Origin of the sequence: Legionella bononiensis (assembly GCF_016786215.1) — a bacterium.
GTDB classification, from domain to species: domain Bacteria; phylum Pseudomonadota; class Gammaproteobacteria; order Legionellales; family Legionellaceae; genus Legionella; species Legionella bononiensis.
In genome coordinates this window covers 1-115,343 of record NZ_JADOBG010000010.1, presented here as the reverse complement: position 1 = coordinate 115,343, position 115,343 = coordinate 1, and the positions used below count along the sequence as shown (strand labels likewise).

Genomic DNA, 115,343 nt, shown 5'->3' with positions numbered 1-115,343 from the left:
CAAACTGCGGTTACCGTACATGTTCTGCAAGGCGAAAGAGAGCAGGCATCAGCAAATAAATCGCTTGGTCGATTCGATTTGGGTGATATTCCTCCTGCGCCACGAGGTGTTCCTCAAATTGAGGTAACTTTTGATATCGATGCCAACGGTATTCTGAATGTATCAGCTAAAGATAAAGCTACTGGAAAAGCGCAGTCTATAGTCATTAAAGCATCCAGTGGTTTGAGTGATGAAGAAGTTGAAGCAATGGTAAAAGATGCTCAGTCTCATGCTGAAGAAGATAAGAAGTTTAAAGAAATGGCAGATCTTCGCAATCAGGCAGACAGCATGATTCACAGCTGTGAAAAATCCATGAAGGATTTAGGTGCTGAATTGGCAGATGATGAGAAAAAAGGAATTGAAACAGCGATTGCTGAATTGAAAGAAGCAGTTCAAGGAACGGATAAAGCTCAGATAGAAGAGAAACTCAAAGTGTTGACCGAAGCTTCTGGTAAAATGGCAGAGCGTGTTTATGCTAAAAAATCAGCCGAAGGTCAGGCTGCTTCTGCGGATGCGTCACACCAACACGAGTCTGCGAAGCCTGCTGATGAAGGAGTTGTGGATGCTGAGTTTGAAGAAGTTAAAGACGATAAGCAATAAAATAGTTTATGTGTCTGTGACTATTGCCAGAATTCAATGGTTAGAGGCTTATCAATAATAAACTGGGTCGGGGCGATTTAATCGTCCCGTTTGTATTTTGACAATTACTTGATTCATTGTCAGTTATTTATAAAAATGTGAGCAGTTATGGAACAGCGGGATTATTATGAACTTTTAGAAGTTAGTCGAGGCGCTAGCGATGCCGAAATAAAAAAGGCCTATCGTAAACTGGCGATGAAGTATCACCCTGATCGTAATCCCGATGATGCCTCTGCGGAAGAAAAATTTAAAGAAATTCAAAAAGCATATGCGATTCTTTCCGACCCTCAGAAACGATCTGCTTATGATCAGTTCGGACATGCAGGTGTAGATGCCTCCGGTGGCGGTCCTGGTGGATTTGGAGGTTTTGGCGGATTCGGTGATGTATTTGAAGATATATTTGAAAATATATTTTCGGGAGGACGAGGACAGGGACGACAATCAAGGGGGCAGAGAGGCTCCGATCTGCAATTCAACGTACAATTGACACTTGAAGAAGCAGCAACAGGCAAAGAAGTGGAAATTACAGTGCCTCGACATGGCACCTGTACTGTTTGTTCGGGTTCCGGAGCTAAAAAAGGTACCAGTCCCAAAACATGCGAAACCTGTAATGGTATTGGCCAGGTCAGAATTCAACAAGGATTTTTCTCCATTCAACAGACTTGCCCGAGTTGTCATGGTGAAGGAAAAACTATTTCTGATCCGTGTACCAGCTGTCACGGTCAGGGTCGAATCCGCGAAAGCAAGAAATTAACAGTCAAGATTCCAGCTGGCGTTGATAATGGCGATAGAGTTCGATTAAGTGGTGAAGGGGAAGCCGGGATACATGGTGGTGGTCCTGGAGATCTGTATGTTCAAATTAATGTAAAAACTCATTCGATATTCGAGCGACATGAAAATGATTTACATTGTGAAGTGCCTATCAGTTTTATAACTGCTGCACTAGGTGGTTCAATAGAAGTACCTACTCTTGAAGGCAGAGTAACTCTGAAAATTCCAGAAGAAACACAAACAGGTAAAGTATTTCGCTTGAGAGGCAAGGGAATGAAGTCGGTTCGTGGACATGGTCAAGGTGATTTATTGTGTAAAGTTGTTGTAGAAACACCAGTGAATTTATCGCGAGAACAAAAAGAACTATTGACCAAACTTCAAGAGTCTTTGGAAAGTGCCAAATCGAATCATTCACCACGCTCCAGCTCCTGGTTCGCAGGAGTGAAAAAATTTTTTGAAGACATGAAATTTTGAATCAAGTGAGTTACAATTGCTGGATTTATCAAAAATGTGCATGGATTGCACTGCATAATTTGTCCTATATGAAGCAAGGATTGACTTATATTGAACTTAATAGAGCATATACATGATTAAGAAACCAGCAATTCTAGTGTTAGCTGATGGCACAATGTACGAAGGAGAATCAGTAGGCGCTGATGGAGATTGTGTTGGAGAGTTGGTTTTTAATACCTCTATGACGGGTTATCAGGAAATGCTTACTGATCCCTCTTACGCCAGACAAATAATTACTTTAACCGCGGCACATGTAGGTAATACGGGATGTAATGACGAGGATCTGGAGTCAAACAAAATCTGGGCTGCTGGTTTAGTCATGCGTGACTGCGCTATCTTACACAGTAATTATCGAGCTCAGCAATCACTTCCTGACTGGCTTAAAAAAAATGGAGTTGTCGCTATTTCTGGCATTGACACTCGTGATTTAACTTTAAGATTACGTGAACATGGAGCAATTGGCTCATGCATCACAACGGATGCAGATAATCCTGAAGACGCTCTTGCCAAGGCCAGAGCATTTTCAGGGTTGGAAGGATTGGATTTAGCTCAGGAAGTTTCAAGACAAGCTATTGAGCGATGGCATGAAGGCCTGGGGCATTGGGGAGCAGGCTCACAGCCGAATCAGTTTCATGTAGTAGCTTATGATTTTGGCGTAAAAAATAATATTTTACGTATATTACATGATAAAGGGTGTCATTTAACGGTAGTTCCTGCTAAAACTTCTGCTGAAGAAATTCTAGCCATGAATCCTGACGGTATTTTTCTCTCTAATGGTCCTGGTGATCCAGAAGCTTGTGATTATGCAATTAAGGCAACCAAAGAGTTCTTGGAAAGCACTATTCCTGTATTCGGAATTTGCCTGGGATTCCAGATATTGGCTTTGGCCTGTGGTGGAACGACTCGAAAAATGAAGTTTGGTCATCATGGTGCTAATCATCCGGTCGTTGCTATTCAAGGTGACAGGAAAGTGTACATTACCAGTCAAAATCATGGTTTTGCCGTCGATGAAGATACCCTCCCTGATTGTTTGGAAGTAACTCACCGTTCTTTATTTGATAATACTTTGCAGGGCATCAGACATAAGAGTAAACCTGCTTTTGGTTTCCAAGGACATCCAGAAGCAAGTCCAGGACCACATGATATCGAAATAGTATTCAACGAGTTTATAAAATTGATGAAGGAAAATCAGGTCAATCGTTAGGATAGCCTGAATACTTGAAAAGTACGTTTAATTTAGAGGATTTGCAATGAATGAATGTTATGTTTTTACCTCCGAATCTGTATCTGAGGGGCATCCAGATAAAATAGCCGATCAAATTTCGGACGCTATTTTAGATGCTATATTAATGCAGGATCCTGTCGCACGTGTTGCTTGTGAGGTTTTTGTAAAAACTGGAATGGTATTGGTCGGCGGTGAAATAACCACTAAAGCCTGGGTTGATGTCGATGAAATTACCCGTAATGTAATCAAAGATATAGGCTATAACAGTTCACAAATGGGCTTTGACTGGGAATCCTGTGCAGTACTTTCTGCCATCGGGAAGCAATCACCGGATATAGCTCAGGGTGTCGATAATAAAACTACCAAAATACTGGGAGCAGGCGATCAGGGACTCATGTTTGGATATGCCAGTCGTGAAACCGATGTGTTCATGCCCGCGCCAATAGCCTATGCACACCGTTTGATGGAAAAGCAGGCCAGTTTACGTAAATCAGGTAAATTACCCTGGTTAAGACCTGATGCCAAGAGTCAATTAACTTTAAAATATGAACATGGAGTACCGGTAGAGGTAGATACTGTAGTCCTTTCAACCCAGCATTCTCCTGATGTCAGTCACAGTGATCTTACTGAAGCAGTTCGTGAGGAAATAATTAAAACGGTTATTCCTGCGGAGTGGTTAACCAATAAAACACGATATTTTATTAATCCAACCGGAAGATTCGTTATCGGTGGTCCTTTGGGTGACTGTGGTTTAACCGGCCGAAAAATTATTGTAGATACTTATGGTGGTATGGCCAGACATGGTGGCGGGTGTTTTTCTGGCAAGGATCCATCAAAAGTAGACCGATCTGCAGCATATGCAGCACGTCATGTCGCAAAAAATATTGTTGCTGCCGGACTTGCAGATAAATGTGAGATTCAGGTTTCTTATGCAATAGGTATTGCTGAACCCACGTCAATTTCTGTTGAAACTTTTGGAACTGGCCGACTTACAAATAGCGAGATCATAGACTTAATCCACACCCACTTTGATTTAACACCGCAGGGAATTATTGATCATCACGATTTACTTCGTCCAATCTATCAAAAAACAGCAACTTATGGCCATTATGGAAGAGAACAATTCCCTTGGGAACGTTTGGATAAAGTGGATGAACTGAAAAAAGTATTATAATTAAGGAAAATCATATGAACTCAGTAACGGAAGCAGCAGTAAAAGTTAATAAAACCCAGGATTTTAAAGTAGCGGATATGTCTCTTGCTGCATGGGGACGCAAGGAAATAGCCATAGCAGAAACCGAAATGCCAGGTTTAATGGCGTTGCGAAAAGAGTTTGGTCATTCTCGCCCTTTAAAGGGAGCTCGAATAGCTGGTTGTTTGCATATGACGATTCAAACAGCTGTTCTGATTGAAACGCTTATTGCTTTAGGTGCTGAAGTTCGATGGTCTTCTTGTAATATTTTTTCCACACAGGATCATGCTGCATCGGCTATGGCTGATGCAGGTATTCCTGTATTTGCCTGGAAAGGGGAAACAGAGGAAGAATACTGGTGGTGTGTTGAACAGACACTAACAGGTCCAGATGGATGGACTCCTAATTTATTGTTGGATGATGGGGGTGACTTGACCCAGATTATTCATCAAAAATATCCGCATCTTTTGGCGGAACTCAAAGGTGTTTCTGAGGAAACAACTACCGGTGTAGCCAGATTGTATGAAATGGCAAAACACGGTGATTTAAAGATTCCTGCAATTAATGTCAATGATGCGGTTACCAAATCCAAATTCGATAATCTTTATGGGTGTCGCGAGTCTTTATTGGATGGCTTAAAACGAGCTACTGATGTCATGATTGCGGGTAAAGTAGCATTGATTCTCGGTTATGGTGATGTTGGAAAGGGCTGTGCACAGGCATTGCGAGGTCAAGGAGCTTCTGTTCTCATTGCAGAAATTGATCCTATTTGTGCCTTGCAGGCAGCAATGGAAGGTTATCGAGTCGTAACTCTTGATGATGTAGCGGAGCAGGTTGATATCGTGGTTACTGCAACAGGTAACTATCATGTGGTTACTCATGATCATATGAGGCGCATGAGAAATCAGGCTATATTATGTAATATTGGACATTTTGACTCGGAAATAGACATTAACAGTTTAAAACAATATCAATGGGAAAACATTAAACCTCAAGTTGATCACGTTATTTTTCCTGATGGCAAACGCCTTATTATTTTAGCTGAAGGTCGTCTGGTTAATTTAGGCTGTGCGACTGGACATCCCAGTTTTGTGATGTCAGCATCTTTTAGCAATCAGGTTTTGGCTCAAATTGAATTGTTTATAAATTCCAATCAATATCAAAATCAGGTCTATGTACTTCCCAAATTATTAGATGAAAAAGTTGCTCGATTGCATTTGGGACGAATTGGCGCCAAATTAACTGAATTAACCACTGAACAGGCAAAATATATAGGGGTTAACAAGCATGGCCCTTATAAACCGGATCTCTATCGGTATTAAGCCATCATTATTACTTTCTTGCTGCATTAACGTCATCAGGAGCTTTTTTGTTAAAAAGCTCCACGTTAAAACATTGGATCCTTCAGGGATAAGGAAGGTCCTATCGGGATTGAAGAGCACCAGTCAATAGATATAATATTATTTACTAAATATCAGAAAGGAATACCACTTTGTGGATCGGGTTATTGCAGCAAATTATCTTGTGAATTTAGAAAAATGCCTTGAACAATTCGGGGTGTTTCAATTTTTATCCAAAATAGGCATTGATTCTGTCAGGGTTCATGATCCTTTAGCTTATTTATCCATGGCTGAATTTAAACAAGTTATTACATCGGCATACAGTCTGAGTAATTGTCCCTATCTGGGATTAGTGTTTGGTCAAAGTTTATCAATAGTCAATCATGGTTTTCTTGGGTATGCGGCCATGAGTAGTCCAACATTAGGTACCGCGATTCAGACTACACTCAGTTATCTCAATACTCGAACCAGTTTATTAAGTCTGGAATTGCATCAGGCTGCCAATCAAAAAAGAGCATATATACAAATTATCTCACTAACCGAGGATCCTGTGATTTCTCGATTTATGACGGAATTGGCAATTATTCATTTCATGAAAATGAGGTCATTTTTAATTAACAGTTCCATACCTTGTCCCCGGATAGACATTAATTATGCAAAACCGGATTATGCTGATTTTTATGAACAAGTGTTTCAAACAGAGGTGGTTTTTGATGCTCAATGCAGTCGAGTTTGGATTGAAGCGGAGGAACTGTATGCTCCTATTAATTTTGCTGATGATGTCAGTTATCAGTTAGCAAAAAATCAGTTACAAGAAATTGCAAAAAATTTGACATCAAAAGAAGATTTAATCAGTAAAATAAAGACAATTGTATTGAATCATAGTCTAAATCATCTCAGCATGGAGGAAATTGCCAGTAAATTATGCATGACTTCGCGTACATTAAGACGTCATTTACAAAAGTTACAGGTAACCTATCAAGAACTGTTGGATGAGGTGCGTGAACAAAAGGCTAAAACGTTTTTGTTAAATAATGGTATTTCGATAACTGAAGTTAGCTTTCTTCTGGGATTTAATGATACTTCCAGTTTTACAAAGGCATTCAAACGATGGACTGGATTAACACCTTCTGAATATAAAGAGCAACATGGCATTAGTTGAACATGGGTGAATTTCGTCATCCTGAACGCAGTGAAGGATCTCCCAATACAAGCACCGCACCACCTTCAGGAGATCCCTCGTTACACTCGGGATGACGGTTGAATGTCGTCATCCTGCACGCAGTGGAGGCTCTCCAAATTAAGGCACTGGACTACGTTCAGGAGAGCCCTCGTTACACTCGGGATGACGGTTGAATGTCGTCATCCTGCACGCAGTAAAGGATCTCCAAATGTGGGCATAGTACTACCATCTAGATGACGTTATCGAAGCTACTGAGAAGTTATTTTTGAGCCTTGTGTTGCTATTTGTTCTCCTGCATACTGATTCCTGTTGTTATTTTTTAGATTTTGATAAGGAGTATCAAGCATGGGGTTAAAATCGGGAATTTTAGGATTAAGTCTTTTATCTGTTGCACATGGAATAGTGGCTGCTCCAGCCAATGACACTGTACGAGTGATTATTAAATACAAACAGCAACCTGCAGCATTGTCTTCCTTGAAATCTCAAGTATTCAAGTCAATCCAGATGCCAGTTAAAGAAATGAAGCCCATGGCTAATGGAGCGTATTCATTAATATTGGATGCTTCGCATGTACCCTCTATTAAAGCCAACGCTGGGGACAGTACTGAAGTCGTTTTGGAACAATTACGTAAGAATCCCAATGTATTGTATGCGGTTAAAGATCGAATTGGATACTTTAAACCCGTTCCTGATCCTGTTGTCAGTTTGGAATTAAGTCAATTATTATCACATGACAGTCAGTGGGATGAGTTTCAGCGTCCAGCAGGTATTATGTTGGAATCAAAACCTGGGTTAAGAGATGGTGCCTGGGCATATACTACGGGTAATGGGAAAAAACCTGTCGTAGTCGCTGTATTGGATACTGGAATTGCCTTAAACGACAGCTTGGTGAATAACCTGGTTAAAGATACCGAAGGAACAGTTTGGGGTTGGAATTTCGCAGGTAATAATAACGATTTAAGTGATGAAACGAAGTCGTACCATGGAACTCACGTTTCTGGAACCATCGCCGGCTATGGTAATGTCATGATGGGTATTGGAGAAGATTTAAAAATTTTAACAGTTAAAATTCCTGCTGCATCAGGAATGTTTTATGAAAGTGCTGTAGTGAATGGAATTTATTGGGCAGTTGGGGGCGAAGTACCAGGAGTTCCAGCCAATATGCATCCTGCAAAAGTTCTGAATATGAGTTTTGGAGTAGATGAAAAACCGGGTAAAGAAATAGATTATTGTGATGAGGCACTACAAGAAGCAGTCTTTTTTGCCCGGAAAAAAGGGGCTGTACTCGTGGCTGCTGCCGGGAATGATAATGTATGGGAGCATTTTAATGCCCCTGGTGTTTGTAATGGTACTATAAAAGTTGCCTCGACCGGCCCAGAAGGTTTGCGTTCTTATTTTTCTAACTATGGTCCCAGCGTAACTCTTGCTGCTCCTGGTGGTGATAAACGATACGGTACAAAAGGTGGTATTTTATCAACAGTGAATCCTGGAGGTGGTTATAATTCATCTGGTTTTGATTTCTATCAAGGAACCAGTATGGCATCTCCTCACGTTGCAGGTGTTGCAGCCTTGGTGTACGCAATCAGTGAGAAGGTTTTGAAAGCAGAGCAGGTAGAACAAATTCTATATATTACGACTCATGATTTTGGACAAAGTAATGACGCGAATAAATCTTGTGTTGGTAAAAAACCTTGTGGCCACGGAATTTTGGACGCAGAAAATGCAGTGAAAACAGCATTAACCGGCTATGATATTTTATTTTCTGCACCTCCTGTCTCATCCTTATCTGTTAATGCCTGTGGCATCAATTCGTTAAAACCTGGACAATCGACTGTCAATGAGAATGGTGTTGTCTGGATGCAAAATGAAACGCGTTGTGAATCGGAATCCAGCTATCAAAAGCCCCATGTTGCGCTTGACAAGGACGGTAACATCTATGCTTACTATGGTGCTGTACGCTATATGCTGGATCAATCCTCTTATAAAGAGTGTCATGTAATCGGTTATGATGGCGTAGGGTGCTTTAAGTAGCATCAATAGTAAAATCTATTAAACCGGAGTATTTCGTCATCCTGTATGTACTGAAGGATGACGAATAAAAAGACTTCATCCCGAGTGAAAGGAGAGATCTCCTGAATGTGGCTTGAAAACGAATTCTGCCCCATTTTGAGTCGATTTAATCTTGTAGCCCGTGTAGCGAAGCGTAATACGGGGAAACTATGGAGTTTGTTGTCACTTCGATCCCGTATTACGCTTCGCTAATACGGGCTACACAATTAATAATCTGTTGTGACGTTCACCTACAACTTTTATTTCAGCCAGTTATTGAGAATATCAATAATTTTTTGTGCTTGATCTGCGCTGGATATATTAAATTTTGATTTTTGCCAATATTGATTGTTTCGTTTTTGGTAACGACGAATGGAATACTTTACCGGACCATATTCATTTTTAGCGTTATCCCATTCCTGGTACTTGAACATTATAGTGGTCCATGCACCTTTTGATAAAACCTGTTTATCCAGTTCTTTAGTTGTTTCGGTCCCATTCTCGGAATAGGCAATGGTGATATCATCTACAGTTTCAGTCATCTAGATTACTTCCTTAATTAATTATTGATGGATTGTAGTTTGCCATCAACAAAAGTCAAGGAAACTGAGGGTTGATATTGTCCGGGCTGATAGATCCATATCTGGGGTTTAGTAGCGGTAGGTACTGTTTGAATAACGTAGGTATTGTTGACTACATCCGGACTTCCGCAGGCACCATATACTTTACTGACGGGATCATTCATCTGGATACTGGTGCCATTACACAGGCTGGCTGCATTACTGTTTCCGCCATTAATCTTGATTCCCTTAACCTGATTATTGGCAACATCGATTTCCATTTGAGCGCCGCCACTGCCTGTTTGAACGTTCCAAACACCATAGAATGCAGTACTTGTCCCTTGATTGTTATATATTAATTGCTGGACGGGAATTTTTTGAGTGAGTGGTTGATTGGATTCTTGTTGACTTACCGGTTGTCCGCAGGCGGCTATAACCTCATCAGTTGTCATGCCCAGATTTATGTAGGCATGGTTTTGAGGACAATAATACGATTGATCAGCCATAAGATTAAATGGCAAAATAAATAATGCGAAACTGGCACAATATATAAATTTCATATGTTCAATCCGGCTATCCTTTCAACAATAAGTATAGTTCATTTAGCCAATTATTCATCTAAATTAATCGCCAGGGCAGGGATGCGCTGATAAATAAAGTGATTACTTTTAAAATAATCATTATAACTATAGGCGAGAAATCAAAGCCTGATATATCAGGGATTATTTTTCTTCCCAGTATTAATAAAGGTTCAGTGAATAAACGAAGAAAATCTGCAACCGGATGTTGCCAGCCAGGTTTTGCATAACTCATAATCACTCGAATAAGTATCGCATAAAAAAGTAAATCACAGGGTTGAATGATTAAGTCAGCCAATACATAAAGGAGTATATAGACAATAGGCATCAGAGTGTGGAACGCGAGCAGGCTCAGGCACACTATTTTTAGAAACTCAACCAGTATCAGGATAATAAAAGCCACCCAGTCGTATTTTTGTCCTGGCTGATATTTTAATTTAAATAAAGAATTTACTGGTCTAATTACAGGATCGGTAAGTGATAAGATCAATTGGCTGAATGGGCTTAGTGCGCTGACTCTGTAATAACGCAGTGCGATTCGCAACCATAAAGTAAAAAGGACCAAGCCAAAAAATAAAGATGTTAAAAAAATTCCTACAGCGGTAAAACCAGACATTATTTCCCCCATTCAATACAACTGTCTTTAGGTACAGTATTGGAAATTTTCTTTGAATTACGAAAGCTATATTGTTATACCTTCCCTAATTCATGTGCGCGTTGTTTCGCAGCGTTCATCGCCGCAAAGACCAGAGTGTTCAATTGCTCATGTAGTATGCTTACAGCAGCTGCTGTTGTACCTCCTGGTGATGTTACCTTTGTTCTTAACTGGGATAAACTTAAATCGTTATTATGAGCTAAATTAACCGCGCCCGTAAATGTTTGCAGGGTAAATGTTTTGGCAATTTGCGGATCCAGGCCCAGGTTTACAGCGGCATCTATCATTGCTTCCATAAAGAGGAAGACATAGGCAGGACCACTTCCTGACAAAGCGGTATAGGTATCCATTTCATCTTCGTTAAAAGCCCAGGTAGTTAATCCAATTTTAGAAAAAATGAGTTCAGCCCAGTGTTTCTGCTGTTCTGTAGTTACGTCATTGGCTATCATTGGCGTTGCGGCAAGACCAATTGCGGCAGGGGTGTTAGGCATGGTACGTATAATTGCCTGATTCCTCTTGCAGTATTGAGCAAACCAGGAAAGACTTAATCCGGCAGCTACAGAGATAAGTAGACAATGTTGTGGAATAAGAGGGGTAATTTCTTTAAGTACGGTACTCATTTGCATGGGTTTGACGGCCAAAATAATAATGTCTGCGTTTTTGATCACTTCCTTATTATCATGATGCGTTTGAATGCCTTCCTGATTTATTCCAATCGTTAAGGAAGGGGATGCAGCGGATATTGTCAATGAATCCTGTTGACTCAAACCACGGGCAATTGCTTTTGCCATATTTCCGAATCCGATAAAACTGATATTCATAGTGATGTTCCTTTTCGTTCACCAAAAATTGCTCTGCCAATACGAACTATGGTTGCTCCTGCCTTGATTGCCGGAACCAAATCATCGCTCATCCCCATCGATAAAGTATCCATATTAAGATTTAACTTATGATTTATAGAGTGCATGAGTTGGTTCAGTTCGAGGAACAGATGATATTGTTTGTCGGGATCTTTTAATGGTGGTGGAATTGTCATCAAGCCTTTTAAATTAATATTGGGTATTTGACTTACAGCAAAAGCCAAATCCATGGCTTCATCACCAAGTACTCCGGATTTGGTCTGTTCTCCTGCCAGATTAATTTGCAGGCATACATTCAGCGGTGTTCGATCTTTTGGTCTGAACTCACTGAGCAGTTTGGCAATTTTAATTCGATCAAGACTATGAACCCAATCAAACAGTGAGGCAATGCCTTTGGCTTTATTGCTTTGAATTGGGCCGATAAAATGCCAACAGATGGGTAAGTGTTTTAGTTGAGAAATTTTAGCTTCTGCTTCCTGGAAATAATTTTCACCAAAATCTCTAATACCATTTCTGAATGCCTCAGTGATTGAATCAATGTTTTGTTGTTTGCTGACTGCCAATAATAATACAGACCCCGGCGTTCTGTTTTCAGATATTTCAGTTTGAGTAATCTTGCCTCTAATTGTCTCAATATTGTTACTCATATTCATAGGGTAATCACAACAAATGTAAAAATCTAACCATATCAAAATAGTAGGCAGTCCCACAATGTTTGCTGTGTAACCATTACTGAGCTAATCTTCTAGTAACAATGGGTTGATTGATCAGGACATTTGAGCATGGATATAGCAGAATTATTAGCCTTTTCCGTTAAGAACAAATCATCAGATTTACACATATCCTCTGGATTGCCGCCAATGATACGTGTCGATGGGGATCTGCGTAAAATTAATTTGCCTGCTTTGGATCATAAAGACGTTATAAAAATAATATACGATATTATGAATGACAGGCAGAGAAAGGAATATGAAGAGTTCCTGGAAACGGATTTTTCTTTCGAAATTAATAACCTGGCACGGTTCAGGGTTAATGCATTCAATCAAGCACGAGGTGCTGCAGCAGTATTTCGTACTATTCCTTCGACTATATTAAGTATGGAAGATTTGAATTTGCCTCCGATTTTTAAAGAAATGGCCTGTTTTTCCAGAGGATTGGTTTTGGTTACTGGACCAACGGGTTCTGGTAAGAGTACCACTCTCGCAGCGATTATCGATTACATCAATTCTTCTCGATATGAGCATATCCTGACTGTTGAAGATCCTATTGAATTCGTGCATCAGAGCAAAAAATGTCTTGTTAACCAACGGGAAGTCCATAAGGATACTCTTAGTTTTAACGCGGCATTACGATCCGCTTTGCGTGAAGATCCGGATATTATTCTGGTTGGGGAGTTACGGGATCTGGAAACGATTCGCTTGGCAATGACCGCTGCAGAAACAGGGCATTTGGTCTTTGGAACTTTGCACACCAATTCAGCAACCAAAACAATCAACAGAATAATCGATGTATTTCCTGCAGAAGAAAAGTCCATGGTCCGCTCCATGTTATCAGAATCCCTACAAGCTGTTGTCGCGCAAAGTTTATTGAAAAAAAATAATGGTGGCCGGGTCGCTGCCTTGGAGATTATGTTGTGTACTGGTGCTATACGTAACCTGATACGAGAAGATAAAGTAGCTCAAATGTATTCTTCAATTCAAACCGGTCAGGCTAAAGGAATGCAAACTCTGGATCAGCATTTGACGGAGCTGGTAAACAATAACATCATATCCCGACATACGGCACAGGAAGCAGCTATAAATAAAACTTTGTTTTAGAGAACAGATGCATTCATTGCATTCAGGATGACGTAATGAAACAACCGTCATCCCGAGTGAAACGAGGCATCTCCTGAATGTGGAACTGTGCCTGCATCTGGAGATCCTTCACTGCGTTCAGGATGACGTAATAAAACAACCGTCATCCCGAGTGAAACGAGGGATCTCCTGGATGTGGAACTGTGCCTGTATCTGGATATCCTTCACTGCGTTCAGGATGACTTAATAAAACAACCGTCATCCCGAGTGAAACGAGGGATCTCTTGGACGTGGAGCTGTGCCTGCATCTGGAGATCCTTCACTGCGTTCAGGATGACGTAATTTCCTAAGAAATCAGGCGTTTTTTTGCAGTTCAATTAATTGTGGTATTCCACTTTCTGCAAGTGCAAGCATACTGTTCAGTTGATCGCGATTAAAAAATTGGTCTTCCGCAGTTCCCTGAACCTCAATAAAATGACCTGCTTCATTCATGACCACATTCATGTCGGTTTCAGCGAGAACATCTTCTGCATAATCTAAATCAAGTACAGGTTGACCTCTATAGATACCCACAGATACAGCTGCAACGTAATTAAAGGCAGGCATTTTACGTATTTTTTCACGTTGTACCATCCAGTTGATCGCATCTCTCATGGCCACACAGGCGCCAGTAATTGCTGCAGTTCGCGTCCCACCGTCAGCCTGAATCACATCACAATCCAAAGTAATAGTATTCTCACCAATGACTTTTAAATCCATACAGGCTCTGAGGGATCGGCCGATCAATCGTTGAATTTCAAGCGTTCTTCCGCCTTGCTTGCCTTTGCTGGCTTCACGTTCTGTTCTGCTGTGAGTTGCTCTGGGAAGCATTCCGTATTCAGCAGTTACCCAGCCTTGGTTCTTACCTTTAAGGAATCGAGGAACTCCTTCAATTACCGAGGCGTTACACAATACTCTGGTTTGTCCAAACTCAACAAATACAGATCCTTCAGCGTGATTCGTAAAATTACGAGTGATTTTAATAGGGCGAAGTTGATTGGGTTCTCGGTTACTGGGGCGCATTACTTAATCCTCAAAAAAATGGGGAGTATAGCTCTTAAATGACTGTGATGCACCCATGAATGTGGAATAGTTGGTCATCAATTAGCTGTTAAGAATAAAATAAATTTAATCGTTATAATATATCCCATATTGAAATATTTATGCACACATGTATCATTGACAGTTTTTTTATCTTTTTGTCATTTTTTAAATACAAAAATGGGGCGGCTGTCTCATTTCAAGTTGTTGTTTGGAGTTCTACATATGCCATTACCAGCCCATGCTCAATTACTAGGTCAAGTGAATAACTTATTCAAGAGCGCTCAGATAGTTAAAAAGAATCAAATATTATCTGAACTAAAAAAGGAAAAATACAATCGGGCTCTGCAACTAGCTTGTCAATATTGTAAACCAGAAAATAAATCTCAGCTGAAATTGATATCAGTAATCCTGAGTTACAGTAAACAACTTCCTATTGATGTGAATAAAAAATATCTTGGAGATGGAATGACTCCAATCGGGTACGCGATTATCAATAATAATATTGATTTGTATCATTTACTGAGCAATTCCGGAGCCAATCCAGATATTCCTGTCTCTGGGAATAAGACTCCGAGTCAGATATTTCAAGCCAAACTGTTGAACTCTTTAAAGAAACTTAATCCTTTTCTGGATAAAGAGTCCTACAATAGAATTAAAGCCCTCTATGAGGATGACACGCGACTGCCAACAAAAGAAAGCCGGGCTCATGGTGGTGAAAATGCTAAATTTGATGTTTATCGTCTGGAGTTTATGATTGGTGCGATTACTCATCTGATGAATATCTATCGAAATGAGACTATGTTGGATACATTGGTGCCCGGCGTGACGCTATTTGATAGAGATGTTTTCAAGCTGCAATGTATTACGCGGGCAAGACAGGTTCTGGAGATGGTTTGCTCTACTGTTCATAACTTGTCAGGGGCATTTCGCAATGAATACAGTAAATACTTGTTACCTGCTTCATTGACTTGGGTAACTCTCGAACAGTTTGGTGGTCTCATCAAAAATGACGAAAGGAAAAAGGCTTATTTTATTCCAATTGGCGTGGTGAACGACAGCGAGCAATTAAACGATCTTTCTCAGCATTTGGGGTCCATTCATCGATTTGTTATAGAGAACGCTGATTTTGAATTATTAGTTGAAGAGGCCATTCCCTATGTCGTCAAAAATGATCTGCCTTCTTTAAAACTGCTTTTTGAACATCTTGTCGCAGTGATGAAAAACTCATCGAATACTATGCTTGTTCCATTGCAATTGAAGAATATTAAAGCATTAACCAGTCATTTAAAAGATAATTTTACGCTAGTTAATTTAATTAATTTGATGAATTATTCTGAAAATGAGCCTGTCTCGATGACTGGGCTTTCAGAACGAAGTTATAATTTGTCACTGCTGAAAGCTACTGCAGGACCGAGAAGTCGATATCAAAACAGATTCGATTTAACATCGCTCGCAGGACAACATGCAGCCCTTCGTCGACTTCAGTTGATTGGAGAGCAGTTTACGGGGAAGAATTTCTCCAGTTTTTTGTGCAAACTTGATAATACTGTGGATTGGCAGTCATTTATTACGTTAAGAGATATCATCACGCATCAGGAGGAAGGGGATAATAAACATAAAGTGGATATGCTTCTGAACGATATCCCTCGGTTAAAACACATTGTTGGTGAGGAATTAAGTTATTTCTGGTCCAGATTATATCGTTTAGTTGAATTACGCGAAAAGAAAATGGGGCTATATACCGGAGATCCCGAACTGCGTTGGAAGAGTATTTTAGATGTTCATGAAAACAGTCCTGCGCCAATACCCACAATTATCAAACCGGCTCCAGTTCGAAGAGTTTCTCTGGAAGAACAACAACAATTTATTAAGGCATTAAAAGACAAGAAGGCTCCAGAGGATGTACTCACGAGCTGTCAGGGACTATTCGATGGAAGTGATCCTATACCCGATCAGAAAGTACAAGGGCACATATGCTCGTATTTACCTAAAGCAAAGGAAGACAGGCTTCTTAATAAAAGTCTAAAGGGGATTATGAAGAAGGCCGTGAGTGCGGGAGTTTTAACGAAACAAGAACGAATAAACCAACGTGCGTTACAAACCAAGGCAAAATCGGCGATAAAAAACCAGTTTATAGGTTTGGATGAAATTCGAAAGCTGGCTTCTCAATTAACCAAAGCTCCTTGTGAACAGTATGTACTGAATCCACTAAAACGTGTGAATGCTGCTATTGATGCTTTATTAAACATCAGGAGATTTCTTATTGAAATTCAGTACCTCAATCTTAATATACAACGGACCACTCTTGAGGAATGGGATAACTATCACAAGATGAATGGTCAATTAACCTATGTTGAGCTTATGACGAAAAATCATCAATACAAAGATGCGATTGAATATAATTTGAGTCAGTTATTACAACATATGGATCGCGTGAGAGAGTTGCAGGTTGTGGTCGGAAATCAATACATACTTGAACGATATCCCGTTTTAAGAGTACTAAGAAACTTTATAGAGCATGGAAATCCGCTGAAAGACAATAATGGATATTTAGTCGAAAATAATGTTCAGGGGACTCAAAGACAGACTTTTATCGCTCCATTTGTTATTGAGCTAATATATAAATTGCTTCCTGAACTCATTCGTATTAAAGAGAAAATATCTCCTTATGACGCGCATCAAAGTCCCCTGGTTTCTGATGCAGAACACGCGAAATGGACTGAGTGTATGGCCAGATTCAGTTTGTTTGCCAATGGAGGTTTAAATTCTGGGAATAACGCAGCGGATATGAACGTGCCTGAGCCGGGCTTGAAATAACTCCATGATGAGTTCTCTCTGTCCAATTATCTTAATTTGGGGTATATTCGCTCAAGGTTTATTCTAAGGTATTTTTATGATTCAGAGCATGACCGCTTTTGCTCGAGCGCAAAAACAGATTGATTCAGGAACACTGTGTTGGGAAATCAGGTCGGTTAATCATCGTTATCTGGATGTTTCATTTCGATTACCAGAAGCTTTTCGTTTTCTGGAAACCAATTTAAGAGCCTCTCTTCGAGATAAAATAAATCGAGGAAAACTGGAATGTCAGTTAAAGTATCACGATACAAGTTCTGATAATCAGTCTATGCTTATAAATATAGGTATGGTAAATGCATTAGTCGACTTAAGCAGTACATTATCTGCTTCGCATCACCTGGCTAATGATATGACAGTAAGTCATGTACTTTCCTGGCCTGGTGTTGTGCAGGTCGGTCAATTGGATATAGAAATATTGGGACAACAGGCGCTTCTCTTATTTCAGGATGCAGTGGAGCAGTTAGTCCAAGCCCGATCTACAGAAGGTAAGGCATTAAAATTGCATGTTGATGAGCGTTTGCATGCGATGGAGCAAGAGATTACTCGATCTCGAGCCATAGTTGGGAATTTGGCAAGTCTGACTAAAGACAAATTGCTGACTCGATTACATGCAATACAACTCGAAGTAGCTGAATCACGTGTCGAACAGGAAATTGCCATGATTTTAGCACGACTGGATGTAAGCGAAGAACTTGACCGGCTGCAAACCCATGTCGCAGAAGTACGCCGTACACTAAATACGGACAAAGTGGCGGGCAGAAGACTTGATTTTTTAATGCAGGAATTAAACAGAGAGGCGAACACTTTAAGTTCAAAATCAGATTCAGTGGACTTAACACAGAGCGCAGTAGAAATGAAAGTATTAATTGAGCAAATGCGTGAGCAAATACAAAATATTGAGTGAGTACTATGGTTGGTAATTATTCTGGTAATTTATATATAGTTGCAGCGCCTTCTGGAGGCGGTAAAACCAGTTTGGTTCGAAATTTAATCGCTACGCTGGATGATATAGAAGTATCTATCTCTCATACCACACGACCCATGAGGCCGGGGGAACAAAACGGAGTAGATTACTTTTTCGTTAGCGAAGATAAATTTATGCAAATGGTTAATGACAATGCGTTTATAGAACATGCTCAGGTTTTTAATCATTTGTACGGAACTTCTGTTGAGCAAATTAAACGACGATTGCAGCAGGGAATTGATATTGTATTGGATATTGATTGGCAAGGCGCAGAGCAAATCAGACATACTTTTCCTCATGCGGTGAGTATATTTATTGTCCCACCTTCTTTGGACGAGTTAAAACACAGATTAATGAACAGACGTCAGGATAAGGATGAAGTAATCAGTGATAGAATGATTAAGGCGCAAGATGAACTGAGTCATTATCCTGAATTTGATTACTTGATCGTAAACGATACTTTTGAACATGCAGCGATGGATTTGAGGGCTATAGTCACCGCAGATCGCCTGCGAATTGACCGTCAGGTAAATAAACAAGCAAAATTGCTTTCATTCCTGATGTCATAGCAGTAAAATAAGGGGTTTGAGCCAGATACAAGTAAAACAGTTATCTAATCAGGGAGTTGTGATAAGTGTATGCTTTTGTCTCTGGCATTGATGCGGTTGTGTGAATAACAGAGTAGTCCTAAACTTAGATGAGATGGGCTAACGGTCAACTTGTTCTTTAACTTAAGGGTGGATTTTATGGCACGAGTAACAGTAGAAGATTGTTTGGAGCACGTTGCAAACCGATTTGAATTGGTTATGGTTGCTACCAAGCGCGCACGTCAAATCGCGGTTCGTGGCGATCAACCAATGGTTGAATGGGAAAATGATAAACCGACAGTAGTTGCATTGAGGGAAATTGCAGAAGGTTTTGTTACTGCAGATATTTTGGACAAAGAATAAAAGTATTTGTTGACTTTGCAGTAATAGGATTTGTCCTTTAAATACATACTACTTGAAGTACAAGTTACGGTATTTATGCAAAGCACAGGGAACAATGGCGAAGCATAAGAACGTAACTTGGGCAACGAGAGGTATTAATGGCCATGTTGGACATTAGGGAGTACTGCGTGAGCTACTTTAAGGAGCTCGATGAAGAGCTTAAATGCTATCTTGAGCAGGCGCAAATTGAAAAATGCTACCAAGCATACGTGGTTGCTGAAAAAGCACACCATGGCCAAATGCGTCGATCTGGCGAGCCTTATATTACTCATCCCGTAGCCGCAGCCTTAATTCTTGCCAGAATGCGTTTGGACTATCAAACCATAATGGCTACATTACTGCATGATGTAGTAGAAGATACTTCCATTAGTAAAGAAGATTTAACCAATCAGTTTGGGGAAGACGTCACTGCCCTGGTCGACGGTGTAACCAAATTAACCAAAATCAAATTTGAATCCAAAGCAGAAGCTCAAGCAGAAAATTTCCGCAAAATGGTTCTCGCTATGGTTAAAGACATACGCGTGATAATAGTGAAGCTCGCCGATCGTCTGCATAACATGCGTACTTTGGGGGCTATGCCTTATGCCAAGCGCAGACGGATTGCTATAGAGACACTTGAAATTTATGCGCCTATAGCCAATCGATTGGGGATGCATTCCATCTATGTTGGTCTTGAAGATTTGGGATTTCAGGCTTTATATCCCATGCGATACAGAGCCATCAAATCAGCAGTTGAAAAATCACGGGGTAATCGAAAAGAGTTAACCCAGACTATTGAAAAAGATTTGCAGCATGCATTAGCGCAGTTAAACATTCCTTATGAGCAAGTGTTCGGCAGACAAAAACATTTATACAGCATTTACAGAAAAATGCGTCAAAAAAAGGCATCCTTTACAGAAATTACGGATGTTTTTGCATTTCGGGTTATCACTGAGGATATTGATTCCTGCTATCGAATATTAGGGGCCTTACATTGCACTTATAAACCGGTCCCACAGCGATTTAAAGATTATATTGGTATACCCAAAGCGAATGGATACCAGTCATTACATACTACTTTATTTGGTCCATTTGGCGTTCCTCTTGAAGTACAAATACGTACTCGGGAAATGGATAAAGTTGCGGATAATGGAGTTGCGGCGCATTGGATTTATAAATCATCCGGGCTTGAAGTAAATGAAGCACAACTAAGAGCCAGGGAGTGGGTTCAGAGTCTTTTAGAGATGCAGCGCAGCACAGGGAATTCGCTTGAATTTATTGAAAACGTTAAAATAGATTTGTTCCCCGATGAGGTGTATGTATTTACACCAAAAGGTCATATCATGGAATTACCCAAAGGCGCTACGCCAGTTGATTTTGCCTATACCGTGCATTCTGGAGTAGGAAACAGTTGTGTCGCGGCTAAAGTGAACAGGCGGCTGGTTCCTTTGAGCATTCCTTTGTCCAATGGTCAGACTGTTGAAATTATTACTGCCCCCGGTGCTCATCCCAATCCTGCCTGGTTGAATTTTGTCGTGACAGGTAAAGCCCGATCAAATATTCGTCATTTCTTGAAAAGTCAGCAACATGCTGAGTCCATAGTACTTGGTAAACGTTTGTTAGAACAATCACTAATCGAACTCTCAAGTGATTACGCCAAAATACCACCTGAGTCGTTGCAGGCTTTATTAAGTGATTTGCATTATAAAACTGTGGATGATTTATTGTATGCTATTGGAATAGGTAACCAGATGGCTATGGTTATTGCCAAACGCCTGGTTGTTACTCAGGATACGAATGAACTGGATAAAGTAAGTAAAACTCGCCCCTTGGCTATAAAAGGTACAGAGGGAATGGTGGTTCACTTTGGTGAATGTTGTCAGCCCATTCCTGGAGATAATATTGTTGGAAAATTCCAACAGGGTAGGGGAATTATTGTGCATGCCAGCGATTGCGTGTCCTTAAACAGTTCACGCAGCCATCCTGAACAATTCATTGCTCTCCGCTGGGATGAGCAGGTTCAAGGGGAATACTGGGTTGATATTACAGTCGATGTTGCAAACGAACGAGGTGTTTTAGCCGCCTTGGCAACTGCCATTTCAGAAGCGGATTCTAATATAGGTAATATTAATGTTGATCCTCGTGACGGTCGACATAATGCCGTTACTTTTTCTATCAGTGTAACCGACCGAACTCATTTGGCACGAGTGATGCGGCGATTAAGGGCAAACAAAGTAGTGATGCGTCTATACAGAAAAAAACAAGGGGATAATTGATGCAAGCAATCCACACCAAATTGGCACCAGAAGCTATTGGAACATACAGTCAGGCAATACGATGTGGGCATACTGTATATCTTTCAGGGCAGATTCCATTGGATCCTGAAACGATGCAATTATGTAGTGATGATATTAAATTACAGATAACTCAGGTTTTGGAAAATTTAACCGCGGTATGTGAGGCTGCTGGTGGCAGTTTGGCGAATATTGTGAAACTTAATGTTTATCTTACGGATTTAAGCCATTTTCCTTTGATTAATGATGCAATGAGTCGTTATTTTATAGCGCCATATCCTGCCAGGGCAGCGATTGGAGTTTCAGCTTTACCACGCGGTTCAAAGGTTGAAATGGATGGTGTAATGGTTTTATCTGCTTCAAACAGTTAGTCTTATGAGCGACGATCAATACGCTCGTGCCGGGCGTGTGATGTTTTTATTAGTCTGGATTATTTTATTTGCAGGCTTGTTTTTATTTTTTTATTATTATGATAAATCCGACAGTACTGTATATGTTGCCAATCGCAGTGAGTTTGCATTAAGTGCAGATAAGGAAGGTCATTATCGGATTAAAGGCAGGATTAATGATTTTCCCGTAGAGTTTTTAGTGGATACTGGAGCAACCTTGGTTGCCATACCTCAGACTATTGCAAAAAAAGTACATATCACTGGACGATATCCGGTTACCATATCAACTGCAAATGGAGAGGTAACAGGTTCCTTAACCCGCTTAAAGCAAATGTCTTTTGGCGAATTTGAGTTTAAAGACATTAAAGCAGTTATTATTCCTGGAGCGGATGATGATACAGTATTACTGGGAATGAATGTATTATCACAATTTAACATGGTGCAGGAAGCGAATCGGTTGGTGTTAAAGAGACAAGTAAAATAGGGATTCCCGGTAACTAATGCAGATGTTCAGGATGACGATTGAGTTTCGTCATCCTGAACGCAGTGAAGGATCTCCAAATGCAGGTACTATGCTGGTTTCAAGAGATCTTTCACTACGTTTGAGCTCAAATCTCCTGGATTTATTGAGAAGTAATAAAAAGTAGTACTAACCCATTTATTTATAGTTCCTGTAGTTTATCCATGAATACCGGGCTACATACACTATTCAATACAGAGTTTATTTATGAGTATTATTTCACTTAATGGCGCCACTCTTATCATTGCTGGTAATAGAATTCTGGATCAGGCTGATTTACAAATTCAGCCACAGGACAGGATTGCCCTGGTTGGACGTAATGGCGCTGGAAAGTCGACCTTATTAAAATTGTTACAAGGTGATCTGGTCCTTGATAGCGGTCAGATGCATCAGTTGTCGGGGTTAAGAATTGCAGGTTTGATCCAGGAAGTTCCTATTACAGGTGATGAGTCCGTTTATCATTTTCTTGTAAAAAGTTTAGGAGAAGTGGGGGAGGTATTAACCCGGTTTCATGAACTGTCCCAGCAGGACGACATGGATAAACTGGCGATAATTCAACAGCAAATGGATAATTTAAATGCCTGGGATCTGCTGCCAAAAATTGAAACCATGGCAAGTCGCTTAGGTATTGCGATTAATGAGCAAATGGTCAGTTTGTCTGGTGGAATGAAACGTCGAGTTTTACTGGGAGCAGCACTTTTAGCTACTCCAGATGTGCTTTTATTGGATGAGCCAACAAACCATTTGGATATTGAAGCAATCGAATGGCTGGAGTCGTATTTAAAAACATTTAACGGTAGTGTCGTAGTAGTAACCCATGATAGAGAATTTCTGAGCCAGGTAGCTAATCGTATCGTAGAGATAGACAGAGGAAAACTGTATTTTCATGAATGTGATTATGAAACGTATCTGGATAGACGTGAAACAATAAGATTAAGTGAACAAAAGCAAAATGATTTGTTTGATAAAAAATTGGCTGAAGAAGAAGTCTGGATTCGTACCGGGGTAAAAGCCAGGCGAACGCGCAATGAAGGCCGAGTTCGTGCACTGAAAGCGTTAAGAGAGGAATACAAAGCCCGCCGTAACCAGTTAGGTTCGGTAAAATCCTTAGCTTTGGATGTAACTCGTTCAGGCTCTATGGTGATAGAAGCTGAAAAAGTAAATTATACAATTGGTAATAAATTGCTTCTAAAAGATTTTTCTTTACTGCTTACACGCGGCGACAAACTTGGGATTATTGGTCCAAATGGATGTGGTAAGACAACATTGGTTCGATTGTTATTAGGCGAACTGAAACCTGATTCGGGAACTATAAAACAGGGGACCTCCTTGAATGTTGCCTATTTTGATCAATTACGCCGTCATCTTTTGGAAGATCAAACCGTCATGTTCAATGTTGGCGACGGCGCTGATTACGTCACGATTAATGGTAAACAAAAACATGTGGCCAGTTATTTAAAGGATTTTTTATTTTCACCTGATCGGTTTAATCAACCCGTATCTTCTTTATCTGGTGGGGAAAGAAACAGATTATTATTAGCTAAACTTTTTGCTAAACCGGTAAATCTCCTAGTAATGGATGAGCCCACAAATGATTTGGATATAGAAACATTAGAGTTATTGGAACAAATGCTGATGGAGTATCCTGGAACCTTAATCCTGATCAGTCATGATAGAGCTTTTATTAATCAGGTAGTAACCAGTGTTCTGGTTTATGAAGAAGAGGGTAAGTTTAGTGAGTTTGTAGGGGGTTATGACGATTATAAAATGCATAAAAAACAGCAGCGAGACGTTGCTGCAGTCAAAACAGCGACAGTAAAACGAACGAACACTGCGAATAAATTGAATTTCAATGAGCAGCGTGAATTGTCAAAACTACCTCAGCAGATAGAGGTGCTGGAGAAAAAAATTGAAGCGTTGCATCAACAGATGGCTACCGCTGATTTTTATCAGCAGGATGCAAAGACTATAGCGGATGTCACTAAAAAACTGGCGAACGAAGAAGAGTTATTATCCCGGTATTTTGCTCGTTGGGAAGAGCTGGAAGCGAGGCAATAAAGTGCCTTATGGGAGCCAATCTTCTCTTAATGTATTATTAGGCACTCCTGCCTGATAATAGTAGTATTAATTTTATTGGGGCTTATGCATAATAATTTGTTGTTACACTTGGGTCTGTATTGAAGGAATAGTCATGTTATTAACTCTAGCTCTGGTTATATTTGCTGCCGCCATAATGATTTTATTTGCTCAGGAGTTCATCAGGACTTTTAAGAAAATATTTGCAATTAAAGGCGCTAAATTATTTCTTCCTTTACTTTTAGGTTCATGGCTGGTTCTTAATTTTGATTATTTGTGTTTATGGGGTTTCTATTATTATCAAGAAATATTAAATGCAATTGTGGTCTTTTTAGCAGGATTAATTCCTATCCAATCCATTGCTCGACCACTCGTTTTAATCATTGTATTGACACTAATCTCGGTAGTTCCTGTAGTGTTGTTGGATTTGTATTTGGTGAAGAAAACCTATAAGCACTATGAATACCCTTATTTAACCAGTACTTTAATATGGATAATTACCGCTGTGATGTTCCTGGCGATGGGTTAAAGCTATTCTTGATGCTGATACGGAATTAAATACCCTCTCGAAGATCTCGCGATAAGTTGATTGAACCGCAGTTAGAGACTAATTCTTTCAGTTTTCTTCACCTAAGCTTGGAAAAATGGTTTAATTCGCGCAGAACAGTGTATAATTCCATCAATTTATTTTCAGGTTGTGTTATGAATAAGCAGGATTTTTATTTTGATTTGCCAGAAGAGCTGATCGCTCAATATCCTTTGGCGCAAAGAAGTGATTCACGATTATTAACTTATAATCGTCAATCAGGTGAGTATGGGCATTATCAATTCAGAGAAATCGCAGATTTTTTAAATCCAGGTGATTTATTAGTAATGAATGACAGTAAAGTTATTCCGGCAAGACTTTATGGTCATAAATTATCCGGTGGTAAAGTGGAGTTGTTAGTTGAACGTATCACTGGTCCTAATACATTTCTCGCCCATATTAAAGCCAGTAAAGCATTGAAAGCTGGAGGCATCATTCAGCTTGAACAAGGAAATCAATTGGAAATATTGGATAGAAACGATGATTTATTTGTCTGTAAATCCAATTGTGACGCTTTATCTCTTTTAAATACGGTCGGACATATTCCATTACCCCCGTACATTACCCGAAATGATGAATTATTGGATGAAGATCGTTACCAAACGGTTTATGCAAAACACGCCGGCTCTGTAGCAGCACCCACTGCTGGGTTGCATTTTGATGATGCCGTTATTTCCAGTTTGGAATCAAGGGGAGTGAATATTTCTTATGTCACTCTGCATGTTGGTGCAGGTACCTTCAGGCCAGTACGTTGTGATAATATAAAAGAACATAAAATGCATAGCGAACAGTTCACTCTAAGCCCAGAGTTATGTGCTGCTGTTCAAGCGACTAAAGCTGCAGGAAACAGGGTGATTGCAGTAGGTACAACAGCACTTCGCAGTCTGGAAAGTGCAGCCAGAGAGGGTGAATTAATCCCTTGCAGCAGAGATACCGATATATTTATCTACCCGGGATATGAATTTAAGGTATGTGATGGTTTAATGACGAATTTTCATTTACCCGAATCCACTTTACTGATGCTGGTGTCTGCGTTTATAGGTCATCAACAAGCTATGGATCTCTACCAGGAAGCGATCAAAAAAAGGTATCGATTTTTTAGTTACGGTGATACAAGCCTATTATTATAGTTAGGGGATTGGTGATGTCAGGCAAAGTTCAACAATATGTACCTGTAGTAACGACAGAAGCTGGATCCTGCCTCACCTCAGCCAATTGGCGCGAGGTTAATGTAAAAACAGTTGCATGTTATCTGGATGATTTATTATTAAAACCCGGCGCCGACTTATTGAAAAAAATAGATAATCTTGCCGCGTATTGGGGGTGGTCTGGTAGCGTTATTTTAAATGCATCCCGTCTTTTGGCTAATAAGGAAGGTCTATTTACTCTTATTTCACCTTATGATGGAGCAAGGATAAAATTCAATTATGCTGAACTCTTTGAACTAGTGAACAATTTAAAACCGGATGTATTCATAGTACCCAAAAATACTATAAATGATGCTCCCGAATTTTGGGAAACCCTGGATAACTCCATTATCCCTTTTATTCCAGTAAACGATTTGATCAATCAGGCTTGTCAAAAACCACATGGTGTCTATTTTAATTTTGTGGATGAACATGCAAATCAATCCGTTACAGAGGATGTGTCCAGATGGACGCATCTTCCTTGTTATATGATCGGCAAGATTCATTTGGATTTAATAAATAGCCTGAGTGATCTCGGTGTGGAATACATTGAGTCCGATGAACCTGCGCTGTCTGCCTTTCAGGGGAAAGTATATTCTGGTTCAGATACTGTGGATTTAACCGATTCCTCCACCGAATTGCAGTTTGATGTAATCGATCCGGACTGTGCCTGCCCAACCTGCACTCAGCAATTAACCAAGGCTTATTTACACCATCTTTATTTCCATACTCCATTATTATGCCAGCGATTTTTAATTCAACATAATGTCTTTCAGGCGCAACGTACAACTTGAAAATAAACGGAAATTGATTCCTTTCATTTACCTTAGGTTCAATTCGCTATATGATGTCACGCTGTTGAACAATAGACTTTAACCCGACCGTCAATAGACCTCTAATCGGAGTTTCAATAACCTTTGGGATTAAAGTTGAATGCAATAAATTAATGGTAGATTTGAGGAGATTTTATGAGTTTTTTTATTAGTGATGCATTAGCCGCAGCCACAACGACGGCACCAGCTGCACAAAATGATGGAACATTTTCGCTGATTATGATCGCTGCAATATTTGTATTGTTTTATTTTATGTTAATCAGACCACAAAATAAAAAAGCAAAAGAACATCGTGAGTTAATAAGTCGTTTAAAAAAGGGCGATGAAATAATAACTACCGGAGGTATGTTAGCCAAGGTTGTTAGTTTGGATGAGCAATATATAAAAATCAGCCCTGCCGAAGGTATTGAGATTAGTATGCAAAAAGGCGCAGTAAGTACCGTATTGCCAAAAGGCACTTTAAAATCTCTTTAAGTTTGTCATAGGGACACGCAAATGCAAAATAAATACCCTCTATGGAAAAATCTGATGCTGATTCTTATTGCCGTCATCGGATTTGTTTATGCCATACCTAATTTATACACCGAGCATCCAGTTGTACAGATTTCAGCAGAAGACGCTGATGATAAAGAAGCCTTAAAAGCCAAGGTAGAAGAGGCGTTGAAGGCTGCCAAGATTGATTACACGTCGCTTATTATTGAAAATCAGGGTGTAGAGGTTGGTTTTTCTTCAACTGATTCACAATTAATGGCACAGGACGTCATTAAAAACAGTTTGGGAAGTCAGTACACTGTAGCGTTGAACCTGGCATCAACGACGCCTCATTGGATGCAAGCGATACACGCGGATCCAATGAAACAAGGTCTCGATCTTAGAGGCGGGGTACATTTTCTTCTTGAAGTGGATGTGGAAAGTGTAATCAGCCGCCGATATGAAGGTATTATGAAAAGTATTGGCCAGGAGCTGCGGGAAATTGGTGTACGTTATTCGGGTATTCGATATGTTCCGGATAAGGGAATAGATTTGCGCTTCCGTGATGCAGAGTCCATGGAAAATGCTTTGGTTGAACTGAAACAAAAAATACCAGAAGTGGTCTTTATAAAAAGCAAGGTGAAAAATGCTGTATTAGGCTCTATTTCTCCGGCGGAGTTAAATAGCATTAGACAGAATACTATAGAACAGACCATGAGTATTTTACGTAACCGGGTGAATGAATTAGGCGTGGGTGAGGCTGTTGTTCAGCAACAGGGCGCCACTCGCGTTGCTGTGGATTTACCAGGTATTCAGGACGCTGCCAGAGCCAAACAGATTCTTGGAGGCACTGCGACATTACAATTTTACCTGGTTGATCAGGAAAATGATCCTCAGATTGCCAAACAAACTGGTGTGGTACCTGTCAGTGATAAATTGTATATGATGGATGGACATCCTATTCTATTGAAACGCCAGGTTGTGTTGAGCGGTGATTCTATTACTTCTGCAGTATCAAGTTTCGATCAGCAAACAGCGACTCCAGCAGTACAAATTCAATTAGGTGGGGGCGGAGAAAGTCTGTTCACTAAAGTGACTCGTGAAAATATCGGAAAACGTATGGCAATAGTTTACGTTGAAACGAAAAACACAATGAAAACGGTTAATGGTGTTGAAACACGAGTGACACATAGAGAAGAGCGAGTCATCAGTGCTCCTGTTATTCAGAATGCTTTAGGAAATAACTTCCAGATTACTGGTCTTACTGACAGTAAGGAAGCCAGTAATCTGGCACTATTGCTGAGAGCCGGTGCATTGCCTGCAGCTATTTATCCCATTGAAGAACGTACTGTCGGACCTACTTTGGGTAAAGAGAATATTCGTCGAGGAATTATTTCTCTGGAAGTCGGTATGGGTCTGATTTTAGTATTGATGTTGGTGTACTATCAGTTGTTTGGATTGATCGCTGACTTCGCTTTATTGCTTAATTTAGTCCTTCTTGGAGCCTTATTATCAATAATTGACGCTACTTTGACTCTGCCGGGTATTGCGGGAATTGTGTTGACAGTGGGTATGGCCGTTGATGCGAACGTATTGATTTATGAACGTATCCGAGAGGAGTTGCGTTTGGGATTATCTCCGCAGGCTGCAATTCATGCAGGATATGAGCGTGCTTTTTCTACCATTCTTGATGCGAATGTGACTACATTAATAGTAGCCATTATTTTGTTTGCGGTAGGTACTGGTCCAGTTCGCGGGTTTGCTGTAACCCTCTCTTTAGGGTTATTAACTTCAATGTTGACAGCTATTACTTATACCCGGGCAATAGTCAATTGGTATTATGGCGGTCGTACCGTTAAAAAATTATCTATAGGTATATAAGGCGAGGCTCAGATGGAATTTTTTAATCCAAATTCAAAAGTGGACTTTATGGGAGCGCGCCGCTGGACGGCGATGTTCTCCATATTAATTTTTGTTGTTTCAATTGGAGCCCTGGCTATAAATGGGTTGAAATGGGGACTTGATTTTACCGGCGGAACACAAATAGAAGTCACTTACACCAATGCCGCTGATTTACCCTCGATCAGGGAAAATCTGGCTAAGATGGGCTTTAAAGAAGCGCAGGTTGTGAGTTATGGTACCTCTAAAGACGTACTGATCAGCATTGCGCCACGTGCTGATAAAGAACCGGCTCGTCTTGTCGATCAGGTCATGTCTGCTTTACCCGGTGCAACCAAGCAACGAGTTGATTTCGTAGGGCCACAAGTAGGGCAGGAGCTGGCTACTAAAGGGGCTTTAGCTATTATTGTTTCCTTACTGGCTACCATGATTTACATCGCCATGCGTTTCGAATACCGACTGGCGGTAAGTTCTGCAGTCGCTCTGGTTCATGATCCGGTGTTGATTCTCGGTATCTTTGCTTTATTTGGTATTGAATTTGATCTTAAGGCATTGGCTGGATTGTTGGCTGTGATTGGCTATTCCTTAAATGATACCATCGTTGTTTTTGATAGGGTTCGTGAGAATTTTGTTAAAATACGTCGTACCAGTCCAATCGAAATCATGAATATATCGATAAACCAGACTTTATCCAGAACCATTATGACGTCAATGCTGACTTTATTTGTTGTCGTGGCTTTGTTTGTTTATGGTGGGGAGACAATTCATGGATTCTCTCTTGCCCTAATCATTGGAATCGTCATTGGAACTTATTCCTCAATTTATGTTGCGGGAGCGCTGGCGGTAGCTATGGGACTGGATAGAAAAGACTTTTTACCCAGTCAACGTAAAGAACTGGATGATCGTCCTTAAGTTATTTGTAGAGTAGATTGTCGTATATGAGTAGTGCGGTATGGGATCTACTTCTTTCAGATATCCCGGATTGTTACTTTATATAATCCGGGCTTATCTGGTAATAAATTGTTATTCTTCAAGCAACCTGTCAATTTTTGCTGCACAAATAAAGTCATTATGAGTTAAGCCATTTAATGCATGCGTCATAAAGCTGACTCGACAGTAGTTGTAACCGACTTCCAGATCCGGATGGTGATTTTCAATATTGGCTGTCCATGCGATAGCGTTGACGAATGCCATCGTTTCATAAAAATTATTGAATGAAAATGAGCGCTTAATTATGGTGTTATCTGGAGTGACTTGCCAATGTTTATTAAGCTGTGGCATCAGGTTTTTAATTTGTTCTGCTGTTAATGCTGCTCCTATGCCTTCACAGGACTCACAATGTTTGCTGCTTAAATCACTTGTCATATTATTTCCTTTAATTATAGATAATAGTTATTCAGGGCGGTTAGAAATCGAGAGTTTTGTTCTTTGGTTCCAATGGTGACTCTTATGTAATTATTCATTTTATAGGCATGTAGTGGTCTTACAATAATACCATTATTCAGTAAATAATTATAAAGTCCCATACAATCTTCTTTACAATCAAAGGTAAGGAAGTTACATAGCGATGTTAAATAATTGATGCCCAAGCGATCCAAACCATCTCGCATCTGAATCATTCCCTCGTTATTGGTTTGTAGACTTCTTTCAATGAAGTCCTCATCATCTAAAGCAGCTTTAGCGGCAGTGAGAGCAACCTGGTTCACTGTAAAAGGCAATTGAACACGCTGTAGGATAGAGATGATATCCGGGTTTGCGATTGCATAACCCAAGCGTAACCCCGCCATTCCATATATTTTTGAAAAAGTTCGGGTAATTACTAAATTCGGGTGCTCTTTCAGCCAGCCGATACTGTTGCAGTTCATTGCCGAAACAGCATATTCATAATAGGCTTCATCAAGAACTAACAGGGTGGAGGCCGGTATCTGTTCTAATAAATATTTGATTTCTTCCTGACTTGTTAATAACCCTGTTGGATTATTCGGGTTAGCTAAAAAAATCAGACCCGTTTGATCGGTGCATGCATTAATTAGATTATCGCAGTTAATATGCCAGTCGTCTTTGATTGCAACACTGTGGACGGGAATATTCAAGGTATTGGCTTGAATGGCATAAGTACTGAACGCATAATCATGAGTCAGAATATGTTTGTTTGTATGCGATGCAAAACTATTCAATAAGATATTGACTATAAAATCGGAGCCATTGCTAAGGAATAACTGATCAGTAGTTATATCCAGATGACTGGCAAGTTTGGGCATTAGTGGGTGATTGTTTGGTGAAGGGTACGTCGCTATGACTTGAGAGGGCATGTTTCGTAATGCGGTTAATGCCTTTGGACTGCAACCCAACGGGTTTTCATTCGATGCCAGCTTGATTATATCGCTAAGCCCTTTCTCACGAGCCAGTTCTTCAATGGACTTGCCAGGTTTATAGGGAACCAGAGACCGTATTCCTGGATGGGGTAGTTGTTGAAAATCAATGGACATAAAGAGTTCCTTTCCAAAAAATTGAATTTCATATTACCTAAGCATGTCCTTGCTGTCACGAATGAATTCACTAAATTGTGGGAGCGATTGAATTGCAGCACCAGGTTAAACTCGGAGGAAGACTCATTTTTAAAAACTGGTTTTGATTTAATTTAAATTACACTTTTTTTCAGTTACACCTCCTCGGAAGGCGAGGATCCATCCTAAAAATTAGCACAAAGCCACATTGTTGCATGGATCCCCGCTTTCGCGAGGATGACGTATAAAAGATAGAGAACGCCCGGGGTTTGAACTTGAGAGCTCCTCACTTTTTAAACATACACCATGATGAGTCTTAATTGTCCATTTTTATAGGGTTGTCATCCTCGCGAATGCGGGGATCCATTCTAAAAAATAGCACAAAGCCACATTGTTGTATGGATCCCCGCTTTCGCGAGGATGACGTAATTTAACTCAGTGTGAATTAACTAAGGCCTATAAGATGATTACATAAATGTCAGGATACCTCAGCACTCTCGCGAGAGTGACCCTAATTTTTGTTGCATTTTAAATAAGAGGGCGCTAATCTTCTGCCGGCATCCAACCTCAGGAAGAAGTATTATGAAGCAGCTCAAGGGATTTTCCCTTATTGAAGTGCTGGTTTCTTTAATGCTGGTGACCACTATCGCACTGGCTTTATTACAACAGCAATGGAACACACGTCAATTTATTAATCAATTGGTCTTGCATGCAGGAGCATCCCATTTTCTTGATATTGTGAGTGAATCTGTATATGGTCAAGTGAGTACAATGCCCCCTGCGCCCGCTCCCTATCATCTGAATGTTCGAAAAGAATCAAGTCGTATCATTGTGCAGGTTGAGTGGTTCAATCGCACAGAATCCATAACCCGTAAAGTAAAAAAAGCGGATGTGGTCTAATGAACAGGCAAATAGGGTTTAGCTTATCTGAAGTATTAATCAGTTTATTTCTAACAAGTATTATTTTATCGACCCTGATTCACATGTATTTAAGTACCAAACGTCAATATCTGGAATTTCAGAACCTTCTGGAAAAGCGTTTTGAGTTGCAATGGGTCACTGATTTGTTAACTGACAGCATTAGAAGAGCTGGATTTACTCCATGTTTGGGCATAGAGCAATTACAGACTGTGGACATGCGCAAGGTGGGACAAACTCTTTGGGGCATTAAAAGTGAGAATCAATCGAGGCCATCTATTCGCATAAACCGAATGAGTGATGTTTTTTCAGAAAACGTTTCGTTCCTCAGCCCAACCGAGTTGGTTGTTTCCTCTCCCGTAGTGGTGAATGAGCGTCGACCATTAGTTATTGCTGATTGTACCCACGCAGAAGTTCATCAGATACTGAAAGTAGAACAAACGACTGATGGTCAGCTTATTACTTTGGCCAAACCCAGAATGTACACTTACGAAAATTCTGTATATGCAGGAGAGTGGTTGGAGGAACAATGGTTCATAAAACCTAATGCACAACATATTGATACGTTGCATTATCAGTTGGGTCAAACTGAAGAATTATCGCCTTATATTCAGTCACTATTTACCACACAGCAAAGCATTCACGGCAAAAAAATTGTTAAGATAAAAATGGGACTTGAACACGACAAGACACATGAACTCATTGTTGTGGTCCGTGGAGCATGAACAGACGGTGTGATGGATTTATTTTATTGATGACCCTTTGCACAATATCCGTCATCAGTCTGTTGATTCTAACCTGCATCCAACATGTATTCTTATACAGTAGGGCTTTAAACCGACAGGAATATCAGCATCAGAATTTTTATCAAATGGAAGATACCCTGATGCAGTTAACAGAACTACAACTGCATTTAATTGACAGGGAGTGTATTATTCCGAGGAAAGGCGCTGACAAAGTAATTGGCAAATTAGCTAAAAATGAGGGCTGTTTGGTGCCTGGTGGTGATAAACGATACCGATATTTGATGGAAGACCTGGGAGATTTTCCCTGTGTGGTTACGCAGAAGGAGGGGAAACTGCTTTCGACACGTCATATTCGAATTACCTTATTGCAGAGTCCTGATGAATACAATCCTACTCCATCAGTTTTACAGGTAAGGAATATAAAAGACATTCCCTCCGAATCATGTCATGGAGAATTACATCAAGTGTCTACCGGTATCAGCAGCTGGCGGTATATCCCTGATGTTCAAAGCAGGGGTATTGATGCTCGATAATCGGTTATGATCAGTCAATAATGCGTCTGGATTCACTTGAGTATGTAGTTGCAAGGTTGTATTGTTATAAACATACATAATGAAAAGGTTTCATGGATGCGTTTATTCAATGTTTCCGAATTTAAATATTGGCCACAAATCAGTGTGGTTTTATTATTGTTGGCCGGTTACGGCTGCTATCGCTATTTTGCATATTATGATACTCGTTCAAATGATTCCTACGTTTCTGCAAATCTTGTCAATATGGCGTCTTTGGTTTCAGGTCCAGTAACTCGATTATACATTAGAGAAAATCAGAAGGTTAAGAAAGGCGATAAACTCATTGAAATCGATCCTCTCCCCTATATTTATGCCTTAAGGCAGGCTAAAGCAAAACTGAATATAGCCAAATTAAATTATGAGAATGATAAATTAGCTGTAGTTAAGGCAGAACAACATTTGAAGCAATGCAGAATAATGCTGAGTTTAACTCAAGATCATTATAAACGTTATCAACCATTAGAATTGAAGGGGGATGTGCCTGAAATTATTCTGATTAATTTAACAGATAAAATGAAAGAGCAGGCCGCAGCGATAGCTCAAGCAGAGCAAGAGTTAAAAATTGCGCAAACAAATTTGGATGATAATGAGATTTTAGCGGCGCAGGCAGAACTGGATCAGGCCATTTATTTGAGAAATCATACCACGCTTATTGCGCCTGAAGACGGATATATTACCAATTTCAATCTGCGTATTGGTCAGTATATTAAAGTGGGGGAAGGGCTATTCGCTTTAATTGAAACAAAACAATGGTGGGTAGAAACTCGGTACCGAGAAACTGTAATACGAAAGATCCAACCCGGAGACAAAGCTAAAATTATGATCGATATGTATCCTGGTAAAGTATTTCATGGTCATGTGAAAAGTATTGGTTGGGGTATTAATCGGGTGGCTCGAGGGAACGTCGCCAATTCAACTTTGGTTTATATGAAGGCTACTGAAGATTGGATCCGAATCGCGCAGCGATTTCCTGTACGAATTTATATAGATGATCTGACCGATGACTATCCTATGCGAATAGGGGCCAGCGCCACAACAATAACCTACAGGTGATCTGGTGTTCATTTGGCCGCAGAGCGTTGAAAACCGGGCAGCTATAAGAACTGCTTTAGCAACCTTGATTGCCGTATTGATTTCTTTCAAATTTCATCTGGATACCCCTTACTGGTCCGGAATGACCGTAGTTATTGTATCTAATTTGTATACAGGCTCTATTATCGATAAAGCAATGATGCGTATTATTGGTACTATTGCTGGCGCATTTTTGGGGTATTTTATTGCTGGGCTCGTTGTTAACAGTTTTCTCCTTTATTTACTGTGCTGCTTCCTGATTATTGCCATCAGTGTTTATTTTTTTAATTACAGTAAATACGGTTATGCTTATCTATTAGGTGCTTTATGTGTATTCATCGTTATTTCCCAGGTTGCGTTAAACCCGCAAAATGCTTTTTATGTGGCGATCTGGCGATCTGTTGAAATTGGTATCGGGGTTTTAGTTGCCGCGTTAAGCGCGTATGCCATTTTTCCCAATCATATTAAAGACAATATTGTTCTACAGGTTCATGACATTTTTGATGATTTTTTAGCTGAATTTGAACAATTGCACATGGTGATTATTAATACCAGTGAGGATAATTCAGAACTGGCTGCTCGTAGTTTAAAAATAAAGAAAAAATTACGAACTGCGATCGAATTGATCGGGGCACTAAACCAGGAACTGGGTGTCAAAAAGGAGCATGTAGATAAAATACGTGCCTATCTCGATACCCTGTGTTCCATTTCACGACAGTTTCAATATCTCATTATTATTCAACCACAATCTGCGGAATTAGCATCATTAAAAACATTAGATATCGAGCCATTATTCGCTGCTATTGAGCATGATTTATTAGAGCTTCAATCCAAGTTTAACACGCTCCAGACTGAACCTATTATTTTGCAAACTGGCGATGCATTGGTTCATTTCGAACAAAAACTTTATAGTAAAAAAGACAAGTTTTCAGTTAAAAGTGATTTTATTTATTCATTTATTCATTATCTGAAACAGCTAAATCAGAATTTTATTCTCATTAAATCATTATTTTCTCCAAATCCCATATCGATTACTCCAAAATATAAAGTCATTAGCAAGCAACAACGTTTGCGTTCGGATTACGATTTGATTAAACACTGTATTAAAGCAGGATTATCCGTTCTATTGGCTCTAGGATTTTGGCTGGTAAGTGATTGGCCTGGTGGATTAAATGGAATAATCAGTAGTTTGATTATATCAATAAAAGGTAAAAATCTTTTTGATATGAAGCACGTCAGTCTTCATCGATTAACTGGATGTTTTTTAGGTGGAGGGATCGCGTTAATCTCTTTAAGTGTGTTTGAGATGGATCTGTTTGATTTAATTATCATCGTATTATTTTTTGTCTGGGCATTCAGCTATTTTATGTTCAAATTTACCCAATATTCATATATTGGTTTACAGGCTAATATTGCCTTAATCATTACTCTTGCTCAGCAAGGTGGCCCTCCTTTAGGACTTGATCCCCCTTTAGAACGACTTGCTGGAATTGTTATTGGGATCGTAGCCACTTTTATTGTTGCTAATGTTGTGTGGCGCTCTGATGTGTGGACTATATTAAAACGTTATATAGATAAGTTGCATAAGTTCACTGCATTTAATTTGGAACAAGTTCTTCTGGTTGCTGAGGATCAACGTTCTCAGCATGATTTGGCTAATCTCTTTTGGCTGTCTCGAGGTTTAATCGCGTCATTAGGTAATGAGAATCTAAGTCTTAAGAAGCAAAATTTGTTAAGTACCTTTACCCTATGCTTTGACTCATTGGTAATTGTTCAGGCAACAATCAGTCATATATTAGTTACTATAGATTTGGAAAGGGCACATGCAACAGCTTCAATGTTTCATTTTGATTTGCTCTCCTATGAGAACAAATTGATAGAGTTATTTAAACGTCGTGACAGTTCAGGAGGGTTGAATTTAAGCCAGATTTTTGTTGATTTTGTAACAAATATAGAAACACACCCCATGTTTTCGCGTGTGGATGATGAAGAGCTACGTAATTTATTAGCCTATATAAATGCCTTGAAACTGGTGTCTTTAAGAATTATTTGACTGCTTTTTTCAAAAAAAATGACCTGGAAAAAAATTGAATAAAAACAATGATTAATTTGTTTCTGGAAGTGTAGTATGAGTCAACCACGGTAAATTTTAGTTGCAATTTACTCCATCACGTGTAAAAATTGACCTCTTATGAAATCAAAAATAATCTATTTTACAGTAGCCCTGGTGTTAATGGGCATTGGTATTTCGGTATGGTGGTATTGGCCACCCAAACCCACTTTCCGTCAGGTTAATTTTAATCAATTACCGGGGTGGGATGCTGCCGAATTTAAAAAATCCCTAATGACATTCCAAACTTCCTGTCGTGCGTTTATCAAACAGGATCCGGAACGTGCTGTTGGCACCGATAAAATTGATTTACAGGCGAAAGACTGGCAGCCAGCGTGTCATGCTGCACTAAAACTAAATCCTGTCAGTGAACAATCGGCAAAATTGTTTTTTCAAAAATGGTTCTCTCCTGTTGAGTTTTATGATGGAAAACCGGTAAAGGGATTATTTACCGGTTATTATATGCCTTCATTAAAAGGCAGCTACAAGAAAACTGAAGAATTTAGTGTTCCGCTCTATGAATTGCCCAGTAATTTAGTGACTATCGATTTGGGACTCTTTATTCCTCATATGAAAAATCGCAAAATTGTTGGGCGTATTACGGGCAATAAAATTGTACCGTACTATACTCGAGAGCAAATTAATAAAGGAGCCATTAAAGACTCAGCAAAAGTTTTGCTTTGGATTCACAGCCCTATAGACCGATTATTCCTGGAAATTCAAGGGTCGGGTATTGTAGAACTTGAAGACGGATCACGAGTATTTGTTGGCTATGATGGTCAAAATGGTGCTCCTTATACTGCTATAGCCGGTGTATTAATTAAAAAAGGCATCATGACAAAACACAATGCGTCTATGCAGGCAATTAAACGATATTTGGAAGCGCACCCCAAGCAAATGGATAAGATCATCAATAAAAATAAATCATTTGTATTCTTCCGTAAGTTATCATTAGATGCTGCCTTGGGTTCTCAGGGGGTTGCACTTACTCCGGGGTACTCACTTGCTATTGATAGAGAGTGGATTCCTATGGGAGCTCCGCTTTGGCTAAGTACTACTCGACCTGACAGTAAAGATCCTAATGTGAATAAGCCCATGCAGCGATTGATGATCGCTCAGGATACCGGGGGTGCTATTCGCGGTAAAGTGAGAGGGGACGTATTTTGGGGCGGTGGTGACAAGGCGACTTTAATTGCAGGCCACATGAAAAATGAAGGGCACTATTGGTTGCTATTACCACGTCACGCTGTATCTCGAATAGAAAAACTCGCTTGATTTATTACTCATTGACACAGCTCGGTCTGATTGCGAATGTAGCCTGTATTAGACGAAGTCGTAATACAGGATCACGCTCATCAACTAAAGCTCCGTTGTGGATTGCTTCACGTTGCTCACAAAGACGGGGTATTTCCTTGAACATCGAGACTTAAATAAATACATTCCTGGCTTTATAAATTAGGAGAGGAGTACTTAATTCTCGGTGCATTGTCTAGATACCGTGCATAAAGCACGGTACGTCGACGTTTAGAGGTAATTAAAATAAAGAATCCCCAATAGACCCGTCTATTATGGTTTAGTCTCTTCTTTGGGCTCACTCTCAACTGCGGGAGTTGCGGCTGAAGAATCATTAATAACTGGAGCTGTATTACCTTTTAAGGCCTCTGCTAGAGTAATAAATTTATATCCATTACTTCGATACAGTTCAATAATATCCGCCAGGCATAAACTATTAAGCAAGTTAGCATGGATCAGTAGAATATGTTTTATCGGCTGGCCTTCCACTTTTTTTGCTTTTTTATCTGCTTTTAGAGTCTGACTCCAGATAAAAGCAAGGTATCTTTTTTTGAATGAATTGATGCTTTGAGGTCTTTTTCTGTAGGGAATTCTATAGAACTGCGCATTAAATTCGTAATCCTTACTGTCTATAGTTACAGGAGCTATTGTGTATTGGTGCTCTGCCAGCCATTCCTGCACTTTCTGTTTTTTTTCACCCTTGCCTTCCGCTAGATAGGGATAACGGAAATATTTAGGCTCAGTCATTACAGGTGCCAAAGTAGTGTCTGCTCGTTCTATATCTGCAATATATTTTTCTGCAGACATTCCATTTAAGCTCTTATGAGTATAAGTATGATTGCCTATCGTTAAGCCTTGGTTCCGAAACGTTTCTAATAAATCCCATTCATTCTTGGCTACAGCTCCTCCTATGGCAAAACCCGTTGCTGGTACCTGATTTTCTACCAGTGTATTTACAATTGCCATAAATCGATCTTGCGTTCTTTTTAAATTTCCAGGGGTATTGGTACCCGAACCAACGAATGGCAAGTCATCTATAGTTATCGCAATTTCATGTTCCTCAGCAAAACAAGAAGAATTCAGCAGAACAAATAAAGAAGCTATCCCTAGCCATCGCATGAACATGGTTTTCCCCCCACTCGGATTTTCATAATCCGTTGTTATTTTAGTTAGTTATTTTAACTATAGTCCAGGTTTTGGATTTGTTCCTCATATTAGAAAAAATAGTGTCTATTCAACGAACTTTAAGTAGAATGAGCACAGTTTCCTGATTAAGGAAATGGATCGAGACAGGAGTTACGTTATAAAGGAGTAAGCGATGACGCAAGAAAAATATGAGCAAGATAATTCACAGAATAATCCAGAAGGTAACAGTCAATTAGGCCCTGATGTATATGAAAGTGCACGAAAATTAAATGTTCAGCTCGCAACCAGGGGACCCGCTATTCTCTATGCGCTGGGAAAAGCAACGGAACATGTAACTAAAAATAATATTGTTACGGCAGTAGGTGGAATGGTTGTTGGAGCCATTGGCTTTTTTGGTAACAGGTATTATAGAAATAAAGGAGATGATTCAGCCTATTCCTATATGGGACAGATAGTAGGCGGAGTACAGTTTACGGCCGGTTTTTTGTTGCTTGCGGCAGAGGCTTATGAAATATACTCCAGTAGTGGCGATCCAAGTCCATTTTTAGATGTGATTAAAATGTCTGGAGTTGCTTTGTCCTTAACGGAGAGCGCATTGGTTCTGGTTAACTCTTATCTTTATGGGGATAGTGTCCCTAAAACCGCAGCGCCGAGACCGAAGATGAGTTAGAACAGATTAAACTGGCGCACCAGTATATGAGAAAACAAGTGTGTCATTACGTATTAATGAAAGGTATAATATTTTTGTATTGTTTATAAGGTTGTTATCCTCGCGAAAGCGCTGAGGAATCCTAGCATTTAATTGCTTGGATGGTTAATTTGAGATCTATCTGGTTACAATGAACGTCATTCCCGCGAAGGCGGGAATCCATGCATCAAATGAGCACTTGATTGTGTTTGCTTCATGGATCCTCGCCTTCGCGAGGATGACCCAAGATGGAACAGTCTGAATTAGCTTAGATCTATGAAGTGAATAAATAAATGCCAAGACTCCTCAGCGCGAAGGCGGGGATCTATCCTAAAAATTTGTACAATGCCACATTTTAAATGGATCCCCGCTTTCGTGAGGTTGATGTATATAAAGTGAGGATCGCTCAGCCTCACATCGCTTCATTTAGGGCTTTCAGATCACTTGTGAACAAACCCTATAATATTAAAAAACTGGTTTCCAGGACTAAACTGAATAAAGGACTGATCATGGCTTACGTTTTACCTAAACCCGCATCGTACGCGTTTTTATTCACTGCTGCTCTTTATCTTATACTAGTATCTTTTATTAGTTATCCTCTTAATACATTATTAAAACCAATACCTATAGCCTGTTTGATCCTTGCTGTTTTGCAACGCGACATGCTGTCCTGGACCAAAATGGCGTTAGTTGCTGCTCTAGGTTTCTCTTTGGCTGGTGATATCATATTAACAGTGCCTGTCGCACTGCAATTGGAGTTGGGCATAGGCTGTTTTTTATTAGCCCATTGCTGTTATATAGCTCTCTTTATAAAGTCCTTTAAGTACAATGGAGTACATTTAGCGTACTTTGCGCCAGTCTTGTTAGTCATGGGATTTATCGCTTATATGATGATTCCCTACTTGGGGGCCTTGTTGATTCCCGTGATGGTTTATTTTTGCGTTTTAATGTTTATGGCTTTTACGGCATTTCAGGTCAAGAGTGAAAGTTTAATCATTGGAAGTGGTGCATTATTTTTTCTAATCTCTGATTTAAGCCTCGCTCTTAATTTGTTTATTTATCCACAAGTGGATGTACGCATATTTGTCATGTTTACTTATTATGTAGCTCAATTTTTGTTAACCTGGGGAGTTGTAAGCAGTTACAGGTCAATATCTCTAGAATAGTACCTAATAGATCCCTTAGGTTGCTTTTATGCTGCTCTTAAGTTCATAAAAAGGATCTTTATCTGCTGGCTGATGCAAGCAAATGCACAGGATTAAATTGTTGAAAATAATCGTGTGCATTGCTTTTCGTTCTGGACCGCGCCATAAGAAAGCGAGTAGTTTCATTTATTTACTTTGCAGTATTAATATTGACTGGTTTTAATTGATACCGGTTCAAGAGCACTAATTGAGTTATACTTAAATAACCCATAAGGAAGGGTTGTTGATCAATTGCATAGTCAACCAGTTTTCTTTTGATTAAAGCTTGGGTGTTAGGGGTTGCATCAAATGAATATACATGAGGCTTGTAATCAAAATGATAGCGCTCAGGGTGTTTCAGCATTTGTCCCAGAGGGTCTAGGGCTTGAGAGGTTAAACAAAAAATCACGTTGGTCTCAGGATGGAGCAAAAAGTAGGACTTGATTCGGGCTTGAACTTGATTTGCATCAGTGCCTACATCCAGTTCCTCAAAGGGAACTTTTTGTTCGTTCAGGACGGTTTTAATTCCTTTAGAACGCATTTCAAGCCCTATATGTCCTGGTTGAGGATTAATAATAAGGGCTCTCTGCTCCGAAACGGTCAATTCTTTTGCTTTTTGAGCCAGCATTTTACCTGCTAATTGATTATCTGAACCTAAAAAAGCGAGATAGGGATTTTTATTTTTATCCTTGGGTTTTGTATCAAAAGCTATGACCGGAATGTTGCTCTTTTTCGCATGATTCAGGCTTTTGGTAAAGGCTGTATCGGAGGGAATGGTCGTAGCAACCCCCAATGGATGAGTCGCCAGCGCACTATCAATAAATTGTACTTGTTTAGGCACGTCATTTGCGCCGGATGGGGCTAAAATCTGTACCTCTATTTTTAATTCTTCTGCGGCTTTTTTGGCGCCTTCAAATAAACTCAGCCAATAAGGATCTTGTGATCCATGCGTAATCAAATAATATTTATCTCCAGCATATGCCAGGCAATGACTGAACAGTAGAGAAAAAAAAGAGAGAAGTATTAAATAGATTCTCATAGATAAATCCTTTGATGGTTGTGTTCATTAATTACTAGAGAGCCATGAGCGAGTTGGACGATGCGATCAGCCGTTTCTGCAACATGTTCCATGCGATGAGTAATAAAGATAATTGCCATTCCTGTGGCCGCAATTCTCTTTATGTTCTCAATCACTTCATATGCCTGCTGAGGGGAGAGGGCACTGGTGGGTTCATCCAGTATGAGAAGTTTTGCGTTAAAATGTTTGGCACGACAAATTGCAAGTATTTGTCGCTCTCCACCAGATAATGTTTTAACCGGAGTGCAGGGGTTTAGTTGACGTAGGAGTTTAAAATCCTCAAGAGATTCCTGAGTGAGTTGCTGCATGCGTTTTATGTCTAATCGACGAAACGGCCCATAATGTTTAACCAGTTCATTTCCTAAAAAGAAATTACGCCAAAGTGACAGTTCATCGACTAAGGCTAAGTGTTGATATACTGCTTGTATACCAAGACTGCGTGCTTGACGAGGCGCATTAAATTGATTAAATCGAATACGTTGACCATTCCAATAGATACTCCCGGCGTCAGGTTGGGTGTAACCGGTTATTATTTTAACCAATGTCGATTTACCAGCACCATTGTCTCCAATTAAGGCAATAATTTGGCCTGGATACAGTTCAAAAGATACTTTATTGAGAATTTGATTTGAACCATATTTTTTACCTATATGATCCAGTTTGAGTAAGATGTGTTTTTGTGCTTCGGCAATCATCGAGCATTCCGTGCAGATAAGTTAATTGTTACAGCCAAGATTAAAATGATTCCAACAAAGCACCGATACCAATAGGTCGATACTCCAATTTGGACTAATCCAGTATCTACAGTGCTAATCAGCAGGGTTCCTAATGCTGCACTTAATAATGACCCTTTACCGCCTTTAAGAGAGGTACCTCCGATGACTGTTGCAGCAATAGCATATAATTCATACTGATCTCCTGCAAGGGGAGATAAGCTGTTGAGATGGCTAAATTGAGTTGCTCCTGCAAGAGCCGTCAGCAATCCACACAGGGCAAAACAGTAGAATTTTATTTTTATTGTATTGATACCTGATAGGTAAGCAACATCAGTATTGTATCCTGTGGCATAGATGTGATTGCCTAATTTAGTCCACTGAAGCACGTAGGTGAGATAAAGTCCGATGATAAACCACCAAAGGAATGACGCTAATAAATTGTGGTTCAATTCACCTGCCAGAATAGTCATAATGAGGTTATTATCTTCTATGGATATGGGTAGTCCCTGCGTATATAAAAGAATAAAACTACGAACAATGAGCATGGTACCCAAAGTTACAATAAATGAAGGAATTTTAATAAAAACAGTTAAAGCAGCATTGATTAATCCAATAAAGGTGCCTGTTAACAAGGAAATGAATAAAGCAAAACACCCATTAACACCTGATAGAGAAAGTGAGCCAAATAGTATTCCGGATAAAGCAAAATTGGCACCCACAGAAAGATCGAATTCTCCGGCAATCAGTAATAAGGTAACGCCGAGTACAACAATGCCTAAATCAGCTGCAGAACCAAGAATGCTTGCCCAGGTCGTTGCAGAGAGGAAGTCAGGAGAAAAGAGGGCAAATAGACTCACAAGTCCAATAAAAGGGATTAATACTCCTGTAAACATATTATGGTTTATCTTATACATGGTGAAACCCATATAAATTGATTAGGCGGAGTGTACTTAATTTTAGAACGATAATTAAGAGGTATTAAATTTATATTTTGAGCGGTGTAATTGATTTCCAAAGGTTGACCTTTGTTGTTGATTTCGCATGAATCAAGCTACACTAGTAATACTATGGATTGGACGAATCGGATGGTGTCATGGGTAAATTAAAAGGTGGACAACTTGTTGTAAAATGTTTGGAAGCACAAGGTGTTGAGTTCGTATTTGGTATTCCTGGCGCAAAAATTGATACGGTTTTTGATGCTCTTGAAGACTCATCTATTCAATTAATCTTATGCCGTCATGAGCAAAATGCCGCATTTATGGCGCAAGCATATGGACGTTTAACAGGTAAACCTGGTGTTGTTTTAGTCACCTCCGGACCCGGTGTTTCGAACCTGGCTACTGGATTATTGACCGCTACGACTGAAGGCGATCCTATAGTCGCTATTGGTGGAAATGTTCCTCGCAGCATGGCATTAAAGGAGTCCCATCAAAATACGAATAATGTCGCACTAATGTCTCCAGTAACTAAAACCAGTGCTGAGGTTTTAGTACCGCAAATGATTCCAGAAGTTATTGCTAATGCATTTCGTTGCGCTACTGCGCCTAAAAGGGGCGCTTGTTTTATTAGCTTGCCGCAGGACGTATTAACCGAAATGGTCAATGTGCCTGTAATTAAACCATTGGACCCTATTCGTTATGGTGTTGCGCATAAACATTCTTTACAAGCTGTTGCAGATACGATTAATGCAGCACAATTTCCGGTGTTATTATTAGGGCAGGAAGCAAGCCGACCAGAAAATACTATGGCTATCCGGGCTTTATTAGAAAAAACTCACTTGCCGACTGTTGGAACTTTTCAGGCTGCTGGCGTGGTTTCAAGAAGCCTGGTTTCCTGCTTTGCTGGAAGGGTAGGTTTGTTTTGTAATCAACCTGGTGATCAACTGTTGAATAAGGCTGATGCAGTAATCACTGTTGGATTAAACATGGCGGAGTATGACCCGGAAACCTGGAATGTTGGAAAACAGAGAACAATCATCCATATTGACTATTTACCAGCAAAAATACATGAAGCGTACCAGCCGAACTATGAACTTCTTGGCGATGTGGATGCGAATATTGCTGTTTTAACGGATTTATTAGATGCAGCTATGGTTGCTCAAAATGACAAGCATGTGAAACCTTATCATGATGCGCATCAAAAAATCATTCAAAGTGGTGAACATTTATCAAAAGGAAACCTCCTGCATCCCTTGCATTTTATCCATGAGTTACGAAATGCCATTGATGATGATGCTTATGTTGTGTGTGATATTGGTTCTGTTTATATTTGGATGGCACGTTACTTTTTATCCTATGAACCTCATCACCTTTTATTTAGTAATGGTCAACAAACTCTGGGTGTGGGGTTACCTTGGGCAATGGCCGTGAATTTTGTTCATCCTGATAAACGCATTGTGTCATTGTCAGGTGATGGAGGATTTTTGTTTTCAGCTATGGAGCTAGAAAATGCGGTTCGACACAAACAGAATTTCGTTCATTTTATCTGGCGTGATAATTGTTACAATATGGTGAAAGAACAGGAACTAATGAAATACAAGCGCGGCTCAGGTGTGGATTTTGGCACAGTTAATATAGTTGATTTTGCCAAGGCATTTGGGGCAACCGGATATGAGTTAAAACACCCCTCTGATTTTAAATCATTGCTCCATGAAGCGCTTGCTCAAAAAGGACCGGTAATCGTCGATATTCCGATTGATTACTCCGATAATCCCAAGCTGTTTGAAGCGGTGAATAGTAGTACTGGAAATTAAGTCGTTCTCTATCATTTTAATCCGTACCCATCATGTGATGGGGGACGGATTTAGCAATGCTTATTTTTGTTTTTCAATTGCCCTTGTTGCACCGTGTAATTCTTGGGCGCCAATTTTTAATTCGCTAAACGCTTCTGATTCGATTAACGCAATCTCATAATTTTTAATCATACACACTTTAATTGTTGCTGATTTAAATTTAAATTGAAACACATGGCCTCCCTTCATATCGTCGGGATTTAAAAAATGCATGTGATGTCCTGGGATGTTTAATGTTGAAAAATATTCAGGAAAGCGAAATCCTGCAAACACACCGTTGATGTTTTGATAATTGAAATTGACTTGGACTGTGGGAAATGTTTTAACGAGTGATTGATACGGTTTGGGTTGACACGCCTCAGAGCGACAATCGATTTCATCCAATATGCATTCAAAGCGATAGGCATATATATAATTTAAGGAAGGGAGCTTTTTATCAAATTCCTCAGAAAAATGATCGAAGCTTTCGATGTTGTTTAATTCAAATTGATGTGTTTCTTCAAAGTGAACCACCCATGCAAACGGGGTTTTTTGTTGTGGATCGACAGGATGAGCAATACCGTCTTCGAGTATTCGATAAAATTGGCCATCAAAACCTATTAACTCGCCATGTACTGCATCAAAAGTTCCAATTCCAAAATTACCTTTTTCGCTCAAAGTCTTGAGAGTGCAATCTCCATCATAGACTTTATCGATGAATCCGCATAATGCCCCAGTTTGAAACAGTCTATTATTAGAACAGGCCATATTCGTTATCCTTGTAAGACATTTGATGCCATTTCTTAATTATAGCTGCCTTTAACCAGACTTTATCCATTTTTGTAAAGCGATGCAATCAATTGTCTTATTGGGCATTAGCAGGCTGGAACATGAAACACTCCTTCATGTTGGGTATGGCGTATGCGAAATTCAAATAGCACTATAACCACCTCTTAACCCAAAAATTACACAATAAGCTCATAATAAAATCATTCGCAGTCATTGGAGTTTTATTATGGGGCTTGAGATCTTTACTTGGAAGAGCAGCTCTAAGGGATTGGGTTTTGCTAAACCAGTTAAATCCACTCTATTCGGTGGAAACGTTGGCCATGCTGCTGTTGAACTAACCTTTCCTGCTGATGCACGAGGAGAGGAGCTGGCAAAAAAATATCAGGGTGTACCCGGTCTTTCAATCAGCAAACGAACAGAAATTGTTCCTGAACGGCAAGCGGACGACAGTTATAGACCCAAAGAGCAAGTGAGTTATTTTGTCTATTTTAGTTGGTGGCCAGGAAATACCAATGGTCATCATATTAATAATCACAGGGATGATTTGGAATCAGAATGGAGGCATGAGCCTGCCCCTAAGATTAAACCAGAAATTCATGATCATTTATTTGAAGAAGGCATTCCTTTGGCGAATAAGACGAAAGTAAAGGGGATGTTGACCAGAGATAAAACAATTATCAAGATTAAAGAAATTGCTCATCCACAGCTTAAAAAAGATATTGAACATGATCCTGCCTACAAGGAGCTAAAATCAGAGGTAGATGCATTATCATCTGAGATGCAGCAATTGTTCGATAAAGGAAACCTTTATAGACAAGAGCTCATTGCTGCTGCCCGTGAACAAAGAAAACCTAACACGGATCTTGATTTAAATGATGCTGAAGTTGCTCGTGTATCCCAGATTAGCAAAGAGCTAAGAGCTTTAGATGCACAAATTAAATTATGCAAAAGAGATTTTGAAGAGCGACATCTCAGTGTTGGTGAATCACCCGCATCGGTTATTAGAATACCCACTAACCTTGATCATAATGCGCCCACTTTTGCACTTGATGCTGAACGAGTTCTTGACAAAATGGCCAGTCTGGCAGAAAGCCCAAAAGCTTATAGTTTCTATAAATTTAACTGTTCTACTACTGCAACAGAAGTGGTCAAGGCTGGGATCAGTGATGAGTTAAAAGACATCATGAAGAACGATGGATTTAGCGTTGACAGAGCCGCTAAAGCGACCATTGCGACACCGACATCCTTTCGTCATTTTAGTCAACAAGTTCAAACGGAGTTAATCCAACTTAATATGAATCAGGATCTTGATATGAATCAGGATCTTGATATGAATCAGGACGTTGAAGTGGAACACAGTTTAAATGGATCAAATGCACCTGAGGTACTCAAAACAACCACTCTGGATTTCAAAAAAAGATTACGCGATGTAGTTAATGAACAATCTCATGAAGTCGGTGAAGAACAAGAATATACTATCGAAGAGAGCAGCACTTTAAGCATGCATTAGTCATAATTTAAATGTCATCTTTGCGACAGAAGTTAAGAAATCGAGTGCGACATTCTAACGAAATATCGCTCTTGATTGCTTCGCAAATGATCGCAAAGACAATTTATTGTATCTTTTTACACTAAGAGAAGAAGCCTGGTTAAAAAGTACCGGAGGTCGTTCTATTAAGTGACAATCCATCAACGCAAAATAGTAGCGTGTTCAAGTATCCACACAGTTACACTCTAATGACGTATTCGTAACTAGTGGATGGCAACTATACCAATATGGTCTTTATTACTCAAACAATCATGGATAAAGTCCGGAACCCATGGATCGGCCCCATCACAAGGTTTAACTCCACTAATATCGGAGATCTCCAGAGAAGCCCCATGTTCAACCAAAGATTGAATTATATCCCTTTGACCTTCTTGTATTGCATAGTGCAAAGGAGTTTTACCGTAAATATCCTGAGTATTTAAATCTGCGCCAGCTAATATCAACAGGTTCGCACAATCAGTTTGCTTTTGCAAAACAGCCCAATGTAACGCGGTACATTGTTTACCTGTAACATCTTTTTTACTAATGTCCTCAACGCTCATTGATCTGATTAATACTTTTAATTCAAATACTCGTCCCCATGCTGCTGCTCGTCTCAATGCCTGATCATAAAATGGTGAATTGACTTCACCGATTTTGCGTAAGGATTGGCAAACACTGGCACATTGTCTGTGAAGTTTAGTATGAGTCGGGTTTCCTATGAAACTCAAAAGCTGACCGGCAAGAGTACCATTCGCTTTTTTAATTATCTGTTGATTTGCTTCAATCAGGCGTGGAGCAACTGATGATATGCTTAACAAATCTTTTGTCCTATTAACTTGACTGAGACTTAAAGGTTTATCCGCAAAAAGCAAGTTTGATAATTCAATGATTAATTGTGGCATAACGCCAATTAAGCTGGTATCGCTGGATGCAATATCTTTTACAGCAAGTAAATAAGATGTTACGAACTTGGTGTTATTTGGCAAAGTCTGGTAATAGGGTAACTTTTTGTCATTCATTGCTTCCAAGGCACTCATAACCCCGGTTGATAGAACCAGGTGACCAGTAGACGCAGCGACCATGTGACGCATTAAACCATTATCCAATGATTGATGATAATGAATCTTGGGTAGTTCCTGCAACCCGGAAACTCCATTGAATTTTATTTCTTTAATAATTGCGGCTTTAACTTCCATAGGTGTGTCAGAATACTCACCAACCAAAATATATTCACTTAAATCAGTAATCATCGTGTATTGTGCAATTGTGCTTAGATCGATTGATTGATTAATTTTAGCCAGATACATAAACCCATACCCTGAAGTTGGAATTTGGAGTCTTTGCTCATCACTTAATTCAGGTAATTCGTCAGATGATTTAATTTTTGGCAAACCCAATCGGTCTGCGCCAAGCCCACTGCTTCCTACCTTAATGTCGTCTGCATCAAAATGGTTGTAAAGTCCAGATTGTTCACTCTGAAGACTTATGTATCTGAAATAATGAACAATTGGTGAGGTAATTGTACTCTGACTTGCAGCACCAATGAAAAGAAATTTGCTGTCTGGAGAAATAACTCGTTTCACTATGTCTGCCGGGGCATATTTACACCGATTGGCTTCAATAAAGGCAACAACGTCATTTTTTACAGGATCTAGTAACTCAAGAGCGCAAATGCCTATACTTCTTCCTTCTATGGTTATCCTGCCATCTACAGGTTTGCCATAGAGCTTTTCAAATCGTTCCATGCCATCCAAAGTCGAGGTGAGAATTACATCTATTTTTTTTCCGGTCATATCAAAGTCTTCTTTCAAATCTTTGGCAATGTTCCCAGCAAAAGCGAAATCCCCTTTGGCTGTTGTATTGACGCAGTTTGCATAAATTAAAATGATTTTAGGCATTATTGACTCCGATAAGATCAAATTGCCTAAATGATAAAGCATTAAAATTAAGAGAGTATTAATAATAACGGCCATTTTGTATTGTTTTACTACCGACGTTTATTTATTAATTATTCGAATAAAAATGATGAAACCTGCGTGAATCTCACTGCTTAATCTCAGAAAGATCGGATTTTAGATTTTGGTGGAATTATTTATAAGTACTCATGATACGCTTGCGAATTCCTGCCTAAAGCATAGCATCACAAGTTTTATTAAAATAATTAGGGAGTATTTTTCTGCTTTGGCCGTTACACTATCGAAACCCGATTTAACAGCGAACTTATATTGATATGTTTCTACTTAACAGCATCCGATGGAATTACTTGCTCTTAAGCCTTGTTTTTTTATTAACTGCCTTACACAACCGGGCATTTTACTGTCATATATATGAAATATATCCAGCATTAACGGGAAATTCAGGTTTTTTAAATTCATTAATTGTTTTACTCTTCTTCGCCAATACGCAGGTATTCAGTGAATGATGTATTCGATGATCTACTCAAAAACAATAAACCAAAGAATACAAGCCTGAATTGGATATTTTAAAAGTCAATTATGATTCTAAAGCTATAAAATAATCGGGCGAAATCAATAGCTCATGATGAATAGAGATAGGGGGTATGTCTTTTGCTAATCAGATGATATGCAAAAGACTTGCCCCCTAATGATTTACTTCTTTATAATTGGAGTCAGTGTATTTTGAACTTGTAATTCTGGGAAATAGTAATTCAGGAACTCACCTACAGTTATAGTAGGTTCTAATAACGCGTTTTGGGTTATTGGTTGATGAAAACGTGGCGCACTTAAATAACTTCGTTTTCCGATAAGAGCATTTATCTCTTCGGGTTCAAGTAACTTTTTATTTCTTAGCTCAGCGATTAATCGGCTATCGGGAGCAGTGTCTAACAATTTATTGATAATAGGTTTAAATTTAGATCTCACTTCAGTTAAATTTGTAAATTTTAAAGCAGAGCGTTCGCCTGTAACAGGATTCTCTACAGTTCTTATGCCTGCATGATAGGTATTATAGTATTCTTTCTTATTCGTTAGTGCGTGTTCAAAGTTAAAACCTAATTGGTCTGATATCCGCTTATTAAATCCAACCATATCTTTTATCATATTTAAATGGCTGTCACAGGACATTTGGCCACATTTAAACCAAGAGCGAAACAATATATTTTTAACGTAACTGTTATGATCATCAAGACCAACGCATAAGTCGGTCAATGAATAGTATCGTGCGTCCGTCAAGCGAGCGTCCCGATCATGTATAATAGTAGAGACATTGGATATAACTTGAGCAAATTGATCTGCTGTAATCATTGCTCTTCCAGTTAAGGTATAACCTCCAGGCTTACGCAATTCCACATGAGCCATGCTTTTAATATAAGCAAGAATTTGACCTGATTGTTGCTCAGTAATTTCATCACCAGTAATTCCGAGCTGTTTAACTATTTTAGCAAAGGCTTTATAGCACACTTCTTCAATCAGGTTATGAACAAAGAATATTCTCTTAGCATTTTCAATTTCTTGAGGTGAGCATTGAGTCCCTAATTCCTGTGCTTTTAAAAGTAATTTATCGAAGGCTTCATTGTACTTTTGTTCACGTCGTTCCTGTTTGCTCATTATTGGTGGATTAATATCGTGTTCTTGTTGTCCTGATTTAGTAAAAAAACCAGCCAATTCCAATGTGCCATGGCTTAAGAGAACCAGGGCTCCAACTATTGGATTAATGGTTGTTGTTACGGCTGCAAGTAATCCAAAGGTTGCGCGTATATAAGATTGGGTTTCTGAAGGAAGACTTTGAGGTAGGTAGTTTCTAGGGATTACAAAAAATTTCATTTACTTTACTCAATAGGCTCTAAAAGGACAAATATTGTACATGGGGAATATTAAGGAAACATTAAGGATTCTGTAAGCATATTGAATTTAAATGGTTTTAATGAGGCTAGTATTAGAGTATTTTGAGTAATGAAGATGCTGAGGCGGGGCGATTGCCCCTGCCTGCAGGAACGGATTAAGAGTGCATCAGGGTTTTAAGCCAGGCTTTTGCGTCGGCGCTGACCTGTTCATCACTTAACGCCATTTCATAAACGGCTTGTTTACGAGCGGTTTCATTCCCATACAAATCATCAAGTGCTTCATTCCATAATGATAAAACGGAAGCATCTGGTTGTTTACCCACGTGTTCGAGTATGCCAAAAATTCGATTTTTCCAGTAGGCGTTGGTGGCTTTTTCTACCCAGGCCATTAATTCAGGTGTTAACCCAATGTCTTGTAGACCTTTGCCTTCACCAAAGCCTTTTTCCCATTTTTTGGTTCTTAGGTGGGCATATTTTTTTCCATAAATTCCATTGACCCATGCCATGTATTTTTTTCCTAATTCAATACCTGCAGCAGATTGAGGATCCTGGTTCATATTCATTTTCAGCTCAGCCAAAAGTTGCTGCCATTGTTGTTCAAAAGCTGCTTTTTGTTCTGGAGTTTTATTGGCTTTCATTTCTTTTTCGAATTCAACATACTGTTTTAATTCATCAGGGGTGAATATTTCTTTTACCCAGCTGTGTTCAAGATTATCTGTCATTTTATAGACCTCTATAAGTTGTATAATGGTTTCCCAGGGTATGGATTTATGACTATCAACAGTATCAATGATGCTTTGCAGCGTTTTTGCACCTTCAACCAAAGCCCTTCCTTTTTGTTCCAGCACACGGACCTGGTTATTAAAATGCTCAAGTGCCTCACTTTCTTCTGTAAGCAGGGTTTTGATTTGTGCTAACTCAAATCCGAAAAACTTCAAAGCAATAATCTGTTGCAGTTGTAATAAATCCTGTTCAGAGTAAACACGATAACCATTAGGCATTCGTAACGAAGGCTTCAATAAATTAATGCGATCATAATGATGCAGTGTTTGCACCGTTATACCGGTTAGTTTAGCTAAGTCTTTTACGAACCATTGAGTCATAGTATTTCCTCCTTGTTAGCTAAGATAAGGTCTATAGCAACAATAGGGTCAAGTATTATTTAAGCATAATTGTAATTTTTTTTTATGTATATTGAATTCGTAGCCCGTATTTGCGAAACGTAAAACGGGAGTGTTTGTAAATGATGTAGATACTGTCTTTAAAATCAAGTTATGATTTCAATAAAGGCTCGCTTTTAAAGACAGTATCTACTTTTAATACAATAATTCCTTAGCCTGACGGTTATGAGTCGCGATCCAAGCTACTTGCTTTTTGCTTTATCAAGTAACTCCATGCATTTTATCCATTGTTCGTTGGGCTCAGTATTTTAATTATCATTTTAATCGTTTTAAGATCCCCTCATCCGCCTGTCGGCACCTTCTCCCAGATGGAGAAGGCAATTCTAGTAAGATCTCGATAACCTTTGAAATTGAACATTGGGCATTGCGTCAAAAAAGATTAAGGCTATTTGACAAGCAGGAGTAGCAACTATATGAGTGTTACCAGTCTACGTGGTTTATACCCAACCGCTCCCTTCTCCCTTTTTAAGGGAGAAGGGTTGGGGATGAGGGTTACTGAGCCGCGAGCGTAAGTTGGGTCGCGACTCATAGCCATCAGGCTAAGGTGAAGATCAAACGTAGCCGTATTAGGCAAAGCTGTATAGACCGGGCATATAGGTAACAGTTGTGCGGGAATATGGGTAACACTTTACAATAAAGCATCATTATTTTCCTATGGAGAAATTGATGCCCTGGAAAGCGGTTACCCCTATGAAATCAAATCTTGAGATTGTCCAATTAGCAGTAAAGAAAACAGAATCTTTTAGCACTTGATGTAGGGTTTTTTAATATAATTAGGACTCTGACTAGCCTTGTAACCCGAGCTATTGCTAGTAGTGTTGAAGCCTTTAATGAGGACACAACTGAAGAATTGCGATTTAGATATCGTTATTTGAAGTGGTTAAAGTATTCCCTGTAATGTGACGATTTGCAGGGAAGATTGTCTATCCCGTCAATAGAATTTCAAACATCAAGGTTTATTTGTTGATCTTGAAATAATAAAAATGTTGCATTAGTTAAAATAAGAATTTACTCTGATTTATTGATAACAGCTGTTTTTATTTTCCTGGTATCCCTTTAGATTTATATATTTTTTCAATTTTAAATATGGAATGTTATGTGGATTGTACGGATTGCGCTGACACGACCTTACACATTTATTGTATTAGCTCTATTGCTCCTCATCATTGGTCCTTTGTCTATAATGCGCACTCCCACCGATATTTTTCCGGACATCAACATTCCTGTAATTAGTGTTATCTGGAGCTACTCAGAATTGCCACCTGACGATATGGGCAATCGAATTACCAGCGTTTTCGAAAGGGTATTACCGACGACAGTCAACGATATTGAACATATTGAATCGGAATCTTTGATTGGCGTCAGTGTAGTCAAGCTATTCTTTCAACCGGGTGTGAATATTGAGTTAGCCCTGAGTCAGGTTACTTCTATTGCTCAAACGATTCTGCGTTCCTTGCCTCAAGGAACTTTGCCTCCTTTGATATTAAACTATAAAGCATCAACCGTTCCTATTTTGCAATTGGTTTTATCCAGTGACACCATTCCTGAACAAGAACTTAATGATTTGGGTAATAACTTTATTCGTCCACAATTAGCGCCTGTGGCAGGGGCTTCCTTGCCTTATCCTTATGGAGGAAAAGTACGTCAGGTACAAGTTGATCTGGACCTGCAAGCCATGCAAACGTATGGAGTATCACCTTTAGAGATCAATACCGCTATTGCAGCGCAAAATCTGATCATACCTTCAGGAACACAAAAAATTGGTGATTATGAGTACATAGTAAGGCTCAATAATAGTCCATTAAAGGTAAATGATTTAAATGATATGCCCGTTAAAACTACTCCCGGTCGCGTTTTATATATTCGTGATGTTGCTCATGTACGAGATGGTTTTGCACCGCAAACCAATATAGTACGGGTCGATGGTAAGCGAGCCGTAATGATGTCAGTTCAAAAAACAGGCGATGCTTCAACTTTAGGAATCATCAAGCAGATAAAAGCGTTATTGCCCAAAATTAAAGAAATTATGCCTGCCGGATTAAATTTGGGACAATTTGCGGATCAATCCATCTTTGTGACCGCAGCGATTCAAGGAGTGATTACGGAAGGAATTATTGCTGCATCATTGACTGCTCTTATGATTTTAATATTTCTTGGAAGTTTACGCAGTACGTTAATCATTAGCATATCCATTCCTTTATCCATTATCGGCTCATTGACCATTCTTTCAGTATTGGGTGAAACGATTAATATTATGACATTGGGTGGCCTGGCTTTGGCCGTAGGTATTTTAGTTGATGATGCAACGGTTGCTATTGAAAATATCAATTGGAATTTGGAGCAAGGTAAAGAAGTAGAAGAGGCCATTTTAGATGGCGCACAGCAAATTGCTATCCCCGCATTAGTGTCTACTTTATGTATTAGCATCGTGTTTGTACCGATGTTTTATTTAGGAGGGGTCGCTCAATATTTATTTGTACCTCTGGCTGAAGCAGTTATTTTTGCCATGTTGCTCTCTTATCTTTTATCACGAACTCTTATTCCTACGTTGGCAAAATATTTGCTGCACAAGCATGATGCTAAAAATAAAGAACAATCTCAAAATTTCTTCGCAAGACTTCATCTTCAATTTGAAAAAAAGTTTGAAATTTTTCGAGAAAATTACATTAATTTATTAAATAAGGCTTTAGACAATGCCACTTATTTTGTCGGCATTTTTTTAGTATTTATTATTTCATCCGTTGTTTTATTATGGCCTTGGCTGGGTAGTAATTTCTTTCCTAATGTGGATGCGGGTCAGATAAAGCTTCATATTCGTGCTCCGACCGGAACTCGTGTTGAGGTTACAGCACGTTACGTTGACATTATAGATAAGCTTATCAGAACAGTTATTCCACCTCAGGAACTGGATACCATAGTGGATAATATAGGTTTGCCTGTAAGTGGAATCAATTTATCGTACAGTAATTCTGCTCCTGTTGGACCGGAGGATGCGGATATCCTTATTTCTTTGAAACCAAAACATCACTCTGTTTTTGACTATCAGCGTGAATTAAGGACCGTGCTTAATCAGAAGTTTCCCGATATATCCTTTGCATTTTTACCTGCAGATATTGTGAACCAGACCATTAATTTTGGTCTTCCTTCACCCATTGATATTCAAATAATTGGCTTGAAGCAAGATGAAAACAGAATATATGCCAAAAAGTTAATGCAGCGATTAAAAAAAGTTCCTGGTCTTGTTGATATTCGGGAACACCAGGCAATGAATTATCCCGAGTTATTTGTTGATATTGACAGAAGTAAAGCAAAGGAACTAGGGATAACTCAAAGTAACATTGCCAGGAATTTATTTATTGCTTTGGCGGGCAGTTTTCAAACGACTCCTACTTTTTGGTTAAGTCCTGAAAATAATGTTTCTTATCCTATTGTAGTCCAGGCACCACAATATGTGATGAATTCATTACAAGCATTACGCAATATCATGATTGACGGGATTTCTACCAACTTACAATCACCTGCGCAACATCAGATATTGGGAGCATTGGGTAGCATTACACGAAAATGGACTTCCGTTGTTGAGTCTCATTATAACGTTATGCCGGTCATTGATATTTTTGCTGCGACTCAGGATAGAGATTTAGGTTCTATTACTCATGACATCAATCAGATCCTTGCTGAAATGAAGAGTGAAGTGCCTCTAGGTTCAACTATAGCTGTCAGGGGACAGATTGATACTCAACAACATGCATTTCAGGGACTGTATTGGGGAATTGTTTTTTCTGTCCTATTAATTTATTTACTTATAGTGATTAATTTTCAATCCTGGGTTGATCCCTTTATCATCATTACGGCCTTACCCGCTGCAATTGCAGGCATTGCCTGGATGTTATTTATTACCTGTACTACGTTGAGTGTTCCTGCATTAACGGGAGCGATTATGTGTATGGGAGTTGCCACATCAAACAGTATTCTCATTATCAGTTTTGCACGTCAACATTTATTAGAAACAAACAATCCTTTACTGGCCGCTATGGAGGCAGGACGAACACGTATTCGTCCTGTATTGATGACCGCATCAGCAATGATTATCGGTATGATGCCCATGGCTCTCGGATTGGGGGATGGCGGTGAGCAGAATGCGCCATTAGGCAGAGCTGTAATAGGAGGCTTGTCTTTTGCGACAATTGCAACGCTTTTTTTTGTACCAACGGTGTTTTACATGATTCATAATCATCAATTGAACGGGAAGCAAAGGAAAAATAATGCTTAAGGGAATTAAATTTCAATTTAAAAAACATAAAAGAAATCCACTGTTTGTGTTTTTTGTTCTTTTTTTAATGCTCTTTCTAACCGTTACATTTTATCGTGTTTATTCAGCGATTATCTTACGACAACAAACAAGAGCCGATGAGGTCAACTTTGTCAGAGTACTAACCGCTACTCCTCTTAGTGGAAGCGAACGAATTATTTTACCGGGTAATGTGCAAGCTTGGCATGATGCTACAATTTACGCGCGAACAAATGGGTATATTAAGAATTGGTATGTTGATATTGGCAGTCATGTAAAAAAGGGTGATTTACTGGCTGTAATTGAAACCCCCGAGCTGGATGCTCAACTTCGTCAGGCAGAGGCGGATTTAAATACGGCTATCGCGAATAATCAAATTGCTCAATCTACCGCTAAACGTTGGGTCAACCTGGTAAAATCCAATTCAGTATCCAAGCAGGAGCGTGATGAAAAAGTAAGCGACGCTGCATCGAAATATGCCTTGGAAGTGGCAGCACGTGCTAATGTTGATCGACTAAAGGAACTGGTGAGCTTCGAGAGAGTTATCGCACCTTTTGATGGGGTGATTACATCCAGAACAACAGATATAGGGTCTTTAATCAATGCAGGAAGTAGTGATACCGGGTTACCATTATTTCAGATAGCTCAAACCAATCCCCTGAGAATTTATGTAAAAATTCCTCAGAATTATTCTTCACGCATTACTCCTAATATGCGAGTCAGCCTGTCTTTTGCAGAACATCCGGGGCAAACCTTTCCTGCGCAGTTAATTAAAACAGCACAAGCTATTGATCCTGCAACTCGAACCTTATTGGCTCAGTTTAAAGCAGAAAATACACAGGAAGAATTACTTGCTGGTGGATATACAGAAGTCACTTTTAACTTCGTCATTCCCAAAAATACATTTCGTTTACCAGTAAACACTCTTTTGTTCCAGGCAAAAGGATTGCAAATTGCTGTAGTTGATAAAAACAACCGGGTAGTTTTAAAACCGATAACAATCAGTCGGGATTTTGGAGATGTAGTAGAGATTGATGAGGGAATAAACGCAGGAGAAAAAATTATTATTAATCCCTCTGATTCTATAATAAATGGTGAACACGTTAAGGTTGTTTCATGAACAAGATCATTATTTTGGGAATAGTCATTTTTATTGTAACCAGTTGTTCTTTTGCTCCCAAATATGAGCGTCCATTTATGCCTGTTCCTGCACATTTTAAAGAAACCGGGACATGGGTTCCAGCCAAAACGGCCATGCCTTCTTCTAAAATCACTCCCTGGTGGGAAGTATATAACGACCCGGTTTTAAATAAATTAGAGGGGTTAATTGAGGTTTCAAACCAGGATCTTAAAAAAATATTTTATCGTTACCAAGAAGCACTTGCGTTAGTTCAGGTATCCAGGGCTGGCTTTTTTCCCAGCATTAAGGGAACTCTTAATGCCAACAGGCAAAAGACTTCAACGACTATGGCCGATCCATCGACAATTCCTTTGTATAATAATTACATTATTGGTTCTCAGGTTAATTATGAGATCGATGCTTGGGGAAGTATTCGTAATGCAGTTGCGGCACAACAAAATACAGCGCATGCAACAGAAGCTGAACTTGCTGCAATGTCTTTAAGTTTGCATGCGGAACTGGCTAGTGATTATTTTTCTCTAAGAGGTTGTGATGAATCACAACGTATTTTAGATGCTACAGTTGCTGCTTATCAAAAAGCGCTGTATTTAAATAAAAAGCGTTATCACGGTGGCGCTTCTCCAATAGAGGCTGTAGATCAGGCTGAAACGCAACTGGAAAATGCAAAGACTGCTGCTGCAGATATGCGCCTGAAACGAGCACAATTTGAACATGCTATTGCGATACTTATTGGCCAATTCCCAGCAGATTTTTCTTTGGCTCCAGCTAAATTATCTCGGACGCTTGTCAAAGTTACTCCAGATCTTCCTTCAACTTTATTAGAGAGAAGACCTGATGTTGCAGCTGCTGAGTTTCGTGTACAAGCTGCTAATGCCACTATTGGGGTTGCACGAGCGGCATTTTTCCCCGTACTGGATTTGACTGGGATAATTGGTTTTCAAAGTCAGAGCTTATCCAATCTGATTTCAAAGCCCAGTTTAATCTGGTCTCTAGGGCCAATCAGCACGCTCGCTTTGGCGCAGCCACTTCTTGCTCAGCCAATTTTTGAAGGCGGCCAGTTAGTAGGGCAGTTAAAACATGCAAAGGCCAGTTATTTTGAAACGGTAGCAGATTATAGGCAAACGGTATTAACTGCATTCCAGGAAGTAGAAGACAGTCTGGTTGCTGTAAATCAGCTGGATCAGGAAATTCATAGTCAAAAAGCGGCTGCTCAGGCAGCAAAACGTGCATTAACACAAGCAAACAATCGTTTTTCAGGAGGGATTGTGACGTTCCTGGACGTTGTGGTTGTTGAAAATACTGCCTTACAAACAGAGCTTGCAGCGGTTAATGTGCTAACTCGACGCCAAATTGCCAGTGTTCAATTAATTAAGGCATTAGGTGGCGGATGGGTGCATGTGAATAACGTACACTAGATGGTATCTCTTCTTCATAACCGATATTAAAAATTGTGTGATTTAAATGTAATTTTTAATTTATTTATAGCGAATATGCATACCGTATTAACAAAGCGTAAATCAGGGACGTTTGTACAACTCTTTTTTAATCATGTAGCCCGTAATTGGCGCAGCCGTAATACGGGGATCGATGCTATGATATCCCCGTATTACGGCTGCGCCTAATACGGGCTACTATGGATTTATATTTGGTGTGTATTACCTATTTTTTCTTGGCATCAACAGCCCCAGGATTAAGGCAATGACAAATAATGCAAGAACGTCACCACACAGGTGCCCCATATGTTGAGGGTAGATAACGGATTGAATACCCATGATTCCGCCATGCACTACGCTTGACCAGATTGTGAACCAGATGAGACTGCGGTGTTCTAAAGGATTTTTGGAAGCAATGAGCAAGAATACGCCTAGTGTTGCGTAAATCCCAAGAATCATTTGCAAATATTCTGATTGTCCGGTGTGCCATGCCCAGCCTGTTGGCCAAACAATCGTCAAGGGGTAAATTCCAAAAATAAAGATCAACCCAACCAGAAATAATGCAACTTTTAAGTAGGCTATGCGATTGCTCTCAAAAAGAGTACTCATTTTTTATCTCGCGCTAAAAGTTATTTGTATGCAAAATATCGCTGTTACTCCTAATTATAGCTCATTAAGAGATACATTCTTTTGGTGGTTTTTAATTGTTATCTCTGCATGGGACTGTTTAAATTCTATTCTTGGGTCAGGTCACATTTGAAGTAATTTTCTAGTGAGGTAAGTTGGCTTACCATGGGCAGAGTTTATTTGATGATATTAACGATGTTCAAACTTGGTTCCTGGTTCATCAGGTTCTAACTCACTTTTCATTTCATCTCTGAGTTCGGTGACGCTTTGCTTCAGATCCTGAAAAGTTTTACTTTTAGAAAAAGCAGTCCCTTGTGTTTCAAAAACATTTTTTTCACCGGATATTTTTTCAATAAATGTATTAAGATGTGCTTTAATCTGATTCCAAAATCCTGGGGCTGCTTCCAGTTTGGGTTGATATTTAAAGATGATATCAATGCTTTTTTCAGCCAGGTCATATTGGCCACTGGGATGGTGTCGAGTTATAGGACCATGACTGGAATCTTCTTTGAGTATGGTTTTTAAATCGTTTAACATACACTGTGCTGCTTCTTTAACTTGAGGGGCAAGTTTTTTTCCTTCAAGATCCATAATCTCTTTTACTTTATTATATAATTGTTGCATTTTAATATGCACAGAGCTTTCCCCGTTTATCTCATCTTTTAGATCTGTACGAAGAGCACTTCCTTTATTAATTAAATACTTAGCACCCTTTTTTATATTGGAAATTAAGCCAGGTATATTTTTTTGTCCAATTATAACTCTATTCTAGTTATAGCACAGTTTCAAAGTTGTGTTCATATTTTAACCATAAGGAAAATAAGTCTTTAAGGTTTCTGAATTTATCACTCTGACTTAATAGTTGCTTAAGTATTTGATGTTATCCTTGCGTCGAAAATTAAACTCTATAGGAGCGTTATGATATGGCTGAGCTAATTAAACCTTTATTAACTGGTAGACCATTTGAGTCAACCGCGCACCGTTTCTTGACAATGTTTCAACCGATCCAGGAAACTCGGACCAAACATTCGGATTTTCTTGCTTTTGTTGCCACTCCAGCTCTTGATTTTTTTGTATTAGATACAATTTTTGCTGTTGATGCCTCTATACGCCTGTTGAATGCTACGGCTTCTTTATTGAAAGCGGCTTATACATGGACTTTGAATCAACAAAAATCAGATGACGTACTTGATAGAGCCACTGACATGGAGCTGGATGCTTTTGCCGTTAATATACATCATATTTTTAGTTCGATTGTTGCTCAGATTGCCAATATAATTTTTAGTTTGGCGAGTCTGGTTACCCGACCGATTGCCAGTATTGCTGAAGCGCTTAGTGATGACTCAATGGAAGATTCACATTTTAGACCTGCATATTAGAAGTATTGAAACATCCCTGCAAAGTTACGCTTTGTAGGGATGTTTTGCGCCGTTACAAAAAGGTTTTACTTTGCGAGAACGCTTTAAACTGAGACCTTATCTTTATCTTATACATGGAATGTTCTGTGGATTTATAAAAATGAGAGGAAGATTGGGTGTAGTTCGTCCTGTATTACGACTTCGTCTAATACAGGCTACGATCGTTAGGATTGCTTCTCCACTTCGAATGAGTAACAGCTTGTGTAGCCTGTATTAGACGAAGTCGTAATACAGGATGGATTTGCCACCAGAATCCATTAATCTGTTCTCTCCATATCCTGCGAGCTACGATTGCGGATTTAACCCGTCATCATGACAGGTACGTTTCAAGCCTCCCTGTGTAATCATCTTCAATACTCTTAATCGAAAACCATTCATTAACACATCAACCCATCTTGGTGTGAATATGTATCTTTTGTCTATAATTAAAACATGAATTAAGTAATCTGAATTGCATTATGGCCAGAAAAAAATTGGTGATTCAAGATAAAGCAGTGATCGCCAGGATGAGCGGAAAAAATCCCGTAGGAGAAGCACGTAAAGCGACAGATCCCATACCGACGGCGCCAATGACAGATAATGAGCGTAAGGATATGGCTGAGCGGTTAGAACTTAGCCTTTATGAACTAATGGATGATGCCGAGAATACTTATCAAGCGAATTGTCATTTTCCAGAAACAACAGATGTTGATCCGGATTACATTACTCGTCTAAGTACCAATGAATTCTTCTTTTACACTAAAGAACCTCTGACTTTAGAGGAGTTTGAAGCGTTACAGAATAAAATAGCTACAAAAGCAAAAACACTTTCGCCAGGGGTACAATTAATTCTTGGTTCATTTGCTGTTAAAACAGAGGACGACAAGGTAATGAATGTGACTCCTCATATTACCTGTGGGAAATCACCAAATGTTCAGCTAATTGTCAAAAATTATACTTCATCTATAGACGTCCGTTATAAAATCCCGGATGGAAAAGGAGACATCAATACACTCCCGGTACTGGATAAAAGTAAACCTTCTTCACCTATGCCCCGAATCATGATTAATGGAATGGCAAAGGAGTTCACTTTTAATAATATAGTGCATAGCAAAACTCCGGGTGGCTCTCCCTTCGTGACTGCGATAGATATATGTTTGGATCATGCACGAGGAGTTGCAAAGAGTAATTACGCCGCTCTTGTAAAAAAGAAGCCGGAACTATTAAGGCAGCCCATTTCGCATGTTGTTGTGTCTAATTCTATTGCAATTGATGCCAAACAGTGTATCGGGTCTAACGTGATGCATGTTGATCCTTATGATTCACCGGTAGAATGTAAAAAGAATAGTTCACAACAATCTGGATTAGCCAGAAAACTTCCATTTGGCAAGGATGAGTACAAAATTTTTGAGGTGGCTCGCGCATACCTTGAACAGGTTATTAATACCTATGCTTATAAAACCACTGAACCGTCAAATGGACGAGATCATAAATCCTATACGGTCTCTTTAGATAAGATTAAATTTCAAAAATCGGACACCAGCATTGAATTTCAAAATTTTAAAAATAAATATCAGGCCTATAAGGGAGATCAATTAAAAACGCAAATTTTGGAAGATTTGAAAAGTCGTATTCAAGATGCATCTACGAAACAAGAATTGAAGGATTTAAAAGAAGAATTGAAAACATCATATGAGGGCGATGTGCTCAAAACAGGGCAAGGGTGGTTCACTCAAACATTTGGCTTAAAAACTTCCTCAATGAAAGCATTAGAACACATGATAGAACAACAAGAAGAGTTTCTATCATTAACAGAAGTAAAACCGTCAGGGTAAAGCCGTGACTAAGCTGTGCTAATATAATAGAAAGCAATGAACGCGTTATCTGATGGTCGGAGGGGTTATGAGACCAGAACTATTAGAAAAAATTACCGGAAATATAAATCAGATTAAAGTGAATTTAGCAGATTTACATATCGATGATGATGAACTTTTAGAAGTATTAAATACTATAAAGCAGCTTAAACCTACTGTTACCCATATTGATTTGGATAATAATAACCTTGGCGACAAAGGCGCAAAAATTCTATACGAACAATTGCGTGGCTTTAATAATATCAAAGAGCTTAGCCTGCAATTTAATCATGTAGGTAAAGAAGGTGCTGTTGAGTTATTTGGTTTGAAAAAGACCTTCCCCGAAATCGATATTCTGTTTCATGGAAATAACATTACAGATGTAAGCGAAATGGATGAAATAGAACGATTAGCCCTCGAGGACTCACCAAGGCCATGAACTGCATCCAATTATAGCGAGTAAATATAGCCTGTATTGGACGAAGTCTTAATACAGGTTGGATTACCACCAGAACCATTAATTAAGTGTTCAATGAATCTGCGTTGTATCTTATATAGTATATTGACTCTGTTCCCATTGGTTTTCTTCTTCTTTGCTACAATTATCACTAGTGTTTGTTTCATAGCTACACTGATTTGAAGAGGCCTTTATAGTCAGTGACTCATTTCCAGAAGTTAGAAAATGTGAGTGGTTTATATGCTTGGGTTTACTAAAATGAGCTCCTGAATAATTATAATCTCTGACTGCTTCAGTTAAGTAATACACTTCTCTCTCAGTGCCAGAAAGTATGAGATCGTCATTTTCCCATACTGCATGTTCTCCACCGATGAAAAATAATGAGTCTATTTGAATATCAAGTTCGAAGGGTAAGTCAAAATGCATTCTGAGTTCATCTAGAAAAAAGCTTAAAGTGTCGTTGATGGATTTGGCAGGATCTTTTTGTTTTACTTCAAAACCTGACCAATGGTATAAACCACGTGATTGTATCAAGTCGTCATCTTCATCATAAAATGAAGCATAAATTATAAAAGCAATACAGGTGCTAACTCCATAGGTAACTAAATCAGTATCTGTATCTGATGTAAACTCACACTCATCCATCGCAACTTCAATAATCTCGGGCATAAATATATAGTAATTAATAAGGCAATGTTAAATTATACCACAGTTGATATTTTTTAATCTAAATTGATAATAAATACCCATGTTTTTGATTGTTTTTGTACAAGCCACGTAAACTGCTCTATGGGCGAACCTCATATATAGTCGTTGTATATGGGAAACAATTCCAATCCGTCATTTGTCCTTTGATGATAATACTGATCTCAGACATTTGTTCCAATAATCCAGGAGGAGCCGTATTCAAAAAACACACCTTATTAATGCCATCCATTGTAATGTACAAGGTATCGATTCCAGGACTAATAGCAAGATTGAGAGGCCAATAATAGATATCATTTTTGTATTCTAATGGGATAGGTTGCCCTTTAATAATGATCGTTGCGGCTAAAGATTCAAGACTGACGCACATCAAAATTAAGAATAGAATCTTTTTCATGGCTACACATCCATTTAAATTAAAAATCTGTTTTAGAACATTTTAAAAGATTTAATTTCTTTTTCTTATTATTATTTATGATAGACCATTATCAGTTGATTATCTTAGGTTAACCACGACGGTCTGGACCTGTTTTTCTTCCACTAGTGTTGGTTCTGTCAATGAACTGGCTCCTCCTGAAAAGATAGAATGAGGACTGCTTGCAAGTCCTGTTACAGGAATTTGTCTGGCGAGCATGTCACGAACCGCGGGCACTAAATCGTAAATTACTTCCATACTCTTCGTTGATTTCATTGCTTCAGATAATGGTGATTTGGAGTCACTATTCTTTTTAGTAATGAGGGTGTATCGCTCTGACTCGGGTATCCATTCAAGAATGATTTTCAATATTTGAGGATCTGATGCGGCTTTATGCAGCATTGTTATACTTGAACGATGAAGCATGCAGAATTTCGAACGTTGCTCTAGCGGTATCATGGCAAGAATGGTATCAAAATGATGCAATTTCTTTTCTTTTAAGACCTGTACACAATATTGTTGAAATAGGGTGGAGCCATCAAGATTTAGTGTACAAAGAGCCATAAATCGTTGTTCTTCAGGAATGCACTCAAGCAGAGTCAACAGGCATTGAGGATTTTTGCTTGCCATTAGAAGCACCGTTTCGCGTCGCGAGTTGATTGTTCTCACGGCTTCAAGTCTTTGATCTACGGGTAGGAGATCCATGATACGTTTTACTGTCTTTAAATACGGTTCCTCATTAATAAAATCATGAAGTAGTGAATTGCCTTCATAGTCTTGATCTTGAATTGCTTTTAGCCTTTGGCGTTTGGGTAATAATGAGAGGAGTTCAATAGGTAAATTGTGATCGTTAGAGTGTAGTCGCAGAACTGTATTAGCCCCTTTATTGGCTAGAAGCATCATATTTAGTCTATGCTTTTTAGGTATGAGACGGAACATGATGTTTAAAGATACAGGATTATTAATTTCAAATAAAATGTTTTCAGTGCTATGCCGATCACTATTTTGGATTGCGTATATTCTTTCTTCCTCAGGTAGTAGATTAAAAATGGCTTTAAGCAAGAGGGGGTTGTTTTTTGCAATATATAAAATATTAGTTCCTCCTGGAGCCGAGGTTAGGATAGAAGCCCCTTGATTAAACCAGTACTCTATTTCACGAATAGAATCATGCTTACTATCTGATAGCATGAAGAATAAAAAATGCTGATACTTGCTATTAACATTGATTAATTCACGAACTTGTTCTGCTCTATCACCTGGAATGTCGCGCAACAACTCAAGGAGTTCATCTGCATTTCCAAAATGGTGCAATACATCCCCGATTACTTGTTTTAATATGCGATTGTTGTTCGGTGTATCAGGAAGCTCCAGTATTTGTCTGTAGTAGGAGCGTACTTTAGTTTGCTCCATGAGTTTTAATGCTTCAAGATCTCCATGCTTTCTGTACAGAAAAGGCAACGCAGTATCCGCCAATGCTAGCTGAGAGTTAGCATCACTATACCGTTGGTGATCTATCGGGGATACTCTGGGAGCACGTATAGGCCAGTGGGAATTTTCAAACCCAGTACCATAAGAAAGTCCACTGAATTCTCCAATGTTGACTCGTTGTATTCGCTTGTCATAACAAAGGGACATGGCTAGATAGCGATACATATTGGGTACCCAATCCAAATTTTGATTAGGTGCTACTTCTACAGAATCAAAGCATAAGTTACCTTCTGTACTTCGCCAAACCCAAGTCTGAGCCAGAATCCGATCATCGAGACTTGGGTTGTTTTCATCCCCCTGAAACAGGACATAAAATCCCCCATTGGGTGACTCAATACCATGACGTACAGCGATCTCTCCTGCGCCACCCAGAAACTGACAACATTGTGTTAGTTTTCCCAAGCACGCTGCAAGAGCAGCTCCTTTGTCATCAAGAACATTCAGTTTGGTTAAATAAACACCGGAGTAGCCTATGTCGGAACCACGAATCGTGATCGCAGGGATGGCATCATCATCATTAGTTCGTTGTAATCTATAAAATAAAGTAATACTTTGTTCATCAAGCCCATGCTCAACTAAAATTTGATGTTCTGGATCACTGTGTATTTTATAATACTCGTAAAAAGATCGTAACATAAGAAATGAAGCCTGGCGTAGCGGAATGCCTTTAGCAAGCTCTGCTAATTCCAGGTAAAGACTGGATTTTTTTTGATTTAGTTCCTTTAATTTTTCGGTTGATTTTTCTTTTTTTAGTAATCGTAGCAATTGTTTTAATTCGTTTTCTTTGGCAATGAGCGGTTTATCCCACTTCCTTTTTTTGGTAGCCAACGAATTGACTCTCTCAATTGCTTCCGCATGAGGTAATAATTCTCTAAACCTGGGATTGAGCATATTCGATTGAGTCACCGCAAGTTTTTTCCATTGTGTAAAATCACAGCGATCCACTTGGGGCAAACCAAACAGGCAGGCATCATGCACCAGATAGTTCACCGGATTGCCTTTCGGAAACTCGGTGAGATAATTTAAAACATCCTGTTCACTATCAAAAATTAGAGCCAGTTTTGAAGCATGCTCTTCTGGATTTCCATTGCGCTCTTCGATATAGGCAAGTTGGCACAGGGGAAGCAACTTTTGATAAAGACTATGGGTGTCATCTGATAAAGCAGGATCTGAGCTGGATGATGCGGAAGATTCAGCCGAGCTGCTTGATGCTGATTGGGCGAATCCTGACTCTATCGATTCGCTTTCTGCAAAAATCTGTCGGACGTACTTCGCAGCTTCGTTCCCATTTTCTTGTTCAATTATTTGAATTAATTCGTAGGGTGTTCTTGGGAGGGCATGAGCTTTCCTGGTAAGCTTTCTTTTGCTGCTTGCTACACTTAACTCACTGTTGTTTCTTCTTTGAATTTCTTGTTTTATAGTAGCAATGTTGATAAGAATGTCGATGATTTTCATGAAAATCCTTGCTTGATTTATCGGTACTTCTAACAATTAAAAGTGTTTTTGTTAACGCTGCATCAATTCATGACGGATTAGCCGAGTTTCTTCGTTGGAAGCTAACTTCTCATATCATTTAAGCTCTAATTTTGGTCATGTTGAATCCAAGCTGTATATAATTGTGCCGTCATAAGATTAAATGAATATTAAATTTTCATTTGATTTTTTAATAATCATTATTCATTTTTTTAATAACGATTGGGGGCTTTTGACATTCCAATGATCGCTGCCTACGTCCTGCGCTTTATGCGCAGGATCCATGAAGAACTTGCTTGTAAAGACTAAATAGTCAAGTTGGATCTGAATGGATTCCGCGCATAAAGCACGGAATGTAGGCTTCGGGACAAAATGTCAACAGACCCTGGATGAAGTATAAAATGATTATGAATAACTATGTTTTATTTGAATGTTTTTTCATTTAGGGAGATCTGGTTTATGCTTCAAATTCTATATGCAACTGTATCCTGTACCAGGTAACTCGTGACTAGATAACTGTTCTCGCAAGAACACGATGCTGCATTTGGGAGATTGCTCAAGGTTTTGGAATTTTTTTATCCTAATTTTCCATCTATGTAATCTTGTGTCTCCTTTTTCTGAGCAGAATGAAAAATAATAGGCGTTTCATTGTATTCAATCAATGAGCCCAGATACATGTATGCAGTATAATCTGAGATTCGTGCTGCTTGCTGCATATTATGGGTCACGATAATGATCGTAAAATTATCTTTTAATGCATGTACCAGACTTTCTATTTTAGCGGTTGCTACCGGATCGAGAGAAGACGTTGGTTCATCCAGTAACAGAACCTCCGGTTTAATCGCAACAGCGCGCGCAATGCACAAACGCTGTTGTTGACCACCTGAAAGGCTTAAGCCACTCTCATGTAACTTATCTTTGACCTCATCCCATAAACCAGCCTGCTGTAACGCCCACTCCACCCGTTCAGCGAGCACCGGACGCTTTAAGCGCTCGTATAGTTTTACGCCAAAAGCAACATTGTTAAAGATTGACATGGGAAACGGCGTTGGTTTTTGAAATACCATACCGATTTTACTGCGCAGTTCAGTAACATCGAGATTGAATATACTTGAACCATCAAGAATGATTTCACCATGCATTTTATGATGGGAATAAGCAATGTGCATTAAATTTAAAGTACGAAGCAAAGTGGATTTCCCACTGCCTGATGGGCCAATCAAGGCCGTTACTTTGTGTTCCAGAAAAGATAAATTAATGTGATGCAATACTTTTGTATTCCCATAATAAAAACTCAGATCACGAATACAAATTTTTTCATTAGATCCTTTCTCATTCATGTTGATCTGCCCTAGGTGAAATTTTTAATTAGATATTTTAAATTGTTTGATTAATAATCGACATAGCAAATTGAGTGCAAAAACCCAAGTAGTAATCAGTAATGCTCCCGTCCAGGCTAATTGCTGCCAGTCGGTATAGGGGCTCATGGCAAAATTAAAAATAGTCATTGGAAGATTGGCCATGGGTTGGTTCATATTGAAACTCAGAAACTGATTATTTAATGCAGTAAATATTAATGGAGCAGCCTCACCTATGATTCGTGACAAGGCTAATAATATGCCTGTAAATACAGCCCCTTTAATAACTCGGATCAGTAAAAAGCGGACTAAATGCCACTGTGATGCCCCTAAAGCAAGCACAGATTCTCGTAAGGTATGAGGCACCAGGCTATATATATTTTCCGTAGTGCGAGCAACTATGGGAATGACGATAATACTTAATGCAAAACAACCCGCCCATCCAGAAAAATGCCCTGTTTTAATCACATAGATTTGATAAATAAATAAACCAATGATAATTGATGGGGCACCTAACAAAATATCGATAATAAAGCGTACAATAGTTGATAAAAGCCCTATGGGCTGATATTCCGAAAGAAAAACTCCTGCCAGAATACCAATAGGGGCTCCCATTAAAACAGCCAAAGAGCTGAGCAGCAGACTGCCGACAATGGCATTAAGCAAACCGCCGCTGCTTCCTGGTGGTGGCGTGTTCAGGGTTAGAACTGTCCAGCGTAAACCAGGATACCCTGATTTAATCAAAATAGTGAACAACCAACCAAGGCAGAATAAAGCGATAAAGGCCAGAACACTTAATATTATAAGCATTAGTGAATTCACTATTTTACGTCTTAGAATATGTAGCGTCATCAAACTGCCTCAAATTATGTTCTTTTATTTTTGTATAAAACGCAGCAAAATTCTGGACAGCAAAATAACCACAGAGGTTACTAAAAACAAGCAAAGCCCTAATTCAGTGAGCGCAGAAAGAAACAGTTCACTGTTAGCCTCAGTAAATTCATTTGCTAATGTTGACGATACGCTGCTTGAAGGCATGAATAAGGCCGAGGTCATGGTATGTGCGTTACCAATGACAAAAGCAACAGCCATGGTCTCACCCAGAGCACGCCCTAAGCCCAACATGATACCGCCAATAAAACCGATACGGGCATAAGGAACCATCACATACCAGATTGTTTCCCAGGTAGTTGCGCCTAAAGCATAAGACGATTCCTGGAGGATATCCGGTATTAATTCAAAAACATCGTACATGATGGAAGCAATAAACGGAATTATCATAACTCCTAGCACCAGACCTGCAGTAAAAAGGCCTATGCCAATTTCCGGACCACTAAATAATCCACTCAAGTAAGGAATATTTTGAGTTTTATCAATAAGCCAGGGTTGTACGTAATTGCTTAGAATCGGCGCCAGAGCAAAAAGCCCCCACATCCCATAAATAATACTGGGAATACCGGCAAGTACATCAATTAAGACCCGTAAATATTTTCTTAACCCATTAGGTACTATTTTTACCGCAAATACGGTAATGCCAAAACTGATCGGAACAGCGATCAGCAACGCAATAAATGAAGTAATCAGTGTTCCTGTTATTGCACTGGCCGCCCCAAAGTTTTGGAGTACCGGATCCCAATTGTCGTCATAAAAAAAATGAAAGCCAAAAGCATGAAAAGCCGGGATACTCCCTTTAACCAGATAATAAAAAATCCCTGCGAATAAAAGCAGTATCGAAATAGCGCAAGAGAGACTCAAATAGAACACAGAGCTATTGATAAAAGAGCTATTTCTATTTTTTTTCATTTCAGTTAGTCCAGATTGCTTTGCCTTGCTCATCGTGAAGGTCACTGGCCCATTTCATCTTAATTTGCTCAATCAGTGTATCTGGCAGAGTGACATAGTTCAGTTTATTAGCATCTGCCTTGCCATTTGCATAAGCCCAATTGAAAAATTCAAGAACTGCTTTTGATTGTTCCTTATTGGCATCGTTCACTTGGCTATGCATTAAAATAAATGTTGCGCCAGTAATTGGCCAACTCCCAGTTCCTGGTTCATTAGTTAAAATAACCGGTGTTTTATTCCAGTCTGCATATTGTGCTGCCGCTTGAACAGAATCCATGGACGCATTCACAAAAGAATTCTCTTTATTTTTTAATTGAATTGCTGAAAGGTGATTGCTTGTTGCGTAGCTGTATTCAACATAGCCTATGGAACCAGATATTTGTTTTACATAAAGAGCAACTCCTTCATTCCCTTTTCCAGCAACACCAACTGGCCATTTTACTGATACGTCATTGCCAACTTTTTGCTCCCAATCAGGGCTTATCTTGGATAAATAATTGGTAAATAAAAAGGAAGTACCTGAACCATCTGAACGATGGACGACAGTGATATTTTGGTCAGGAAGTTTAAGGTCAGGATTTAATGCAACAAGTGCCGGATCAGACCACTTTTTAATGGTACCGAGAAAAATATCCGCCAGTAGCTGGCCGGTTAATTTTAATTCTCCGGATTTAATGCCCTGCACATTGACAACAGGAACAACCGCGCCTAATACAGTTGGAAATTGAATCAATCCGGCAACCTGTAACTCTGCATCAGTTAAGGGTTTGTCAGAGGCGCCAAAATCTACTGTACCTGCTTTTATTTGCTGAATACCTCCACCTGAACCAATAGACTGATAGTTAACCTGGGTTCCTGTCTTATTGTGATAGGCTTCTGCCCATTTTGCATAAACAGGGTAAGGAAAAGTAGCACCGGCACCAGTTATTGCAAGCGAGGCATACGAAGAATTGGCGTTGATAATCCCGACAATCAAGGGGACCAGAAATGATTTTAACTTCATTATTTGCTCCTTGCGACACAATCTGCAATCGAATAATTATAACTATAATATACAAATACAGGTTTGGCTTGTAACTCTTCTTTAAATTAGCATCTATCCTGGCATATGTTAAAAACTCATTCCGACCGCAATTTAATTATTTATCATGTAAGAAATTAAATTACTGCGATTAAAACGCGATTGTTTTGGTTAATCCAGGAGAGTATCTATCGTATATAATCCTATATTAATAGGATTATTTTAGGTTGGGAGTGTACTTTTTAAATTAATCCTACTATAACAGGACTAATTAATGATTAAATCGAAATCATTATATCAAGTCTACTCTAGTAGGATTCTATGGCCAAGCAAATTAAAAAATTAAAGCCCCCGATCTTGAACGTCCATTAACTGTAGAGTTGTTAGGAGAAGTCATTAAAGCACGTCGAACTCAAAGTGATTTACGGTTGGAGGATGCGGCTGCTTTGTCTGGCGTAGCCAAAGAAACCTTTATGAAAATCGAGCATGGGAAATCGAACTGTCAATTGGCAAGTGTATTATAGATTTGTTGTGGTTTAGGAATAAATCTGTACATAAAGCCATGGATGGATCATGGTGAGGATGAACATGATTGGAGATAAGCAGGTCTTGGATGTTTATCAGGGAGAAGATCAAATAGGTTATATGACGCTTATCGAGGATCGATTGTATTGGAGTTATAATGCCAGTGGGCAAAAGACAGGTTATGCATTATTAATGCTTTTAATTCTTTAGATATTATTTATAACACACAACGATTAATGACTTTTTTGGGTGGTAAATTGCTATATTGTATTAATATCAATCAACGCCAAGTGCCTTTCTTTTATCGATAAAACAAAAGTAAGTAACTCTTAAAAGAAATAGGTGATTAAAATAAAATCTAATTTAGGTCAATTTATTTCATGCTTTGAAATAAAATCAATTGGGATTCTGATGGAACTCTGAGTTTAGAGGGTTACTTAGTGATGACTTTTATGTTCCGTTTTTGTCCAGTATTGTTAAATAATTGCCAAAAAATGCTCTTTAAATTATAATTTTAGTACAAACTACTTGTTTGGTTGTATTTATGACATTACAAAAAATGCCTCAGAAGGAATACTTCGAATTTGATCCAAATACAGCATTTGGAAAAGCCGTTTTATTACGTGATAAAGGCATGAAGCTAATAGCGCAATATTATCGGGAAAAATATGATATTAATGTCATAATGGATAATAATATCTATAACCAAGGCCAAGATTTCATGGAGCTAGTGAAAAAAGGTCGCGCAGAACAAGGTGATTATCGTTGTGCTTATATTTTAATTGGAATGCGGCATGCGACACCAGTTTTTTATTTAAAATCGGGTAATAGCGAAGGATTTTTTATTCCCGACTCTATGGGAAGAACAAATGACCATAATTATGGCCAAGTTCGTAGAATTATTAGTGAGCTGATTTTAGAGCATTTTCCAGCGATGCCTAACCCAGCGATACCTATCTTTGTTACTGAAGAAATAAGGCAGGCTGATTTAATCTCTTGCTATACGGATGCTCTTGTTTTCGTAAGAGATGTAACGGCTAAAAAAGAAAACGCCTATTTTAAATCAGCCCATTTAGTTGGGCAGCTTGAATCCAGGGCTACAGAGCAGGTTGCAGATGTAAGCACAGATTTTTCTGAAAAGAAAATTACATTAAAAAAGGCCTTGTTGCCAGATGAATTACTAAAGACTGCTCAAATATCAGCCTTTGTAGAGGATAATAAAAGCAAAGAAAAAAATCCTAGTATTATTCATGTTCGTAAAGATGGGACACAAGAAAATTTAGCGCAGTTTAGAGAGAGATACACTAAAACTAAGGATGGAAAACCATACAATGGATATCTGAGAAACAAAGGATTAAAATACTCACAAATAATCATTCAACAATATTATAAGAATCAGCTTATAGAAGAATTAAACAAGCTACCCGATATCGATAAAGATCGAGTCGCCAAGTTGACTGACGAATTTGTGAATCAACTCAAAAGTCTGGGTGAAAATAGTACCAATGATATTGCTTTTTCCTTGTTTGAAGCGTTCGTTTTTAATATAAAGGAGGCTGCTACTAAAGAATTTAACAGTAATAATAAAAAGGACACTTTACCCGCTGAAGAACCAGAGAATTTTAGCTCATCTGAGGACGCAGCGTTCACTTCAAAAAATCAAATACCAGAAACGGCAGAGGATGATGATAATAAAATTACTTGCGTTGACTTAGAAAATAATATTTTAACGCTATCTGAGGCAATGAAAAAATCGATAAGCAGCTTAAGTAAAAACATTTTAGTAATTGGTAAAGAGAGCAAGAAAGACATGTTAGAGTTGCTGCATAATCAATTTAATTATTATTGTGAACAAAACAAGATGGATCTCGCTTATAATAGTGTTATTGAGTTCATCAAAGAAGCATCTACAGCAAGAGGCGGTAGTTTTAACTTTTTTAAAGCACGCCATGGAGAAACGCACTCTGCAAAGGCATTTTTCGAAGTACTTCACTCAGCTAAGCTGGATGATTTTGTTAAAGAGCTTCAAGAAAATGCTAATCAGGATAGGGTTGTAAAAGAGACATCAACTAAGGTAACTTCTTTAAAATAAATTTAAATGTGCTATAGCTGACGTCTATTAACAACATTTTATTCCTTAGACAGTGCTTTTGGATTGTGTATTTCGGTCCAAAGCGAACACCTATTTCAATCAATGTGATCAGACTCTGACCCGATTGATTGGACCCCATTGATTGAGATCAACCGGGCTCCATAAATCTATTTATCAATAGACTTGAGTCCTATGTCAATTTACCAACAGAGTGGGGTGGATGAGCCAAAAGAGTGCTTGGTACATTACGTTGCAATAGTTTTTCTATTTCATGAGGAGGCAGTGGCTTGCTAAAATAAAAGCCTTGGCATTCATCACAATTATTTTCTTTTAAAAACTCAAACTCAGCTTTGGTTTCTAGTCCTTCAGCGATGGTTTTGATATTTAATGTACGTGCCATTTGAAGAATGGCTTTGACGATAGCTGCTTTCCTTTTATCGTCATTAACGTCTTTAATAAATGAGACGTCGAGTTTAAGATTAGAAATTTTGAATTTATTTAAGTAAGTAAATGAAGAATAGCCGGTACCAAAATCGTCAATGGACACGCTAACACCCATATTTGTCAGGTTCTGATTAAATCGAAGCATCGCATCAGTTTGTTGCATCAATACTGTTTCAGTTATTTCAAAAATAAGGCTTCCTTCAGGGAGTTCCAATTGTTTCACTATTTTTTTGGTTTGTTCTAATAAACGATCGCTTAATTGATGTACTGAAATATTAATAGCCATGGTTTGCAAACCGTATTTTTGCCACTCTTTAAATTGATTACTGGCTGTTTCTAAAACCCACTCACCCATTGTTACAATTAAATCTGAACGCTCGGCTATGGGGACAAACTCCTCCGGGTTAATCATTTGCCCTTTATCATTTATCCAGCGAATCAATGCCTCCAATCCAATAATTTGTTGGGTTTTAGTATTGACGATGGGCTGATAGTAGAGAATAAATTGGTTGTTCTCGATAGCATGGTGCATTTCCACTTCCATTTCGCCTCTTTTCTTCTCCAAATCTCTTAATTCTTGAAGTGCAAATTGAATGTTATTTTTGCCCGCAAATTTGGCTTGATACATGGCAAAATCAGCTTGCTCGAGTAGAATGTCTACATCTTCACCATCAAACGGATACAGACTGATGCCAATGCTTGCCGTAAGGTAAAATTCCTTTTTATCTATACTAAATGGCTTTGTAATAGTCTTTTGGACTTTTTTTGTAGCAGCAGCAGCAGCATCTTTAGTGTTAATCAATGGAACGATAATATAAAACTCATTACCCCCAAATCGTGCGACAAGATCAATATTATTGCGAGTCACTTTTTGCAGTCGTTTTCCCACTTCTTTTATCAACAGATCGGCTTTTATATGACCTATGGTGTTATTGATGCGTTTAAAATTATCCAGATTAAGATCAATCACCGCCACCATGTTGTTTTTATTTCGTGCATTCTCAATAGCATTCTGTAAAAAAATTTTTGTAAAGACTTTGTTGGGTAGATTCGTCAGCGAATCGTGCCGAGCAATATACAAATTAGCTCGATTTGATTTTTCCAGCTTGTTGAGTATGTGTTCTTGTTCTATGGTTCGATCTTTAAGGTTACGTGCCATTTCATTAAACGATTTAATGAGTTGACCTACTTCGTCATTAAGATGCGCATCGATTTTATAGTCCAAATTACCTTCTCCAATTACCTTAAATCCTTCATTGAGCTTGTAAAGAGGGGTATAAATTTTTTTTATCAAAACAATTAAAACTAAAAAGCCAAGCAAAACCAGAGTTAAGACAGAGCACATAACAATCCAATCAACTATCGCCAAGGTTTTTTGGATGTTCTTTCGATTTATTTCACTTAAACGATAGGCATCTGCCATAATCGATTCTCTTAGCTTAATTAACGAGGATTTAAACTTATTGAGCAAAGGTTGGTTAGAGGTATTGCCTTTTATTTCCGATTGATTTCCCTGCTCAGAAATAATTATCTCAGTAACCAATTTATTTATAGCGACATTATCTTCACGCATGTTCTCAAGAACCATTTGTTCATCTGGTGTTTCAAATGCGTCGGATTGGAGCAATTTAGTTGCTATATCGTACATGAGTTGCCACAGTATAATATTTTCACCTTGATGGTCGTTTATATAATTATTCATGATTTTTTCACGTTGACTAATCACCCTGATGATTTCATTTGTTAACATCTCTTTTTCTATCATTCTTCCCATTTTGTTTTTTTGAACTATAACAAGACTAACTACGCTAGCAGATATCAACACAGACAATAAAAATAATATTTGTAACATCGTTTTGATTTTCATTATCTTACCTGGGATTTTTGATAGGGTATAAATGTGTGATTTTTTATGATCTTAAATATAGTGGGCTTATTAGCGGCTCCACTTGGATTAATGGTAATAATTCCACTTACACCTTGATAATTGCTAACTTGATGCAAATAGTTTGCCATACAATCTCGGTCATTTTTACATGCCAGATAACTCTCGACGGACAGGACTACATCATCATAAACATTAGTAACTAATACATTAGGCTCTGCACCGAATTTTCGAATATAAAGTCTTTCAAAATCTTTCATCATCGGTGTTTTTTCATTCAATTCAGAAGAAGAGAACATTACTCCTTCAGCCGCATCACCAGCATAATTTATCACGGTAGGATCCTCAGTTTCGTAGTTTCCTAAAATGGGCGCCTTGATGTGTGCTTGTCTCACTTCTTTAATAAACATCGCTAGAGGTAGACCAAAGTGAGCGGTGATAATGATGTCAGGTTTTAAAGATTTAATTTGGGTAATCATCGACTTGAATTGCTTGCCATCAGGGGCATTTGGAAAACTTCCAACGACATCTCCGCCGCAATGATTAAAACCATAAGTAAAATACTTGTTATAATCATGCCCAAAAGGGGTATCAAGGAACATAGTAACGGCTCGTCTGGCTCTCAACTGGTTACATGCGAACTCGGAAAGCTTCCTGGCCTCATCCTTTATCTCAACATTTGTAGAAAATGCATATTGCAGATTTAATGCCTGGTCAGGATTGGCTGCTGTATTAAACGTAATTATTTTATTCCCTTCAGTTACAGGCAAAATAGGCAGATGTCCAAACAGGCAAAATGAAGCTGCAATAATTGGAACTTTTTCATAAGAAAACTTTTGAACCGCTGGAATAGATTCTTTAGCAAAGCATCCATTCTGATAATCAAAATCGAGAACTACTTTTCCTTTGTATTTTGTATCGATGTATTCTTTCGCAAGCTCCATACCTTGTATCATCATTTTGCGATTTTCAGCCAAATCTCCGTTTGAAGCAGGCAACAATGCACCAATTTTAATTGTTATGACAGGGGTTTGCTTGGAGTTGTAACTCCACATCCATAGAAGTACTGCACATGCGAAAGAACACATTAAAAGGACAGCCATCCTTCTAGATGCTGGCATACTTTGTCTCCAAAAAAAGCAGCATATCTGACACCATATCACCTATACCAGGCATCACAAATATAATCCAGCTAGCAAACAGGAGCACGTGATAGGTATTGATTTTTTAAGTATAGTAGATTGTTCGAGGATTTATTGATGTATTCATTGATATATATAAAGATTATGAGATCTACTTAACATTCGGGCGTGGAAGCTGTCGTTTGAAACAAATCATTGTGGTGAATAATCAGGATAGTATGCCTTGAGCAAAATGTCACAGACAGTCTGCTTTAAAATAATCGATAACAGATAAAGAGGTATTGCATGCGAAAACGGAACAGCATATGGACACTCAAAATATTCTTAAAACGACCCTGACATTTAATGTACGAGGTTCATTTTGATGCAACGCCCTTGCAGGCTTTTAAGGCAAATATAGCAAATAAGTACTATAGTGATTAAATAGGAAAATATTTATCCGAAGGAACTGAAATGCCATGTGAAAAATGTGACTCGGTGCGTACCTATCAACTATCTGGCCAATATAAGTTGCTCATTGCCCCACCAAGAGGTCATAGCTCTACTAAGCTTCTCAATCACCTAGCAGATAATAATTACGATATCCATACGGATGATAATGTTATTTCTTTATCTTTTTCTGCCAAAGAATCCTATCAACTGGGTAAAATCATTGATACCTGCTTTTCACAAATTGAGCTAGAAGACTCCAAGGCATTGTTAATACCTGCTGTTCATGCGAATGCTGGGGTAGGGATACTCTTAAACCACACCTATACACTGAGAAAATTGGTCGGGTTACTTTTAGGGCAATGGTTGGTAGATCTAATTGAAAATGGTTCCTTGACCACCTTTTGTCAACCTATTGTCCACAAAGAAACACTGGAACCTTATGGATTCGAATGTTTATTAAGGGGAAACATCAACAACAGTATAATTTCGCCATCAGATATTTTTAATGCTGCTAAAATCAGTGATATGTTGTTTTTGTTGGATAAAAAGGCAAGAATTACTCATATAGATAATATGAACAAAGTTAATATTGAAAAAAAGATATTTATCAACTTCAATCCTACTGCAATTTATGACCCGTCTTATTGTTTGACTACAACTAATCATGCTTTAAAAAAAACAAATTTAAATCCCTCTCAAATCGTGTTTGAAGTTATCGAAAGTGATGAAGTAAATGATAAAAAGCATTTATTAAGCATCATGGATTTCTATCGAAAACAAGGATATGGTGTTGCATTAGATGATTTAGGTTCAGGTTATAGCTCGTTAAATCTATTATCCGATCTAAGGCCCGATTATGTTAAGTTGGACCTAGAGCTTGTTAGAAATATCCACACAAATGAATTTAAGCAAGTGATTATGGAAAATATATGTGTCATGGCCAATAAGCTGGGCATTAAGATTATTTGTGAGGGTATTGAATCGGAAGAAGAGTATGATGTTATCAAAAGATACGACATTGATTTTTATCAAGGATTCCTTTTTGCGCGCCCTATGCCTTATGAACAATTAACTCAATATCTTGAAGATGGCGATCGTTATCATAAGGATAGTGATGGATATTGAGGCAGCAAAAATTAAACTGATTAACAAAACGAATGATATGGTTATCATAACCAGACCCGATCCCATAGATGCGCCTTATGGGCCAGAAATAGTTTGGGTGAATGAAGCATTTTTGAATGTCACCAAATATAAACTCAATGAGGTTGTTGGCAAAACTCCACGGATTCTGCAAGGTGAGAAAACCTGTAAAGAAACCTTATTGCAAATCAAAAATGCCATAAAGAAGAAAAAAGACATCAATGTTGATCTGTTAAATTATGACAAACATGGTTGTCCCTATTGGATAAATTTTTCTATTATTTATATTTATGATGACCAGGGTAAGCTATCTTATCTGGGTGCAATAGAAAGAGATATTACTCATATTAAAAATTTAAACCTGCAATTGTCAGAAAAAGTAGTTACTGACCCTTTAACACAGGTCTTTAATAGAGAGATCTTTTATGTGTCTGGCAGTGAGGTGCTCGAACACTTTAAGCTGTATAATGAGACTGTTGGGTTATTGTTTTTTGATATTGATAATTTTAAGTCATTCAATGACACCTATGGTCATATTGCAGGGGATAAATTATTAAAATTTGTTGCAGAAACAGCTCAACAATTAGTACGTCAAATGGATAAAGTATTTCGATACGGCGGTGATGAGTTCGCAATAATTTTTTCAGGCATCAATAAAGAATCCCTCCAAAAGAAGGCAGAAGAATTAATAGCAGCTTTAGCTAAACAACAGATCTCTATAAGTGTAGGGGGAACCCTTTCAAAGCATAGTGATAATACTATTGAAGAACTAGTTGAACGCGCAGACGTTGGCTTGTATGAAATCAAAAGAGCACACAAGGGCGGCATTTGCATTGTTTAATTAGCAAGCATGGCAACCAAAGCCAAAGTAACAGTCATCAAATAACTGCCTGGCAAAATCAACCTCTGAATCATAATAACCGTGGTAATTTTCCTCCAATATGGTTTGTGCATCATCTACCGAATAATCACATATTAGTTTTATATGGTCTAAGATGTAGGAAGAAGGTAGGCATAGCCAAAAGTACTCATTTTTTCTGGATGTTTCTCCCACGCCAAATTGAATTTATTGCCTAATTGAGCATTGGGAAACTTTTCAGCTAAATAGGCTGGTATTGCATACTCACCATCGTTTTGCAGCCATATAAGAATTGCGCCATTCTTTTTTACCTCTGATAAATTGATCCATTCTGATATACGTATTTCGCCATTAATCCATACATTGGGCCGATGTTTTTCATTGCTGTAGAAAGCTACATTTCCAGCAATCCAGGTGTTACCAATAATAAATTTTAAAGGTGTTTTTGTTTTTTTATGCCATAATGAGTGAACGTATTTTGACAATTCAAGTCCTGGAAAATCTACTCGACGCGGATTATCATTTTTTGCATTTGCATGATAGTAATTGACACCCACGTAAAGAGTAATCTGAGACAGAAACATAACTATCCAGAAAGAAAAAAATTTGCGAATCCTATTTTTATTAACTTCAAAATAAGACAAGAGTACAAGCGGGATAAATGATAAGAAAGGCATACCGTACATATCCTTTATTTTATGACCGCTAACAAAACTTATAAATGTTAATAATACAATGGGAGACCAAGCCAACCAGGAAAGAATTGTTCTTTTGAACATTTCATCGGTTTTCGTGAGGCTTATAGAATGAAAAGGATATAATAAAAGGCAAATTCCTAATAAAGAAAAAAGACAATCAAGAATTTGGACCAGCAAAAAACGTAGGGAATAATATAGGCTGTCTTTGAGTGTTAAAACATCTCCAAGTCTATCTTTGATATAATATTGAGGGAGAAAATTATGCTGAATTAACCACTGAAGATGTGGAATGAACAGTATAATAAAGGACAACACCGTCAGATAAGGACCTGTTTTTTTAAAATTAGTACGAGCACGAGAATTGAAGACTAGGAATAATAAAAATATAGACGCTTGTATTAGGGTGGTGTATTTTGTGTAAAAACTTAGAGCAATGATGCACCCAAGCAAGATCCAGTAGATTATATGAGATCGTATTAAAGCCAGCGCAAATACATAACTTCCGATTGCACTCCAAAACATTTGTAATACATTAGGATTAAATTCCGTAGATAGAACATTAAAGTAGACTATATTTTGCGCCAATGCGGCACCCATTAGTCCATGAGTTGGACTAATAAGTAAAGCCCCTGTTCGATATATAGCATATAAACTAAATCCACTTGCGAATGCGGACAATCCATAAAATCCAACGGGAGAAGTTCCAAATAGATAATATACAGCCTGGAGCAACCATGCACAGAGGGGGGGGTGTTTGTAAGTGCCTAAAGGCCATTCGTTGCCCCAAACAAATCCTTCACATACATCAAGCGGGACATTAAGTTGAAAAATCGCAGGTAAAATTACCCAACAGCTGATATGTAAAAAGAAGAGACTCCAGAAGCAATAGGAAATACTTTTTTGAGAATCCAAAAATTTTAGTCTGTTGACTCGTGCAATACTATACATATTAACTATCTACATAATTTTTCGGGCTTAAGACTAGTCTAAGTTTCTTATTCTTTCAAGCGATTAAAGAGACCAAAGTAAAGAGATATGGTGGCATATGGGGTCTGACTAAGATAAATAGCATAGTGATAATACTATTGAAGAACTAGTTGAACGCGCAGACGTTGGATTGTATGAAATCAAAAGAGCACACAAGGGTGGCATTTGCATTGTTTCATTAGCAAGCATGGCAATCAAAGCTAAATTTGAGTAGGCGTAGCCTGGGATACGGCCCTTTGGGCTTACTCTCAGGCTTGCTTCCCAATATAACAACTTTCTGACTTACACTCCCTCGTAACCTCGGGAGGACGAACATCGTTCTATCAGTTAAAACTTATAAGCAAGGCTCAAAGTCAGCAAAGAGCTTGCTGGAATGCCTATAGTATAAGGATCATTTTTTTCACCAAAGCCGGACAGTTCGAGGCCGCCTGTAAATTGCTCGTTAATGTCATAATTGATCCCAAGCCCTGCAGTGGGTACTACTCCATTATCTGAAAAATTCAACACAGACAGGGATTGATATGTGACATCAAATTTACCATAAGACTGAGCGGCGCCACCAAGGATGTATAAATTAATCCTGCCATCGGTTCCTAAAGGAAGATAGAGTTTACCGACTAGGCTTAATGCGTTAATAGAATATTCACCATTTACAAGAGGATTATTATTCAAGTAAAGGTGTGTTTTGTTGAAGCCCGAATAATTGGCTTCTATCCCTAAATAATTATTAAAATTGTAGCCAAAAAATGCTCGTCCGCCGAAGACACTGTCGTCGACCCGATTTAATCCAGCATCAATATTGAGATGTGATAATCCTGCGCCACCACCGATATAAGCACCCGGAGTTGCTGCGTTGATTGCCGTAGAGGTAGTGCATAATGCCATAAGAAGAAGGCTTGATTTAATAACTTTATTCATTTTTATTGTTCCATTGTTGGTTAAAATCCGATCTTTCGGATTATTTGGATTGCACTTTGAGATCTCTAGTTCCTTTCCATTGGAATTGTTGATAGTCAGACTATCTATGAGATATCAGCGCGGGAGATTCTAGATTAAGTATTATAATGAGTCAATAATGTAGCAAGCGTAGGTCGGTCGCTTCGCCCGACAGTTCCTTTTCTTAACGGAAGATTCAAATAATCCAAAATGCACTATCGCAGAAGATTCCTTTCCAAATTAAAGGAGAACTTTGGTTACGCTAGTCGCTGCACCAAGGCTACGCCATTTTGATTTTTAGTATTCATTTATTTACCCTGTATTTATAAATCTTCGTACCAATAGGGGCGTGAGTTTTTGTTTATGTGAATTTGCAGATCATTTATTAATTTTTTTGTTTCCGCTACTGAGAGATGAATGATTATATTGGGGTTTAAAAATTCAGAACAAAATTCAAGAGATATTGTATTAATTTGAGTTTCTTTTCTTATGAGAGAAATATTCATTACTATGTGTTGATAGTTTTCTTCATATCTACGAATTCGCGGTATAGTATAGAATGAGCTGGAGCTAGATAGTTCTTTTTCCATGGCCTCATGAGCTTCGCCAGAAATACTCAAATTTAATACCTCAAGAAGTCGCTTTACTTCAGAATCCGACCAAAAGAAGTTGAAAGACCTATATGGACAATCAATAATGCAAAAGCGAAACGCTTTATCATGCCTGTATTCATTAAAGGAATATATTTTTAAAAAGCGTTTTCTAAAAGCTCCAGTACTAACTCCTCTAAATGTTCCTATTTTTGTTTGATTCGATGTGTTAATGAGTTTCATACAAATATTAAATCCTTTGTAAAATCAATTTTGAAGTTTGTTATCCGGTCGAGATGTTTCAGAGTCGTTATTCAACTGCTCCAGGTTTAACATGATATGTGTTCTGGCTTTTTCTAACGCTGATGAAATGATGTCTACCGAAGTTGGCTTCGGTGTGAAGAATTGTGGTGATGCTCCCAGAGTCAGGATGCGAATTGCAAGATTCGCAAGGCTTCTTAAAACATCAACAATTACCGTAAGCAAAGAACGATTATCAGCAAGCTTGGTTGCAGCTTTTTGTCCTGCAACACAACATTCATTGTAAAATTGAGTTACGTCGTTGGATGTAATGTGTTCAATTTGTTTTACTTCCCTGTATGGATGAATATAAAAGTATCGCATTTTAGCATCATGAATCGCTTCATGAAATTCACGAATAATTTTGCTGTCTTTATTCTCGCCTGAATTCAATATAGGTCGTATAACATCCTCAACTTCGTTAAAAGTATAAACCGTTGAACCCAATAATTTAAGCTGTTCATTTCTTCGAGGAATTGCATCGATTACCGATTTTGATTTCTCATCGATAAAAGCAACCAGTTGCTCCATACTCATTTCAGGGGATTTTACATGCGCGAGTCTGAGGGGTGTAACTAATTGCCAGATAGCAGCTTCACTCCCGGGTTCTTTTGTGCTTTTAGAAGCGATTTCCTGGATTACGTCAATTGCTAAAAAAGGGGATGTTGAATTAAATGAGGATTTCTGAATACATTCCTCATGCTTAGGGTATACACGGCATAATAGTCTTCTATTTATTCTTTCCCTTGTATAATCTAATGGATTATCAACCGACTTTTTGACAGCATCAGAGTAAATTGCCTCAATTTCAAGAGCATCAAGCCGATGTCCTCTTAAGGTTAACTGAGCAAACGATTGCAATTGATGATCAATGCCAATCGTTTCGCTGAATGTAACTAACAATGCTTTGTTAATTATTCCACTTTGAAGAATTGCAGCAAGTTGTTCTCTTAAAGTAGCGCTGAACAGTTTCTGTGAATGTTCCAATAAAGTTTGGATTATTCCTTGGCGTACTTCAGTTTCTAAACTATTTATCAATGAAGAGTCATCTACCAAAGACTCTACAAATGCTTTAAATATCGTGTATTGTTGTTCGAAACTATTGTCAATAGTGTCTTTTATTGTTTCTGAGAGTTGGATTAATTTTTTTATCTCAGCATGATCTTCAACAATTCCATGAGTAGCAATATGATGCTTTAAAGCTGAAACAATCGCCTTGAAGAAATATTTTTTGGGAACAGCAGAAAATTCACTTGCTTTAATCAAGCCATCAAGCACGGTTAGCGTTTTGTGATATTTGCTGTTCCATAGGTTATTTTCCTTTTTGAAGGCAACATAATGAGCTTCCAGTAGTTCCTGATTCAAAGAAAACGGTTTTACTGAATCAATCAGGAGCATCAACTCCTGTAAGACCAATGCTTTTTTCCCTAATGTATCCAGATCAGGGCATTTGCCTGCTTTACTGGCTTCAAAAATCTCTTCAAATGGTTTTGTGCTCCACTCAATCTCTTCCTTATACTCAGATCTTAGTAGAGAGTTGACAGAATCAGGATCGATGTTGTCCATGCACCGTTTAATGAACCCTATTTTTCCAACAACTTGACCATGATACATATCTGCAGATAAACCATTCATAAGATACCTACTCCGAGTTTTGAGATAATGTAATATATATGTATAATCTTAACATTATTTTATCACCTTATCAATTTAGCGACCTTATGGTTTGAAATTTATTCAATTTGATGGCTGGAATTTGTATTTTTACTCTAACCGAGAAAGGTGCTTTAACTCCCATGCAAGAATCAAATCAGTTTGTTTATTAGGTATCCTTCGTAGCATTAAGATCTGTTCTATGGGTCTAGAAAGCAACGCTAAGGATTACAATAATCACAATGGGTAGGATCGGCTGTGGCTCTGTCGAAAATAGAAAATCTCTGTTATTGTGGACTCCCAAAAAGGTGCGCTATGATTAGTTTCCAAGGTCGTCATTTTCCAAAAGATTTAATATTAATGGCGATTCGCTGGAAGCTTGCTTACCCACTAAGCTATCGAAATATTGAAGAGTTAATGAATGAACGAGGAGCAGATCTAGATCATTCAACGGTTCAGAAACGGGTGGCTCATTATGCACCGAAACTCGATCAATCCTTCAGAATAAGAAAGAAGCCTGTACGAAGTAGCTGAAGGATGGATGAAACGTATATCAAAGTAAATGGCAAGTGGGTTTATCTTTATCGTGCTGTAGATAAGGAAGGTAATACTGTTGATTTTAAGTGGTCAGAAAAACGAGATCGTCCAGCTGTATTGAAGTTTTTCAAAAAGCGCTCGGTTCCAGTGGCCTTCCTCAAAAAATTAATATTTATAAATCAAGCTCGAATACGGCGGCCCTGGAGCTCATTAATAACGTGCTCTTTATGTTTGGATTATGGCATTTACTGATCGAAATATGACGGATAAAATATAGGAACAACATGGTTGAACAAGACCATCGTGGCATTAAAAATATAACAAAATACACGCTTGGTTTTAAATCATTTGAAGCAAACATCTCTGGAATTGAGTTGCATTGAATGCTTAAAAGAGGGCAGTTGCAAAATGCAGGGAGTAAGTTTACTTGGAGCCAATTTTATGAGCTCGTGTAATAGCCAAGACCTGTTTCTGGACTATTTAGCTTTTCATAAATTTTAGACAGAACCTAAAAAAGTGGGATGGTGCTGACCCAAAAGATCTTATTATGTCTACATTGAGTCTACATGAGATTTTAGATATTTGGGTAACCACCACGTAACCTATTGATTAACATGGTGGCCAGAGGCGGAATCGAACCACCGACACGAGGATTTTCAATCCTCTGCTCTACCGACTGAGCTATCTGGCCCCAATGGGTTGCTATTAAACTCCGAGAAGCGTTTGGAGTCAAGTATTGATTACATTTTTTTTGAAAATAATTTTTCTTGATAGGAGACAGCGATCTGTGCGCCTAATAATGCATTGCTCTTAATTAACTCAATATTGGCCTGTAAACTCTTGCCAGCAGTTAATTCGGCAATACGTTTTAATAAAAATGGGGTGACTGCCTGTCCTTTAATATTTTTTGCTTCATGATGCGCTTGCTGAATAAAGGGTATCATTTCCGCATCCGATATTTCAGCCTCTACAGGAATGGGATTGGCGATTACTATGCCGTTGTTCATGTTTAAATGACGTTGAAACATCATCAGTTGAGCAACTTCCTTGGCACTGTCCAATCGATGAAGAACGGGTATGCCACTTGAGCGGCTGTAAAAGGCAGGGAATTCATCGGTACCAAACCCGATAACGGCTACTCCATGCGTTTCGAGTACTTCAAGCGTCTTGGGCAGATCAAGAATGGATTTAGCTCCAGAACAGATTACGGTGACAGGAGTCGTGGACAACTCAATAAGATCAGCTGAGATGTCAAAGCTGTTTCCTGCTTCCTGATGAACACCTCCTATGCCTCCGGTAACAAATAAAGGCAGTCGAGCCAAATGCGCACAGAACATGGTAGCGGCAACAGTTGTGCTTGCTGTTATTTTTTTACTTAGAACGTAAGCGATATCTCGGCGAGACGCTTTCATTACTTCTGTAGACTCTGCCAGATGTTCCATAATTTTTTTAGTCAGGCCAATATGAATTTTACCTTGGTAGAGTGCAATAGTTGCTGGAATAGCGCCATGATTACGGATAATATCCTCTACTTCATAAGCTGTATTTAAATTTTCTGGATGAGGCATTCCATGAGAGATAATAGTCGATTCAAGAGCAACCACTGGTTTATGACTCTCTATGGCTTCTAAAACTTCCTCATTAATTTCTAATAAATCATGAAACATAATTGGATCCTTTATTCTTTTGCAACATAGCCTGAAGGCTTTTCCGAACCTTCACCAAAAAAGTACTTTTGTAATTCTTCTTTTAAGAACTCACGGGATTTGGCTTCACTCAGGTTTAACCGATACTCATTGATTAACATGGTTTGATGTGAGAGCCACATACTCCATGCTTGTTTTGAAACCTCATTAAAAATGCGCTCGCCCAGAGCTCCGGGGAAGGGGGGCTTTTGCATTCCCTCAGCATCCTGTTGTAATTTACAACAAAAAATTATTCTACTCATTTTGTGCCTCTTTAATTCATCAGGAAAGCACATTATGCGTGAATCTCTCATCTACTCCAAGTACTATCCTTTAACTGCCTATACTGAAATCAATCGCACTGATTTTTTACCTGCGCCTGCAGAATATGTTGCGAGAGCAACTGTTCTTGTTCAACAGTTAATTGAGTAAAGGAAACTGCGGTGCGATAGCTTGCTTCATTTTGAAATTGACTATAAACCACCACCGCGTCGACAATAATCGGAACCATTTTGGGTTTGGTGTAGATTACGATTTTTAAATGGGTTTTTTCTTTAATCAGTTCCGTTGTTTTAAAAGCCATCCCACCTAAACTGATGTTCACTTTTCTCACTTGCAATTTTCCAGACATCAGGATGTGACGAGATAAATAATCGATTTTGGCATTTAACAGATTCAGATAATGTGCCATGGCTGGTTCTTTTATCGCTAATGCCTGCGTTAATTCAGCTAGTTCATAATCAATATTTTGAAAATATTGAGTTGCTTCCATATATTTTTGCCCGTTTTCGCCGAGTAGCTGATTCGATATCGATAAATCAGAACAAAATTCACCGGGTGAAATAATTCGATAATCAAAATAGATGTGATCATCGATGCGAAAATGTTGGCGTCTTTCATGTACTGGCATAATTGCTCCATCAAGTCCATGTTATGTGACATTATTCTCAATGTACCTAATCACTAAATTCGAACAGTAATCTCATCTCTTACTCCATCATCCAGCCCATGAACTGTTTGGGTCACAGGCGCAGAGGTCAGTGGTTGCGCAGTCAATACTTGATGCTCAATCCTTAAGTCATCCTCAAGAGCTGCTAAGGGATCTACATGTAACAATCCATCATCAGCAGGCTCATGCAACGCTAACTGAATGTGTATGGGCGCTGCAGGCAATTGCATATGATTTATGACTCGTTGCGCATCTAATGATAAGGCCTGGCTTTCTCTAACTGCATCAGTATGATTTGTTGCCAGAGCTTCTTTCTGGATACACGCGGTAAGAAATCCGGTAAACTGTGCATCAGTAAGTTTGTTGTGAGCGATGGCCTCTCTGACTACCGCATTAAACTCGGATACTCTGTCCAGCTTTAATGCCGCTGCAAAAGCTTCATTAATATTAGCGGGAACTAATACTGGGTTCATGAGTTTTTGAAGCTGTTGTTGCGCATCGAAATAGAATTTTTTTAATACGTGCATGCCCAATCCTTTGTCTTTAGCTGTTCTGACAAATTCTTTTAAATCGGCTTCCGCTTTTATTAACGAGGCAATTTTATCCGCAGGACCTCGTTCTGCATCATTCATTTCAGCTTTATAAGTTGTAATCGTGTTGATAATTCGAGTTCTGTGTCCTTTACCATAAGCTTCCTTAATCAAGGCTAAATCTGCATTAACCAGATAATCTGCATCAGGAGCCAGAATCGCATTATGTTCCGGATGCAACATTCCTTCTCGAAGTGCATTCAGATGCGCTTTGCTTATGGTGAGTACTTTGGGAGAAACAAGGGTTAATGAATCACCACCACCATGTCGTTTAATGAATTGAATCATGTCTGGAGCAACTTTAGAGTTAAAATTGATTTGTACGCTGCCATTACCCAAATCATTAATTGACTCTACATTATTGGCCTGTCGTGTAGTCCATGGATTTTTATAGGGCCGACCATCGTCACTGAATAAAACAGGGTTATGAACCAGTTTTTCCAATATCAGGGCTTGTCGGACTTCCTCAGAACTCACAACGCCTGTTGTTTTGGGTAAGACCTCATCTATTTGTTTAATACGATTTTCAATTTTGGTTCTAATGGTGATGGCATCATTCTCAAGAATTTCTACATCCTTTAATTCATCAATCAGTTTATCCCGTGTTACTTTATCCAGTACCCCTCTTAATTGTCCTTTCAAGACATCAGCTCGATTGTGGTGCTGCCAGGCTACATGATTGGCGTATTGGATTATTTTTCCGCCTAATTCTTTAAGCTGCATGATGCTTGCGTATTTAGTAATCATTGAAGAGTCTTCAATAAGTGTTCTGTTGCGACCTTGTCCGTGGCGTGTATGCTTCATAATGAACTGATCGGGTTGCAGGCTTAAACGGGAATCAAGAATGAATTTATCGCTATCCATTATTACCTGATCAAAAATGAACAGGCTTCTACTGTCTCTAAGTGCTTTATTCTGGCAATATCCTCCGACAGCATCGGTATCGCTGCAGAGATAGAACAGCGCTAATGAATTGCCAAAATCGTTAACAAATCGATCTGCCTGCATTCCTTCCCCTACGGGTTTAATCGTCGAGTAATGGGTGTATGTTTGACCACTGATACCCAATCCGGCAGTGAAGGTTTTTCCAGAGGAGAATTCACTGAGTAAACGTATATTATCAAAAGGCACGAACATGGCTGGATGTCCGTTATGAGCAATAGTCGTTGAAGAGGCCGTGTCCAACCCCATGAGTCTGGAACAATTAAGGGCCATTGCTTCACGTTGAACTTCTTTAATATCGCTATGTTTGGGGAGTTTGATGATTGCTTCGGTACTTAATTTGAATTGTGCTCTATCGGTAGTGTAGTTATCGACAGTTAAATCATCTCTGGCATTGATATGACCTAACTGGGCCTTTACATTGGCCAGAGATATCAGGGAAATTTTTTCTGTAACTCCGCCAGCCGCTTCTGCAAGGGTGCAATAGGTTGCTGTTGCTCCATTGTCCAGTGGAATGGTGATTCGCTCCAATTGATTAATTTTATTTAAATCCAGCAGGATGTTCAGCCTTTTTTGCAAAATGGCTTTTTGTGGATTAATGTCGGTCATCGGTTTTATTTGCTCGTTTAGAGCCTTGATTCGTAAATTGACCTGGGCAATATCCGCCGCGTTAAATGCGGTCGCAGCCGGAAAGGTTTGAGTCAAAGCATACAGTTTTGCTCTGCTGTTTTGGATGCCGTCATTTAATTCTGCATCGGGCGCTGCAGGTGTACTGGTAGTGCGGGCATAGTAATTATCTTTGGGTAATGCGCTGATATCTCTGGCGTTTCGCCAGTATTGTAAGCCGAATGCCGCGCTTCGTTCCTTGATACTGGTAAGCGTTGGTGGTGAGCCAGGAGTTAAAACAGTAGAATAATTAAGAACATCGGTGAATTTTTTCCATTGATTGGCATCACCTTCCAGGGTAGCAAAATCGAATAAACCATGGTTATTGATATCGATAAAATCCAGTAACCCATCCAGCGCTGCATAAGGCACAAGCGCATCGTCACTAAGGTTTACATCGTCTGGTCTTACGCTTTTTTCCTTAATGTAGCGTTTGATAATTCGATTTTTTTGTTCCGCGTCCACTGGCTATATCCTTATAGTATCAACTAGACTTATCTATAACTATAGACAGTGATTTACTCGATTGGTAAGAAATTAACGCAATTTTTTATTTTGGAGATGCAATGAAAGAAAAATCATCAACGCAAGGAAAGGTCGTTTCTTTCTTAACAAATAATCATTTTGATAAAGCGATAAAACTATTAGAGCAATGGAGTGATGGACAATTAGCAGAATTTCTATTCAATCATACTCAATTGCACCACAAGCTTAAGGAGCCACAATACAATCAATTTTGGGAGAGACGCAGAGCCAGTTTGCGTCTGCCTGGCAATCCTGAGTTTCGTTTTATGGCACAACCCGGTATTCATGACTCAGATTTTGTAATAGGTTATTTATTGTATTTACTGCAATTAAAATCTAAAGATACCCAACCTGCAGATGGGGTTAGTTTTATTGGAGTGAAATCTACAGACTATTTATCTTTTCATAGTATTCGCAATTATTTACACCAGATATTCATTAATCTCCGAACAGCTTCAGAGGCTGATCTGATAAAAATTGCTGAGTTTTTATTTAACCTTGAATCGTTTGCAAAAAAACATCAATGTCCAGGGTATTTATTAATGGCAAATGGCTATATGCAACTGGCTTTAAGTTATCAAAATTTGAGATTGGACGATCAATGCAGAGCAGGTTACATTTTGTGCTGGAAATTCTTACATTTAGCCGCACTGACGGAGAGTGACTCGGAAGAGGCAATTAATAATGCGTATTTTGGCAAAGGACTTGTATTAAGCACTCCATTTAAATTGGCTTCAATTGATGAGATGAAGAGTTATTGTATACAGGCTGCGGACAGTTATCTGTCTCATGAGGATCGGATTGGGGCTGAAAAAGCAGGGTTATCCATGTATCATCATACGCCTGTTTTGAGGGAGCCAGATGAAGGAATAAGACCTTCGTTTGGAATCTAATGTTCTATAATCGAGTGTCAGTCAATCAGATACTGAAAGAAAAATCCCCGCTAGGCGGGGATTTTTTTTATACTACAGGAGAGTTGGATTTTGAAGAGGGCTCATTGACATCAGGAGTAACCGGCTCCCAATTGATTTCCTCTACTCTTAAACGCTGTGGACCTTTCGCTTTATGGCGATTGCTGCCGTCTCCTCTAAGAAGCGCTGTCCTGACACTATCCACTTTTTTAAATCTTGAAACTCGTGTTTTAGGCTCAGCAACCGCATCTTTTTTGCTACTATGGAAAATACCCAGATCTTTTATGAATGAAAAGGACATTCGTTTTTTACCGTTTTCAGAAGGTTTAATCACAATCGTATCTGATGGCAGTTCTTTTTTAGTCTTTTTGGAGGATTTTACAGAAGACGATGAGAGCGAATCTTTGGTTAATTGTGAAGCATTGATCTCGTCATCCGTCTTTATTTTCATAGTATCAGAAGGTAATGAGTCTGATGAAGGAAGCGAGTCTTCTGTTTCATCCTTTTTAATTACCATAGTACCTGAAGGCAGGGATTCTGTTGGCAATACCGCTTGATCTGGTTTATCAGCTCTAATAACTACAGTACCTGAGGGCAATGAATTTGATTCTTCAGATGACTTTTTATTAAGAGATCTCGATAATTTTTTTAATGAAGTTGAGCTGGCTTGTTCTTCATCAGATTCATTACAAGACGAGCTTGACTGCTCTGATTCTTCAGCGTCTTGCGGCAGGATGTCATTTACGTGCGAATACAGAAACTCTTTAAATCGAGCGGCTTGCAATGTTCCTAAATGATCCAGTTCGTTTGGAGGTAGGAATTCTAAAAGTGGGAAGTGCATTTGAAACTCCTCCCCTTTAAGATCTTGTTTGATTTTTACTGTGGCAATATCCACATTTGAGGACCTGTCCACATTGTATATACCAAAAGTTAACCAATATAATGCTTTTCTATACCAGGGAGCTTTATCCCAGTCCTGTTTATATAATGCTGCCTCAAGAGATTGAGAACATTGTTTAAAATAGGTATGGCTGTATTCTCTATAGCATTTAACAGCAAGTTTTTCGGCCAGTCTGGTTAAACGAGTTTCTTTGGGGTCACTCTCGGATATTTTTTTAAATACTTCATTGGCGCGAAGTAAAAAATCCTTGTTATAAGTACTTGGCGTGAACAGGTTCATGAATGAACTTACAATGCCCTGCAAAAAACCTTTATTTTTTTTCTCATTCAGCAGCGCGTTGATTTCATCTATATCATTTTTTATGCCCAGTTGTTCAGAAGGAAATGCTTTTTCCACCTTGTTATAGAAATTTTCCGGGTTCATATTACGATAGACAATCAGGGATTTAAATTGATCGATCGTCATGCGTTTCTGAGGGTCAGTACGCGTTAATTCTTGTATCAGAAGTGATAAATTAATGATCGAGTTTGGTGGTGAGACAAAATAGGATGCGGCACTTTGATCGGTATTTCTGAAATCATCAGGTAATTCATCCAATTGAGTCAACAACAGGAATTCTTTTAATATCATGCCCACTTGAAAGGCCATAAAACTAGGCATATCCAATACGGTAGTTTTCGCTTTTTCATTGAAATCGATACCAAAAACATCAAAATGAAGGCAATCATTGTATTCATCGGGTGCAAAATTCGGACTACTGCGTACTGTATTGACTAAAGGATGTGCATCTTCAATCAATGTCTTTCTGTCGCTGATTAATAAACGGTTGTTATGGGCAAGAAAATTGGAGAGTTTAATGTCTGGGTGATAGGCCTTGGCATCGATTAACAAAGAGCAAAAGTGGGTCACTTGATCAAAATAATACGCAGCGATGGCGGCTATTTGCTTGGCAGGTTTGTCGTGTAACCTTTTTGCTACTTCAGTTAAATTGCCCTGATTCGCAAACTGACTTAATGCTACAGGTCTGTATTCAATTGGTGATAATTTATTTTTAAATGTTTTTCTGAACAGGACATAATCTTCGATAAAATATATTGATACTGGATGAGAATGAAGTCGTTGTTCCAAGCCCAGATCGGAACGATCTTCGACACGAAATATCATCATCTCATCCCAGCCACTCATTTTAAATCTAAAGTTTGCATTATTACCACCAGATCCAAGTGGTTCTGTTTTATAGGTGACTCTGAATGGAACAGGTTCTGAAAAGCTTGTATTTCCTTTAATGGCTTGAATTTTGGATTCTACCATTTCCGAGATAATCAGTTGTTTCTGTACTTTTGTTTTGATTTTATGTTCGGTGAGAGCGAGATGAGCGAGTTTAAGAGATAGGGCCATGAATTCATCACCCGATTCTTCAAACGTTTTATTAAGCAAAATTTCATCACGATTTTGCATTAAGGCGTATTCACTGTTGGGTTGATACTCTTTATCTTTGTCGATTAACGCTTCATCAACCGGTTCTTTTTTTGAAAATGAGGTAACGGCCTGAGCAAATTGTATCCCTTTTAAAAAGAACGATGCATGAGGATTGATGTGATATGCCTTAAGATGCCCCAGAAAACTGTTTTGTTCTGAATTAGTCATCCAGTCGTATAATTCTGCGTTCGGTGTGAGGGTGTTCAATAAATAATTAATTTTTTGTAAATAAAAGAGTCGTTGAATGTGTTCACTTTCAGGTATTGTATTAAACGTATTAACTAAATTAAATAATGGTTGAAAGGATTCTGGGGCGGCTAACATCGGCATATCTGACTCCGGGTAAAAAAATAGAGCAAAAATTAAATCAATAAGATTTAGAATAAAAAATTTGAACAAAATTAGCACATAATGGCTTTTTATGCAAGCCTAATTTATGGGCAACAAGAAATATATTGTCACTAAACGCCTTTTTATTTCACTTTGAAGTTTTGGGTTCTTAACGAAGTTTCAAAGCGAACATGGGTTATTAAATTTAATAGTTATCAGTCTGGAGACTATCTTCAACGGGGTGATTTATGATTTAATACCTTACATTTATTAACATCAATTGAAGGGTTTGTTATGACTTTTGTAGTTACAGAAAGTTGTATTAAGTGTAAATATACTGATTGCGTCGAAGTATGTCCGGTTGATTGTTTTTATGAAGGACCTAATTTTTTGGTGATTCATCCCGAAGAATGTATCGACTGTGCGCTTTGTGAACCTGAATGCCCGGTTAATGCCATCGTTTCTGAGGATGATTTGACTGATGGGCAACAGCAATTTAAAGAGTTGAATGCAGAGCTGTCCAAAACCTGGCCTAATATTACAGCCAAGAAAGATGGACCAGCAGACGCAAAAGATTGGGAAGATGTTAAGGATAAACTTCAATATTTGCAGAAAGAGTGGAAGAAATAACATCACTCGCTGAATCCTGTCGGCGAATTCTTAGTGAGAAAGGGCGGCTTTCTACAGCAATTCCTGGATTTGTTGCCCGAGCGCCTCAATCAGATTTGGCCGTAGCCATTGCCCAGGCAATCGCAAAACAATCGACTCTGGTCGCAGAGGCAGGAACTGGAACAGGTAAAACCTTTGCCTACCTTTTACCGTGTTTATTAAGTGGAAAAAAAGCGCTTATATCGACTGCGACCAAAACCTTACAAGATCAATTGTATCAAAAAGATTTGCCCACTCTGGTAAGAGCATTGGGTTTATCAGCACGTATTCAAAATTTAAAAGGCCGTGCTAATTACATATGCCAGCATCGAGTACAGTTGCATGCGGAAGAAGGACAATTTCAAAGCCCACAATGCGCGCATGAAGTGCTTCATATTAGAGACAAGCTTTCTCAAATGAGAGACGGGGAGCGATCAGAACTACCTGAGATCAATGAAGATTCACCCGTCTGGAATTATGTAACGTCCACTACAGATAATTGCCTTGGCGCGGAATGTCCCAATCATGAAACCTGTTTTTTAGTAAAGGCTCGTAAACGAGCAATGGATGCCGACATTGTTGTCATTAACCATCATTTATTTTTCGCGGATTCACGCTTGAAACAGGATGGATTTGGAGAATTATTACCTGGTGTAGATGTTATTGTTTTTGATGAGGCACACCAACTGGCTGAAATAGCGACCCATTTTAATGGTGAACGAATTGGTACACGTCAATTCTCCGATTTAGTTGATGATATTATCGGTGAATGGCCTGTTTTGGATTTAGCGAATCAACCGTTGAAAGCCCTACGCAACAGGTCGGATAAAGTGATGGATGAGCTGTTGAATTCGATTCCATTTCGTGAAGACAGAGTGAGCTGGGAAGAGGTGCACCGGAACAAGACATTTAGGCAAGTCTGGGATAGTTGGCTTGCGATAAAAGATGAACTGTTGGCCTGTTTAAATGATGAGCATGTTGCTGAGGTGCCTGGTCTTGCCCGATGTAAGGAGCGTTTGCTCGAATTGGATAGAACCTTACTTTCTTTTGCTCAGTCTGCACATGATAAAATTCGCTGGCTCGAACGTTTTAAACAGACTTTGGTTTTTCATGCCACTCCTTTTGATATTGCCGAAACCTTTAGTAATCTGCTTCGGCATCATCAATGTACGTATGTATTTACATCAGCGACTTTAACGATGGCTTCTTCGTTTGATTGTTTCTGTAAGCCTTTAGGCTTGGGCAATGCTCAAACACTATTATTACCCAGCCCATTTGATTTTCAGGAACAGGCATTGCTTTATTTGCCCAGGGGCTTACCTGATCCAAAGGATCCAGGGTACTATCAAGCGTTACTTGATCGTGCTTTGCCAGTAATAAAAGCCTGTGGTGGTCGATGTTTTTTCTTGTTTACAAGCCATAAAGCATTAAAATTAGTTGCCCAAATGCTGAGCAATACCTTAGACTACCCTCTATTGATTCAGGGATCAGAGGCAAAACCCATTTTACTAGAGCGATTTCGACAATTAGGTAATGCGGTATTATTAGGAACGGCAACGTTTTGGGAAGGGGTTGATGTCAAGGGGGAAGCGCTTTCCTGTGTTATTATTGATAAATTACCCTTTGCGAGTCCAGTTGATCCGGTTACTCGTGGTCGTATGGCTTATTTGAAAGACAGAGGATTATCCGGGTTTGATGAGCTGTCCCTGCCAAATGCTGTAATCGCTCTAAAACAGGGAGTCGGTCGCTTGATTCGAGACATCACTGATAAAGGGGTGCTGATGATTGCGGATCCGCGACTCACTTCGCGAGAATATGGTCGTCATATATTGGCCAGTTTACCTCAAATACCGCGGACACGTGATGAACGCAGAGTTTTAAATTTTATTGAAGAGTTGGCACTGGATTATGAAACTGTTAGCGATTGATACCTCCACTGAACTAGCCAGCGTGGCGGTTTTATCAGGCGAAGAGATAACGTGTGAAGAGCAGGGTAGTCAGCGAACTCATGCTCAATTATTATTGCCCATGATAAACCGTCAATTGGTTCAGGCCGGTTTGCAAATGAATCAATTGGATGGAATAATTTTCGGTTGTGGTCCTGGTAGTTTTACGGGTTTGCGCATAGCCTGTAGTATTGCCAAAGGATTAGCTTATGCCCATGATTTGGATTTAATACCGGTCAGCAGTTTGGCTGCAATTGCCTGGGCTGCTCGAGAACATCCTGATTGCGCCAGTTCTCCCATAGTAGCTGTGTTGGATGCGCGCATGCATGAGATGTATTGGGGTTTTTATCCAGCAGATCAATGGGAGGCAGATGAGCGGGTTAATCCAGCACAGGAGATTTCATTACCCGTAAATCAACCAGTAGTATTGGCTGGAGTTGGCATCGAGTTGTACTGGAATGATTTTTCAGATTTAATAAAATCTCAAATCAGCAGCCGGTTGAATTTGTTTCCAAATGCAGCGGCCATGATAAAATTAGTGCAACATACTGGTATTAACCCGGTCCCAGCTGCACAAGCTCAGCCTGTATATGTGCGAAATCAGGTAACTCAAGGAGATTCGCGTGGATAAAAAATTGTTGGAATTGTTGGTTTGTCCCTTATGTAAGGGCAAATTAATCGTAAAAAAACAGGAACTTATTTGTAGGTTCGATCGTCTGGCATTTCCGGTGCGTGATGACATCCCGGTTATGTTAGAGCATGAGGCACGAATTATTTCATTGGAAGAAAAAGACAAATTATGAGTACACCTTTTCATGTGATCATCCCTGCGCGATATCAATCATCCCGTTTTCCAGGAAAATTGCTGCAGGAGTTAAATGGTTTAACGGTTCTTGAGCGAGTGTACCGACAAGTTCTCCAGGCACAGGCAGAGTCGATTACAATCGCTACGGATGATGAGTCCATTGCCGAGCATGCGCGAGGATTTGGGGCGCCAGTGGTCATGACCCTGCCTTCTCATCAAACCGGTACTGACCGAATTGCGGAAGTTGTAGCAAAAGGTACTTATGCGGCTGATGATATTATCGTCAATGTACAGGGAGATGAGCCTTTTATTTCTCCTTTACTAATCCAACAAGTAGCTAAAGGATTAACTCATACCGATGCGCCAATGTCGACTTTGTGTTGGCCAATAACCAGCATGGACCTGTTAAAAAATCCAAATGTAGTTAAAGTAGTCCGCAATCGAGATAACCATGCGCTGTATTTTTCCAGAAGTATCATCCCTGCAAACAGAGAGGACAATTTGTCTATTGAACACACGTTTCGCCATATCGGTTTGTATGCTTATCGAGCCGCATTTTTACTGGATTTTGTTACCTGGCCAGTTTGCGAACTGGAACGACTGGAAGCCCTGGAGCAATTACGTGTTTTGTGGGCGGGTTATTCCATCAAGGTAGAACAAGCCTGTGTAGAACCTTTACAGGATATTAATACTCAAGAAGATTTAATTACAGCCCGTAACCTTTTAGCAGTACTTTCTGAAGAGTAATGCCTCATCAATAACCTATGAAATCTAATCCTCTTTAATGCAGGGAATTCTTCATTATTCTCATTGCATTTGATGGTGTTATGCAATAGCACTATAAGCACTGCTGTGCCGTTTAGATAGAACGCACTCAAGTCCAATCTTTATCATTTAAAAAAGCGTTATATGATTTTTAAATAATAGTTATTAATATTTTATATGAACATTTAATAATCAGTTAATCAATCCAGCTGTATCATTTTACATAAGGGTATAGATGAAAAACACCCTAAGTTTGAACACGGTTGATTGAATATTGAGGTGATTATTATGTTTACAGTTGAAAATAGCGCTCAAGGTAATTGCATGTATGAAGCGTACAGCATTTCATTGATGTATTTTTTACGTTCAAAAAATAATCCCCAAATCACTGAGACTGTATTCAATAAATTTGGTCTTACAGAAGATGAGAAAAGTGTATTAAATTCTCTGCTCACGGAAAATCGGGATCAAAAATTCTCCAGGGACACCATTACCGATATTATTGAGCCGGTTCTTGCTACTAAAGCAAGAGCATTAGGTGCTCGGCAAACACGAGAGGATTTCATTAATCGTCCGCGCACAACCGGATTGTATGCATCCGCAAAATACGGTTTGGAGTATTATTTTCGATTTACTCTTCGTGATCATCCTGAATCTCAATTTCTTTATAGTGATTTTACAGATGAAGATTATACAGAAGCCGAAATTTTCAAAGTAGCCAATATAAAAACCAGGATGCTGGAATTTGCACGAGATAAAAGCGAAGAAGTTCATGCACAATTTGAATCTGAGTGGGCTAAAATTAAAGACAGCACCGAATCCGAAGATGTTGCGTTCCGAAAAGAAATGATTTTAGATCAAATTCTTGCTGAAAAGACTGTAGAATTTTTTACAGAGAATGACTATCGTAATTTAGACGCTTACATCGCTCGCCTTGCTACTAATTATGTCTGGGGTACTGAAGAGACGCTGTTGACCATTAATAGGGCGGTGCAAGGAGAACATTTTGTACGTAACGACCGAGATGAAGTAGACACCTACTACGATACTGTAATTAATTTACAGATTCGTGTTAATGGGGCTGAGCCTGATTATAAACAAGCAGAACAACCTGATCTGATTCTTAATAACAGTTCAAATGTGCATTGGAATTCTTTAATACCTCAATATATCTTTGATCCGGTGCATCAAGTACAAATCATTGCTGATGAGCAGAAAGCGCGCGCACTTCAGGACGCATACGATGAGGAAAAGAAACTAATTCAGGCTGAGAAAGATGCGGAGCAACAAACTGCCTTCGATCGTCAAATCGCAGAGCAAATTGCAGCCGATGATTTGGCCGTTGCCGATATGATTAAGCACATGTTGGAACAAGACAGACAACTTGCTGAACAAATTCAAGCTGAAGAAATCAGGGCTAAAGAAGATCTCATTTTAGTGACTCAACAGGATGCGGATTTAACTTTGCAGATTTCTGAAGAAGAACAGCCACATCATGATCAAATGGATCCAGTTACTCAACAGGATGCGGATTTAGCTCAGCGAATTTCCGATGAAGAACAGCAGCATAATGATCAAATAGATCTATTGATTCAACAGGATGCGGATTTAGCTCAGCGAATTTCCAATGAAGAGGAGCCACATAATGATCTAATGGATCCAGTGCCTCAACAGGATGCGGATTTAGCTCTGCAAATTTTTGAAGAAGAGCAGCCGCATAATGATCAAAAGGATCCAATGACTCAACAGGATGCGGATTTAGCTCGGCGAATTTCCGATGAAGAACAGGAGCATAATGATCAAATGGATCTATTGATTCAACAGGATGCAGATTTCGCTCTGCAAGTGGCTTTTGGAGATGAAACTCCAGCGGCACAAGATGATCAGGTTGTTACAATAGATAGGACATCAGATAATAATAGTTCTTTACACGACGATGGGCAATTGGTGAATCCAGCAGATCCATCAGTTCAAAGTGCTAATCAATTTACTGTGCCAAGATCAATTGTTGCGAATTCATTACCTCTAAACAATCAATCTATACCAGTTACTATTGCGACTAATTTGAGCTATCAGGTAGCGAACAAAAAATTTGAATCGCTATTGAAAGAGTTTGTGAATAAAATTGCAGATCTGGATACTAGAGCAACTAATGCAGCCAAAGCAAGAAATTACACCGACGCAGCCTCATTAAGAAAAGCACAAAATGTTGCTCAAACTTTACTAGAGGATTTAGTAACAGCAAAATCTGATTATGATGCTCGTCCCACTCAAGACAATTACACAGTTTTTAAAAGTAAATGTGTTGAGAGCATCGAAAAATCAAAACCAGAGCTGGAACACCATAGAGGCTTGAAACAACTTTTGGGTAATATTGTACTTGCAGTACTAGGACTTGGAGTAGTTTATCTCGCTGCAGCAGCTATAAACAAAGCGATTACAGGTAACTTCATGTTCTTCAAAACTGAATCGGCAAAGATTGTGGATAAAATCAAGAATAATGTAGATGAGCTTGCACCGATTCAGCCAATTTCTGTTAAATAAGAATGCTCAAGGGATTTTTTACATTCTCTCTTTACAACTAACGGATTCTGAACACTCATTCAGAATCCGTTAGTTTTATTTGAAAAGCCTGATTGAGTAACGATAACTCATTTTTTACCTACCGAGATACGATGCTATTTGTGAGGATTTTGATTTCTGGTCAATATCCTTTTTCGCAAATACAAAATAAATGCAGGAATTAACATCATAATGATACCGAGAGAAAATATTTGGCGAAAATGTGCTGCTCCGCCAACATCCATGCTTTGTTCAGGAGGAATGAAGCCTACAAACAACGTAATGGCGCATCCGAATAATCCCAAAGCACAAACTAAATAATAACCCGGTTTACCTCCAGGTATGGCAAAAGGTCTTTTAAGATGCGCAAATTTACTTTTTAAATTCCAGGCAGCGATAAACATCAGGACGTACATCATAATGTATAACTCAGTGCTTAAATCTGTAAATAACCAATAGATGGCATTGACACTGGGAAACAATAAAAATCCGCTGCATAAAACAGTAACCAGAATTGCTTGTAATATTAATATTCGTGACGCGATTCCATGTTTATTCAGTTTGCACATAAATTGCGGTAAAAAATCCTGCTTCGCTGCCATGAGTAAGCCCTTGGCAGGGGAGATAATCCAGTTAATCATACTTCCAAGGCTGCCAAGCAGGAGAAGAAATACCAACACGGGCATTAGCCAGCTTAAATGATAAGCCTGAAAGAAATTATCAAATGCTCGCATGACTCCATCAACAAGGCTGATTTTTTCCTTGGGCAGGACAAAGGCTATAGCCAGAGAACCAAATATCATGGTGAACAGGATTAGCAGAACTGAAAAAAACATGGCGCGCGGGAAGTTTTTTTGCGGATCGCGAACATTTCTAACATGAACAGCGGCTAGTTCCATTCCCAGGAATGAGGTCATTATAGCGGTTAAAGATACCCATGACTGGCTGTCTTTCCACTGAGGCAGTAAATTGGGAAGGCTTAGATCGATAGCAATTGGATGGCCCTTGATTAACCAAATGAATGCCAGGAGAATAATGAAACCCATGGGGATTATCATCCCGACAATGGCACAGAATCCGGCAAATGTTGCTGACGTTCGTAAACCGGATAATCCAACCAAGGTTAATGACCAAAAAATAATTAAAATGACTGAAATGAGGTAATATTTGTTTTGGGCCAGTTCTGGATTGATTAGATAGGCTATTGTACCCGCGATAAAAGACAGTATCGTTGGATACCATACAAGAGTGTTAATCCATTGCAGCCAGATGGTAAAAAAAGCGACGTTCTCTCCAAAAGCATGTTTTACCCAGCTGTAAATACCGCCTTCCTCTTCAGACCAGGTTGATGACAATTCTGCAGAGACAAGGGCTACCGGAATCAAAAAGATTATTGCAGAAAAAATAAAGAAGAATATCAAGGTTGAACCAAATAAAGCAGTCCCAGGCAAATTTCTAATGCTGTCAATTGCTCCGGTTATAAGTAATACCAAAGCGAGCACCGATATTTTTTCAGAGGACCAGTTTTTCATTGATTTTTCGAGTTGATAAAAAGATATACATTATACAGTAACTTAGGACTTGAGGTGAACTTTTATTTTTACTAAATCTCTAATTATTGAGTTATTTTTTTTGGGGTGCCCGATATTATTTTTAATGAATTGAATCAGCAGATATTTACCAAATACTTTTTAAATTTCAATTGTTAACGAGATCTCATTAAAATGTCCTTCTCCCTCCGGGAGAAGGTGCTGTCAGGATCCGACCCGGTCACATCGGTAACACCGATGACCGGACACATAGGTAACAGTTAACATGCATTTCGTTATAATATCGGGTCTCGACCCATAGCCGTCATGCTAAAGAACAATTTTATCCCCTCTCCACTGCGCGTAGCGTGGGGGAGAGGGCAGGGTGAGGGGGATAAAAAATTTATCACGTCAGTGATTCCACTTTATTGTGAAAACAAAATTACTTTTATAAAAAATATAATCGGTTCGTTATGCTGCTTTAATTTTAACCCCCTCACCCTAACCCTCTCCCCCACGCTACGCGCGGTGGAGAGGGGATCCTATTTCCTTAGCCAGGCGGCTATGGGTCGCAACCCAACCTACACCTACTATCGAGATCTCACCATTATGTCCTTCTCCCTCCGGGAGAAGGTGCTGTCAGGATCCGACCCGGTCACATCGGTAACACCGATGACCGGACACATAGGTAACAGTTAACATGCATTTCGTTATAATATCGGGTCTCGACCCATAGCTAATCGGTTCGTTATGCTGCTTTAATTTTAACCCCCTCACCCTAACCCTCTCCCCCACGCTACGCGCGGTGGAGAGGGGATCCGATTTCCTTAGCCAGGCGGCTATGGGTCTCGACCCAATCTGCACTTACTATATAATGTCCTTCTCCCTCCGGGAGAAGGTGCCGTCAGGCGGATGAGGGGATCTTAAAACCATTAAAATTATCTATTTTTATATCCATCTTTACAGGAAGGGGATTTTAGAACAGGGGTAATTTTTTGATTCCATTCACTTTCTGTATACAAATGCATGCTTAAAGCATGTAATCCTTTGTCAAATTCTGCTTTTAATAAGTTATTGACCATTCTATGACGAGCTATTCGACTTAATTCATTAAAACGAGAAGAAACCACTGTCACTTTGAAATGTGTTTCAGCTCCTTCAGGCACATGATGATTTTTGGACTCATCTTCGACGGTCAAGAATATGGGCGATAGTTCCCCGGATAATTGGTGTTCTATATCTAATTTGCGCGACATGATTTACTCTGGTTCCAGGTATTTATTTTTTAATTATACCCAGTAATAATGTGTTGTCATAGTGCACTGACAATTTTGTCAAAATATGACACAAAATGTCAGTTTGTTATTAGTTTTAAACTGACCTTGTAATCAGTCCTTATAGTATAACGACACCTTTGTTTCGAAATATTTATACTATAGAAAAGCAGGGGCTGATTTAAGCTAAATATAAGAACTAATATGCCTCTATTTGCTGAATCATGTAAATTGGCATTATGTATGCATGAATATAAGAGTTAATTACCAACGGAGATGGCCATGAGACAAAGAGGTTTTACGCTGATTGAATTGATGATCGTAGTAGCTATTATCGGTATTCTAGCTGCTATTGCAATTCCAGCTTATCAAGATTATACCATTCGAGCACGTGTTACAGAGGGATTGGAACTGGCTTCTTCTGCAAAACTTGCTGTATCTGAAACAACCATTACTAATAATGCTTTGCCAGCAACACAGGCTGCGACAGGATATGTATCTCCTGCGGCAACACCTAATGTCGCTTCAATAGCTATAGCAGATAATACAGGGGCTATAACCATTACTTATACGGCTGCTGCTGGTGGCGGTACTATCGTTATGACTCCTACGCTTCAAGCAAATGGAGATGTGACCTGGGTTTGTACAGGTGGTACCTTGTTGGCTAAATACCGACCAGCCAGTTGCAGACCTTAATATCATCTATTGAAAGCCGCCCTCAGGGGCGGTTTTTATTTATCTGAAATTTATAGAACAGGATTTACAAACACTCCCAAAATCGAAGTAAGAGATATTTTTGTACTGTATCAATTATCTTGGAAATCTCATCATCTTGAACGCAGTGAAAGATCTCCAAACGCAAGCACTGTGCCGGTTTAAAGAGATATCTTAATTTGTTTGAAATAACCTGCCTGGAGTTGATTAATAATTCCTTTAAACGAATAGCTCTGGTTTGTTCGTAAGTACCGTAAATTAAAAAATTCAATCATTAAAACAAGTTGGCATTGAATATGCGTGGTATATATTAAATGCAAATCCAGAGATTAATATGGTAGCAAAAGGATTTACCTTGATTGAACTGATGATCGTTGTGGCCATAATCGGAATTTTGGCCGCACTTGCTATTCCTGCTTATCAGGATTATGTAATACGAGCACGAGTAGTAGAAGGATTAAATTTAGCTTATGCAGCCCAACTATCAGTTACAGAAACAACATTCTCGCAAAGTGCTTTTCCCGCCAATCAATTGGAAACAGGGTATATAACTCCTGCTCCAACAGCTAATGTGGCATCAATAACCATTGCAAATCAGGGATTAGTTACCATAACCTATACAGCACAAGCGGGTAATGGGACTATCGTCCTGACTCCCACATTGGATCCGGATAAAGCGATACATTGGGATTGTACTGGCGGGACTTTGGCTAATCGTTATCGTCCTGCATATTGTCGTCCGTGAATGAGACTTATAAATATCTTATAAACCCCAGTCCTTCTAATGAGTCAAAGTGTTATTATATGATAGTCTCATTTCAGTAACAGATTCGGAATTAATATGAATAGCACTACATCAGTTCTACAAGAGCAGCGAATTCTTAAAATATCCATAGCCGTAACGTTCCTGTTAGCAGTAGCCGGTGTTTTGTTTGGATTACTCTCAGGTTCATTGGCTATTGTATTTGATGGTATGTTCAATATGGTTGACACCGCCATGTCAATACTGGCTCTCTTGGTAGCCCGTCTTTTGACCAGTGAAGGGAGCCGCCGATTTCAATACGGCTATTGGCATGTAGAGCCTATGGTGCTGGTTTTTAATGGAAGTGTTCTTATCTTGCTCTGTGCTTATGCATTAGTTAATGCTATTGGCAGTTTGCTGTCGGGTGGACGAGAGTTAAATTTTGATTGGGCTTTTGTTTTTGCTTTATTGATGTCGGTATTATCGATTGTAATGTATGTGTACATTCGACAAAAGAATCTCAAATTGAACTCTGAGTTTTTGCGACTTGACACACAAAGCTGGTTAATCTCCGCAGCTATTTCTACTTCGCTTTTAGTTGCATTTGGTATTGCTGCGCTAATGGATGGCACTTCTTACGATCATCTGACTCCTTATATCGATCCGTTCATTTTGACGGTTTTGACTGCATGTTTGATATTTGTGCCCATGGCAGCGGTACGTGATGCAATGCGTGATATGTTTCTCATCGCTCCATTTGGTCTGGATGAAAAAGTCAGGGGATTTTTAGATGAACTGACAAAGCGGTATGGATTTAAAACCTATTCCAGCTATGTTGCCAAGATAGGGCGGGCGCAATTTATTGAAATTCATATTGTAGTGCCGAAAGGTTATCCCATATCAGGTATTGAAACTCTGGATGCAATTCGTCATGAAATAGTTGAAGTAATGGGCGGAAATGGTCCACAACTATGGCTCACTATCGCGTTTACAACAGACGAAAGCTGGATTTAGGTGCTTTAAAAGTCGATGTGACTGTCGTCATAAGTCCTGATAACCATGTAGCCCGTATTAGCGAAGCGTAATACGGGGAAACAGTGAAGTGCTACTTCGATCCCCGTATTACGCTTCGCTAATACGGGCTACATAAAATAACTATTCTTTAACGTAATGGCAGTGTTTGGGGCAGTATGAAGTAATCCCCTGGATGTTCAATATAATCCAGGGGATTGTCTATTTTGAAAGTGTTCTGTTTGAACTGATTAACGGGGATTCAATTTTTTTGCGACTAATTGATTTTTTAAACGAACGTAATCAGGCATGCCGTTAATGTAATTGGGGTAAGCCTCGCCTTGAATCAACGGAGACAGGTAACGTTTGCAGGCTGGGGTAATGCCCATGCCATCTTCTGAAATGTATTCGGCCGGCATCGCTTTTTCCTGATTGGCTACTTCTGCCAGTGCTACTTTACCTATGGACCACTGATAAGGCTCATCTTGCTCTCGAATAATCACAGGCATGATGGCATTATGGCCTTTAACGGCATATTCAACAGCTGCTTTGCCAAGAGCATAAGCTTGCTCTACATCCACTTGTGAGGCAATGTGGCGGGCTGCTCGTTGAAGATAATCCGCAACAGCCCAGTGGTATTTGAAACCCAGTTCCGATTTAACCAGCTGGGCTATCACAGGCGCAACACCACCCAGTTGTGCATGACCAAATGCATCTCGTAAGCCTGCATCACTTAAGAACTGGCCTTCTTTATTGCGAATCCCTTCTGAAACAACGATTACGCAATATCCGTAGGATTTAACACATTCAGAAACTTTGGCCAGGAATTGTTTAGGATCAAATGTGACTTCAGGTAACAGGATAATATGCGGTGGTTCTTCTGTACTTTGACTTGCAAGTCCACTGGCAGCGGCAATCCATCCTGCATGACGACCCATCACTTCCAGAATAAACACTTTTGTTGATGAAGCAGCCATTGACGCAACATCAAAGCCGGCTTCTTTGGTCGATATCGCCACATATTTGGCAACTGAACCGAATCCGGGACAGGCATCTGTAAAAGGCAGGTCATTATCCACTGTTTTGGGAATTCCAATACAGGTAATAGGGTAACCCATGGTTTCACCTAATTGAGAGACTTTATGCGCTGTATCTTGGGAATCACCGCCGCCATTGTAGAAAAAATATCCGATATTATGAGCCTTGAATACTTCAATCAATCGTTTGTATTCGTCATTATTGTTATTTAATTTATACCGGCAGGAACCAAATGCACCGGAGGGTGTTTGCATTAGTTTTGCAATATCCGCATCGCTTTCTAGTGAGGTATCAATGAGTTCTTCATTCAACGCCCCAATAATTCCATTTTTTGCTGCATAAACGGTACCGATGTGTTGTGGGTATAACTTTGCAGTCTGGATAACGCCACAGGCTGATGCGTTGATTACGGCAGTTACGCCACCCGATTGAGCATATATTGCATTTTTAACAACCATTTTATCTCCATCAATTTATTGGAATTATTGAGTTTTATTGTGAGTATTGATTTTCATATTCATTAAGTACGGCATCAATGCTTTGGATTAATTCAGCAAAAGCCCCAGCTAATTCTTCGATTTTTGCCGCGCGTGTAGCCAGTTTCTCTAATTGCATCACTTTCTTCTGCAAGACAGGAACACCACAAAAGCAACAGGCGCCATGTAATTTGTGAGCCGTCTCACCCAGTCCCTTGATGTCTTTTTTATGCATTAACTGGATAAACTCTTCACGATTTTTATACAGTTCTTCTATGAACTTTGCTAAAAATTCTTCAGCGAGCTCCTGATTACCTGAAACCTTCTGTACACACAATTGCCAGTCAATCGCCGAGTGTTTTGCTTTATCAACAATACGAAGAATCTGCATTAATAATTGTTTTTCATCAATTGGTTTTTGCAGACAAAAATCCACACCGGATTTTTTTAAATCTACTGTACTGATATCACTGCTGTTAGCACTGATGAGTACTATAGGTGTGTGTTTGTTAAGTAATGAGTTTTGGCGAATCATCCGTGCCGCTTCCAGCCCATTCAGTTTGGGCATTTGCAGATCGAGCAGGATAATATTGAATTTTTTGTCTTCACAGGCGGTTACAGCCATGGCGCCATCATCTACAGCGGTAACATGAGTGTTCTCATTTAATAATGAATTCAGGAGCATTTTATTGACTGGATTATCTTCTGCAATTAATAACTCAGGGTGCAAGAAACGCAATTGTTCTCGTAAGCCGTCTAGCTCATGGTTAATTGCTTTGTCAGTTGCGTTCTTATTGTTCAGAGATTCAATGAGATCCTGCAGTTTTTGTATGCTGATGGGTTTATATAAAAATCCATGAGCGCCAAGTGCCGCATAATCAGATATCGGCCATTTGGAGATCAGTACATAGGGCAGGTGCGGGTGCTGTTGTATCAGTTCAGCTACCTGGTGTTCGCAACCCTGATTGACATTAATAAACGCTATTCTACAGTCTTTATTTTTAACCAGAGCTTTAGCCAGTTTGTTAAACGAGTTAATGGAGACACATTCAATGCCCCAATAACCCAGTCCATTGCATAAGGCTTCCAAATGTAAAGGATTATCATCAAAACACAGAATTTTTAAATGAGCGAAGCGATGCGTCTGGTTTTTTTCAATTTCATAGGCCAGGAGCTTTTCAACCTTTATCCGTGCTGTAAAGGTAGAGCCTTTATTTAATTCACTGGTGAGGCTGATACGGCCATGCATTTCTTCACAGAGCTTTTTACAGATAACCAGGCCTAATCCTGACCCACCATAACGTCGGGTGATGCTGGTATCGGCCTGATTGAAAGCCGTAAACAGTTTGTTTTGATCTTCGGGCGAAATGCCTATTCCTGTGTCGGTGATGGTAAACAACAAGGTATAGTCTTTCTCTGTTTCGAGGTCTATTTTCGTTCGTATCAAGACATAGCCGTGATCCGTAAATTTAACCGCGTTGGTTACAAGATTACTGATAATCTGTTTGATTCTGAACGGATCGCCCAGAATGGTTTTAGGGACCTGTATATCGGTGATGGGGATTAAATCAATTCCTTTCTTGTGAGCGTTGGGGCTGGCAAGAGCAAGTACTTCGTCGATGCAGGCACGGATGTCAACGGGGATGCAATCAAGATGTAATTTACCGGCATCAATTTTGGAAAAATCAAGAATATCATTAATAATACCGAGTAAATCCTGGGCAGAAGATTTGATGGTTTTTACGTAATCCAGCTGCAATGGATCCAGTTTACTCTCCAGCAATACATTGGTAAAACCGATAACTCCGTTCATTGGTGTGCGAATTTCATGACTCATGTTCGCGATGAACTCTGATTTTTGTCGGCTTTTCTCTTCTGTTTTTTTCTTTTCGAGCGACAATTCGATGTTTTTCTCTTCCAGCAACTCAAGACTTTGTTGTAAATCTTCTGTGGCTACTTCAATGTGTTGATTCAGATCCCGTATGGTATTTAAATACTGTTTCTGTAAATGCGCGCATCCTTTTTCGATAGTACCTAATTCGCCCTGGCTGCCGACTTTTATTTCTGTTTCAAATTCATTACTTAAAATTTGTTTCATACTGCGGCGTAATCGGGAAATAGGCAGGTAGATCCGTTTTGACAAGAAATAATGAATGGTCAAACCCATCAGTAAGCCAAAGAGCGTAATAAAAATAGTCACTATAAGCATTTGATAGCGTTTGATCAGCATGGATTGAGTATCAATATCAATGGATAACCAACCCAGAATATCGTCTGCCTGGAACGCTACCGGGCTTGGGATGTTTTTGAACAGGGTGCTGTTGGAGTATAAGTTGAATTTGGGAATGGTAATTGGTGCGATAAAATTAATGGTAAAGGGGTTAATTTGCTTGCTTTCAATGTAATCCCCTGTGAAATCCGGCGGATTAAATGGTTTATGTATGGAATGTTTTCCGCCACGATAGGCCAGTAGCTGTCCACTGGCATTGTAAAAGGCAAGTGCTTTTACTTCCGGGTTAATTGTTGAGGCATTAATTAGTCCTTGCAGAGTACGGTCATCATTACGAAGTAAGGCAAATTGAGCCGCAGGGAGTAACTGGCGAATGTAGGCCTCACCTAATCGGGACATATGTTGGTTTAAGTCCTTCCCGAATTGGCCATTGTAAAAGACAGCAAACAGCAAGGCGACCAGGAATGCGGGAATCAGTGTGGTGATTCTTAGTTGATATTTAATACCAATACTTTTCAAGATAACTCCCGTTTATACTGAATTGAGCGGTTGAATCTTTGCGTTGATGGTAAAGTCGGCTATTATAGCCCGATTGTTTTATTCCTTACAACGGATGATATTATGACTGTTAGAACCCGATTTGCTCCAAGCCCTACTGGATTTTTACATGTGGGAGGAGTAAGAACAGCTTTATTTTCCTGGTTATATGCCAAACGTCATCATGGGCAGTTTATTCTAAGAATAGAGGATACTGATAGAGAGAGATCTACAAAAGAATCGGTGCAGGCAATTTTAGATGGTATGTCCTGGTTGGGTATGGACTGTGATGAGGGTCCTTTTTTTCAGACTGATCGCTATGCCCGATATAATGAAGTAGCGCAGCAATTTTTGGATGAAGGCAAGGCTTATCGATGTGTCTGCAGTAAAGAGCGACTGGAATCCCTTCGTGAATCACAATTGGCTGCCAAATTAAAGCCTCGGTATGATGGACATTGCCGCGATAAAAATCTGCCGTTGTCTGATACTCCTTACGTCATTCGCTTTAAAAATCCTGATAGCGGTACCGTATCCTTTAAAGATGAAGTGTACGGCGATATCCATGTAGATAATAATGAATTGGATGATTTAATTTTAGTTCGATCAGATGGACATCCAACGTACAACTTTGCTGTAGTTATTGATGATTTGGATATGAACATTACTCATGTCATTCGTGGTGATGATCATATTAATAACACGCCAAGACAAATTAACTTATTCAAGGCTTTGAATGCCCCGATTCCAATTTTTGCACATTTGCCTATGATTTTGGGAGAGGATGGCAAGCGTTTATCCAAACGACATGGCGCAGTAGGGGTTATGCAGTTTAAAGAGCTGGGGATTTTACCGCATGCCCTGTTAAATTATCTGGTTCGCCTGGGCTGGTCTAATGGCGATCAGGAAATCTTCAGTGTTGAGGAAATGATATCCAGTTTTGACTTGAAAAATGTGAGCAGGGGTGTATCCAGCTTTAACTACGATAAATTGTATTGGTTGAATCAACATTATCAAAAAAGTGATGATCCCGATTCTGTCGCAAAAGCTTTAAGCTGGCATTTTGAACAAGCGGGTGTAGATATCAGTAAGGGACCGCAGCTTAAGGATTTGGTCGTTACTCAGGCTGAACGATGCAAATCATTGGCTGAAATGTGTGAAATGAGTCTTTATTTTTATTCAGACTCTATTGAATACGATGAGGATGCAGTTAAAAAGCATCTGCGTCCTGTCATTCTGGAGCCTTTAGCTGCACTTTATGAACGGTTGAAAGTATTGGGTGATTGGCAAAAAGATCATCTTCAGGAATGCATTAATGACATTAGTGCGCAATTTGATATTAATATGGGAAAAATTGCTCAACCATTGCGGGTAGCTGTTACCGGAACGAGTATGTCTCCTTCCATAGATATGACACTGACTTTATTAGGTAAACAACGAGTGTTAAGCCGTCTGGAATGCGCACTTGAAAAAATCCGGTTAAGAGCCAGCGCACAATAATATTTCATGTTGATCCGGGATTGAGGCGAGCTTTTGCCTGGATCTCGGAACTATTATCAGACTCAGATAAAAATTATGAATTACTTCAAATGCTTGTAGTAACTTTGGATCAATTCACGCTAATATAAATGTCCCTTTAAGTACTTTTTACTGAATACCGGATAATAAATCATGAAGATTAAAACGAGTATTTATAGTCTTACCCTGGCCGTTTCATTAATTTCTACAACAAGCTACGCTGATTCGAATTCTGCAGATTCAGAATTAAAAAAACAGATGCAGACTGTAGTGACGGATTATTATAAAAAATACAGTGACAAAGAATTGTTCACCGCAATGGCTGCTTCAGTGCTTATTCCTCACAATAAACAGACAGACATTAAAAATACAATTACTGTAGTTAAAGGAACAATGGGCTTCCCTCCATTCAATCAAGAAATCACAACCAATAACTTATTTGATATTGGCAGTATTACCAAATCATTTACTTCTTTAATATTATTGCAATTACAGACAGAAGGTGTGCTGTCATTAGATGATACTTTAGGTAAATGGCTGCCTCAGTATCCCAATTGGAAAGAAGTTACTTTACGTCAATTGTTGGATATGACCAGCGGTATACCTAATTATTCGGAAGACCCGGTTTTTGATAAAAAACTCAATAGCGATCTGAGTCACGTTTGGACTGATGAAGAGCTTCTGACCTATGCTCACCCTGAAGAGGCACTCAAGGTGAATAAAAACAATCGTTATGAATATTGTAATTCCAATTATATTCTCGCCGCGCTTGTTATTGAAAAGGCCACTCATGATACTTATGAAAATCAATTAAAAAAACGAATAATTAACGCTAAAAACGATTTGGATGATGCATTTTATCCGGCTGGACCCAATGGGGTCGAAGTGGGCAATGCCATAAAAAATCGACGGGTACATGGTTATTTTTATGATAAAACCACTAAAAAATCAGTTGATACAATCAACAATGATTTATCCTGGGCTTCATCAGCAGGGGCTATTGTCGCGAATACTGAAGATGTCGTGAAATGGGTTCAATTGCTCTATCACGGCACCTTGATTAATCCTGATTATCGGGAAAAAATACTGACTGAACTGGAATCTGTAGTTTCTACCAAGACAGGAAGACATATTGATACGGTCACGGCTGAAGATCCCATGGGATTTGGATTGGGTGTAGCTTATCGTTACGATAATGACCTCAAACAACGCTTTTGGTTC

Annotated in this window: 96 protein-coding genes, 1 tRNA gene and 2 pseudogenes (1 of these 99 running past the window's edge); 55 read left to right on the top strand and 44 right to left on the bottom strand. The window is 39.0% G+C overall.

The features are described from left to right. The 7 genes from dnaK to IZU94_RS05845 form a co-directional block, all read left to right on the top strand. Positions 1-639, top strand: partial view of a molecular chaperone DnaK gene (gene dnaK, locus IZU94_RS05875; protein WP_238400520.1) — the 3' portion only. 1,296 nt of this gene lie to the left of the window's left edge; 639 of the gene's 1,935 nt are visible here — the last part of the coding sequence; its start codon lies beyond the left edge, outside the window; the stop codon is at positions 637-639. Positions 640-786: 147 nt separating this feature from the next. Then, positions 787-1,923 carry a molecular chaperone DnaJ gene (dnaJ, locus tag IZU94_RS05870; RefSeq protein WP_203108902.1) on the top strand — a complete coding sequence of 379 codons (1,137 nt, stop codon included), beginning with the start codon at positions 787-789 and terminating at the stop codon, positions 1,921-1,923. A 112-nt stretch (positions 1,924-2,035) separates the two neighbouring features. Then, positions 2,036-3,166, top strand: coding sequence for a glutamine-hydrolyzing carbamoyl-phosphate synthase small subunit (carA, locus tag IZU94_RS05865; protein WP_203108900.1), 1,131 nt, complete (start codon positions 2,036-2,038; stop codon positions 3,164-3,166). 46 nt (positions 3,167-3,212) lie between these two features. Then, positions 3,213-4,361, top strand: a complete 1,149-nt coding sequence (gene metK, locus IZU94_RS05860; RefSeq protein ID WP_203108898.1) for a methionine adenosyltransferase — start codon at positions 3,213-3,215, stop codon at positions 4,359-4,361. Positions 4,362-4,375: 14 nt separating this feature from the next. Beyond that, positions 4,376-5,701: an adenosylhomocysteinase gene (gene ahcY, locus IZU94_RS05855; protein WP_203108896.1), complete on the top strand. Its 1,326-nt coding sequence runs from the start codon at positions 4,376-4,378 to the stop codon at positions 5,699-5,701. A gap of 172 nt (positions 5,702-5,873) precedes the next feature. Continuing rightward, on the top strand, positions 5,874-6,881 hold the full coding sequence (locus IZU94_RS18415) for an AraC family transcriptional regulator (protein WP_203108894.1): 1,008 nt from the start codon (positions 5,874-5,876) through the stop codon (positions 6,879-6,881). A 366-nt stretch (positions 6,882-7,247) separates the two neighbouring features. Continuing rightward, positions 7,248-8,933 carry a S8 family serine peptidase gene (locus IZU94_RS05845; RefSeq protein ID WP_203108892.1) on the top strand — a complete coding sequence of 562 codons (1,686 nt, stop codon included), beginning with the start codon at positions 7,248-7,250 and terminating at the stop codon, positions 8,931-8,933. A 278-nt stretch (positions 8,934-9,211) separates the two neighbouring features. Here the strand turns inward: IZU94_RS05845 and IZU94_RS05840 are convergent, their stop codons facing one another. From IZU94_RS05840 to IZU94_RS05820, 5 genes are all read right to left on the bottom strand, one after another. Next, positions 9,212-9,493, bottom strand: coding sequence for a hypothetical protein (locus IZU94_RS05840; RefSeq protein ID WP_203108890.1), 282 nt, complete (start codon positions 9,491-9,493; stop codon positions 9,212-9,214). Between the two features lie 17 nt (positions 9,494-9,510). Further along, a complete protein-coding gene (locus tag IZU94_RS05835; RefSeq protein ID WP_203108888.1) occupies positions 9,511-10,071 on the bottom strand; it encodes a DUF2845 domain-containing protein in 561 nt (186 codons plus the stop codon). Between the two features lie 58 nt (positions 10,072-10,129). Next, a complete protein-coding gene (locus IZU94_RS05830) occupies positions 10,130-10,705 on the bottom strand; it encodes a YggT family protein (RefSeq protein ID WP_203108886.1) in 576 nt (191 codons plus the stop codon). 74 nt (positions 10,706-10,779) lie between these two features. Beyond that, the gene (gene proC / locus IZU94_RS05825) at positions 10,780-11,565 is read right to left on the bottom strand and encodes a pyrroline-5-carboxylate reductase (protein WP_203108884.1); all 786 of its coding nucleotides are present in this window, start codon (positions 11,563-11,565) and stop codon (positions 10,780-10,782) included. Continuing rightward, on the bottom strand, positions 11,562-12,257 hold the full coding sequence (locus tag IZU94_RS05820; RefSeq protein WP_203108882.1) for a YggS family pyridoxal phosphate-dependent enzyme: 696 nt from the start codon (positions 12,255-12,257) through the stop codon (positions 11,562-11,564). The genes proC and IZU94_RS05820 overlap by 4 nt, the downstream gene beginning before the upstream one ends. 129 nt (positions 12,258-12,386) lie before the next feature. Between IZU94_RS05820 and IZU94_RS05815 the strand changes: the two genes are divergently transcribed. Further along, positions 12,387-13,421 (top strand): type IV pilus twitching motility protein PilT, encoded by a 1,035-nt coding sequence (locus tag IZU94_RS05815; RefSeq protein WP_058475200.1) that lies wholly within the window; start codon positions 12,387-12,389, stop codon positions 13,419-13,421. Between the two features lie 333 nt (positions 13,422-13,754). Here IZU94_RS05815 and rph read toward each other — a convergent pair whose 3' ends face one another. After that, a complete protein-coding gene (gene rph, locus IZU94_RS05810; protein ID WP_203108880.1) occupies positions 13,755-14,462 on the bottom strand; it encodes a ribonuclease PH in 708 nt (235 codons plus the stop codon). Positions 14,463-14,705: 243 nt separating this feature from the next. Here rph and IZU94_RS05805 point away from each other — a divergent pair, with 243 nt between their 5' ends. The 14 genes from IZU94_RS05805 (at position 14,706) to secF (ending at position 30,438) form a co-directional block, all read left to right on the top strand. Continuing rightward, positions 14,706-17,300: a hypothetical protein gene (locus IZU94_RS05805; protein WP_203108878.1), complete on the top strand. Its 2,595-nt coding sequence runs from the start codon at positions 14,706-14,708 to the stop codon at positions 17,298-17,300. Between the two features lie 76 nt (positions 17,301-17,376). Continuing rightward, a complete protein-coding gene (locus IZU94_RS05800; protein ID WP_203108876.1) occupies positions 17,377-18,243 on the top strand; it encodes a YicC/YloC family endoribonuclease in 867 nt (288 codons plus the stop codon). A 5-nt stretch (positions 18,244-18,248) separates the two neighbouring features. Continuing rightward, positions 18,249-18,872 (top strand): guanylate kinase, encoded by a 624-nt coding sequence (gene gmk, locus IZU94_RS05795; RefSeq protein ID WP_203108874.1) that lies wholly within the window; start codon positions 18,249-18,251, stop codon positions 18,870-18,872. Positions 18,873-19,049: 177 nt separating this feature from the next. Further along, entirely contained in the window at positions 19,050-19,253 is a 204-nt protein-coding gene (rpoZ, locus tag IZU94_RS05790) for a DNA-directed RNA polymerase subunit omega (protein WP_115148690.1), read from the top strand. Positions 19,254-19,420: 167 nt separating this feature from the next. Next, positions 19,421-21,547 carry a bifunctional GTP diphosphokinase/guanosine-3',5'-bis pyrophosphate 3'-pyrophosphohydrolase gene (gene spoT, locus IZU94_RS05785; protein WP_058475195.1) on the top strand — a complete coding sequence of 709 codons (2,127 nt, stop codon included), beginning with the start codon at positions 19,421-19,423 and terminating at the stop codon, positions 21,545-21,547. After that, positions 21,547-21,936 carry a RidA family protein gene (locus IZU94_RS05780; protein ID WP_203108872.1) on the top strand — a complete coding sequence of 130 codons (390 nt, stop codon included), beginning with the start codon at positions 21,547-21,549 and terminating at the stop codon, positions 21,934-21,936. The genes spoT and IZU94_RS05780 overlap by 1 nt, the downstream gene beginning before the upstream one ends. Positions 21,937-21,940: 4 nt before the next feature. Then, on the top strand, positions 21,941-22,438 hold the full coding sequence (locus IZU94_RS05775; RefSeq protein WP_203108870.1) for a retropepsin-like aspartic protease family protein: 498 nt from the start codon (positions 21,941-21,943) through the stop codon (positions 22,436-22,438). Between the two features lie 243 nt (positions 22,439-22,681). Continuing rightward, entirely contained in the window at positions 22,682-24,532 is a 1,851-nt protein-coding gene (locus tag IZU94_RS05770) for an ATP-binding cassette domain-containing protein (RefSeq protein WP_203108868.1), read from the top strand. 133 nt (positions 24,533-24,665) lie between these two features. Beyond that, a complete protein-coding gene (locus tag IZU94_RS05765) occupies positions 24,666-25,079 on the top strand; it encodes a hypothetical protein (protein ID WP_203108866.1) in 414 nt (137 codons plus the stop codon). 173 nt (positions 25,080-25,252) lie between these two features. Next, positions 25,253-26,266 carry a tRNA preQ1(34) S-adenosylmethionine ribosyltransferase-isomerase QueA gene (gene queA, locus IZU94_RS05760; protein WP_203108864.1) on the top strand — a complete coding sequence of 338 codons (1,014 nt, stop codon included), beginning with the start codon at positions 25,253-25,255 and terminating at the stop codon, positions 26,264-26,266. A 14-nt stretch (positions 26,267-26,280) separates the two neighbouring features. Next, complete coding sequence (locus IZU94_RS05755) at positions 26,281-27,117, top strand: tRNA guanosine transglycosylase family protein (protein ID WP_203108861.1); 837 nt, start codon at positions 26,281-26,283, stop codon at positions 27,115-27,117. 174 nt (positions 27,118-27,291) lie between these two features. Continuing rightward, positions 27,292-27,630, top strand: coding sequence for a preprotein translocase subunit YajC (yajC, locus tag IZU94_RS05750; protein ID WP_058475187.1), 339 nt, complete (start codon positions 27,292-27,294; stop codon positions 27,628-27,630). A gap of 21 nt (positions 27,631-27,651) precedes the next feature. Next, the gene (gene secD / locus IZU94_RS05745) at positions 27,652-29,508 is read left to right on the top strand and encodes a protein translocase subunit SecD (RefSeq protein ID WP_203108859.1); all 1,857 of its coding nucleotides are present in this window, start codon (positions 27,652-27,654) and stop codon (positions 29,506-29,508) included. A 12-nt stretch (positions 29,509-29,520) separates the two neighbouring features. Continuing rightward, positions 29,521-30,438: a protein translocase subunit SecF gene (gene secF / locus IZU94_RS05740; RefSeq protein WP_203108857.1), complete on the top strand. Its 918-nt coding sequence runs from the start codon at positions 29,521-29,523 to the stop codon at positions 30,436-30,438. Between the two features lie 111 nt (positions 30,439-30,549). Here the strand turns inward: secF and IZU94_RS05735 are convergent, their stop codons facing one another. Together IZU94_RS05735 and hisC are read right to left on the bottom strand one after the other, a co-directional pair. Then, on the bottom strand, positions 30,550-30,891 hold the full coding sequence (locus tag IZU94_RS05735) for a 4a-hydroxytetrahydrobiopterin dehydratase (RefSeq protein WP_203108855.1): 342 nt from the start codon (positions 30,889-30,891) through the stop codon (positions 30,550-30,552). 14 nt (positions 30,892-30,905) lie between these two features. Further along, on the bottom strand, positions 30,906-32,015 hold the full coding sequence (gene hisC, locus IZU94_RS05730; RefSeq protein WP_203108853.1) for a histidinol-phosphate transaminase: 1,110 nt from the start codon (positions 32,013-32,015) through the stop codon (positions 30,906-30,908). Between the two features lie 600 nt (positions 32,016-32,615). Here hisC and IZU94_RS05725 point away from each other — a divergent pair. The 6 genes from IZU94_RS05725 (at position 32,616) to mltA (ending at position 38,725) form a co-directional block, all read left to right on the top strand. After that, on the top strand, positions 32,616-32,933 hold the full coding sequence (locus IZU94_RS05725; protein WP_203108851.1) for a type IV pilus modification PilV family protein: 318 nt from the start codon (positions 32,616-32,618) through the stop codon (positions 32,931-32,933). Next, entirely contained in the window at positions 32,933-33,676 is a 744-nt protein-coding gene (locus IZU94_RS05720; RefSeq protein WP_203108849.1) for a PilW family protein, read from the top strand. Before IZU94_RS05725 ends, IZU94_RS05720 begins: the two co-directional genes overlap by 1 nt. Continuing rightward, positions 33,673-34,230: a hypothetical protein gene (locus IZU94_RS05715; protein WP_203108847.1), complete on the top strand. Its 558-nt coding sequence runs from the start codon at positions 33,673-33,675 to the stop codon at positions 34,228-34,230. Before IZU94_RS05720 ends, IZU94_RS05715 begins: the two co-directional genes overlap by 4 nt. Positions 34,231-34,326: 96 nt before the next feature. After that, complete coding sequence (locus IZU94_RS05710; RefSeq protein WP_203108845.1) at positions 34,327-35,322, top strand: HlyD family secretion protein; 996 nt, start codon at positions 34,327-34,329, stop codon at positions 35,320-35,322. Positions 35,323-35,326: 4 nt separating this feature from the next. Continuing rightward, the gene (locus tag IZU94_RS05705) at positions 35,327-37,393 is read left to right on the top strand and encodes an FUSC family protein (protein ID WP_369411313.1); all 2,067 of its coding nucleotides are present in this window, start codon (positions 35,327-35,329) and stop codon (positions 37,391-37,393) included. Positions 37,394-37,531: 138 nt separating this feature from the next. Next, positions 37,532-38,725 carry a murein transglycosylase A gene (gene mltA / locus IZU94_RS05700; protein WP_203108842.1) on the top strand — a complete coding sequence of 398 codons (1,194 nt, stop codon included), beginning with the start codon at positions 37,532-37,534 and terminating at the stop codon, positions 38,723-38,725. 4 nt (positions 38,726-38,729) lie between these two features. Here mltA and IZU94_RS05695 read toward each other — a convergent pair whose 3' ends face one another. Both IZU94_RS05695 and IZU94_RS05690 read right to left on the bottom strand, forming a co-directional pair. Then, positions 38,730-38,870, bottom strand: coding sequence for a hypothetical protein (locus IZU94_RS05695; RefSeq protein WP_203108840.1), 141 nt, complete (start codon positions 38,868-38,870; stop codon positions 38,730-38,732). A gap of 146 nt (positions 38,871-39,016) precedes the next feature. Beyond that, on the bottom strand, positions 39,017-39,868 hold the full coding sequence (locus IZU94_RS05690; protein ID WP_203108838.1) for a polysaccharide deacetylase family protein: 852 nt from the start codon (positions 39,866-39,868) through the stop codon (positions 39,017-39,019). A 193-nt stretch (positions 39,869-40,061) separates the two neighbouring features. On the opposite strand from IZU94_RS05690, the gene IZU94_RS05685 reads away from it, so the two are divergent. Both IZU94_RS05685 and IZU94_RS05680 read left to right on the top strand, forming a co-directional pair. Then, complete coding sequence (locus IZU94_RS05685; RefSeq protein ID WP_203108836.1) at positions 40,062-40,559, top strand: hypothetical protein; 498 nt, start codon at positions 40,062-40,064, stop codon at positions 40,557-40,559. Between the two features lie 464 nt (positions 40,560-41,023). After that, positions 41,024-41,743: a lysoplasmalogenase gene (locus tag IZU94_RS05680; RefSeq protein WP_369411312.1), complete on the top strand. Its 720-nt coding sequence runs from the start codon at positions 41,024-41,026 to the stop codon at positions 41,741-41,743. Positions 41,744-41,758: 15 nt separating this feature from the next. Here IZU94_RS05680 and IZU94_RS05675 read toward each other — a convergent pair whose 3' ends face one another. From IZU94_RS05675 to IZU94_RS05660, 4 genes are read right to left on the bottom strand one after another with little or no spacing between them, the layout of a single operon-like run. After that, the gene (locus tag IZU94_RS05675; protein WP_203108834.1) at positions 41,759-41,908 is read right to left on the bottom strand and encodes a hypothetical protein; all 150 of its coding nucleotides are present in this window, start codon (positions 41,906-41,908) and stop codon (positions 41,759-41,761) included. A 4-nt stretch (positions 41,909-41,912) separates the two neighbouring features. Beyond that, the gene (locus IZU94_RS05670) at positions 41,913-42,800 is read right to left on the bottom strand and encodes a substrate-binding domain-containing protein (RefSeq protein ID WP_203108832.1); all 888 of its coding nucleotides are present in this window, start codon (positions 42,798-42,800) and stop codon (positions 41,913-41,915) included. Next, positions 42,797-43,534: an ATP-binding cassette domain-containing protein gene (locus IZU94_RS05665; protein WP_203108830.1), complete on the bottom strand. Its 738-nt coding sequence runs from the start codon at positions 43,532-43,534 to the stop codon at positions 42,797-42,799. The genes IZU94_RS05670 and IZU94_RS05665 overlap by 4 nt, the downstream gene beginning before the upstream one ends. Next, positions 43,531-44,469: an ABC transporter permease gene (locus tag IZU94_RS05660; protein ID WP_203108828.1), complete on the bottom strand. Its 939-nt coding sequence runs from the start codon at positions 44,467-44,469 to the stop codon at positions 43,531-43,533. Before IZU94_RS05660 ends, IZU94_RS05665 begins: the two co-directional genes overlap by 4 nt. 179 nt (positions 44,470-44,648) lie before the next feature. On the opposite strand from IZU94_RS05660, the gene alsS reads away from it, so the two are divergent. Continuing rightward, positions 44,649-46,307, top strand: a complete 1,659-nt coding sequence (gene alsS, locus IZU94_RS05655; RefSeq protein ID WP_203108826.1) for an acetolactate synthase AlsS — start codon at positions 44,649-44,651, stop codon at positions 46,305-46,307. A 60-nt stretch (positions 46,308-46,367) separates the two neighbouring features. Here alsS and budA read toward each other — a convergent pair whose 3' ends face one another. Continuing rightward, a complete protein-coding gene (budA, locus tag IZU94_RS05650; RefSeq protein WP_203108824.1) occupies positions 46,368-47,093 on the bottom strand; it encodes an acetolactate decarboxylase in 726 nt (241 codons plus the stop codon). Between the two features lie 247 nt (positions 47,094-47,340). Between budA and IZU94_RS05645 the strand changes: the two genes are divergently transcribed. Continuing rightward, positions 47,341-48,624: a hypothetical protein gene (locus IZU94_RS05645; RefSeq protein WP_203108822.1), complete on the top strand. Its 1,284-nt coding sequence runs from the start codon at positions 47,341-47,343 to the stop codon at positions 48,622-48,624. Between the two features lie 242 nt (positions 48,625-48,866). On the opposite strand, the gene ankY is transcribed toward IZU94_RS05645, so the two are convergent. The 3 genes from ankY to IZU94_RS05630 all read right to left on the bottom strand — a co-directional run bounded on the left by ankY (position 48,867) and on the right by IZU94_RS05630 (position 53,550). Then, positions 48,867-50,543 (bottom strand): Dot/Icm T4SS effector AnkY/LegA9, encoded by a 1,677-nt coding sequence (gene ankY, locus IZU94_RS05640; RefSeq protein ID WP_203108820.1) that lies wholly within the window; start codon positions 50,541-50,543, stop codon positions 48,867-48,869. A gap of 711 nt (positions 50,544-51,254) precedes the next feature. Continuing rightward, positions 51,255-52,427, bottom strand: a complete 1,173-nt coding sequence (locus tag IZU94_RS05635) for a hypothetical protein (protein WP_203108818.1) — start codon at positions 52,425-52,427, stop codon at positions 51,255-51,257. Positions 52,428-52,602: 175 nt separating this feature from the next. Continuing rightward, on the bottom strand, positions 52,603-53,550 hold the full coding sequence (locus IZU94_RS05630) for a MerR family transcriptional regulator (protein WP_203108816.1): 948 nt from the start codon (positions 53,548-53,550) through the stop codon (positions 52,603-52,605). A gap of 1,174 nt (positions 53,551-54,724) precedes the next feature. Between IZU94_RS05630 and IZU94_RS05625 the strand changes: the two genes are divergently transcribed. From IZU94_RS05625 to IZU94_RS05615, 3 genes are read left to right on the top strand one after another with little or no spacing between them, the layout of a single operon-like run. Then, positions 54,725-57,901: an efflux RND transporter permease subunit gene (locus tag IZU94_RS05625; protein WP_203108814.1), complete on the top strand. Its 3,177-nt coding sequence runs from the start codon at positions 54,725-54,727 to the stop codon at positions 57,899-57,901. Beyond that, positions 57,894-59,039 (top strand): efflux RND transporter periplasmic adaptor subunit, encoded by a 1,146-nt coding sequence (locus IZU94_RS05620; RefSeq protein ID WP_203108812.1) that lies wholly within the window; start codon positions 57,894-57,896, stop codon positions 59,037-59,039. The genes IZU94_RS05625 and IZU94_RS05620 overlap by 8 nt, the downstream gene beginning before the upstream one ends. Then, positions 59,036-60,475 carry an efflux transporter outer membrane subunit gene (locus IZU94_RS05615; protein ID WP_203108810.1) on the top strand — a complete coding sequence of 480 codons (1,440 nt, stop codon included), beginning with the start codon at positions 59,036-59,038 and terminating at the stop codon, positions 60,473-60,475. The genes IZU94_RS05620 and IZU94_RS05615 overlap by 4 nt, the downstream gene beginning before the upstream one ends. Positions 60,476-60,715: 240 nt before the next feature. Here IZU94_RS05615 and IZU94_RS05610 read toward each other — a convergent pair whose 3' ends face one another. Together IZU94_RS05610 and IZU94_RS05605 are read right to left on the bottom strand one after the other, a co-directional pair. Further along, on the bottom strand, positions 60,716-61,102 hold the full coding sequence (locus IZU94_RS05610) for a DUF6632 domain-containing protein (protein ID WP_203108808.1): 387 nt from the start codon (positions 61,100-61,102) through the stop codon (positions 60,716-60,718). A 207-nt stretch (positions 61,103-61,309) separates the two neighbouring features. Beyond that, entirely contained in the window at positions 61,310-61,756 is a 447-nt protein-coding gene (locus IZU94_RS05605) for a hypothetical protein (RefSeq protein ID WP_203108806.1), read from the bottom strand. A gap of 287 nt (positions 61,757-62,043) precedes the next feature. On the opposite strand from IZU94_RS05605, the gene IZU94_RS05600 reads away from it, so the two are divergent. The 3 genes from IZU94_RS05600 to IZU94_RS05590 all read left to right on the top strand — a co-directional run bounded on the left by IZU94_RS05600 (position 62,044) and on the right by IZU94_RS05590 (position 64,809). Next, a complete protein-coding gene (locus IZU94_RS05600; RefSeq protein ID WP_203108804.1) occupies positions 62,044-62,499 on the top strand; it encodes a hypothetical protein in 456 nt (151 codons plus the stop codon). 497 nt (positions 62,500-62,996) lie between these two features. Beyond that, positions 62,997-64,352, top strand: a complete 1,356-nt coding sequence (locus IZU94_RS05595) for a hypothetical protein (RefSeq protein WP_203108802.1) — start codon at positions 62,997-62,999, stop codon at positions 64,350-64,352. Between the two features lie 67 nt (positions 64,353-64,419). Continuing rightward, the gene (locus IZU94_RS05590) at positions 64,420-64,809 is read left to right on the top strand and encodes a leucine-rich repeat domain-containing protein (RefSeq protein ID WP_203108800.1); all 390 of its coding nucleotides are present in this window, start codon (positions 64,420-64,422) and stop codon (positions 64,807-64,809) included. A 111-nt stretch (positions 64,810-64,920) separates the two neighbouring features. Here the strand turns inward: IZU94_RS05590 and IZU94_RS05585 are convergent, their stop codons facing one another. From IZU94_RS05585 to pstS, 7 genes are all read right to left on the bottom strand, one after another. Continuing rightward, positions 64,921-65,496, bottom strand: coding sequence for a hypothetical protein (locus tag IZU94_RS05585; RefSeq protein WP_203108798.1), 576 nt, complete (start codon positions 65,494-65,496; stop codon positions 64,921-64,923). Between the two features lie 118 nt (positions 65,497-65,614). Then, a complete protein-coding gene (locus IZU94_RS05580; RefSeq protein ID WP_203108796.1) occupies positions 65,615-65,929 on the bottom strand; it encodes a hypothetical protein in 315 nt (104 codons plus the stop codon). A 99-nt stretch (positions 65,930-66,028) separates the two neighbouring features. Further along, positions 66,029-68,890 (bottom strand): hypothetical protein, encoded by a 2,862-nt coding sequence (locus IZU94_RS05575; protein WP_203108795.1) that lies wholly within the window; start codon positions 68,888-68,890, stop codon positions 66,029-66,031. 593 nt (positions 68,891-69,483) lie between these two features. Continuing rightward, positions 69,484-70,248 carry a phosphate ABC transporter ATP-binding protein PstB gene (gene pstB / locus IZU94_RS05570; RefSeq protein WP_238400521.1) on the bottom strand — a complete coding sequence of 255 codons (765 nt, stop codon included), beginning with the start codon at positions 70,246-70,248 and terminating at the stop codon, positions 69,484-69,486. 24 nt (positions 70,249-70,272) lie between these two features. After that, complete coding sequence (pstA, locus tag IZU94_RS05565) at positions 70,273-71,076, bottom strand: phosphate ABC transporter permease PstA (RefSeq protein WP_238400522.1); 804 nt, start codon at positions 71,074-71,076, stop codon at positions 70,273-70,275. A 66-nt stretch (positions 71,077-71,142) separates the two neighbouring features. Further along, on the bottom strand, positions 71,143-72,069 hold the full coding sequence (pstC, locus tag IZU94_RS05560; protein ID WP_203108791.1) for a phosphate ABC transporter permease subunit PstC: 927 nt from the start codon (positions 72,067-72,069) through the stop codon (positions 71,143-71,145). Between the two features lies 1 nt (position 72,070). Beyond that, positions 72,071-73,111 (bottom strand): phosphate ABC transporter substrate-binding protein PstS, encoded by a 1,041-nt coding sequence (gene pstS, locus IZU94_RS05555; RefSeq protein WP_203108789.1) that lies wholly within the window; start codon positions 73,109-73,111, stop codon positions 72,071-72,073. Between the two features lie 600 nt (positions 73,112-73,711). Here pstS and IZU94_RS05545 point away from each other — a divergent pair. Both IZU94_RS05545 and IZU94_RS05540 read left to right on the top strand, forming a co-directional pair. Further along, positions 73,712-73,864, top strand: coding sequence for a hypothetical protein (locus IZU94_RS05545; RefSeq protein ID WP_238400685.1), 153 nt, complete (start codon positions 73,712-73,714; stop codon positions 73,862-73,864). A 334-nt stretch (positions 73,865-74,198) separates the two neighbouring features. After that, positions 74,199-75,746 carry a hypothetical protein gene (locus tag IZU94_RS05540; protein WP_203108787.1) on the top strand — a complete coding sequence of 516 codons (1,548 nt, stop codon included), beginning with the start codon at positions 74,199-74,201 and terminating at the stop codon, positions 75,744-75,746. Positions 75,747-75,936: 190 nt separating this feature from the next. Here IZU94_RS05540 and IZU94_RS05535 read toward each other — a convergent pair whose 3' ends face one another. After that, complete coding sequence (locus tag IZU94_RS05535; protein WP_203108784.1) at positions 75,937-78,057, bottom strand: bifunctional diguanylate cyclase/phosphodiesterase; 2,121 nt, start codon at positions 78,055-78,057, stop codon at positions 75,937-75,939. Further along, on the bottom strand, positions 78,057-79,196 hold the full coding sequence (locus tag IZU94_RS05530; protein ID WP_203108782.1) for an ABC transporter substrate-binding protein: 1,140 nt from the start codon (positions 79,194-79,196) through the stop codon (positions 78,057-78,059). The genes IZU94_RS05535 and IZU94_RS05530 overlap by 1 nt, the downstream gene beginning before the upstream one ends. Before the next feature lie 474 nt (positions 79,197-79,670). On the opposite strand from IZU94_RS05530, the gene IZU94_RS05525 reads away from it, so the two are divergent. Both IZU94_RS05525 and IZU94_RS05520 read left to right on the top strand, forming a co-directional pair. Beyond that, positions 79,671-80,774, top strand: coding sequence for an EAL domain-containing protein (locus IZU94_RS05525; RefSeq protein ID WP_203108780.1), 1,104 nt, complete (start codon positions 79,671-79,673; stop codon positions 80,772-80,774). Further along, positions 80,764-81,633 carry a diguanylate cyclase gene (locus tag IZU94_RS05520; protein WP_238400524.1) on the top strand — a complete coding sequence of 290 codons (870 nt, stop codon included), beginning with the start codon at positions 80,764-80,766 and terminating at the stop codon, positions 81,631-81,633. Before IZU94_RS05525 ends, IZU94_RS05520 begins: the two co-directional genes overlap by 11 nt. Positions 81,634-81,660: 27 nt before the next feature. Here the strand turns inward: IZU94_RS05520 and IZU94_RS18160 are convergent. From IZU94_RS18160 to IZU94_RS05500, 5 genes and pseudogenes are all read right to left on the bottom strand, one after another. Next, positions 81,661-81,771, bottom strand: a pseudogene (locus IZU94_RS18160) (antirestriction protein ArdA); the annotation flags it as partial. Between the two features lie 11 nt (positions 81,772-81,782). After that, the gene (locus IZU94_RS05515) at positions 81,783-83,297 is read right to left on the bottom strand and encodes a glycosyltransferase family 39 protein (protein WP_203108778.1); all 1,515 of its coding nucleotides are present in this window, start codon (positions 83,295-83,297) and stop codon (positions 81,783-81,785) included. A 366-nt stretch (positions 83,298-83,663) separates the two neighbouring features. Beyond that, a complete protein-coding gene (locus IZU94_RS05510; RefSeq protein WP_203108776.1) occupies positions 83,664-84,254 on the bottom strand; it encodes an outer membrane beta-barrel protein in 591 nt (196 codons plus the stop codon). Between the two features lie 341 nt (positions 84,255-84,595). Next, positions 84,596-85,105 (bottom strand): hypothetical protein, encoded by a 510-nt coding sequence (locus tag IZU94_RS05505; RefSeq protein WP_203108774.1) that lies wholly within the window; start codon positions 85,103-85,105, stop codon positions 84,596-84,598. Between the two features lie 24 nt (positions 85,106-85,129). Continuing rightward, entirely contained in the window at positions 85,130-86,797 is a 1,668-nt protein-coding gene (locus IZU94_RS05500; protein ID WP_203108772.1) for an SUI1 family translation initiation factor, read from the bottom strand. 333 nt (positions 86,798-87,130) lie between these two features. Here IZU94_RS05500 and IZU94_RS05495 point away from each other — a divergent pair. Continuing rightward, positions 87,131-87,807, top strand: a pseudogene (locus IZU94_RS05495) (IS6 family transposase). Positions 87,808-87,967: 160 nt separating this feature from the next. On the opposite strand, the gene IZU94_RS05490 reads toward IZU94_RS05495, so the two are convergent. The 5 genes from IZU94_RS05490 to IZU94_RS05470 all read right to left on the bottom strand — a co-directional run bounded on the left by IZU94_RS05490 (position 87,968) and on the right by IZU94_RS05470 (position 92,649). Next, positions 87,968-88,043, bottom strand: a tRNA-Phe gene (locus IZU94_RS05490). 49 nt (positions 88,044-88,092) lie between these two features. Further along, entirely contained in the window at positions 88,093-89,019 is a 927-nt protein-coding gene (locus IZU94_RS05485) for a pseudouridine-5'-phosphate glycosidase (RefSeq protein ID WP_203108770.1), read from the bottom strand. Between the two features lie 11 nt (positions 89,020-89,030). Continuing rightward, positions 89,031-89,300, bottom strand: coding sequence for an oxidative damage protection protein (locus tag IZU94_RS05480; RefSeq protein WP_203108768.1), 270 nt, complete (start codon positions 89,298-89,300; stop codon positions 89,031-89,033). A gap of 89 nt (positions 89,301-89,389) precedes the next feature. Next, positions 89,390-89,947, bottom strand: coding sequence for a PilZ domain-containing protein (locus IZU94_RS05475; RefSeq protein WP_203108766.1), 558 nt, complete (start codon positions 89,945-89,947; stop codon positions 89,390-89,392). A 53-nt stretch (positions 89,948-90,000) separates the two neighbouring features. Then, positions 90,001-92,649, bottom strand: a complete 2,649-nt coding sequence (locus IZU94_RS05470; RefSeq protein ID WP_203108764.1) for a hypothetical protein — start codon at positions 92,647-92,649, stop codon at positions 90,001-90,003. 101 nt (positions 92,650-92,750) lie between these two features. On the opposite strand from IZU94_RS05470, the gene IZU94_RS05465 reads away from it, so the two are divergent. Beyond that, positions 92,751-93,602: a DUF5630 domain-containing protein gene (locus tag IZU94_RS05465; protein WP_203108762.1), complete on the top strand. Its 852-nt coding sequence runs from the start codon at positions 92,751-92,753 to the stop codon at positions 93,600-93,602. Between the two features lie 67 nt (positions 93,603-93,669). On the opposite strand, the gene IZU94_RS05460 is transcribed toward IZU94_RS05465, so the two are convergent. Further along, complete coding sequence (locus IZU94_RS05460; protein ID WP_203108760.1) at positions 93,670-96,330, bottom strand: hypothetical protein; 2,661 nt, start codon at positions 96,328-96,330, stop codon at positions 93,670-93,672. A 294-nt stretch (positions 96,331-96,624) separates the two neighbouring features. Between IZU94_RS05460 and fdxA the strand changes: the two genes are divergently transcribed. From fdxA to IZU94_RS05430, 6 genes are all read left to right on the top strand, one after another. Further along, positions 96,625-96,960, top strand: coding sequence for a ferredoxin FdxA (fdxA, locus tag IZU94_RS05455; protein WP_203108759.1), 336 nt, complete (start codon positions 96,625-96,627; stop codon positions 96,958-96,960). Beyond that, positions 96,948-98,906, top strand: a complete 1,959-nt coding sequence (gene yoaA, locus IZU94_RS05450) for a DNA repair helicase YoaA (RefSeq protein WP_203108757.1) — start codon at positions 96,948-96,950, stop codon at positions 98,904-98,906. The genes fdxA and yoaA overlap by 13 nt, the downstream gene beginning before the upstream one ends. Next, complete coding sequence (tsaB, locus tag IZU94_RS05445) at positions 98,887-99,555, top strand: tRNA (adenosine(37)-N6)-threonylcarbamoyltransferase complex dimerization subunit type 1 TsaB (protein WP_203108755.1); 669 nt, start codon at positions 98,887-98,889, stop codon at positions 99,553-99,555. The genes yoaA and tsaB overlap by 20 nt, the downstream gene beginning before the upstream one ends. Beyond that, entirely contained in the window at positions 99,548-99,727 is a 180-nt protein-coding gene (locus IZU94_RS05440) for a Trm112 family protein (RefSeq protein ID WP_203108753.1), read from the top strand. The genes tsaB and IZU94_RS05440 overlap by 8 nt, the downstream gene beginning before the upstream one ends. Further along, positions 99,724-100,476, top strand: coding sequence for a 3-deoxy-manno-octulosonate cytidylyltransferase (gene kdsB / locus IZU94_RS05435; protein ID WP_203108751.1), 753 nt, complete (start codon positions 99,724-99,726; stop codon positions 100,474-100,476). Before IZU94_RS05440 ends, kdsB begins: the two co-directional genes overlap by 4 nt. A 306-nt stretch (positions 100,477-100,782) precedes the next feature. Then, on the top strand, positions 100,783-103,038 hold the full coding sequence (locus IZU94_RS05430; protein ID WP_203108749.1) for a hypothetical protein: 2,256 nt from the start codon (positions 100,783-100,785) through the stop codon (positions 103,036-103,038). Positions 103,039-103,172: 134 nt separating this feature from the next. On the opposite strand, the gene IZU94_RS05425 is transcribed toward IZU94_RS05430, so the two are convergent. Beyond that, positions 103,173-104,588, bottom strand: a complete 1,416-nt coding sequence (locus tag IZU94_RS05425; protein ID WP_203108747.1) for an APC family permease — start codon at positions 104,586-104,588, stop codon at positions 103,173-103,175. A gap of 935 nt (positions 104,589-105,523) precedes the next feature. Further along, positions 105,524-105,841, bottom strand: coding sequence for a BolA family protein (locus tag IZU94_RS05420; protein ID WP_203108745.1), 318 nt, complete (start codon positions 105,839-105,841; stop codon positions 105,524-105,526). A gap of 300 nt (positions 105,842-106,141) precedes the next feature. On the opposite strand from IZU94_RS05420, the gene IZU94_RS05415 reads away from it, so the two are divergent. From IZU94_RS05415 to IZU94_RS05405, 3 genes are all read left to right on the top strand, one after another. After that, the gene (locus tag IZU94_RS05415) at positions 106,142-106,555 is read left to right on the top strand and encodes a pilin (RefSeq protein ID WP_203108743.1); all 414 of its coding nucleotides are present in this window, start codon (positions 106,142-106,144) and stop codon (positions 106,553-106,555) included. Positions 106,556-106,907: 352 nt separating this feature from the next. After that, positions 106,908-107,318 carry a pilin gene (locus IZU94_RS05410; RefSeq protein WP_203108741.1) on the top strand — a complete coding sequence of 137 codons (411 nt, stop codon included), beginning with the start codon at positions 106,908-106,910 and terminating at the stop codon, positions 107,316-107,318. Between the two features lie 96 nt (positions 107,319-107,414). Continuing rightward, a complete protein-coding gene (locus IZU94_RS05405; protein ID WP_203108738.1) occupies positions 107,415-108,329 on the top strand; it encodes a cation diffusion facilitator family transporter in 915 nt (304 codons plus the stop codon). 248 nt (positions 108,330-108,577) lie between these two features. Here the strand turns inward: IZU94_RS05405 and IZU94_RS05400 are convergent, their stop codons facing one another. Then, positions 108,578-109,822 (bottom strand): 6-phosphofructokinase, encoded by a 1,245-nt coding sequence (locus tag IZU94_RS05400; RefSeq protein WP_203108736.1) that lies wholly within the window; start codon positions 109,820-109,822, stop codon positions 108,578-108,580. Between the two features lie 34 nt (positions 109,823-109,856). After that, positions 109,857-112,592: a two-component system sensor histidine kinase LetS gene (gene letS, locus IZU94_RS05395; protein WP_203109536.1), complete on the bottom strand. Its 2,736-nt coding sequence runs from the start codon at positions 112,590-112,592 to the stop codon at positions 109,857-109,859. Between the two features lie 99 nt (positions 112,593-112,691). Between letS and gltX the strand changes: the two genes are divergently transcribed. Next, positions 112,692-114,104 (top strand): glutamate--tRNA ligase, encoded by a 1,413-nt coding sequence (gltX, locus tag IZU94_RS05390; protein ID WP_203108734.1) that lies wholly within the window; start codon positions 112,692-112,694, stop codon positions 114,102-114,104. A 171-nt stretch (positions 114,105-114,275) separates the two neighbouring features. Continuing rightward, positions 114,276-115,343 (top strand): serine hydrolase domain-containing protein (locus tag IZU94_RS05385; RefSeq protein ID WP_203108732.1); only part of this gene is annotated, 1,068 nt, incomplete at its 3' end.

What these genes read in the sequence shown, in the direction of transcription:
- tsaB (WP_203108755.1), top strand. Translation starts at nt 98,887, where the DNA reads ATGAAACTGTTAGCGATTGATACCTCCACTGAACTAGCCAGCGTGGCG.
- hisC (WP_203108853.1), bottom strand. Translation starts at nt 32,015, where the DNA reads ATGTCCATTGATTTTCAACAACTACCCCATCCAGGAATACGGTCTCTG.
- IZU94_RS05845 (WP_203108892.1), top strand. Translation starts at nt 7,248, where the DNA reads ATGGGGTTAAAATCGGGAATTTTAGGATTAAGTCTTTTATCTGTTGCA.
- IZU94_RS05405 (WP_203108738.1), top strand. Translation starts at nt 107,415, where the DNA reads ATGAATAGCACTACATCAGTTCTACAAGAGCAGCGAATTCTTAAAATA.
- ankY (WP_203108820.1), bottom strand. Translation starts at nt 50,543, where the DNA reads ATGCCTAAAATCATTTTAATTTATGCAAACTGCGTCAATACAACAGCC.
- IZU94_RS05695 (WP_203108840.1), bottom strand. Translation starts at nt 38,870, where the DNA reads ATGTTCAAGGAAATACCCCGTCTTTGTGAGCAACGTGAAGCAATCCAC.
- IZU94_RS05615 (WP_203108810.1), top strand. Translation starts at nt 59,036, where the DNA reads ATGAACAAGATCATTATTTTGGGAATAGTCATTTTTATTGTAACCAGT.
- IZU94_RS05545 (WP_238400685.1), top strand. Translation starts at nt 73,712, where the DNA reads ATGAACATGATTGGAGATAAGCAGGTCTTGGATGTTTATCAGGGAGAA.
- IZU94_RS05735 (WP_203108855.1), bottom strand. Translation starts at nt 30,891, where the DNA reads ATGACAAGTGATTTAAGCAGCAAACATTGTGAGTCCTGTGAAGGCATA.
- IZU94_RS05715 (WP_203108847.1), top strand. Translation starts at nt 33,673, where the DNA reads ATGAACAGACGGTGTGATGGATTTATTTTATTGATGACCCTTTGCACA.
- IZU94_RS05400 (WP_203108736.1), bottom strand. Translation starts at nt 109,822, where the DNA reads ATGGTTGTTAAAAATGCAATATATGCTCAATCGGGTGGCGTAACTGCC.
- IZU94_RS05540 (WP_203108787.1), top strand. Translation starts at nt 74,199, where the DNA reads ATGACATTACAAAAAATGCCTCAGAAGGAATACTTCGAATTTGATCCA.
- IZU94_RS05840 (WP_203108890.1), bottom strand. Translation starts at nt 9,493, where the DNA reads ATGACTGAAACTGTAGATGATATCACCATTGCCTATTCCGAGAATGGG.
- gmk (WP_203108874.1), top strand. Translation starts at nt 18,249, where the DNA reads ATGGTTGGTAATTATTCTGGTAATTTATATATAGTTGCAGCGCCTTCT.
- IZU94_RS05580 (WP_203108796.1), bottom strand. Translation starts at nt 65,929, where the DNA reads ATGAAAAAGATTCTATTCTTAATTTTGATGTGCGTCAGTCTTGAATCT.
- IZU94_RS05685 (WP_203108836.1), top strand. Translation starts at nt 40,062, where the DNA reads ATGACGCAAGAAAAATATGAGCAAGATAATTCACAGAATAATCCAGAA.
- carA (WP_203108900.1), top strand. Translation starts at nt 2,036, where the DNA reads ATGATTAAGAAACCAGCAATTCTAGTGTTAGCTGATGGCACAATGTAC.
- IZU94_RS05710 (WP_203108845.1), top strand. Translation starts at nt 34,327, where the DNA reads ATGCGTTTATTCAATGTTTCCGAATTTAAATATTGGCCACAAATCAGT.
- IZU94_RS05815 (WP_058475200.1), top strand. Translation starts at nt 12,387, where the DNA reads ATGGATATAGCAGAATTATTAGCCTTTTCCGTTAAGAACAAATCATCA.
- IZU94_RS05690 (WP_203108838.1), bottom strand. Translation starts at nt 39,868, where the DNA reads ATGTTCATGCGATGGCTAGGGATAGCTTCTTTATTTGTTCTGCTGAAT.
- yajC (WP_058475187.1), top strand. Translation starts at nt 27,292, where the DNA reads ATGAGTTTTTTTATTAGTGATGCATTAGCCGCAGCCACAACGACGGCA.
- IZU94_RS05515 (WP_203108778.1), bottom strand. Translation starts at nt 83,297, where the DNA reads ATGTATAGTATTGCACGAGTCAACAGACTAAAATTTTTGGATTCTCAA.
- secD (WP_203108859.1), top strand. Translation starts at nt 27,652, where the DNA reads ATGCAAAATAAATACCCTCTATGGAAAAATCTGATGCTGATTCTTATT.
- IZU94_RS05670 (WP_203108832.1), bottom strand. Translation starts at nt 42,800, where the DNA reads ATGAGAATCTATTTAATACTTCTCTCTTTTTTTTCTCTACTGTTCAGT.
- IZU94_RS05500 (WP_203108772.1), bottom strand. Translation starts at nt 86,797, where the DNA reads ATGAATGGTTTATCTGCAGATATGTATCATGGTCAAGTTGTTGGAAAA.
- IZU94_RS05485 (WP_203108770.1), bottom strand. Translation starts at nt 89,019, where the DNA reads ATGTTTCATGATTTATTAGAAATTAATGAGGAAGTTTTAGAAGCCATA.
- dnaJ (WP_203108902.1), top strand. Translation starts at nt 787, where the DNA reads ATGGAACAGCGGGATTATTATGAACTTTTAGAAGTTAGTCGAGGCGCT.
- IZU94_RS05430 (WP_203108749.1), top strand. Translation starts at nt 100,783, where the DNA reads ATGTTTACAGTTGAAAATAGCGCTCAAGGTAATTGCATGTATGAAGCG.
- pstC (WP_203108791.1), bottom strand. Translation starts at nt 72,069, where the DNA reads ATGAAAAAAAATAGAAATAGCTCTTTTATCAATAGCTCTGTGTTCTAT.
- mltA (WP_203108842.1), top strand. Translation starts at nt 37,532, where the DNA reads ATGAAATCAAAAATAATCTATTTTACAGTAGCCCTGGTGTTAATGGGC.
- queA (WP_203108864.1), top strand. Translation starts at nt 25,253, where the DNA reads ATGAATAAGCAGGATTTTTATTTTGATTTGCCAGAAGAGCTGATCGCT.
- alsS (WP_203108826.1), top strand. Translation starts at nt 44,649, where the DNA reads ATGGGTAAATTAAAAGGTGGACAACTTGTTGTAAAATGTTTGGAAGCA.
- IZU94_RS05465 (WP_203108762.1), top strand. Translation starts at nt 92,751, where the DNA reads ATGAAAGAAAAATCATCAACGCAAGGAAAGGTCGTTTCTTTCTTAACA.
- IZU94_RS05425 (WP_203108747.1), bottom strand. Translation starts at nt 104,588, where the DNA reads ATGAAAAACTGGTCCTCTGAAAAAATATCGGTGCTCGCTTTGGTATTA.
- kdsB (WP_203108751.1), top strand. Translation starts at nt 99,724, where the DNA reads ATGAGTACACCTTTTCATGTGATCATCCCTGCGCGATATCAATCATCC.
- IZU94_RS05510 (WP_203108776.1), bottom strand. Translation starts at nt 84,254, where the DNA reads ATGAATAAAGTTATTAAATCAAGCCTTCTTCTTATGGCATTATGCACT.
- IZU94_RS05520 (WP_238400524.1), top strand. Translation starts at nt 80,764, where the DNA reads ATGGATATTGAGGCAGCAAAAATTAAACTGATTAACAAAACGAATGAT.
- IZU94_RS05830 (WP_203108886.1), bottom strand. Translation starts at nt 10,705, where the DNA reads ATGTCTGGTTTTACCGCTGTAGGAATTTTTTTAACATCTTTATTTTTT.
- gltX (WP_203108734.1), top strand. Translation starts at nt 112,692, where the DNA reads ATGACTGTTAGAACCCGATTTGCTCCAAGCCCTACTGGATTTTTACAT.
- IZU94_RS05460 (WP_203108760.1), bottom strand. Translation starts at nt 96,330, where the DNA reads ATGCCGATGTTAGCCGCCCCAGAATCCTTTCAACCATTATTTAATTTA.
- rpoZ (WP_115148690.1), top strand. Translation starts at nt 19,050, where the DNA reads ATGGCACGAGTAACAGTAGAAGATTGTTTGGAGCACGTTGCAAACCGA.
- IZU94_RS05820 (WP_203108882.1), bottom strand. Translation starts at nt 12,257, where the DNA reads ATGAATATGAGTAACAATATTGAGACAATTAGAGGCAAGATTACTCAA.
- IZU94_RS05590 (WP_203108800.1), top strand. Translation starts at nt 64,420, where the DNA reads ATGAGACCAGAACTATTAGAAAAAATTACCGGAAATATAAATCAGATT.
- IZU94_RS05835 (WP_203108888.1), bottom strand. Translation starts at nt 10,071, where the DNA reads ATGAAATTTATATATTGTGCCAGTTTCGCATTATTTATTTTGCCATTT.
- IZU94_RS05630 (WP_203108816.1), bottom strand. Translation starts at nt 53,550, where the DNA reads ATGACTCAATGGTTCGTAAAAGACTTAGCTAAACTAACCGGTATAACG.
- secF (WP_203108857.1), top strand. Translation starts at nt 29,521, where the DNA reads ATGGAATTTTTTAATCCAAATTCAAAAGTGGACTTTATGGGAGCGCGC.
- IZU94_RS05800 (WP_203108876.1), top strand. Translation starts at nt 17,377, where the DNA reads ATGATTCAGAGCATGACCGCTTTTGCTCGAGCGCAAAAACAGATTGAT.
- IZU94_RS05720 (WP_203108849.1), top strand. Translation starts at nt 32,933, where the DNA reads ATGAACAGGCAAATAGGGTTTAGCTTATCTGAAGTATTAATCAGTTTA.
- ahcY (WP_203108896.1), top strand. Translation starts at nt 4,376, where the DNA reads ATGAACTCAGTAACGGAAGCAGCAGTAAAAGTTAATAAAACCCAGGAT.
- IZU94_RS05575 (WP_203108795.1), bottom strand. Translation starts at nt 68,890, where the DNA reads ATGAAAATCATCGACATTCTTATCAACATTGCTACTATAAAACAAGAA.
- IZU94_RS05475 (WP_203108766.1), bottom strand. Translation starts at nt 89,947, where the DNA reads ATGCCAGTACATGAAAGACGCCAACATTTTCGCATCGATGATCACATC.
- IZU94_RS05620 (WP_203108812.1), top strand. Translation starts at nt 57,894, where the DNA reads ATGCTTAAGGGAATTAAATTTCAATTTAAAAAACATAAAAGAAATCCA.
- IZU94_RS05675 (WP_203108834.1), bottom strand. Translation starts at nt 41,908, where the DNA reads ATGAAACTACTCGCTTTCTTATGGCGCGGTCCAGAACGAAAAGCAATG.
- IZU94_RS05665 (WP_203108830.1), bottom strand. Translation starts at nt 43,534, where the DNA reads ATGATTGCCGAAGCACAAAAACACATCTTACTCAAACTGGATCATATA.
- rph (WP_203108880.1), bottom strand. Translation starts at nt 14,462, where the DNA reads ATGCGCCCCAGTAACCGAGAACCCAATCAACTTCGCCCTATTAAAATC.
- IZU94_RS05535 (WP_203108784.1), bottom strand. Translation starts at nt 78,057, where the DNA reads ATGAAAATCAAAACGATGTTACAAATATTATTTTTATTGTCTGTGTTG.
- IZU94_RS05635 (WP_203108818.1), bottom strand. Translation starts at nt 52,427, where the DNA reads ATGAAATTTTTTGTAATCCCTAGAAACTACCTACCTCAAAGTCTTCCT.
- IZU94_RS05600 (WP_203108804.1), top strand. Translation starts at nt 62,044, where the DNA reads ATGGCTGAGCTAATTAAACCTTTATTAACTGGTAGACCATTTGAGTCA.
- IZU94_RS05805 (WP_203108878.1), top strand. Translation starts at nt 14,706, where the DNA reads ATGCCATTACCAGCCCATGCTCAATTACTAGGTCAAGTGAATAACTTA.
- IZU94_RS05420 (WP_203108745.1), bottom strand. Translation starts at nt 105,841, where the DNA reads ATGTCGCGCAAATTAGATATAGAACACCAATTATCCGGGGAACTATCG.
- IZU94_RS05725 (WP_203108851.1), top strand. Translation starts at nt 32,616, where the DNA reads ATGAAGCAGCTCAAGGGATTTTCCCTTATTGAAGTGCTGGTTTCTTTA.
- IZU94_RS05585 (WP_203108798.1), bottom strand. Translation starts at nt 65,496, where the DNA reads ATGCCCGAGATTATTGAAGTTGCGATGGATGAGTGTGAGTTTACATCA.
- IZU94_RS05625 (WP_203108814.1), top strand. Translation starts at nt 54,725, where the DNA reads ATGTGGATTGTACGGATTGCGCTGACACGACCTTACACATTTATTGTA.
- IZU94_RS05525 (WP_203108780.1), top strand. Translation starts at nt 79,671, where the DNA reads ATGCCATGTGAAAAATGTGACTCGGTGCGTACCTATCAACTATCTGGC.
- IZU94_RS05410 (WP_203108741.1), top strand. Translation starts at nt 106,908, where the DNA reads ATGGTAGCAAAAGGATTTACCTTGATTGAACTGATGATCGTTGTGGCC.
- pstA (WP_238400522.1), bottom strand. Translation starts at nt 71,076, where the DNA reads ATGCTTATAATATTAAGTGTTCTGGCCTTTATCGCTTTATTCTGCCTT.
- IZU94_RS05775 (WP_203108870.1), top strand. Translation starts at nt 21,941, where the DNA reads ATGAGCGACGATCAATACGCTCGTGCCGGGCGTGTGATGTTTTTATTA.
- IZU94_RS05595 (WP_203108802.1), top strand. Translation starts at nt 62,997, where the DNA reads ATGGCCAGAAAAAAATTGGTGATTCAAGATAAAGCAGTGATCGCCAGG.
- IZU94_RS05660 (WP_203108828.1), bottom strand. Translation starts at nt 44,469, where the DNA reads ATGTATAAGATAAACCATAATATGTTTACAGGAGTATTAATCCCTTTT.
- IZU94_RS05505 (WP_203108774.1), bottom strand. Translation starts at nt 85,105, where the DNA reads ATGAAACTCATTAACACATCGAATCAAACAAAAATAGGAACATTTAGA.
- fdxA (WP_203108759.1), top strand. Translation starts at nt 96,625, where the DNA reads ATGACTTTTGTAGTTACAGAAAGTTGTATTAAGTGTAAATATACTGAT.
- IZU94_RS05610 (WP_203108808.1), bottom strand. Translation starts at nt 61,102, where the DNA reads ATGAGTACTCTTTTTGAGAGCAATCGCATAGCCTACTTAAAAGTTGCA.
- IZU94_RS05755 (WP_203108861.1), top strand. Translation starts at nt 26,281, where the DNA reads ATGTCAGGCAAAGTTCAACAATATGTACCTGTAGTAACGACAGAAGCT.
- IZU94_RS05480 (WP_203108768.1), bottom strand. Translation starts at nt 89,300, where the DNA reads ATGAGTAGAATAATTTTTTGTTGTAAATTACAACAGGATGCTGAGGGA.
- IZU94_RS05780 (WP_203108872.1), top strand. Translation starts at nt 21,547, where the DNA reads ATGCAAGCAATCCACACCAAATTGGCACCAGAAGCTATTGGAACATAC.
- IZU94_RS05415 (WP_203108743.1), top strand. Translation starts at nt 106,142, where the DNA reads ATGAGACAAAGAGGTTTTACGCTGATTGAATTGATGATCGTAGTAGCT.
- pstB (WP_238400521.1), bottom strand. Translation starts at nt 70,248, where the DNA reads ATGAATGAGAAAGGATCTAATGAAAAAATTTGTATTCGTGATCTGAGT.
- IZU94_RS05530 (WP_203108782.1), bottom strand. Translation starts at nt 79,196, where the DNA reads ATGCCAGCATCTAGAAGGATGGCTGTCCTTTTAATGTGTTCTTTCGCA.
- IZU94_RS05645 (WP_203108822.1), top strand. Translation starts at nt 47,341, where the DNA reads ATGGGGCTTGAGATCTTTACTTGGAAGAGCAGCTCTAAGGGATTGGGT.
- pstS (WP_203108789.1), bottom strand. Translation starts at nt 73,111, where the DNA reads ATGAAGTTAAAATCATTTCTGGTCCCCTTGATTGTCGGGATTATCAAC.
- IZU94_RS05770 (WP_203108868.1), top strand. Translation starts at nt 22,682, where the DNA reads ATGAGTATTATTTCACTTAATGGCGCCACTCTTATCATTGCTGGTAAT.
- budA (WP_203108824.1), bottom strand. Translation starts at nt 47,093, where the DNA reads ATGGCCTGTTCTAATAATAGACTGTTTCAAACTGGGGCATTATGCGGA.
- metK (WP_203108898.1), top strand. Translation starts at nt 3,213, where the DNA reads ATGAATGAATGTTATGTTTTTACCTCCGAATCTGTATCTGAGGGGCAT.
- proC (WP_203108884.1), bottom strand. Translation starts at nt 11,565, where the DNA reads ATGAATATCAGTTTTATCGGATTCGGAAATATGGCAAAAGCAATTGCC.
- IZU94_RS05765 (WP_203108866.1), top strand. Translation starts at nt 24,666, where the DNA reads ATGTTATTAACTCTAGCTCTGGTTATATTTGCTGCCGCCATAATGATT.